Annotated in this window: 100 protein-coding genes and 1 riboswitch (1 of these 101 cut by a window edge); of the genes, 43 read left to right on the top strand and 57 right to left on the bottom strand. The window is 71.3% G+C overall.

Annotated features, from left to right (window positions below):
- Nucleotides 1-167, bottom strand: the start of a protein-coding gene (locus H1W00_RS04065; protein WP_181753836.1) for a TIGR03084 family metal-binding protein. 625 nt of this gene lie to the left of the window's left edge; the window shows 167 of its 792 coding nt (coding positions 1-167); its start codon is at nucleotides 165-167; the stop codon falls past the left edge of the window.
- Nucleotides 164-766, bottom strand: coding sequence for a TetR/AcrR family transcriptional regulator (locus H1W00_RS04060; RefSeq protein WP_181753835.1), 603 nt, complete (start codon nucleotides 764-766; stop codon nucleotides 164-166). The genes H1W00_RS04065 and H1W00_RS04060 overlap by 4 nt, the downstream gene beginning before the upstream one ends.
- 182 nt (nucleotides 767-948) lie before the next feature.
- On the opposite strand from H1W00_RS04060, the gene H1W00_RS04055 reads away from it, so the two are divergent.
- Nucleotides 949-3,084: an Ig-like domain-containing protein gene (locus H1W00_RS04055; protein WP_181753833.1), complete on the top strand. Its 2,136-nt coding sequence runs from the start codon at nucleotides 949-951 to the stop codon at nucleotides 3,082-3,084.
- A gap of 89 nt (nucleotides 3,085-3,173) precedes the next feature.
- On the opposite strand, the gene H1W00_RS04050 is transcribed toward H1W00_RS04055, so the two are convergent.
- Complete coding sequence (locus H1W00_RS04050) at nucleotides 3,174-4,235, bottom strand: alpha/beta hydrolase fold domain-containing protein (RefSeq protein WP_181753831.1); 1,062 nt, start codon at nucleotides 4,233-4,235, stop codon at nucleotides 3,174-3,176.
- Between the two features lie 72 nt (nucleotides 4,236-4,307).
- Between H1W00_RS04050 and H1W00_RS04045 the strand changes: the two genes are divergently transcribed.
- The 4 genes from H1W00_RS04045 (at nucleotide 4,308) to H1W00_RS04030 (ending at nucleotide 8,330) form a co-directional block, all read left to right on the top strand.
- Nucleotides 4,308-5,630: an ATP-dependent 6-phosphofructokinase gene (locus H1W00_RS04045; protein ID WP_181753828.1), complete on the top strand. Its 1,323-nt coding sequence runs from the start codon at nucleotides 4,308-4,310 to the stop codon at nucleotides 5,628-5,630.
- 92 nt (nucleotides 5,631-5,722) lie between these two features.
- Nucleotides 5,723-7,012, top strand: a complete 1,290-nt coding sequence (locus H1W00_RS04040; protein WP_181753826.1) for a bifunctional o-acetylhomoserine/o-acetylserine sulfhydrylase — start codon at nucleotides 5,723-5,725, stop codon at nucleotides 7,010-7,012.
- Between the two features lie 3 nt (nucleotides 7,013-7,015).
- Entirely contained in the window at nucleotides 7,016-7,999 is a 984-nt protein-coding gene (metX, locus tag H1W00_RS04035) for a homoserine O-acetyltransferase MetX (RefSeq protein WP_181753824.1), read from the top strand.
- Between the two features lie 58 nt (nucleotides 8,000-8,057).
- Complete coding sequence (locus tag H1W00_RS04030) at nucleotides 8,058-8,330, top strand: DUF7218 family protein (RefSeq protein WP_181753822.1); 273 nt, start codon at nucleotides 8,058-8,060, stop codon at nucleotides 8,328-8,330.
- Nucleotides 8,331-8,373: 43 nt separating this feature from the next.
- On the opposite strand, the gene H1W00_RS04025 is transcribed toward H1W00_RS04030, so the two are convergent.
- Entirely contained in the window at nucleotides 8,374-9,234 is an 861-nt protein-coding gene (locus H1W00_RS04025; RefSeq protein WP_181753820.1) for a poly(ethylene terephthalate) hydrolase family protein, read from the bottom strand.
- Between the two features lie 224 nt (nucleotides 9,235-9,458).
- Between H1W00_RS04025 and H1W00_RS04020 the strand changes: the two genes are divergently transcribed.
- Nucleotides 9,459-10,265, top strand: a complete 807-nt coding sequence (locus H1W00_RS04020) for an alpha/beta fold hydrolase (protein WP_181753819.1) — start codon at nucleotides 9,459-9,461, stop codon at nucleotides 10,263-10,265.
- A gap of 64 nt (nucleotides 10,266-10,329) precedes the next feature.
- On the opposite strand, the gene H1W00_RS04015 is transcribed toward H1W00_RS04020, so the two are convergent.
- Nucleotides 10,330-11,739 carry a DEAD/DEAH box helicase gene (locus H1W00_RS04015; RefSeq protein WP_206679965.1) on the bottom strand — a complete coding sequence of 470 codons (1,410 nt, stop codon included), beginning with the start codon at nucleotides 11,737-11,739 and terminating at the stop codon, nucleotides 10,330-10,332.
- 210 nt (nucleotides 11,740-11,949) lie between these two features.
- Nucleotides 11,950-12,909: a phosphotriesterase family protein gene (locus H1W00_RS04010; RefSeq protein WP_181753817.1), complete on the bottom strand. Its 960-nt coding sequence runs from the start codon at nucleotides 12,907-12,909 to the stop codon at nucleotides 11,950-11,952.
- A 197-nt stretch (nucleotides 12,910-13,106) separates the two neighbouring features.
- On the opposite strand from H1W00_RS04010, the gene H1W00_RS04005 reads away from it, so the two are divergent.
- Nucleotides 13,107-14,108, top strand: coding sequence for an NADP-dependent oxidoreductase (locus H1W00_RS04005; protein WP_181753815.1), 1,002 nt, complete (start codon nucleotides 13,107-13,109; stop codon nucleotides 14,106-14,108).
- 53 nt (nucleotides 14,109-14,161) lie between these two features.
- Here the strand turns inward: H1W00_RS04005 and H1W00_RS04000 are convergent, their stop codons facing one another.
- Nucleotides 14,162-14,971: an alpha/beta fold hydrolase gene (locus H1W00_RS04000; RefSeq protein WP_181753813.1), complete on the bottom strand. Its 810-nt coding sequence runs from the start codon at nucleotides 14,969-14,971 to the stop codon at nucleotides 14,162-14,164.
- Between the two features lie 75 nt (nucleotides 14,972-15,046).
- Here H1W00_RS04000 and H1W00_RS03995 point away from each other — a divergent pair, with 75 nt between their 5' ends.
- A complete protein-coding gene (locus H1W00_RS03995) occupies nucleotides 15,047-15,799 on the top strand; it encodes a nitroreductase (protein WP_181753811.1) in 753 nt (250 codons plus the stop codon).
- Nucleotides 15,800-15,839: 40 nt separating this feature from the next.
- Here the strand turns inward: H1W00_RS03995 and H1W00_RS03990 are convergent, their stop codons facing one another.
- From H1W00_RS03990 to H1W00_RS03925, 14 genes are all read right to left on the bottom strand, one after another.
- On the bottom strand, nucleotides 15,840-16,529 hold the full coding sequence (locus tag H1W00_RS03990; protein ID WP_181753809.1) for a TetR/AcrR family transcriptional regulator: 690 nt from the start codon (nucleotides 16,527-16,529) through the stop codon (nucleotides 15,840-15,842).
- A gap of 45 nt (nucleotides 16,530-16,574) precedes the next feature.
- Nucleotides 16,575-17,537: a cyclase family protein gene (locus tag H1W00_RS03985; protein WP_181753807.1), complete on the bottom strand. Its 963-nt coding sequence runs from the start codon at nucleotides 17,535-17,537 to the stop codon at nucleotides 16,575-16,577.
- Nucleotides 17,534-18,589, bottom strand: coding sequence for a phosphotransferase family protein (locus H1W00_RS03980; protein ID WP_206679964.1), 1,056 nt, complete (start codon nucleotides 18,587-18,589; stop codon nucleotides 17,534-17,536). The genes H1W00_RS03985 and H1W00_RS03980 overlap by 4 nt, the downstream gene beginning before the upstream one ends.
- On the bottom strand, nucleotides 18,586-19,335 hold the full coding sequence (locus tag H1W00_RS03975; protein WP_206679963.1) for an SDR family oxidoreductase: 750 nt from the start codon (nucleotides 19,333-19,335) through the stop codon (nucleotides 18,586-18,588). The genes H1W00_RS03980 and H1W00_RS03975 overlap by 4 nt, the downstream gene beginning before the upstream one ends.
- Nucleotides 19,335-20,564: an acyl-CoA dehydrogenase family protein gene (locus tag H1W00_RS03970; protein ID WP_181753806.1), complete on the bottom strand. Its 1,230-nt coding sequence runs from the start codon at nucleotides 20,562-20,564 to the stop codon at nucleotides 19,335-19,337. The genes H1W00_RS03975 and H1W00_RS03970 overlap by 1 nt, the downstream gene beginning before the upstream one ends.
- Nucleotides 20,565-20,630: 66 nt before the next feature.
- A complete protein-coding gene (locus H1W00_RS03965; RefSeq protein ID WP_206679962.1) occupies nucleotides 20,631-21,629 on the bottom strand; it encodes an ABC transporter permease in 999 nt (332 codons plus the stop codon).
- Nucleotides 21,626-23,269: a sugar ABC transporter ATP-binding protein gene (locus H1W00_RS03960; protein WP_181753804.1), complete on the bottom strand. Its 1,644-nt coding sequence runs from the start codon at nucleotides 23,267-23,269 to the stop codon at nucleotides 21,626-21,628. Before H1W00_RS03960 ends, H1W00_RS03965 begins: the two co-directional genes overlap by 4 nt.
- Nucleotide 23,270: 1 nt before the next feature.
- Entirely contained in the window at nucleotides 23,271-24,236 is a 966-nt protein-coding gene (locus H1W00_RS03955; protein ID WP_181753802.1) for a sugar ABC transporter substrate-binding protein, read from the bottom strand.
- Nucleotides 24,237-24,417: 181 nt separating this feature from the next.
- Nucleotides 24,418-25,227, bottom strand: coding sequence for an SDR family oxidoreductase (locus tag H1W00_RS03950; protein ID WP_181753800.1), 810 nt, complete (start codon nucleotides 25,225-25,227; stop codon nucleotides 24,418-24,420).
- Entirely contained in the window at nucleotides 25,224-26,732 is a 1,509-nt protein-coding gene (locus tag H1W00_RS03945) for an AMP-binding protein (protein WP_181753798.1), read from the bottom strand. Before H1W00_RS03945 ends, H1W00_RS03950 begins: the two co-directional genes overlap by 4 nt.
- Before the next feature lie 203 nt (nucleotides 26,733-26,935).
- Nucleotides 26,936-27,916, bottom strand: a complete 981-nt coding sequence (locus tag H1W00_RS03940) for a sugar ABC transporter substrate-binding protein (protein WP_181753796.1) — start codon at nucleotides 27,914-27,916, stop codon at nucleotides 26,936-26,938.
- 158 nt (nucleotides 27,917-28,074) lie between these two features.
- A complete protein-coding gene (locus H1W00_RS03935; RefSeq protein ID WP_181753794.1) occupies nucleotides 28,075-28,833 on the bottom strand; it encodes an SDR family oxidoreductase in 759 nt (252 codons plus the stop codon).
- A gap of 16 nt (nucleotides 28,834-28,849) precedes the next feature.
- Nucleotides 28,850-29,518 carry a histidine phosphatase family protein gene (locus H1W00_RS03930; protein ID WP_181753792.1) on the bottom strand — a complete coding sequence of 223 codons (669 nt, stop codon included), beginning with the start codon at nucleotides 29,516-29,518 and terminating at the stop codon, nucleotides 28,850-28,852.
- A gap of 4 nt (nucleotides 29,519-29,522) precedes the next feature.
- Entirely contained in the window at nucleotides 29,523-30,494 is a 972-nt protein-coding gene (locus H1W00_RS03925; protein ID WP_181753790.1) for an NADPH:quinone oxidoreductase family protein, read from the bottom strand.
- 71 nt (nucleotides 30,495-30,565) lie between these two features.
- Between H1W00_RS03925 and H1W00_RS03920 the strand changes: the two genes are divergently transcribed.
- Both H1W00_RS03920 and H1W00_RS03915 read left to right on the top strand, forming a co-directional pair.
- Nucleotides 30,566-31,966: a hypothetical protein gene (locus H1W00_RS03920; protein WP_181753788.1), complete on the top strand. Its 1,401-nt coding sequence runs from the start codon at nucleotides 30,566-30,568 to the stop codon at nucleotides 31,964-31,966.
- 55 nt (nucleotides 31,967-32,021) lie between these two features.
- A complete protein-coding gene (locus H1W00_RS03915; protein WP_181753786.1) occupies nucleotides 32,022-33,836 on the top strand; it encodes an endonuclease/exonuclease/phosphatase family protein in 1,815 nt (604 codons plus the stop codon).
- Here the strand turns inward: H1W00_RS03915 and H1W00_RS03910 are convergent.
- From H1W00_RS03910 to H1W00_RS03880, 7 genes are read right to left on the bottom strand one after another with little or no spacing between them, the layout of a single operon-like run.
- The gene (locus tag H1W00_RS03910) at nucleotides 33,823-34,572 is read right to left on the bottom strand and encodes an enoyl-CoA hydratase-related protein (protein ID WP_181753784.1); all 750 of its coding nucleotides are present in this window, start codon (nucleotides 34,570-34,572) and stop codon (nucleotides 33,823-33,825) included. The two genes, H1W00_RS03915 and H1W00_RS03910, sit on opposite strands and share 14 nt — an antisense overlap.
- Nucleotides 34,569-35,435: an alpha/beta fold hydrolase gene (locus H1W00_RS03905; RefSeq protein ID WP_181753782.1), complete on the bottom strand. Its 867-nt coding sequence runs from the start codon at nucleotides 35,433-35,435 to the stop codon at nucleotides 34,569-34,571. The genes H1W00_RS03910 and H1W00_RS03905 overlap by 4 nt, the downstream gene beginning before the upstream one ends.
- Nucleotides 35,432-36,109: a nitroreductase gene (locus tag H1W00_RS03900; protein ID WP_181753780.1), complete on the bottom strand. Its 678-nt coding sequence runs from the start codon at nucleotides 36,107-36,109 to the stop codon at nucleotides 35,432-35,434. The genes H1W00_RS03905 and H1W00_RS03900 overlap by 4 nt, the downstream gene beginning before the upstream one ends.
- Before the next feature lie 20 nt (nucleotides 36,110-36,129).
- Complete coding sequence (locus H1W00_RS03895; RefSeq protein ID WP_181753778.1) at nucleotides 36,130-36,573, bottom strand: OsmC family protein; 444 nt, start codon at nucleotides 36,571-36,573, stop codon at nucleotides 36,130-36,132.
- A gap of 41 nt (nucleotides 36,574-36,614) precedes the next feature.
- Entirely contained in the window at nucleotides 36,615-36,872 is a 258-nt protein-coding gene (locus H1W00_RS03890; RefSeq protein ID WP_181753776.1) for an HPr family phosphocarrier protein, read from the bottom strand.
- A gap of 11 nt (nucleotides 36,873-36,883) precedes the next feature.
- Nucleotides 36,884-38,941 carry a PTS fructose transporter subunit IIABC gene (locus H1W00_RS03885; protein WP_206679961.1) on the bottom strand — a complete coding sequence of 686 codons (2,058 nt, stop codon included), beginning with the start codon at nucleotides 38,939-38,941 and terminating at the stop codon, nucleotides 36,884-36,886.
- Nucleotides 38,942-38,952: 11 nt separating this feature from the next.
- Nucleotides 38,953-39,894 carry a hexose kinase gene (locus tag H1W00_RS03880; protein ID WP_181753773.1) on the bottom strand — a complete coding sequence of 314 codons (942 nt, stop codon included), beginning with the start codon at nucleotides 39,892-39,894 and terminating at the stop codon, nucleotides 38,953-38,955.
- Between the two features lie 165 nt (nucleotides 39,895-40,059).
- On the opposite strand from H1W00_RS03880, the gene H1W00_RS03875 reads away from it, so the two are divergent.
- The 4 genes from H1W00_RS03875 to H1W00_RS03860 all read left to right on the top strand — a co-directional run bounded on the left by H1W00_RS03875 (nucleotide 40,060) and on the right by H1W00_RS03860 (nucleotide 46,885).
- Entirely contained in the window at nucleotides 40,060-41,709 is a 1,650-nt protein-coding gene (locus H1W00_RS03875; protein WP_338072821.1) for a phosphoenolpyruvate--protein phosphotransferase, read from the top strand.
- Between the two features lie 276 nt (nucleotides 41,710-41,985).
- Nucleotides 41,986-42,888: a hypothetical protein gene (locus tag H1W00_RS03870; RefSeq protein ID WP_181753769.1), complete on the top strand. Its 903-nt coding sequence runs from the start codon at nucleotides 41,986-41,988 to the stop codon at nucleotides 42,886-42,888.
- A 179-nt stretch (nucleotides 42,889-43,067) separates the two neighbouring features.
- Complete coding sequence (locus H1W00_RS03865) at nucleotides 43,068-44,528, top strand: SDR family oxidoreductase (RefSeq protein WP_181753768.1); 1,461 nt, start codon at nucleotides 43,068-43,070, stop codon at nucleotides 44,526-44,528.
- 257 nt (nucleotides 44,529-44,785) lie between these two features.
- Nucleotides 44,786-46,885, top strand: coding sequence for an MMPL family transporter (locus H1W00_RS03860; RefSeq protein WP_181753766.1), 2,100 nt, complete (start codon nucleotides 44,786-44,788; stop codon nucleotides 46,883-46,885).
- Nucleotides 46,886-46,921: 36 nt separating this feature from the next.
- Here H1W00_RS03860 and H1W00_RS03855 read toward each other — a convergent pair whose 3' ends face one another.
- Nucleotides 46,922-50,194 carry a BTAD domain-containing putative transcriptional regulator gene (locus H1W00_RS03855; RefSeq protein WP_181753764.1) on the bottom strand — a complete coding sequence of 1,091 codons (3,273 nt, stop codon included), beginning with the start codon at nucleotides 50,192-50,194 and terminating at the stop codon, nucleotides 46,922-46,924.
- Between the two features lie 159 nt (nucleotides 50,195-50,353).
- Between H1W00_RS03855 and H1W00_RS03850 the strand changes: the two genes are divergently transcribed.
- Both H1W00_RS03850 and H1W00_RS03845 read left to right on the top strand, forming a co-directional pair.
- Nucleotides 50,354-51,775: an FAD-binding oxidoreductase gene (locus tag H1W00_RS03850; protein WP_338072820.1), complete on the top strand. Its 1,422-nt coding sequence runs from the start codon at nucleotides 50,354-50,356 to the stop codon at nucleotides 51,773-51,775.
- A 94-nt stretch (nucleotides 51,776-51,869) separates the two neighbouring features.
- Complete coding sequence (locus tag H1W00_RS03845; RefSeq protein WP_181753761.1) at nucleotides 51,870-53,327, top strand: amino acid permease; 1,458 nt, start codon at nucleotides 51,870-51,872, stop codon at nucleotides 53,325-53,327.
- On the opposite strand, the gene H1W00_RS03840 is transcribed toward H1W00_RS03845, so the two are convergent.
- Together H1W00_RS03840 and H1W00_RS03835 are read right to left on the bottom strand one after the other, a co-directional pair.
- A complete protein-coding gene (locus H1W00_RS03840; RefSeq protein WP_181753759.1) occupies nucleotides 53,306-54,169 on the bottom strand; it encodes an aldose 1-epimerase family protein in 864 nt (287 codons plus the stop codon). The genes H1W00_RS03845 and H1W00_RS03840 overlap by 22 nt on opposite strands.
- Before the next feature lie 68 nt (nucleotides 54,170-54,237).
- Nucleotides 54,238-55,674, bottom strand: a complete 1,437-nt coding sequence (locus tag H1W00_RS03835; protein WP_181753757.1) for a tyrosine-protein kinase domain-containing protein — start codon at nucleotides 55,672-55,674, stop codon at nucleotides 54,238-54,240.
- Nucleotides 55,675-55,751: 77 nt separating this feature from the next.
- Here H1W00_RS03835 and H1W00_RS03830 point away from each other — a divergent pair, with 77 nt between their 5' ends.
- The gene (locus H1W00_RS03830; RefSeq protein WP_181753755.1) at nucleotides 55,752-56,279 is read left to right on the top strand and encodes an arsenate reductase/protein-tyrosine-phosphatase family protein; all 528 of its coding nucleotides are present in this window, start codon (nucleotides 55,752-55,754) and stop codon (nucleotides 56,277-56,279) included.
- On the opposite strand, the gene H1W00_RS03825 is transcribed toward H1W00_RS03830, so the two are convergent.
- Together H1W00_RS03825 and H1W00_RS03820 are read right to left on the bottom strand one after the other, a co-directional pair.
- On the bottom strand, nucleotides 56,276-58,051 hold the full coding sequence (locus tag H1W00_RS03825) for a DUF4012 domain-containing protein (protein WP_181753753.1): 1,776 nt from the start codon (nucleotides 58,049-58,051) through the stop codon (nucleotides 56,276-56,278). The two genes, H1W00_RS03830 and H1W00_RS03825, sit on opposite strands and share 4 nt — an antisense overlap.
- Nucleotides 58,052-58,106: 55 nt before the next feature.
- Complete coding sequence (locus H1W00_RS03820; RefSeq protein ID WP_181753751.1) at nucleotides 58,107-58,700, bottom strand: LPXTG cell wall anchor domain-containing protein; 594 nt, start codon at nucleotides 58,698-58,700, stop codon at nucleotides 58,107-58,109.
- Between the two features lie 162 nt (nucleotides 58,701-58,862).
- Here H1W00_RS03820 and H1W00_RS03815 point away from each other — a divergent pair, with 162 nt between their 5' ends.
- Nucleotides 58,863-60,380: an exopolysaccharide biosynthesis polyprenyl glycosylphosphotransferase gene (locus H1W00_RS03815; protein WP_181753749.1), complete on the top strand. Its 1,518-nt coding sequence runs from the start codon at nucleotides 58,863-58,865 to the stop codon at nucleotides 60,378-60,380.
- Nucleotides 60,381-60,440: 60 nt separating this feature from the next.
- On the opposite strand, the gene H1W00_RS03810 is transcribed toward H1W00_RS03815, so the two are convergent.
- The 3 genes from H1W00_RS03810 to H1W00_RS03800 form a co-directional block, all read right to left on the bottom strand.
- Nucleotides 60,441-62,633 carry a 3-hydroxyacyl-CoA dehydrogenase NAD-binding domain-containing protein gene (locus H1W00_RS03810; RefSeq protein ID WP_181753747.1) on the bottom strand — a complete coding sequence of 731 codons (2,193 nt, stop codon included), beginning with the start codon at nucleotides 62,631-62,633 and terminating at the stop codon, nucleotides 60,441-60,443.
- A 32-nt stretch (nucleotides 62,634-62,665) separates the two neighbouring features.
- Nucleotides 62,666-63,880 carry an acetyl-CoA C-acetyltransferase gene (locus H1W00_RS03805; RefSeq protein WP_078699717.1) on the bottom strand — a complete coding sequence of 405 codons (1,215 nt, stop codon included), beginning with the start codon at nucleotides 63,878-63,880 and terminating at the stop codon, nucleotides 62,666-62,668.
- Between the two features lie 118 nt (nucleotides 63,881-63,998).
- Nucleotides 63,999-64,514, bottom strand: a complete 516-nt coding sequence (locus tag H1W00_RS03800) for a VanZ family protein (protein ID WP_181753745.1) — start codon at nucleotides 64,512-64,514, stop codon at nucleotides 63,999-64,001.
- A 49-nt stretch (nucleotides 64,515-64,563) separates the two neighbouring features.
- Between H1W00_RS03800 and H1W00_RS03795 the strand changes: the two genes are divergently transcribed.
- The 5 genes from H1W00_RS03795 (at nucleotide 64,564) to H1W00_RS03775 (ending at nucleotide 69,642) form a co-directional block, all read left to right on the top strand.
- Nucleotides 64,564-65,277 (top strand): MerR family transcriptional regulator, encoded by a 714-nt coding sequence (locus tag H1W00_RS03795; protein WP_231949004.1) that lies wholly within the window; start codon nucleotides 64,564-64,566, stop codon nucleotides 65,275-65,277.
- A gap of 113 nt (nucleotides 65,278-65,390) precedes the next feature.
- Nucleotides 65,391-66,365: a polysaccharide pyruvyl transferase family protein gene (locus H1W00_RS03790; RefSeq protein WP_181753743.1), complete on the top strand. Its 975-nt coding sequence runs from the start codon at nucleotides 65,391-65,393 to the stop codon at nucleotides 66,363-66,365.
- A complete protein-coding gene (locus H1W00_RS03785) occupies nucleotides 66,362-67,198 on the top strand; it encodes a LicD family protein (protein ID WP_181753741.1) in 837 nt (278 codons plus the stop codon). The genes H1W00_RS03790 and H1W00_RS03785 overlap by 4 nt, the downstream gene beginning before the upstream one ends.
- Nucleotides 67,199-67,208: 10 nt before the next feature.
- Nucleotides 67,209-68,576 carry an O-antigen ligase family protein gene (locus H1W00_RS03780; protein ID WP_181753738.1) on the top strand — a complete coding sequence of 456 codons (1,368 nt, stop codon included), beginning with the start codon at nucleotides 67,209-67,211 and terminating at the stop codon, nucleotides 68,574-68,576.
- Entirely contained in the window at nucleotides 68,566-69,642 is a 1,077-nt protein-coding gene (locus H1W00_RS03775; RefSeq protein WP_181753736.1) for a glycosyltransferase, read from the top strand. The genes H1W00_RS03780 and H1W00_RS03775 overlap by 11 nt, the downstream gene beginning before the upstream one ends.
- Before the next feature lie 4 nt (nucleotides 69,643-69,646).
- On the opposite strand, the gene H1W00_RS03770 is transcribed toward H1W00_RS03775, so the two are convergent.
- The 3 genes from H1W00_RS03770 to H1W00_RS03760 form a co-directional block, all read right to left on the bottom strand.
- A complete protein-coding gene (locus H1W00_RS03770) occupies nucleotides 69,647-70,834 on the bottom strand; it encodes a lipopolysaccharide biosynthesis protein (protein WP_181753734.1) in 1,188 nt (395 codons plus the stop codon).
- Between the two features lie 49 nt (nucleotides 70,835-70,883).
- Nucleotides 70,884-71,447 (bottom strand): hypothetical protein, encoded by a 564-nt coding sequence (locus tag H1W00_RS03765; protein ID WP_181753732.1) that lies wholly within the window; start codon nucleotides 71,445-71,447, stop codon nucleotides 70,884-70,886.
- 90 nt (nucleotides 71,448-71,537) lie between these two features.
- Nucleotides 71,538-72,527 (bottom strand): alpha/beta hydrolase fold domain-containing protein, encoded by a 990-nt coding sequence (locus H1W00_RS03760; RefSeq protein ID WP_181753730.1) that lies wholly within the window; start codon nucleotides 72,525-72,527, stop codon nucleotides 71,538-71,540.
- Between the two features lie 81 nt (nucleotides 72,528-72,608).
- Between H1W00_RS03760 and H1W00_RS03755 the strand changes: the two genes are divergently transcribed.
- Nucleotides 72,609-72,839, top strand: coding sequence for a hypothetical protein (locus H1W00_RS03755; protein ID WP_181753728.1), 231 nt, complete (start codon nucleotides 72,609-72,611; stop codon nucleotides 72,837-72,839).
- Nucleotides 72,836-73,225 carry a TA system VapC family ribonuclease toxin gene (locus H1W00_RS03750; protein WP_181753726.1) on the top strand — a complete coding sequence of 130 codons (390 nt, stop codon included), beginning with the start codon at nucleotides 72,836-72,838 and terminating at the stop codon, nucleotides 73,223-73,225. Before H1W00_RS03755 ends, H1W00_RS03750 begins: the two co-directional genes overlap by 4 nt.
- A 27-nt stretch (nucleotides 73,226-73,252) precedes the next feature.
- Here H1W00_RS03750 and H1W00_RS03745 read toward each other — a convergent pair whose 3' ends face one another.
- Genes H1W00_RS03745 through H1W00_RS03735 form a run of 3 tightly spaced genes read right to left on the bottom strand, consistent with a single transcriptional unit; the run spans nucleotide 73,253 to nucleotide 75,964 of the window.
- Nucleotides 73,253-73,618 (bottom strand): VOC family protein, encoded by a 366-nt coding sequence (locus tag H1W00_RS03745; protein WP_181753719.1) that lies wholly within the window; start codon nucleotides 73,616-73,618, stop codon nucleotides 73,253-73,255.
- A 40-nt stretch (nucleotides 73,619-73,658) separates the two neighbouring features.
- On the bottom strand, nucleotides 73,659-74,801 hold the full coding sequence (locus tag H1W00_RS03740) for an acyl-CoA dehydrogenase family protein (protein WP_181753717.1): 1,143 nt from the start codon (nucleotides 74,799-74,801) through the stop codon (nucleotides 73,659-73,661).
- Nucleotides 74,801-75,964 carry a CoA transferase gene (locus H1W00_RS03735; protein WP_181753715.1) on the bottom strand — a complete coding sequence of 388 codons (1,164 nt, stop codon included), beginning with the start codon at nucleotides 75,962-75,964 and terminating at the stop codon, nucleotides 74,801-74,803. The genes H1W00_RS03740 and H1W00_RS03735 overlap by 1 nt, the downstream gene beginning before the upstream one ends.
- A gap of 169 nt (nucleotides 75,965-76,133) precedes the next feature.
- Between H1W00_RS03735 and H1W00_RS03730 the strand changes: the two genes are divergently transcribed.
- A complete protein-coding gene (locus tag H1W00_RS03730; RefSeq protein ID WP_181753714.1) occupies nucleotides 76,134-76,967 on the top strand; it encodes an alpha/beta fold hydrolase in 834 nt (277 codons plus the stop codon).
- Nucleotides 76,968-77,033: 66 nt separating this feature from the next.
- On the opposite strand, the gene H1W00_RS03725 is transcribed toward H1W00_RS03730, so the two are convergent.
- From H1W00_RS03725 to H1W00_RS03715, 3 genes are read right to left on the bottom strand one after another with little or no spacing between them, the layout of a single operon-like run.
- A complete protein-coding gene (locus tag H1W00_RS03725; protein WP_078699705.1) occupies nucleotides 77,034-77,765 on the bottom strand; it encodes an amino acid ABC transporter ATP-binding protein in 732 nt (243 codons plus the stop codon).
- Nucleotides 77,765-78,628: an ABC transporter permease subunit gene (locus H1W00_RS03720; protein ID WP_181753698.1), complete on the bottom strand. Its 864-nt coding sequence runs from the start codon at nucleotides 78,626-78,628 to the stop codon at nucleotides 77,765-77,767. The genes H1W00_RS03725 and H1W00_RS03720 overlap by 1 nt, the downstream gene beginning before the upstream one ends.
- 4 nt (nucleotides 78,629-78,632) lie before the next feature.
- On the bottom strand, nucleotides 78,633-79,508 hold the full coding sequence (locus H1W00_RS03715) for an ABC transporter substrate-binding protein (RefSeq protein ID WP_181753696.1): 876 nt from the start codon (nucleotides 79,506-79,508) through the stop codon (nucleotides 78,633-78,635).
- Nucleotides 79,509-79,602: 94 nt separating this feature from the next.
- On the opposite strand from H1W00_RS03715, the gene H1W00_RS03710 reads away from it, so the two are divergent.
- On the top strand, nucleotides 79,603-80,142 hold the full coding sequence (locus tag H1W00_RS03710) for a PadR family transcriptional regulator (RefSeq protein ID WP_181753694.1): 540 nt from the start codon (nucleotides 79,603-79,605) through the stop codon (nucleotides 80,140-80,142).
- Here the strand turns inward: H1W00_RS03710 and H1W00_RS03705 are convergent.
- Nucleotides 80,111-80,338: an SCO4848 family membrane protein gene (locus H1W00_RS03705; protein WP_181753692.1), complete on the bottom strand. Its 228-nt coding sequence runs from the start codon at nucleotides 80,336-80,338 to the stop codon at nucleotides 80,111-80,113. The genes H1W00_RS03710 and H1W00_RS03705 overlap by 32 nt on opposite strands.
- A 33-nt stretch (nucleotides 80,339-80,371) precedes the next feature.
- On the opposite strand from H1W00_RS03705, the gene H1W00_RS03700 reads away from it, so the two are divergent.
- The 5 genes from H1W00_RS03700 to H1W00_RS03680 all read left to right on the top strand — a co-directional run bounded on the left by H1W00_RS03700 (nucleotide 80,372) and on the right by H1W00_RS03680 (nucleotide 84,466).
- On the top strand, nucleotides 80,372-80,785 hold the full coding sequence (locus H1W00_RS03700) for a nuclear transport factor 2 family protein (protein ID WP_181753691.1): 414 nt from the start codon (nucleotides 80,372-80,374) through the stop codon (nucleotides 80,783-80,785).
- Nucleotides 80,782-82,803, top strand: coding sequence for an oxidoreductase (locus H1W00_RS03695; RefSeq protein WP_181753689.1), 2,022 nt, complete (start codon nucleotides 80,782-80,784; stop codon nucleotides 82,801-82,803). The genes H1W00_RS03700 and H1W00_RS03695 overlap by 4 nt, the downstream gene beginning before the upstream one ends.
- 105 nt (nucleotides 82,804-82,908) lie before the next feature.
- On the top strand, nucleotides 82,909-83,433 hold the full coding sequence (locus H1W00_RS03690) for a DUF1697 domain-containing protein (RefSeq protein ID WP_181753688.1): 525 nt from the start codon (nucleotides 82,909-82,911) through the stop codon (nucleotides 83,431-83,433).
- Nucleotides 83,434-83,504: 71 nt separating this feature from the next.
- Nucleotides 83,505-83,684: a hypothetical protein gene (locus H1W00_RS03685; RefSeq protein WP_181753686.1), complete on the top strand. Its 180-nt coding sequence runs from the start codon at nucleotides 83,505-83,507 to the stop codon at nucleotides 83,682-83,684.
- On the top strand, nucleotides 83,681-84,466 hold the full coding sequence (locus H1W00_RS03680; protein WP_181753684.1) for a Sir2 family NAD-dependent protein deacetylase: 786 nt from the start codon (nucleotides 83,681-83,683) through the stop codon (nucleotides 84,464-84,466). Before H1W00_RS03685 ends, H1W00_RS03680 begins: the two co-directional genes overlap by 4 nt.
- 99 nt (nucleotides 84,467-84,565) lie before the next feature.
- On the opposite strand, the gene serA is transcribed toward H1W00_RS03680, so the two are convergent.
- On the bottom strand, nucleotides 84,566-85,810 hold the full coding sequence (gene serA, locus H1W00_RS03675; RefSeq protein WP_241732814.1) for a phosphoglycerate dehydrogenase: 1,245 nt from the start codon (nucleotides 85,808-85,810) through the stop codon (nucleotides 84,566-84,568).
- Nucleotides 85,811-85,861: 51 nt separating this feature from the next.
- A riboswitch (ZMP/ZTP riboswitch) is annotated at nucleotides 85,862-85,949 on the bottom strand.
- A gap of 53 nt (nucleotides 85,950-86,002) precedes the next feature.
- A complete protein-coding gene (locus tag H1W00_RS03670; RefSeq protein ID WP_181753683.1) occupies nucleotides 86,003-86,431 on the bottom strand; it encodes a PaaI family thioesterase in 429 nt (142 codons plus the stop codon).
- A 93-nt stretch (nucleotides 86,432-86,524) separates the two neighbouring features.
- Here H1W00_RS03670 and H1W00_RS03665 point away from each other — a divergent pair, with 93 nt between their 5' ends.
- The 7 genes from H1W00_RS03665 to H1W00_RS03635 all read left to right on the top strand — a co-directional run bounded on the left by H1W00_RS03665 (nucleotide 86,525) and on the right by H1W00_RS03635 (nucleotide 93,544).
- Nucleotides 86,525-86,818 carry a metal-sensitive transcriptional regulator gene (locus tag H1W00_RS03665; RefSeq protein WP_181753681.1) on the top strand — a complete coding sequence of 98 codons (294 nt, stop codon included), beginning with the start codon at nucleotides 86,525-86,527 and terminating at the stop codon, nucleotides 86,816-86,818.
- A 5-nt stretch (nucleotides 86,819-86,823) separates the two neighbouring features.
- Nucleotides 86,824-87,051, top strand: coding sequence for a heavy-metal-associated domain-containing protein (locus H1W00_RS03660; RefSeq protein ID WP_181753679.1), 228 nt, complete (start codon nucleotides 86,824-86,826; stop codon nucleotides 87,049-87,051).
- On the top strand, nucleotides 87,051-89,204 hold the full coding sequence (locus H1W00_RS03655; RefSeq protein WP_181753677.1) for a heavy metal translocating P-type ATPase: 2,154 nt from the start codon (nucleotides 87,051-87,053) through the stop codon (nucleotides 89,202-89,204). The genes H1W00_RS03660 and H1W00_RS03655 overlap by 1 nt, the downstream gene beginning before the upstream one ends.
- A gap of 144 nt (nucleotides 89,205-89,348) precedes the next feature.
- Complete coding sequence (locus H1W00_RS03650) at nucleotides 89,349-89,765, top strand: hypothetical protein (protein WP_181753675.1); 417 nt, start codon at nucleotides 89,349-89,351, stop codon at nucleotides 89,763-89,765.
- A gap of 100 nt (nucleotides 89,766-89,865) precedes the next feature.
- Nucleotides 89,866-90,156: a YbaY family lipoprotein gene (locus H1W00_RS03645; RefSeq protein ID WP_153302926.1), complete on the top strand. Its 291-nt coding sequence runs from the start codon at nucleotides 89,866-89,868 to the stop codon at nucleotides 90,154-90,156.
- Nucleotides 90,157-90,160: 4 nt separating this feature from the next.
- Complete coding sequence (locus tag H1W00_RS03640; protein ID WP_338072819.1) at nucleotides 90,161-92,137, top strand: ABC transporter ATP-binding protein; 1,977 nt, start codon at nucleotides 90,161-90,163, stop codon at nucleotides 92,135-92,137.
- A gap of 60 nt (nucleotides 92,138-92,197) precedes the next feature.
- Nucleotides 92,198-93,544 (top strand): nitrogen regulation protein NR(II), encoded by a 1,347-nt coding sequence (locus H1W00_RS03635; protein ID WP_181753673.1) that lies wholly within the window; start codon nucleotides 92,198-92,200, stop codon nucleotides 93,542-93,544.
- Nucleotides 93,545-93,612: 68 nt separating this feature from the next.
- On the opposite strand, the gene H1W00_RS03630 is transcribed toward H1W00_RS03635, so the two are convergent.
- The gene (locus tag H1W00_RS03630; RefSeq protein ID WP_181753671.1) at nucleotides 93,613-99,633 is read right to left on the bottom strand and encodes an Ig-like domain-containing protein; all 6,021 of its coding nucleotides are present in this window, start codon (nucleotides 99,631-99,633) and stop codon (nucleotides 93,613-93,615) included.
- A gap of 313 nt (nucleotides 99,634-99,946) precedes the next feature.
- Nucleotides 99,947-101,344 (bottom strand): NAD-dependent succinate-semialdehyde dehydrogenase, encoded by a 1,398-nt coding sequence (locus H1W00_RS03625; RefSeq protein ID WP_181753669.1) that lies wholly within the window; start codon nucleotides 101,342-101,344, stop codon nucleotides 99,947-99,949.
- A gap of 53 nt (nucleotides 101,345-101,397) precedes the next feature.
- Between H1W00_RS03625 and H1W00_RS03620 the strand changes: the two genes are divergently transcribed.
- Nucleotides 101,398-103,074 carry an alpha/beta hydrolase gene (locus H1W00_RS03620; protein ID WP_181753667.1) on the top strand — a complete coding sequence of 559 codons (1,677 nt, stop codon included), beginning with the start codon at nucleotides 101,398-101,400 and terminating at the stop codon, nucleotides 103,072-103,074.
- 13 nt (nucleotides 103,075-103,087) lie between these two features.
- Here the strand turns inward: H1W00_RS03620 and H1W00_RS03615 are convergent, their stop codons facing one another.
- Nucleotides 103,088-103,729: a DedA family protein gene (locus H1W00_RS03615; protein WP_241732972.1), complete on the bottom strand. Its 642-nt coding sequence runs from the start codon at nucleotides 103,727-103,729 to the stop codon at nucleotides 103,088-103,090.
- A 68-nt stretch (nucleotides 103,730-103,797) separates the two neighbouring features.
- On the opposite strand from H1W00_RS03615, the gene H1W00_RS03610 reads away from it, so the two are divergent.
- A complete protein-coding gene (locus tag H1W00_RS03610; protein WP_181753663.1) occupies nucleotides 103,798-105,168 on the top strand; it encodes a hypothetical protein in 1,371 nt (456 codons plus the stop codon).
- A gap of 108 nt (nucleotides 105,169-105,276) precedes the next feature.
- Nucleotides 105,277-105,555, top strand: coding sequence for a hypothetical protein (locus tag H1W00_RS03605; RefSeq protein WP_181753661.1), 279 nt, complete (start codon nucleotides 105,277-105,279; stop codon nucleotides 105,553-105,555).
- A gap of 77 nt (nucleotides 105,556-105,632) precedes the next feature.
- Here H1W00_RS03605 and H1W00_RS03600 read toward each other — a convergent pair whose 3' ends face one another.
- The 4 genes from H1W00_RS03600 to H1W00_RS03585 all read right to left on the bottom strand — a co-directional run bounded on the left by H1W00_RS03600 (nucleotide 105,633) and on the right by H1W00_RS03585 (nucleotide 110,093).
- Nucleotides 105,633-106,673, bottom strand: a complete 1,041-nt coding sequence (locus tag H1W00_RS03600) for a cohesin domain-containing protein (protein WP_181753659.1) — start codon at nucleotides 106,671-106,673, stop codon at nucleotides 105,633-105,635.
- 29 nt (nucleotides 106,674-106,702) lie between these two features.
- The gene (locus tag H1W00_RS03595; protein WP_206679960.1) at nucleotides 106,703-108,541 is read right to left on the bottom strand and encodes an amidase family protein; all 1,839 of its coding nucleotides are present in this window, start codon (nucleotides 108,539-108,541) and stop codon (nucleotides 106,703-106,705) included.
- Nucleotides 108,542-108,713: 172 nt separating this feature from the next.
- A complete protein-coding gene (locus H1W00_RS03590; protein ID WP_181753656.1) occupies nucleotides 108,714-109,466 on the bottom strand; it encodes an MFS transporter in 753 nt (250 codons plus the stop codon).
- A gap of 51 nt (nucleotides 109,467-109,517) precedes the next feature.
- Nucleotides 109,518-110,093 (bottom strand): uridine kinase family protein, encoded by a 576-nt coding sequence (locus H1W00_RS03585; RefSeq protein WP_181753654.1) that lies wholly within the window; start codon nucleotides 110,091-110,093, stop codon nucleotides 109,518-109,520.
- Between the two features lie 91 nt (nucleotides 110,094-110,184).
- Here H1W00_RS03585 and H1W00_RS03580 point away from each other — a divergent pair, with 91 nt between their 5' ends.
- Nucleotides 110,185-110,658, top strand: coding sequence for an SRPBCC family protein (locus tag H1W00_RS03580; protein ID WP_181753652.1), 474 nt, complete (start codon nucleotides 110,185-110,187; stop codon nucleotides 110,656-110,658).
- 172 nt (nucleotides 110,659-110,830) lie between these two features.
- Here the strand turns inward: H1W00_RS03580 and H1W00_RS03575 are convergent, their stop codons facing one another.
- Nucleotides 110,831-111,490, bottom strand: a complete 660-nt coding sequence (locus tag H1W00_RS03575; RefSeq protein WP_181753650.1) for a response regulator transcription factor — start codon at nucleotides 111,488-111,490, stop codon at nucleotides 110,831-110,833.
- Nucleotides 111,487-112,668: a sensor histidine kinase gene (locus H1W00_RS03570; RefSeq protein WP_181753648.1), complete on the bottom strand. Its 1,182-nt coding sequence runs from the start codon at nucleotides 112,666-112,668 to the stop codon at nucleotides 111,487-111,489. Before H1W00_RS03570 ends, H1W00_RS03575 begins: the two co-directional genes overlap by 4 nt.
- Between the last annotated feature and the right edge of the window lie 62 nt (nucleotides 112,669-112,730).

Genomic DNA, 112,730 nt, shown 5'->3' with positions numbered 1-112,730 from the left:
GTCGAGGTGACGTCGGTCCAGTGCAGGTGCGCCACCTGGTGGGCGACGGTCCAGCCCTCGGGGGTGGTGACGGTGCCCCAGTGGTCGGGCGTCAGGCCGGCGACCCACCCGTCCAGCTGCAGCGATTCCGCGGCGAGGTCGTCCAGGACAGTGTCGAGTTTGCTCATCGTTCCAGTTCTCGGTCGAGGGTGTCGGCCCAGGCGTCGAGGATCGAGGCCCGGCGTGCGGAGTCGTCGGTCAGCGTGGCGGCCAGGCCGAGGCCGCGCAGGAGGTCGAGCGTGGCCTGGACCAGCTGGCGGTTGCGGCCGCGCGACTCGTCGACCTCCAGCAGCTCCACGGCGCGCGCGTGCGTCTCGCGGCCCAGCCGGCGCTCGAACGGCGCCACCTTCTCCAGCAGGTCGGGGTCGGTCCGCGCCGCGACCCACAGCTCCAGCGCAGCGAGGAACGCCGGCGAGGTGACGAGGTGGGACAGCAGGCCCAGGACCACCCGGGTGCGCCCGCTCTCGGGCAGCTCGTCCGGGTCGATCGCCAGCTCCTCGCGGCGGCGCTCGGCGATGTACTCCACGGCCGCGACGACGAGGTCCTGCTTGCTGGGGAAGTGGTGCAGCTGCGCACCGCGACTGACCCCGGCGCGCTGACTCACGACCGTCGTCGACGTGCCGGCCCAGCCGACCTCCACCAGCGAGTCGACCGTGGCCTCGAGGAGCCGCTGGCGCATGAGCCGCGTGCGCTCGGGCTGCGGGGTCCTCGTGGGGCTTTCGGTCACTGGCCCAGCATCCTCGACCCCTCACTTACAGTCAAGCCTGTTGGTTTCTTCCCTCCCCGGACTGGAGGCGTAGTCACTTGTGACGGTTGATACGTAAACAACCTTCTGGGGCCGGCGGGAAAACCTAGAGTCGCACACACGCGGGGTGAGCGCTCCGTACCCCCACTCGAGAGCGAATCTCCATGTATCGACGCGTCACCTCCGTCGCGACCAGTGCGGCCGTCGGCCTCGCTGCCGCTGTGGCCCTCATGCCCGCCAGCGCCCAAGCGGCCCCCGAGACGTTCACCGGACGCGTCCAGGTGATCGTCGGCGACACCATCATCGGCTGCGCGTCCACCCAGATCCAGGCCTACGGCGACCTCCCGGGGATCAGCCAGTCCACCGACGGAGCACTGCGCGTCTCCGTCTCGGCAGGGACCCAGCAGCAGATGGCGATCGAGGGTCGGGACGGAAGCGTGCTCGGCGTGGACGACTCCGCGGCCGCCTACCCGATGACCGGGACGGATCCGCAGTACACCTTCCTCAGCATGCAGGAGCCCCTCGCCGCGGGTTCACCGTCGGTCGCGCGGCGTCAGAGCGCGATCTGGTCGGTCGATCCGGCCACGATGGATCTCTCCGCGACCTACGTGCGCGACGACCTCACCGTCCTGGACATGACGGCCCACACGTTCGGGCACGAGTACTTCATCTCCCTCACCCCCAACTTCGCTGCCGTGGCGAACGGGTTCCCCATGGCGCGCCAGGCCACCTTGCGCCTCGGTGAGACCTGCTCCGGTCTCGTGCAGGTCGATGAAGCGCAAGCCATCACGTTCACCTCCGCCGCTCCGAGCCCCGCGTACCCGGGCCAGACGTACACGGTCGCGGCGACCGGCGGCGCGTCCGAGAACGCGGTCAGCTTCTCGTCGGCCACCTCCGATGTCTGCTCGGTCGACGGCACCACGGTGACGTTCGACGCCGTCGGCACCTGCACGATCGACGCGAACCAGGCCGCGGCCACGGGCTACTCGGCCGCCCCGACCGTGAGCCAGGACATCGCCGTCAGCGCGATCGCCAGCTCGGTCGCACTCGACCTCGCTGACGCCGCCGTCGTGACCGGCCAGACCACCACCGCACAGGCCACTGTCGACGTCATCGCGGGCACGGTCGCCGCGGCGGGCGGCTCGGTCCAGTTCGCGGTCGACGGCGCCGACGTCGGTGCCCCGGTCGCCGTCGACTCCGACGGCCTCGCGTCCAGCCCCGAGCTCGGCGCGGGCGTCGGCTCGCACCAGGTCACCGCGACCTACGTCCCCGCGAGCGCCCACCACCTCGGCTCCACGAGCAGCGCCTCGCTGACCGTCACGGCCGCGAACACCACCACGAAGCTCTCGGTGAAGCCCACCGAGCTCTCGGCCACCGTCGCGCCGGTCGCGCCGGGCGCCGGCACCCCCACCGGTGACGTCACGTTCCGCGTCGACGGCACGAAGGTCGGCACCGCCGCCCTCGCGGACGGCATCGCGAAGCTCGACTTCACCGTGCCGACCGACACGGCGCACGGCGTCTCGGCCGAGTACACCGGCAGCACGGACTTCAACGCCTCCTCCGCGTCGACCTCGCGCTCGAACCCGACCATCACGAGCCACGTGAGCTCGGCCCAGAAGTCGCGCGGCGGCTGGTACCGCACGCCGGTCACGGTCTCGTTCACCTGCGACACCAAGGGCGCCGAGCTGGCCACCGCCTGCCCGAAGCCCGTCACGGTGTCCCGCCAGGGCGCCAGCCGGGTGTCCCGCACCATCCACACCGCCGACGGCGGCGTCGCCACCGTCACCGCCTCGGTCAAGCTCGATCGCAGCGCCCCGAGCGTCGGCGTCAAGGGCGTCAAGCCCGGTCACAGCTACTTCGACGCCCCCACGCCGAAGTGCTCGGCCAAGGACTCGCTCTCGGGCGTGAAGACGTGCAAGGTCACCACGCAGCGTCGCGGCAGCAAGGTCGTCGTGACCGCGAAGGCCACTGACGTCGCCGGCAACGTCCGCAGCAAGCGGATCTCGTACCGCCTCGCCGCCTACACGATCCAGGGCGCCAAGCGGAAGAACGGCGTCTTCCAGGTCCGTCACGGCGAGACCTACACGATTCGCGTCCGCGGATCCAAGGCGAAGTACGTCTACGCCACCCCCGCGCCGGGCAAGCCGCACCGCGGCTCGGTCCCGTTCAAGAAGGCCGGCAAGAACACGTGGGCCCTCGGCGTGACGATGTCGATGACGACGAGCGCCACCCGCTCGTGGAACCTCGGCTACACGCAGCACGGCAAGCTGCACGTCATCAAGGTGAAGGTCATCGGCTGACCCGCACCCACTGACGGAGGTTTCCTGTCACTTCGCGAGGTTCGCGAACCTCGCGAAGTGACGGTTTCCCCGGTTAACCGGGGAAACCGTCAGGCCATCTCGCCCTCGAGGGTCTCGGGACGCGCGTCGGCGTCCTCGACCTCGACGGCGGGCGGCTCGCCGATGTGACGCAGAGCGAACTCCGCGGCGAGCTCGATCGCGAGGTCGGCGTCGGGCAGGTGCCCGGCCATGATCGGGAAGGCGTGCACCTGTCCGCGCCACAGGTGCACGTCGACTTCGACGCCCTTGTCGTCGAGCAGGAGCGCGAACGCCTCCACCTCTGGCCGCAGGAACTCGTCCTCGACGGCCACGAGGTGCGTGGGCGAGTGGATGTAGGCACTGGCGTGGAGCGGGTCGGCGAAGCCCTCGATGATGTCGCCCTCGGGGAGCCAGAGCCGGCGCAGCGCCGCGACGCGCGCGATCGGCAGCACGGCCTCGCGCACCTTGTCGACGCGCATGACGTTCTTGTCCTGGCGGTCGGGCTCGAGGCTCAGCAGCGGCGAGAACGCGATCAGGGCGGCCGGGGCCGGCAGGCCGCGACGCGTGGCCAGCTCGGCCACCTTCATGGTCAGGTAGCCGCCGGCGGAGTCGCCCGCGACGACGACCTTGCCCGCGTCGGGCGCCCGGCCCACCACGTCCTCGTAGGCCGCGATGGCGTCCTGGACCGAGTCGGCGATGCCGCCCACCGGCAGCTGGCGGTAGTCGATCGCGTAGACCGTCCCGCCGGTGGCGCGCACGATCTCCTCGAGCATCGAGCGGTACGAGTGCACGCTGCCGGTGAAGAATCCGCCGCCGTGGAGGTAGAGGAGGTGCAGCCCGGTGGTGGGCCCGTCGCCGGGCGTCATCACCTCACCGGGAACGCCGCCGATGTCGCCGATCTCGACCGTGATGTCCTCGGACGCGCCGCGGTTCACCACCGAGGAGAAGCGCTGGAGGCGGCGCATCGTGCGCTCGTCGACCGGCGCGAGGCGCAGCAGCGGCTTGACCGTCATCCGCGCTCCGCGCCCGATCATGCGGGCCAGCGGGGTGGGGGCGTCGTGCAGGACCGCGGCGGTGTGCACCGCCCGCATCGGGCGGCGGCGTCCGCGTCGAGGGTCCGGCGGTGTGTCCACGCCCCGAGTTTATCGACCGGCCGGTTCTCCGCGTCCTGTCAGCGGGGGCACGCGCTCCGATAGCCTGTCACCGTGGTGACGCTCGAGGAACTGCAGGTTCGCACCCTCGGCGAGTGCAAGTACGACTCGCCGCTGTCCGACTATGTCGCGGCTCGCGCCACCAACGCCTACTACGTCGCCGAGACCGACCGAGTCCTCATCGACGACACGATCTCCCTGCTCTCGGCGCGCGGCGACACCCCGTTGACCGAGGTCCCCTCGTTCGAGCCCGGCGGGCCGCGCCGCAAGATCTTCTTCGATCCCAAGAAGACCAAGGTCGGCATCGTCACGTGCGGCGGCCTGTGCCCCGGCCTCAACGACGTGATCCGCGCGATCGTCCTCGAGCTGTTCGAGCACTACGGCGTCACCGACATCACCGGGTTCAAGAACGGCTACGCGGGCCTCGTCCCGGGCAAGGCGCCCGACCCCATCACCCTGACCCCCGCCTTCGTGGAGACCATCACCGATCGCGGCGGCACCGTGCTCGGCTCGTCCCGCGGCAGCCAGAACATCCCCCAGATCGTCGACAACCTCGTGCACCGCGAGATCGACATCCTCTTCGTCATCGGCGGCGACGGCTCCATGCGCGGCGCCCACGCGATCGCCGAGGAGGCCCTGGCGCGCCAGCTGCCGATCGCGGTCGTCGGGGTCCCGAAGACGATCGACAACGACATCCCCCTAATCGGCACCAGCTTTGGCTTCCAGACGGCCTACGCGAAGGCCGCCGAGTCGATCAAGGGCGCCCGCGTCGAGGTCGAGGCGGCCATCGGCGGCGTCGGCGTCGTCAAGGTCATGGGTCGCGCCGCCGGGTTCATCGCCTGCTACGCCGCCCTGGCCAACCACGACGCCGACTTCGTGCTGATCCCCGAGGTGCCGTTCAACCTCCAGGGGGAGAACGGCCTGCTCGCCACGTTGCGCAAGCGCGTGAAGGAGCGCGGCAGCGCCGTCATCGTGCTGGCCGAGGGGGCCGGGCAGCACCTCACCCCCGCCAGCCGCCGCACCGACGCCAGCGGCAACACCGTGCTGGGCGACTTCGCGGGCTTCCTGCGCGCCCAGATCGCTCGTGACTTCAAGGACCACGACGAGCCGCTCACGCTGCGGTACTTCGACCCCGGCTACATGATCCGCTCGGTGCCGGCCGACGCCGCCGACTCGGTCTACTGCACCCGGCTGGCCCAGGCCGCCGTCCACGCCGCGATGGCCGGCCGCACCGACATGGTGATCGGCCGCCCCCGGCACCGCTTCGCCCACGTGCCGATCTCGGTGGTCGTCAAGAACACGCAGAACGTCAATCCCGACGGCGACCTGTGGCTCTCGGTGCTCGAATCGACGGCGCAGCCCTTCAACATGTCCTGATCCCGGACGTGACTCTCGCATGGTGAGACGGCCGGAAGGACCCGCCGAACGGTGACAGGCTCGCACTGACACCCGATGCTGAAGGAGCACCCATGAGCGAGCACTGGTCGTTCGAGACCAAGCAGATCCACGCCGGCCAGACGCCCGACCCCGCCACGGGTGCGCGCGCGCTGCCGATCTACCAGACGACCTCGTACCAGTTCCGGGACACCCAGCACGCCGCAGACCTGTTCGCCCTCGCCGAGCCGGGCAACATCTACACGCGCATCATGAACCCGACGCAGGACGTCGTCGAGCAGCGCCTCGCCGCGCTCGAGGGCGGCGTGGGTGCGCTGCTCGTGGCCTCGGGCCAGGCCGCCACCACCGGCGCGCTCACCAACGTGGCCGAGGCCGGCGACCACATCGTCGCGTCGGCCAGCCTCTACGGCGGCACCGACTCGCTGCTGCGCCACACGTTCCCCAAGCTCGGCATCGAGGTCACGTTCGTCGAGGACAGCAACAACCCCGACGCATGGCGTGCCGCGGCTCGCGAGAACACGAAGGTGTTCTTCGGCGAGACCATCGGCAACCCGAAGGGCGACATCCTCGACCTCGAGGCCATCAGCGCGGTCGCGAAGGAGGTCGGCGTCCCGTTCATCGTCGACAACACCGTCGCCACGCCGTACCTGCTGAACCCCCTGAAGCACGGCGCCGACACCGTGGTCCACTCGGCCACGAAGTACATCGGCGGCCACGGCACCGCGATCGCGGGCGTCGTGATCGACGGCGGCACCTTCGACTACGCCGCCCACGGCGACAAGTTCCCCGGCTTCACCACCCCCGACGCCAGCTACCACGGCCTGGTCTTCAGCGAGGCCCTCGGCCCGGCGGCGTACATCGCCAAGCTGCGGGTGCAGTACCTGCGCAACGTGGGCCCCGCCGTCTCCCCCTTCAACGCGTTCCTCATCGCCCAGGGTCTCGAGACCCTGAGCCTGCGCCTCGAGCGTCACATCGAGAACACCCGCAAGGTGGCCGAGTGGCTCCAGGCGCGCGAGGACGTCGCGAAGGTCACCTGGGCGTCGCTCGAGGGCAACCCCTACAAGGAGCTCGCCGACAAGTACACGCCCCTCGGCTCGGGCGCGGTGCTCACGTTCGAGCTGCCCGGTGGCGTCGACGCCGGCCGCCGCTTCATCGACGCGCTGGAGCTGTTCAGCCACGTCGCGAACATCGGCGACGTCCGCTCGCTGGCGATCCACCCGGCCAGCACCACCCACTCGCAGGGCACGCCCGAGGAGCACGCCGCCACCGGCGTCACCCCCGGACTCGTCCGCCTCGCGGTCGGCATCGAGGGCATCGACGACATCCTCGCCGACCTCGACGCCGGGTTCCGGGCGGCCAAGTAAGCCGTGACCACCGTTCAGCCGCTGGGAGACCTCACCCTCGAAGGGGGTGAGGTCCTCCCGCGTCTGGAGGTCGCGTACGACACGTGGGGCGAGTTCACCGGCGACAACGCCGTGCTCGTGCTGCACGCCCTCACCGGAGACTCGATCGTCGCCGGCTCCGACGGCTGGTGGAACGAGGTCGTCGGACCCGGCCTGGGCATCGACACCGACCGGTTCTTCGTCGTCGCCGCCAACATCCTGGGCGGCTGCAAGGGCACCACCGGCCCGGCCTCCGCCGGCCCCGACGGGCGCGTCTGGGGCAACCGCTTCCCCGCCATCACCGTGCGCGACCAGGTGGCCGCCGAGGCGATGCTGACCGACCACCTCGGCATCGACCGCTGGCACGCCGTGATCGGCGGTTCGGCGGGAGGGATGCGCGCGGTCGAGTGGGCGGTCACGCACCCCGAGCGCGTGGAGCGCCTCTTCCTGCTCGCCTCGTCGGCCTACGCGTCGGCCGAGCAGATCGCCTGGACGTCCACGCAGGCCGACATCATCCGTGCCGCGGGACCCGAGGCGGGCCTCGAGCTGGCGCGGCGGATCGCGCACACCACCTACCGCAGCGAGGCCGAGCTGGCCGAGCGGTTCGGTCGCACCGTGCAGTCCGACGGCCGCTTCGCGGTGCAGTCGTACCTGCAGCACCACGGCGACAAGCTGGTCAAGCGCTTCGACGCGTGGTCGTACATCGCCCTCGGCGACGCGATGAACAGCCACGACGTGGGGCGCGACCGCGGTGGTCTCGAGGCGGCCCTCGGTCGCGTCACGGCACGCACCGTCGTCGCCGCGATCGATTCCGACCGGCTGTACCCGCCGTACCAGCAGCAGGAGCTGGCCGATCTCATCCCCACGGCCGAGCCGCTCGCCGTGGTGCGCTCGCCGCACGGGCACGACGGCTTCCTCATCGAGCACGACCAGGTCGGAGCGCTCGCCCGGGACCTGCTCGAGCACTGAGCCCGTCCGGTCGCGGGAGCGCGCGGTTCGTGGTGTCGTGGGATCGAGAGGAGATCCCATGGCACCGAAGAAGAAGGCACCGTCGAGTCTGAAGAATCCCGACCTCTACGAGGAGCTCCGCGACGACGGCGCATCCAAGTCGAAGGCGGCGCGCATCTCGAACGCCGCGGCCCGTGACGGCAAGAAGGCCGTCGGCAAGCGCGGCGGGAAGGCACCGGCCTACGAGGACTGGACCGTCGCCGACCTGCGCAAGCGCGCCAAGGAAATCGGCCTGACCGGCTACTCCAGCCAGAGGAAGTCCGAGCTGATCGACTCCCTGCGCAACTCCTGACGTGCCTCGGGGCCGGCCCGAAGGCCGGCCCCGAGGTTCTCGGTCAGTTGATGCGGTAGTCCGAGATGCCGTTCGTCAGCGACGGGCTCGGCCCGGGGCTGATGAACTGCTCGTAGCGCGTGTCGTTGTCGACGTAGCGCTTGAGCCAGGCGATCGAGTACTTCGCGATCGTCGTGTTGCTGGTGTTCGGAGCGAAGTGGCTCGCGCCACGCAGCTCCAGGTACGAGCGCCGCTCGGCGTTCGTCAGCGAGTTGTAGAACGGGATGGCGTGCGATCCGGGGGGCGCCACCGTGTCGTTCTGCGCACCGATCTCGAGCGAGGCGGCCTCGACCTCGGGCCACGACTTGTCGAGGTTCCACGGCGTCAGGCCGATCGTCGCCTCCAGGGAGCGACGCGTCTTGGCGGCCTCGAGCGTTCCACCGCCACCCATCGAGTGACCGATCACGGCCTGCCGCGAGGCGTCGATGCGGCTGCGGACGGTCGTGTCGGCGATCGTCTGGTCGAGCGCCGCGAGCAGCTGCGTGCCGCGCGAGCCCGGCTGGTCGAACCGGCTGTTGGTGTCGATCGTGATGACGACGAAGCCCTGCGAGGCGATCCGCGGGCCCAGCCACGAGATCGTCGACTGCGCCGCCGTGTAGCCCGGCGACACCGCGATCACGCCGAACGTGCCGTCGGCCGTGGAGGTCGGGTAGTAGATCGTGCCACCACCGAAGCCGCGCGCCGAGAACGACGAGATCGTCTTGGAGCTCACCGCGTACGGACCGCGGGTCGCCTCGATGCTGCTGTTCGTCGGGGCCGGCCCCCGCTCGTACGGGTTGTCGGCGGCGACGACCGGCTGGGTCGCGGCGCCGACGGTGAGTGCCGCGCCGGCGAATGCCATCGCGATCAGTCTGGACAGTTTCATGCTCGTCTCCTTCGACGGTCTGGATCGAACCGTTGGGACGAGCTCGTCCAAACGCAGCGGCTTGCCCCCCGATGACGGGCCGATCCAAGGTATCTGCACACCTTGTGCGGATAGTTGGTGCCCTCACGATGCGCTACGCCGACACGTCCTGTCAAGAGGCAAATGTGAGCCACGCCACATTCCGTTAAGGTGAGTTCAATTTCAGGAAATGACGGGAGTCCCCCATGCCCACGATCGATGTCAACGGCACGACCCTGCACTACGAGGACGAGGGCCCGCGCGACGCGCCGGCCCTGCTCATGAGCGCCTCGATGTTCTTCGACGCACGGATGTTCCAGGCGCAGGCGGACCGCTTCGCCGACCGCTACCGCGTGGTCCGCTACGACCACCGGGGACCTGGACGCAGCGCTCGCGCGCCGCGTGAGCAGCTCGACTACGACACCCACACCGCCGACGTCGTGGCCCTGATCGACACGCTGGACCTGGCTCCCGTGGTCTTCGTCGGGAACTCGATGGGCGGCTTCATCGGCCTGCGCCTGGCCGCCCGCCACGGCGACCTGCTGAGGTCGGCGGTCGTGATGGGCACCTCGGCGGACGTGGAGGAGCAGGCCGACCAGATGGACCAGCTGATCGAGGTCCTGGCCGAGCACGGGATGGAGCCGGTGCTCGACGGCGTGCTGCAGTTCATGATGGGCACCACCACGCTGACCGACCCGGCCCGGGCCGACGTCCTGACCGGCGTGCGCGAGCTCCTGCTGAGCCGCGGCCCGGAGTACGCCGATGCCGCCTGGAACATCGCCCACCGCCCCGGTGTGCTCGACGAGCTCGGCGACATCCGCGTCCCGCTGGTCGTGGTGGCCGGAACGGAGGACGCGACCTACCCGCCCGAGAAGTCCGAGCAGATCGTCGCCGGCGTGCCGCACGCCCAGCTGATCCGGATGGAGCACACCGGCCACGTGCACGCGCTGGAGAACCCCGAGGCGGTCAACGAGGTCCTCGAGCGTCACCTCGCCGAGGTCGCACCGGTCTGACCAGGACATGACACGAGGGCCCCGGCGCGATGCCGGGGCCCTCGTGGATGTCGTGCGTCGGAGGTCAGTTGCTCCGCGAGCTGGTGGGCGCGCTCGTGGGCGCACCGTCACGGCGACGACCGGGGCTGCGCGAGCCCTGCGGGCGGCCGCCCGGCCCACCGCGACCCTGGCCACCACGACCCTGGCCACCACGGCCCTGGCCACCGGCGCCCTGACCGCGGCCGCGACCGCCGCGACCCTGGCCGGAGCCGGAGCGCGAGCGTCCGTCGGCCGGCAGCTCGGGCGCCTCGGTGCCCGCGGTCGTCAACGACGCCGCGGTCATCGGCGACGGGGCCGAGGACGCGTAGTGGTGACGAGCGGTCACGCCCGCCTTGCGCTGGAGGGTCATGACCTCCTTGAGCGCGTCGGGGGTGGTCATCGTGACGACCGAGCCCGACTCGCCGGCGCGGGCGGTGCGGCCCGAGCGGTGGAGGTACGCCTTGTGCTCGGCGGGCGCGTCGTAGTGCACGACCAGGCCGATGCCGTCGACGTGGATGCCGCGGGCGGCGACGTCGGTGGCGACGATGACGGTGGCCTCGCCACGGGTGAACTGGGCCAGGTTCCGCTCACGGTTGCGCTGCGAGAGGTCGCCGTGCATGTCGACCGCGGAGACGCCCTTCTGCGTGAGCTGCTTCGCCAGGCGCGTGGCGCCGCGGCGGGTGCGCGTGAAGACGATGCTGCGCGGGTTCACGCTGAGCAGGTCGTACGCGGTGCGCGTCTTCTCGGTGGCCTCGGTGACGAGCACGTGGTGCTCCATCGTCTCGACGTTGTCGTCGGTCGAGTCGACCTCGAACAGTGCGTGCTGGGGCAGGTGACGGCGCACCAGCTTGTCGACGTCGCCGTCGAGCGTGGCCGAGAGCAGCAGGCGCTGGCTGTTCGCCGGGGTGCGGGCGAGCAGCGCGTCGATCGGCTTGAAGAAGCCGAGGTCGCACAGGTGGTCGGCCTCGTCGAGGACGGTGATCTCGATGCCGTCGAGCGTCAGGCAGCGACGGTCGAGCAGGTCGGTGAGGCGGCCCGGGGTGGCGATGACGATGTCAATGCCGCCCTTGAGCGCGTTGATCTGCTTGTTGATCGGCACGCCGCCGTAGACGGTGGTGTGCTTCAGGCCCATCTTCTGCGCCAGCGGCAGCAGGGCGGTGTGCACCTGGATCGCGAGCTCACGGGTGGGCAGCAGGATCAGCGCGCGCGGCGCCTTGGGGCGGCTCGTGCGGCCGGCGAGGCGAGCCAGCACGGGCAGGCCGAACGCGAGCGTCTTGCCCGAGCCCGTCCGGGCGCGGCCGAGGACGTTGCGGCCCTCGAGGGCGGCCGGGAGGACGGCCTGCTGGATGGGGCTGGGGTTGACGATCTCCTGCTGTGCGAGCTTGCGCACGAGGCCGTCGGGGAGGTTGAAGTCGTTGAACGTGGGCAGCGCAGGGCTGCGGTCAATCTGGGTCAAGGGGTCTCAATCACTGAAGGGTGCCCGCTTGCCAGGGACGCGATTTCCGCGCTACATCGTCGGGCCGGAACAGCGCGCGAAGGGCGCGTTCACCTTTCGAGCCTAGCAGCCGGGCGCCCCGGAGGCCCCATCCTGACGACGTGACCCTCGACTCCCCGCACAGCAGGGCCCCGGCTCGTCGCCGGGGCCCTGCCGATCCGAGTGGGAGGATCACTCGAAGTAGCGGCGCGGGTTCTTCACCAGCATCGCGTCGACGTCGTCCTCGCTGAGGCCCTTCTCCAGCAGCATCGGCACGACGTCGTCGGGGATGTGCCGGAAGTTCCAGTTCGGCTGCATCTCGACCTTGTCCTCGGGCTTGAAGTAGTCGATGTAGCACGACGCGTCGTGGGCGAGCGTGATCTTCTCGACGTAGCCGCGGCGCACCAGCTCGACGATCGTGTCGACGCGCTTCTCGGTGGACAGGTAGACGTCCAGGCCGAAGCGGTCCATGCCCAGCAGCGAGCCGTTCTCCGCCAGCTCCGACAGGTAGTCGACGTCGTCGGAGTCACCGGAGTGGCCGAGCACGATCTTGCTGGGATCGACGCCCTCCTCCCCCAGGACCTTCTGGGCCACGAGGCCCGAGCGGGTGTGCGGGTTGGTGTGCACCGTGACGGGGGCACCGGTCTGCGAGCTGGTCTGCCCGACGGCGCGCATGACGCGCTCGACCCCCGGCGTCAGGCCCGGCTCCTCGATGACGCACTTGAGGAACGCCGCCTTCACGCCCGTGTCGGCGATGCCCTCGTTGATGTCCTTGAGGAACATCTCGACGAGGGGCTCCGGCTGGTCGAACAGCAGGCCGGGGCCGCGGTGCTCGAACTGGTGCGGGAGGTCGTTGTAGGTGTAGAGGCCGGTCGCCACGACGATGTTGAGGTCGGTCTGGGCGGCGACCTTCTGGATGCGCGGGATGTACCGGCCCAGGCCGAGCACGGTGGGATCGAAGATCGTGTCGATGCCCGCCGACTTGAGGTCGTTGAGGTCACGCACGGCATCGGCGACCTTCTGGTCCTCGTCCCAGTCCCCGGCGTAGTTGATGCGGAACTCCTCGCCCAGGACGAAGACGTGCTCGTGGACCAGGGTCCGGCCCAGCTCTGAGCTGTCGATCGGACCCTTGACGGTCTGGACAGTCGCCATGCGCACTCCTTGGATGATCAGTTGATGTGGCTTGTGTCACACCCCTAGGATCACAGCGTACTGAATTTGAGTCCGGTTTCAACTGTCTTTCGAGAGGAATTCCCGATGGCCGCCTCCTCCGCGCTGCGACCCCGCGCAACGCCTGCTATCTCCAGTCCCATGGGCCCCGTCCGTGCGACCGAGTACGGTCGTGAAGCATGACCACCACCAAGCGCACCACCCTCGCCCAGCGCCCCTCGGGACTGCCCGACGACAGCACCTGGGCGACCGAGGAGGTCGACCTCCCCGCACCCGCGGACGGCGAGTTCCTGGTGAAGATCGACCACATCTCGCTCGACCCCGCGATGCGCGGTTGGCTGAACGACGTGCGCTCGTACGTGCCTCCCGTCCAGATCGGTGAGGTCATGCGCGCGGCCGGCACCGGCACGGTCGTCGAGTCGAACCACCCCGACTTCGCGGAGGGCGACGCCGTCACCGGCACCTTCGGCGTCACCGAGTACGCCATCAGCAACGGCGACGGCGTCCAGAAGATCGACACCTCGCAGGTGGGTCCCGCCACGTGGCTCGGTGCCCTGGGCATGCCCGGCCTCACCGCCTACCACGGCCTCCACGAGGTCGGCGAGATGAAGGAGGGCGACATCGTCGTCATCTCCGCCGCCGCGGGCGCGGTCGGCAGCGTGGCCGGCCAGCTGGCCAAGGCCAAGGGCTGCACCGTGATCGGCATCGCCGGTGGCGCCGAGAAGTGCGCGTGGCTCAAGGAGATCGGCTTCGACGAGGCGATCGACTACAAGAACGAGAACGTGCTCAAGCGCCTGCGCGAGATCGCCCCGAAGGGCATCGACATCTTCTTCGACAACGTCGGTGGCGACATCCTCGACGCCGCGCTGGCGAACCTGCGCCACGGTGCCCGCGTGATCATCTGCGGCGCCGTCTCGACCTACAACGACGAGAAGTTGGCGCCCGGCCCGAAGCGCTACATGTCGCTGCTCGTCTTCCGCGCGAAGATGCAGGGCTTCCTCGTGTTCGACTACCCGGAGAAGGACGCGGCGGCCATCGCCGACATGTCCGAGCTGATCTCCTCGGGCAAGCTCGTCGCCCGCGAGACGGTCGTGGAGGGTGGCGTCGAGAAGTTCGGCGAGACGCTGCTCGGCCTCTTCGAGGGTCGCAACACCGGCAAGCTGGTCCTCAAGGTCGCCTGACCGACCCACGCAAACGGCGCCGGAGCGAGAGATCGCTCCGGCGCCGTCGTGCGTCAGGCGTGGGCGGCGAGGAAGTCCAGCACCTTCGGCTCCACCGTGTCGGGCGCCTCGAGCAGCGGGCTGTGCCCGCACCGCGGCACCATCACCAGCTCGGAGTCGGGCAGGCCGTCGGCCAGCTCGGCCGCCCAGTCCGGCGGCCGCACGGGGCACTCCTCGCCCGACACCACGAGGGCCGGGACGCCGATCGAGGGCAGCAGCGGTGTGGCGTCCTTGCGCCGCATGACCCCCACCATCGCGGGCAGCAGCTCGGGCGGGAGCTCGCTCATCCGCCCCGACCACAGGTCCACGACGTCCTTCTTCTGCGGGTCCGCCAGCGTCGACCGGCCGAGCATGACCTGCTGGAGGAACTCCAGCCGGTCGTCGGCGAAGCCCTGCTGCGCGGCGTTCGTCGCGAACGCCACGTACTCCTCGACCTTCTCGGCGGGCTCGCCGCGGACGGACGAGCCGACGAAGACGAGCGCCCGCACCAGGTCGGGCCGGTAGGCGGCCAGCCGGGCCGCGACGTCGCCGCCCATGGACGACGCCACCACGAGGGAGTCCTGCAGGCCGAGCGCGTCCATCACGGCGGCCGTGTCGCCCGCGGCCTGTTCCATCGTGACCTCGTCGGACTCCGCCGGCGCGCTCGCGCCCTGGCCGCGGAACTCCGGACGGACGAACCGGAACCGGCCACGGCCGGCCTCCACCAGCCCGTCGAACATGCGGTGGTCGAGGAAGAGCGAATGGAGGCAGACCACCACGGGGAGGTCGTCCTCCCCGGTGTCCTCGACATGGAAGGTCGTGCCTGCTGCGTTGATCGTCGTCATGTGGGGGGATCCTCTCGTGTGACCTGCGTCACTGTCTCGCGCCACACTAACCTGAAACCGAATATGATTTCACCTATGACTTCCGAAGCGGCCTCGGCCACCCGCGCGCCCTCGTCCCTCCTGGAGGGCAGCACCGGCGCCGGAACGGACGCCTCGCTGGGCGAGCTGCTGCGCAGCCGGCGCAGCATCCGCGGCTACCGTCCCGACCCCGTGCCCCGCGAGGTCATCCGCGAGATCCTGGCCGAGGCCGTCCTCTCACCGTCGTCGATGAACACCCAGCCGTGGAAGTTCCACGTCCTGTCGGGCGAGGTCCTCGACCGCATCCGCGAGGAGAACACGCGCCTCATGCTGGCCGGCGCCCCGATCCAGCGCGACGTGACCGTGGCCGAGCGCTACGAGGGCGTGCACCGCGACCGCCAGGTCGACATCGCCAAGCGCCTCTTCGGCGCGATGGGGATCGCCCGCGAGGACCAGGAGGCCCGCCTCGACTGGACGATGCGGGGGTTCCGTCAGTTCGACGCGCCCGTGTCCATCGTCATCGCGCACGATCGCAGCCTCGAGGCCGTGAGCCCCATCGCGCACTTCGACCTCGGCGCCGTCGTCCACGCCCTCGTGCTGTCGGCGTGGTCGCGCGGACTGGGCACCGTCATCAACAGCCAGGGCATCATGCAGGGCGCCGCGGTCCGCCGCGAGGCCGGCATCCCCGACGACCACGTGATCTTCACGGCGGTCGCGCTGGGCTACCCGGACGAGGACTTCGCCGCCAACCACGTGCGCTCGGCGCGCGAGTCGGTGGACGACGTTGCCAGGTTCGTCGGATTCGACTGAGCGTGGGATCCGACTGAGCGTCGGATTCGACCGAGCCGCGTCAGGCGCGCTTGGAGCCGTCGAGCGGGACGCCCAGCGCGTCGAGCCAGACCCGCGTCGCGGTCTGGACGATCGCGTCGTCGCTCATGCCCGGCTCCTCGAGGGCGTACACGTGGTACGCCAGGCGGCCGAGGATGGGCGAGAGCGCCCGCGCCGTCATGTACGGATCGAGCTCGGGGTTGGCGTAGCCCGCGTCCTGGAGCCGCTTGATCCACCGCGCGTTGCGCTCGGCGAACGCCTTGGCCCGCTCGAGGCGCAGCTGGCGGAAGTTCGGGTCGATCGTCGCGACCTGCTCGAGCAGCAGGTTCAGCTTGGCGTTGCGCTTGTACGCCTCGACGTACGCCCGGTTGCTGGCGTCGAGGATCGCCGCCACGTTGCTGAGGTCGTCGTCCACCCGCGGCAGCCCGGGGTGGAGCATGTCGTCGGCCGCCGCCTGCATGACAGCGGTGAAGATCTCCTCCTTGCTGTCGAAGTAGGTGTAGAACGTGCCGATCGAGCAGTTCGCCCCGGCGGTGATGTCGGCGAGGCGCGAGTTGATGAACCCGTCCCGCTCGAACACGCTCCGGGCGGTGGCGACCAGGGCGGCGCGCGTGCGCACGCCGCGGGCCGTGGTGGGCATCTCCCGGACGCGGGAGGTGTCGACCAGGGTCGGCAGCTCGCGGACGACGTCCTCTGCTTCCACTTCGCTCATGACGTCACCGATCCTACTGTGCGGTAGTGCTCGACGTGACCGGGCTCACCGGATCACCACCGGGTTCACGGGGGCACCGGTGCCGCCGACCACCTTGAGCGGCGCGGCCGTGTAGAGGAACGTCCACCGTCCGTCCGCCGCGCACGCGGCGGCGAGGTCGTCCAGCCACGCGATCTCGGTGAAGGTGACGCCGAGGTTCCGCATCAGCGCACTGTGCAGCGGCAGCACCACGCCGTGGTTCGGATCCATCGTGACCTCGTTCGCGATCGTGTCGGTGACGAGGTTGGGGATCTCCATCTGCTGGAACCACTCGACGAGCTCGGGCGAGTAGGTCAGGCCCGGCTCGCAGAAGTCGGCGTAGAAGTCCTCGGGGGTCGTCTCGTACCAGTGCCCGATGAAACCGGTCCGGATCAGCAGGACGTCACGCGGCTCGATCTCCTGACCCTGGGCCTTCGCTGCCTCGAGGAGGTCCTCGTGCGTGAACGTCTCGCCCTTGTCCAGGTGCGCCTTCCCGCGGTGGCGGGCCATGTCGATGAGGATGCCGCGACCGACGATGCCCTTCTGCGCGATGGGCAGCACCGAGGCCTTGCGCATCTCGCCGACGGTCTCCGTGGCGTCGAAGCCGTTCCAGATCTTGCCGCCGATCCAGACGTGGCCGAGGGCGTCGTACTGCGTGGACGCCTGCAGGAAGATCGTCGCCTTGTCGTCGGCGTAGTGCGCGCCGCCGGGCGTCTCGTCGCCCTCGCCGCGCTGGAAGAAGCCCTCGTCCATGATGTTCTGGCGCTGGATCGGCTCGCGTCCCGGCCACACCGGATCGCCACCGGGGTCACCCATCGGGACCTGCAGCGTGAAGCTCTCGCCCGAGACGATGGCCGCGGCGCCGCGCACGGCCTCCTGCGGGCCGAGGTAGTTCAGCGAGCCCACCTCGTCGTCGGGGCCCCACTTGCCCCAGTTCTTGGGCGAGTCGGCCAGGACGGCCTCGGTGTCGGGGGCGGCGTTCTCGGTCATGGACGTCCTCTCGGGGTGGTGAGGCGACCGGCGAGTCCGGTCGTCTCGGCGACGTGCCAGGCGTGGTCGATGACGCCCTGGATGCGTTCGGGGGTGGGCGCGCCGCCCTCGGCGGTGTTCGCCGGGTTGTCGAGGGTGCGCCGGTAGACGCCCTCGCTGATGATCGCGACCTTCCAGATGCCCAGGACGTGCCAGAAGGCGAGCGTCCCGCCGTCCCGCCCGGAGGCGTCGAGGTAGGCCTGTGCCAGCTCGTCGCGGGTGGGGAAGCCCGGCAGGGTCGAGGCCGCGAACAGCCCACTGGGGGCCTCGCCGGCCTCGGGCCAGTACGCCAGGGTGCTGCCGATGTCGGCCATCGGGTCGCCCAGGGTCGACAGCTCCCAGTCCAGGACGGTGCGCACGGTGCCGTCCTCGCCGTCGACGATCACGTTGCGGATGTGGAAGTCCCCGTGCACGAGGGACAGGTCGCCCGGCGGCGGGACGTGGTCGTGCAGCAGCGCGGTCAGCGCGTCGAGGTCGGGTCGCTCGACGGTCCTGCTCGCCTCGAACTGGCGGGACCAGCGCTTGAGCTGGCGCTCCGCGTAGGACGACCGCGACGCCAGGTCGCCGAGTCCGACCGCGTCGACGTCGACCGCGTGGATCGCCGCGAGCGTGCGAGCGATCTCGAGTCCCAGCCGGCGACGGGCGTCGAGGGTGAGCGACTCGGCGATCTCCATCTGGTCCAGCACGATGCCGTCGACGTGCTCCATCACGACGACGGGCACGTCGGCGACCCGCTCGTCCTCGCTCACCCCGACGAGCCCGGGGACGGGGACGGGAGTGTCCTGCAGCGCAGCGAGGATGCGGTGCTCGCGCACCACGTCGTGCGCCGACGCGAGCAGCTCGCCGAGCGGGGGCCGGCGCGCGATCCACGTCCGGCCCCCCTCGTCCTCGAGGCGGTACGTCAGGTTGGACTGGCCGCGGCCGACGCGGGTCGCGGAGATCGTCCCGCCCACGTCGACGCCGCGGCCACGCATCCAGCCGCCGAGGGCGGTCAGGTCGAGTGCGACCGTCACTTACCGCTCCCGAAGCGCTGTCCGCCGTCGATCACGAGGGTCTCGCCCGTGATCCAGCTCGCGGTCGAGCCCGCGAGGAACGCGACGGCCGAGCCGATGTCCTCCGGCTCGCCGATCCGGCGCAGCGGCGTGTTCGCCGCGACGGCCTCCTCGTGCTCCTTCCACAGCTCCTCGGCCAGGCGGGTCCGCACGACGCCGGGGGCGACCGCGTTGACCCTGATGCCCGGGCCCAGCTCCTGCGCCTGGTGGCGGGTCAGGTGGACCAGGGCGGCCTTCGAGGCGTGGTAGACCGCGAGGTTCGGGCCCACGGCGAACGCGCCGAGCGACGCGGTGTGCACCACCGAGCCGCCGTGCTCGCCCATCCAGAGCTCGTACGCCAGCTGGGTCCACAGCGTCGGGCCCCACAGGTTCACGTCGAGCGTCTTGGCGAACCGCGAGTGCTGCTGCTCGACGAGGGAGCCGAACGCCGGGTTGGTGCCGGCGTTGTTGACGAGGACGTCGATGCTGCCGAACTGCTCGAGCGTGCGCTCGAGGCAGGCCCGGGACGCGTCCTCGTCGGTGACGTGGGCCCCGATGCCGAGGGCGCGCTCGCCCACCTCACGGGCGGCCGACTCGGCGTCCTCCTGCTTGCGTGCGGTCAGGACGACGTTGGCGCCCTCCTCGTGCAGGGCGTGGGCGATCGCGAGGCCGATGCCTCGCGACGCGCCCGTCACCACGGCGGTACGACCGGCGAGTCCGAGATCCATCAGAGACCACGCTCCGAAGCGCGGCGGCGCAGCTCGACGCGGGCGAGGGTGCGCTTGTGGACCTCGTCGGGTCCGTCGGCGATCCGCAGGGTCCGCTGGTGGGCGTAGAACGAGGCGAGCGGGAAGTCGTCGGTGACGCCACCGCCGCCGTGGACCTGGATCGCACGGTCGATGATCTTCAGCGCGATCTCGGGCGCCTTGACCTTGATCGCGGCGATCTCCACGCGGGCCTTCTGGTTGCCGACCGTGTCCATCAGCCACGCCGTCTTGAGCACGAGCAGGCGGGTCGCCTCGATCTCGATGCGGGCCTCGGCGATCCAGTCCTGGATGTTCGCCCGGTCCGCGACCGGCTGACCGAACGTGGTCCGCGACTGCGCCCGGTCGATCATCAGGTCCAGCGCACGCTCGGCCATGCCGATCGAGCGCATGCAGTGGTGGATGCGGCCCGGCCCGAGGCGCGCCTGGCTGATCATGAAGCCGTCGCCCTCACCGGCCAGCAGCGCGGTCTTGGGGACGCGGACGTCCTCGAACAGGATCTCGGCGTGGCCCTCACGGTCCAGGTAGCCGAACACCGGCAGACCACGCACCACGGTCACGCCCGGCGTGTCGATCGGCACGACCATCATCGACTGCTGACGGTGCGTCTCGGCCTCGAGGTTGGTCTTGCCCATCACGATCAGGACCTTGCAGTTCGCGTGCAACGCGTTCGACGCGAACCACTTGCGACCGTTCAGCACGTACTCGTCGCCGTCGGGAACCATCCGCAGCTCCACGTTCGTCGCGTCCGAGGAGGCCACCGCCGGCTCGGTCATGCAGAACGCCGACGCCATCTCGCCCGCGAGCAGCGGCTTGAGGTACTTCTCCTTGTGCTCCTCGGTGCCGAACAGCTGCAGCACCTCCATGTTGCCGGTGTCAGGAGCGTTGCAGTTGATCGCCTCAGGAGCCAGGTACGGGCTACGGCCCGTGATCTCGGCCAACGGCGCGTACTGCAGGTTCGTCAGCCCCGGCGATCCCCACTCCTCGTTCTTGTGCGGGTGGAACAGGTTCCACAGACCCAGCGAACGCGCCGTCTTCTTCAGCTCCTCCAGCACCGGCGGGTGGAAGTTCGGGTTCCCCGACTCCGCCATCTGCTGGTGATAGACGGCCTCGGCCGGATACACGTGCTCGTCCATGAAGGCATTGAGCTTGTCCTGGTACTCACGCGTCATCGCGTCGAGTTCGAACTTCATCAGTCTCTCCTCGAGTGGTGCGGCCGCCGCCTCTCGGCGCCCGCGGGATGGGGTGGGGGGACGGCGCTATGCGGCGGCTCGTCGTCGGGCGAGCGTTCCCACGCCGACGCCCAGGATCAGCAGCAGGCCCTGGAAGAAGTACTGCCAGTAGGTCTCGAGTCCCACCAGGGCGATGGAGTTGAAGCCGACCGAGACGGTGATGACGCCGACGAGGGTGCCGAGGATGTGGAACTGCCCGTCCCGCAGCACGGCGGAGCCGAAGAAGGACGCGGCGAACGCGCTCAGCAGGTACGTGTCGCCCGCCGAGACCGCGGCGCTGCCCGTGCGGGAGGCCAGCAGGAATCCGGTGACCGCCGCGCACATCGAGCACACGACGAACGCGATGACGCGCACGCGATCGACCCGGATGCCCGACAGCTCGGCGGCGACTCGGTTGCCGCCGACGGCCTGCATGGACTGCCCGAGGACGGTCCGGTTCAGCAGCCACCACAGCAGCGCGGCGATGACGAGCATGATGTAGACGGGGTAGGGGATGCCCAGGAACCGGCCGAACGTGATCTCCAGGAAGGCGTCGGGATCGCCCAGGGCGATGGGGGCGCCGTCGGAGATCATGTAGTTCACGCCGATCACGATCGTTCCGACGCCCAGTGTCGCCACCAGCGCCGAGACGTTCATGAAGGTGACGACGAACCCGTTGATCAGGCCGACGATCGCGCCGACCACCAGGATTGCGACCAGCGCGAGCGGGATCGAGAGGTTCTGGTTCACCATCAGCGCGCACGCGGTCACGCCGGCGAGGCTCGCCGTGTTGCCGATGCTCAGGTCGAACTCGCCCGTCACCAGGACGAACGTCAGGCCCATCGCGATGATCGCCGACAGGGCGCTCTGGTTCAGGATGTTGATCGCGTTGTCGACGGTCGGGAAGGTGGTCGGCGCCAGGATCGACGTGCCGATGATGAGGATGGCGAGGACGAGCAGCGCGCCGTACCGGCCGAACCACTCGAAGAAGTGGGCGTGGGACTTCGGGGCTTCCGAGGTCGGTTCGTTCTCCATCAGGCTGGTCATGCGGGCTTCTCCGTTTCGGTGGTGCCGGAGCTCTCGGAGCTGCCGAAGCACAGGGCGGTGAGGTGGTCCTCGTCGAACTCGCTGGCCGGTACCTCGGCGACCAGCTGTCCTGCGCGCATCACGAGGACGCGGTCGCAGATCGCGAGCTCCTCGAAGTCGCTGGAGATGACCAGGACCGAAGTCCCCTCCGAGGCCAGTCCGGTGATGATGCGGTAGATCTCGGCGCGTGCGCCGACGTCCACCCCGACGGTGGGCTCGTCCAGGACGAGCAGTCCGGGGTTGGTCCGGACGTACTTGCCGACGACGACCTTCTGCTGGTTGCCGCCGCTGAGGTGGTGGGCCGTGTCCCGGATGGAGCGGGCCTTGACGGAGAAGCGCTCCATCAGCGCCTCCCCCGTGGACCGCGAGGACTTCGGCCGGAACCGCGCCCGCATGCTCGATGCCGAGCCGTGCTCGGCCATCGCCAGGTTGTTCTCGACCGTGTCGGTCAGGACCAGGCCCTGGCTGCGACGCTCCTCCGGGACCAGCGCGATGCCGGCCCGCAGGGCGTCGTGCGGCGACTTGGGTGCGTACGGCTCGCCGCCCAGCGTCATGGTGCCGCCGGTCGCCCGATCGGCTCCGATCAGCAGCCGCGCCAGCTCGGTGCGGCCCGCGCCGACGAGTCCGGCGATGCCGACGATCTCGCCCTCGTGGACGTCGAACGAGGCACCGAGGACCCGCGGTGCGCGGCTGAGACCGCGCACCCCCAGGCGCACCGGACGGGTCTCCGCGACGCTCTCGTCCGCCTCGGCCTCCAGGCGCGACACCAGCTTCTCGACCTCGCGGCCGACGATCTGGGTGGTCAGCTCCTGACGGTCGGTCTCCGCCGAGTCCAGCGTGGCGACCTTCTGACCGTTGCGGAACACCGTGATGGTGTCCGACACCTGGAGGACCTCGTCGAGCCGGTGCGACACGTAGAGGATGCCCACCCCGTCGGAGGTCAGCTCGTCGATCACCGACATGAGCTTGCTGGCCTCCTCGTCGGTGAACGAGGCGGTCGGCTCGTCCATCGCGATGAACCGAGCGTCGCGCATCAGCGACCGGCCCAGCGACACCATCCAGCGGTCGGAGACCGAGAGCTGCTCGACCTCGATGTCGAGCGGGATCTCGAAGCCGAGCCGCTCCTGCACCGCCTTGGCCTCACGGCGCAGGCGGCGCAGGTCCAGGATCCCGAACCGGCCGGGATGTCCCGATCCCATCGCCATGTTTCGCAGGACCGAGAACTTCGGCACCAGGTTCAGCTCCTGGTGGATGAAGCTCAGGCCCAGGTCCGCGGCGTCACGCGGGTTGGCCACCTCGACGCGCTCGCCGTCGAGGAGGATCTCGCCCTCGTCGGCGCGCTCCAGGCCGGCCAGGATCTTCACGAGGGTCGACTTCCCCGCGCCGTTGGCTCCGCACAGCGCGTGCACCGAGCCGGGCCTCACCTCGATCGAGACGCCGTCCAGAGCCCGACTGCCGCCGAACGACTTGGAGATGCCCCGCATCTGGAGCAACCCGGACGTCACGGGGGCCGGGTCGGGCCCGCCACCTGCTGGGGAACCGGTCATGGTCTTCTCCTCGTCGCCCTGCGCGGGCACGTCGAGCTCTGGACGGATCGTCATGTCAGGACGCGTCCGCGCCGGGGTTGTCCGCCAGGTACTGGTCCAGCGTCTCGGGCGTGATGATCGGGAAGGGGATCTCCTCGGTCTTCGGCTCGGCCTCGGGGCCGCCCTCGATGACGTCGGGCGTCGCGTCGAAGAGCATCTGGGCGGCACCGGTGGTGTCCGGGGCGGCGGTCGCGGCGAGCTGGCCGTCCTTGAGCGCCTTCAGCGCGGGCGGCGTGCCGTCGTAGCCGTAGATCTGGACGTCGTCACGGCCCGACTGCTTCGCGGCCACGATGGAGCCCATCGCCGGATCGTCGAAGCACGCCCAGATCGCGAGCGGCTCGGAGCCCTTCGGGTTCTTCGCGAGCCACGTCGTGGCGAACTTCTGGCCCGACTCCAGCTGGCCCGGGATCAGGACCTCCTGGCGGTCGACCGTGATGTCGGTGCCCTCGACGGTCTCGTTGAAGGCCTCCTCACGCAGCTGGCACGGCAGGCCCGGCTTGTAGCCGAGGGCCAGGACGCGACCCTTGCCGCCCATGTTCTCGACCATCGCCTCGGGGACCTCGACGCCCGGCGAGACGACGAGGTCGAAGGTGACCCCCTCGGCGCCGCCACCGGCGATGGAGGCCACGGGGATGCCGGCGGCCTCCGCCGACTTCAGTCCGGCCGTCAGCGACTTCGACTCGATGACCGAGACGATGATCATGTCGACGTCCTTCTGCACGAAGTCCTGCATCGCGCCGATGGCCTTGTCGACGGCTCCGTCGGGGTTGGCGGTCGTGACCTCCCAGCCCTCCTTCTCGGCCATGTCGGTGTACTTGTTGATCACCGCTTCGGTCGTCACCTCACTGGGCGCAAAGCGGACGATGCCGACGGAGAAGGCGTCGTCGCCACCGTCCGAGCCGGAGGACGAGCCCCCACAGGCGGCGGCTGTCGCGAGGGTGAACGCCAGGGTGGTGCCGAGTGCAACGCGTCGAAAATTCATCGAGCCTCCTCAAGCTCAAGCCCACTCGAGGTTGAGTGGTGCTTCTGGTCCCCCGAGAGTCGCCCGCGGGCGACTGTGGCGGCGGCGGCGTCCGCGTGGACTCCACCGCCCATCACGAGGCGTGGTGCCACGGCGATGTCTTGGGCGAGTTCGTCGATGACGAGCTCGGTCGGCCTGGTGCTCATGCCAGCGACTCCTGGTAGCGGCGCATGCCGCGCAACCAGCGGTCGTAGTCCGACGCCTTGCGCCGGTAGAACTCCAGGACGTCGGGGTGCGGCAGGATCAGGAACTCGTCGGTGGCCAGCGAGGCGACGACGATGTCCGCCACCTCGAGCGCCTCCAGGACGAGCCCCGCCTGCGTGACTGCCTTCGCGCCCTGGCGTGCCGCCTCGCTGTCGGAGTCCGCACCGCTGTTGAGCATCGCGGTGTTGACGCCCATCGGGCACAGGCAGCTGACGCCGATCCCGCGCGACCCGTAGGTCACGGACAGCCACTCCGCGAACGCGACCGCCGCGTGCTTCGTGACCGAGTAGGTGGCCGAGCCGATCTGCGTCAGCAGCCCGGCGGCCGAGGCGGTGGACAGGAAGTGGCCGCTGCCGCGCTCCAGCCAGCCCGGCACGAGCAGCTCGGCGGCTCGCACGTGGGCCATGACGTTGACGTCGATCGAGGTCTGCCAGTCCGACGGCGTCGCGTCGAGGTTCTCCCCGAGGCCGACGCCGGCGTTGGCGGCGTAGAGGTCCACCGGGCCGAAGGCCGACTCCGCCAGCGTGATCGTCGCGCGGATGTGCTCGACGTCCGAGCAGTCGCCGGCGAGCGCCTCGATCGTGCCGGGGTGGTCCGCGGCGATGGCCTCGACCTCGCACTTCAGGCGTCCCTCGTCGAGGTCGGTGGCGACGACGCGGGCGCCGTGCTCGACGAAGCGGCGACACAGCGCCGCGCCGATCCCGCCCCCGGCGCCGGTGACGATCGCGACGCTGCCCTCGAGGTTCATGCGCGGCCGCCCTGCGCGGCGACGGAGCGCAACTCGTCCCGGTCGATCGCCCGCTTCAGGATCTTGCCGGTGGCACCCTTCGGCAGGGCGTCCACGAACGCGAAGAGTCGGGGCACCTTGTAGGCCGACAGGCGCTCCTTGGCCCAGGCGCGGATGCTCTCGGGCGTCGCGTCCGAGCCCTCGGTCAGGACCGTGACGGCCGCGATCTCCTCGCCGTAGTGGTCGTCCGGGACGCCGACGACGGCGACCTCGACGATGTCGGGGTGCTCGTACAGCACCTCCTCGACCTCGCGCGGGTAGACGTTGTAGCCGCCGCGGATGATCAGGTCCTTCACGCGGTCGACGATGCTGAGATAGCCGTCCGCGTCGATCGTGCCGATGTCGCCGGTCTTGAGCCAGCCGTCGCGCAGGTCCGAGGCCGTGGCGTCGGGCCGGTTCCAGTAGCCCTTCATGATCGTGGGGCCGGTGACGTACACCTCGCCGGGCTGGTCGGGACCCAGGACGTTCCCCTCGGGGTCGCGCACCTCGATGCGGGAGCCGGGAAGCGCGGGCCCGACCGTCCCGGTCCGCTGCTCGCGGGTGATGTCGTTGAACGTGGCCGCGCCCGTGGACTCGGTCAGGCCGTAGCCCTCGAGGATCGCACAGTCGAAGCGGTCCTTGAACGCCCGGATCACCTCGACCGGGAGGCTCGCGCCGCCCGACGTGGCCAGCCGCAGGGCCGCGAAGTCCTGGGGCGAGTGGTCGCCCTCGGCGTGCAGCATCGCGTTCCACATCGTCGGGACGCCGGCCATCGTGGTGAGCTCGTCGGCCACCATGACGTCGAGCATGACCTTCGGGTCGAACGGGTGGACCAGGGAGAACGAGGCGCCGGTCGCGAGCGCCGTGTTCATGCAGACGGCCTGGCCGTAGACGTGGAACAGGGGCAGCCCGGTGCCGAAGCGGTCGTCGGGGCTGATGTCGAGGACGGGCTGGAACGACGAGACCGTGTCGACGAGGTTCGCCGCGGTGAGCTCGGCGCCCTTCGGGCGGCCGGTGGTGCCCGAGGTGTAGAGGATCAGCGCGGTGTCCTGCGGCGCGTGGTCGTGCGGCTCGGTGAGGGGCTCGGCGTCGAACGAGAATCCGGGGTCCAGCTGCCAGAAGTCGAGACCACGGTCGGCGGCCGCCGCCCGGGCGTGGGCCGCGCACTCGTGCCAGGCGATGACGAGCGTGGCGCCCGAGTCGTCGAGCACGTAGCCGATCTCCGGCTCGGTCGACATGGTGTTCATCGTGATGACGGTGACGCCGGCGGCGTGCAGGCCGTAGTAGACCTCGGGGAACTCCGGGATGCTCGGCGCGATGAACAGCACGCGGTCCAGCGGAGCGACTCCGGCGGCGCGCACGGCGCCGGCGACCTGCTCGTTGGTGCGGCGCAGCTGCCCGAAGGTGATGGTGCGCGGTGAGCGGATCGCCACCCGGTCGGGCTCGGAGTCGGTGTGGGCCCAGACCTCTGTGGCGATGTTGACCATGCGGGAAGCCTTTCGACGCTGCGTGTGACCTATGTCACCGAGCAACGTATGTGAAACCGATCACGGGTTCAATAGAAAACTGAACTCAATTTCAGAAACTCCGGGCCATCTTCGCGTGGTCCCGATGGGCCATGGCGTGCGCCCGAAGATGCGGAAAGGCCCGGCACCGCAGGCGGTGCCGGGCCTTCCGGACGGAGCAGGGCCTACTCCACCTCGTCCGGGTACTTCTCCGCGAACTCGTCGTAGGACTCCTTCGTGACCACGAACGTCGGGATCGGGATGTCCTCCGGCTCGGCGTCGACGCCGCCCTCGATGACGTCCGGCGTGCGCTCGGCCAGCTCCGCGCCGGCCCCCGCGACGTCGATGAACGCCGTGGCGCGCATGGCGCCCGACTGCACCGCGGTCACCGCGGCGGGCGTGCCGTTGATGCCGTAGACCTTCACGTCGTCCCGGTCCGCCGAGCGCAAGGCGCTGACCGCACCGAGCGCCGGGTCGTCGAAGCACGCCCAGATGGCGAGGTTGCCGCTGCCCTCGGGGTTCTTGGCCAGCCACGCCTGCGTGAACTTCGTGCCGCTCTCCACCTGGCCGGGGATGGCCACCTCCTGGCGGGTGACGGTGATGTCGCTGCCCTCGAGGGCGTCGTTCAGCGCCTCCTCACGGCCGATGCACGGCAGACCGCTCTTGTAGCCGAGCAGGAGCAGCTCACCCTCGCCGCCCATGTCGTCCACGAGCTGCTTCGAGATGTCGGTCGAGACCAGTGCACCGGAGTCGGCGTTGAGCGGCACCCCCTCGCCGGAGCCGCCGCTGAACGAGATGATCGGGATGCCGGCCTCGGTGGCCGCGCGCACGCCGCCGGTGATCTGGTCGGTCGGGAAGACCGTGACGATGATCAGGTCGACGCCCTTCTGGACGAAGTCGTTGACCGCGCTGATGGCCTTGTCCACCGAGCCCTGGGGATCGACCTTCGTGACGTTCCAGCCCTCCTCGTCGGCGACGTCAATGTAGGAGTTGATCGCCTTCTCGGCGGTCTCGTCCGTCGCCGAGAACTGCACGATGCCGATGTCGTAGGACTCGTCCCCTCCCCCGCCACCACTGTCACCGTCGCCGTCCGAGCTGCCACAGGCGGACGCGGTCGCGAGGACCGCGGCCATCGTCGCCCCGAATGCCATGCGTCGAATGTTCATCGAGCCTCCTCAAGCTCGAGTCCGCCGCGGACGGGCGGACCCACGACCTGCTCCGAGGACGTCGGAGCGACGTCGATGTGAGGTAGGTCACGATGAACCTAGGTGAAGCCAAACTCAACTTCAATAGTGCCGACGGGTGAGATCGCCGGCGCCTCGACTCAGACGAGCTTGCGCACCACCGAGAGCGGGGCGTGCTTCATGACCTGCCCGATGGGGGCCCAGGGCCAGGCGGGCACGGCGGCGTCGACGACTTCCTTCTCGATGTACTTCACCATCGCGGCGGTGCCCGTGGCGGTGTCGACCATGAGCCTCTGCTCCTGCTCGACCTGCGCGTTCATCTCGCTGGCGATGTAGCCCGGGTAGAGCGTCGTGACCTTGATGTCGTGGCCCTTGCGGCCGATCAGGTCCGAGCGGATCCCCTCCGCGAGGTGCGCGACGCCGGCCTTCGTGGCCGCGTACGTCGTCATCGACGACGGCATGCCACGCATGGCGGACATCGACGAGATCAGCACGAGGTGCCCGGCCCCGCGCTCGTAGAAGTGCTCCATGGCCGCTTCGGCCTGCGCGAGCGCGGCGACGAAGTTCGTCATCGCGGTCTCGCGGTTGGCCTCGAACTTCCCGGTGCCGATGCGGCCACCCTTGCCCAGGCCGGCGTTGACGATCACGCGATCGAGACCACCGTGGGCGGCGGCCGCCTCGCCGAACACCCGGAACACGGCGTCGTGGTCGTTGACGTCGAGCGCGTGCACGGAGACCTCGACGCCCGGGTGCGCGGCCACGAGCTCGGCCCGCAGCGCCTCGAGCCGCTCGACCCGTCGGGCCGTGATCGCCAGGTGGTGTCCGGACGCGGCCAGGTGGCGGGCCATGCCCTCGCCCAGCCCCGAGCTGGCGCCCGTGATCAGCGTGTTCCGTCGCATGTCGCTCCTCGTCGTGTCAGCGGAAGGTGACGTCCGCGGCGCGCAGGTGGCTGTGGTCGTTGAACGTCAGCACCCGCGGGCCCGTGGCGCCCACCATGAGGGTAGTGACACTGCTGTTGACCACGACGTCATTGAGCTTCTGGAATGCCGAGTCGTCGCCGGTGATGAGCTCGGAGGCGACCATCGCGATCGGCCCGCCCGAGGTGAACACCAGCACGCGGCGGCCCTTGCCGGAGGCGAGCTCGACGGCCTCCTTGAACCCGGCGAGGACCCGCTCGCGGAACAGCGCGTACGGCTCGTGGAAGTCGCCCTCGCCACTGCGCCACGCGTCGATCGCGGCGTTGAGCGCGGCCTGGAACTCCTTGGAGTTCTTCGTCAGTGCACCCGGATCGAACGCGGTGGCGACGGCGAGGTGGTCGTACTCGTTCCAACGGGGGTCGACCTCGTAGCCGGGCAGGCCGGGGTCGGCGTCCTCCTCACCGAGTCCGCTGGCGTCGATCGCGGCGATCGCGGTCTGGGCGTGACGCAGCATCCCGCCGGCGATGGCGTCGGTGAAGACGGCTCCGCCCGCCTCCCAGCCGGCGCCGAGCGCGGCGGACTGCCGGGTGCCCAGCTCACTGAGACGGTCGTAGTCGTCGGTCCCGAAGGACGCCTGGCCGTGACGGACCAGGTGCAGGGTTCCCACGTGCTCAGAACTCCAGCACGAGCTTGCCGGTGGCCTGCGCCCGGTCGAGCGTCAGCAGCGCCTCGGAGGCGTCCTCGAACGCGAACGACTGCCCGACGATCGGCTTCAGCGCGCCGGAGGCCAGGTGCTCGACCATCGCGTCCCACTGCTGCTTGATCAGGCCGGGGCGCTTCATCGCGTAGGCGCCCCAGCCGACGCCGACGGCCGAGAGGTTGTTGAGCAGCAGACGGTTGGCGGCGATCTTGGGGATCTCGCCGGCGGTGAAGCCGATGATGAGGATCCGGCCGTCGTCGACGAGGCAGCGCAGGGAGTCGGTGAAACGGTCGCCGCCGGCCGGGTTGCCCACGGGGTCCACGACGATGTCGACGCCGCCGGACGCCTTGACGGCATCCTTGAAGCCCTCGGAGAGCACGTACTCGTCGGCGCCCGCGGCCACGGCGATCTCGCCCTTGACATCGGTGGACGTCACGGCGATCACGTGGCCGGCACCGAACGCCTTCGCCACCTGGATCGCGGCGGTGCCGATGCCGCCGGAGGCACCATGCACCAGTACGCGCTCGCCCTCGGCGAGGCCGCCGCGGTTCACCAGTGCGAAGTAGACCGTGGCGTAGTTGAACATGAAGGAGGCGCCCTCGGCGAAGGACACCGAGTCGGGGAGCTTGAACGTGAGGAGCTGGTCCGCGACGACCTGCTCGGCGAAGCCGCCGAGCATCGGCAGTGCGGCCACGCGGTCGCCCGGGGCGAAGCCGGAGTCCGCGGGCGCCTCGACCACGACCCCGGCCACCTCGGCGCCCGGAGTGAAGGGCAGCGGAGGCTGTAACTGGTAGCGGCCGCGGCTCTGCAGCAGCTCGGGGAAGGCCACGCCGGCGGCCTTCACATCGATGAGGACCTGGTCCTCGCCACGCTTCGGGGCCTCGACGTCGACGAGTTCGACGGCCTCGGGACCGTCGAGGGATGTGATCTGGATCGCTCGCATGCCCTGAGCGTAGCGGATATCTAAGCGCTTGCTTAGTGCCCGTCCACGAACTTGAGGATATCCTCAGGTTCATGGCCACCGGAGTCCGCTTTCCCACCGACAGTTCCACCGCCACCGCGCGCCAGGTCGTGGCCGACGCGCTGCGCAAGGTCGATCCGGTGGGCGCGCAGGCGGCCGAGCGTGAGACGAACTGGCGCCGCGGATACCTCATCCACTTCTCCCGACTCCTCGAGGCGGGGCTCGCCCCGCCCGAGGACGCCGTGACGATCGCGACCGAGGGCCTGCGCAGCATCCACGAGCAGATGCGCTGCGGCGACGGCTCGCTGGCCGAAGCGCTCGACTCCCGTGCCGCGGGTCACGAGTGGACGACCGTCGACATCGCCGGTGAGGCCGAGCCGGAGACCGAGCTGAGCGTGCCCTACCGCGGCGAGCGGCTCACCGGCGCCGCGTTGGACGAGCAGCTCGACGACTGGGTCCGGCGCGGCGTCGTCGAGCCGACGTTCTCCGAGGCGATCCGCGAGGTGGCCGCCCACCCGGAGTGGCTGCGGCTCGAGGGCGACACCGTCGTGGTGCTGGGCGCCGGCGCCGAGATGGGTCCCTACCGGTCGCTGCTGCGGTGGGGCGCCGACGTCGTCGCGGTGGACCTGCCGCGCGCCGACATCCAGAAGCGCATCCGCGACCACGCCCGCGAGGGCGCGGGGCGGGTGCGGCTGCCCGTGGGCGGCAAGGAGACCGGGGCCGACCTGCTGCACACGCTGCCCGAGCTGGGCCGGTGGCTGGAGGACCTCGAGGGCCGTCTCGTCCTCGGCACGTACTGCTACGCCGACGGGGCCACCCACGTGCGCGTCTCGGCCGCCGCCGACGCCATCGCGGCCCGGCTGGTGGCACAGCGGCCCGACACGGCCCTGGCCTACCTCGCCACCCCGACCGACGTCTTCGCCGTGCCGGCAGGGGCCGTCACCACCTCGAACGACGCCTACGAGAGCGGCCGCCGCCTGCTGCGGGCGCCGTTCCGGACGCTCAGCGGCGGGCGCCTCCTGCAGCGCAACTACCCGCCGGACGTGGAGATCGGCGTGTGCGACTCGCTCGTGCCGCAGCAGGGCCCGAACTACGCCCTCGCCAAGCGGCTGCAGCGGTGGCGCGCGGCCGCGGCGCGCCACGACGGCGCCACGGTGTCGCTGAACGTCGCGCCGGCGACGCGCACCGCCTCGGTCGTCAAGAACCGCGCGCTCGCCGCGGCCTACGCCGGGGCGCACCGCTTCGGCGTCGAGGTCTTCGAGCCCGCCACGAGCAACGTGCTGATGGCCGCCCTGCTCGTGCACGACCTGCGCAGCGACCGGGCTCCCGAGGAGGAGCCGTGGCGCGAGGAGGCCTACGCCGCCGCGCACGGTGGGCTGTGGACCGCCGGCTACCACCCGCGGTCCGCGCTGGGGCTCGCCGCGGTCCTGGGCTTCGCCGGCTCCCGCGCCTGACCGCTGCGGCGGTGAGGCGCTCCCGAACGGGCCGGGGAGCCGGTAGAACGGGGGCATGAATCGCCTCGGTGCCGCGTCCGCCGTCCACCTCGCCGCCGGGACGTGGCTGCTGATCGACCTGTGGCGGGCGTGGACACCGACCCTCATCACGATCTTCGGTCAGGCCGCGACGACGCCGCCCGAGCTGATCGGCGCGTTCGCGTTCGGGTGCGTCCTCGTCCCGGTGCTCCTCGTGGCCGTCGCGCGGCGCCTCGGCCGCGAAGGCACCTTCGCCGCGGCAGCGCTCGTCGTCGCGCTGGCCGGCCGAGTCGTGCTCCAGCTCACCGACGGCGGCCACCTGCACCTCGTCGTCGCCTCCGTCGCGGGGATCGCGGCCATGACCTGGCTCTCCCTCGCGCTGCCCCGGCACCGTGACGCGGCGGTCACGGGCGTGGTCGCCGGCCTCGCCGTGGCGGTGACCACCCACGCCGCGCTCGGCACGTGGGGAGCGGTCTGGCGTGACGACGTCTGGGCGTGGCTGCTGCTGGCCGCCCAGCTCGTCGCCTGCCTCGCCACGATGCGCACCCCTGCGGAGGGCCGAGGAGTCGGCCGGCGGTTCGCCCTGACCGTGATGCCCGGACTGTTCCTCGCCGGCGTGATCGTCGCGAACGCCGGGCGCGCCTCGGCCACCTTGGGCGAGGCCGGTCTCGCCGCGGTCGCGTTCGGCGCCACGCTCGCCGTCGCGGCGACCCTCGTGCCCGTCACGCGAGTCTCGGCCGCGGCGGCCGCGCTCGTGCTGACGGGAGCGGTCGCCGCCTCAGCCCTCGTCACCGACGCCGACGGACTGCTGCCCGCCTGGACCGTGGTGGCGTTCGTGGTGGGGATGCCGGCGCTCGCCCACCTGTGGCGCGCCGCCGACCACGGAGACCGCGGCACCTCGATGACGCTGGCACTCGGCGGTCTCGTCTGGGTGGCCCTGCTCTTCGCGTACTACGCGGGCTACGACCTCGGGTACCGCGCCGACTGGCTGCTGGTGGGCGTCGCCCTGGTCATCGGCATCGCCGCCGCGACCACTCCCCCGGCGCCGGCGACGACCGCGCCGCCCAGGACGCTGGCCGCCATCGGCGTGACGGCCCTGGCGGTGGGAGTCGTGGCCGCGGCGGCCCCTGCGCTCACCATCCGCCCGTTCGACGCCTCCGAGCCCCGGGACGACGAGGTTCGCGTGGCGGCCTACAACCTGCGCATGGGCTACGGGATGGACGGCGTGTTCCGCCCGAAGGCCGTCGCCGCGATCCTCGTCTCCGCCGACGTCGGGCTGATCAGCGAGATCGACCGCGGCTGGTTCCTCAACGGCGGCCAGGACCAGCTCGCGATCCTCGAACGCCTGACCGGCCGGACGGCCTGGTGGGGTGCCGCGGCGGACCCCGTGTGGGGCGACGCCGTCCTCGTCGATGCGAGCCGGGCCCGCGTCGAGCGGCGGGCGCTGCCGTCGCACGGTGCGGTCACCGGCGCCCAGGCGATCGCGGTACGGCCGCAGGGACCGTGGGAGTCGACGTGGTTCGTGTCCACCCACCTGCAGCCCGTCGGCAGCGACGAGGGCGTCACCGCGCAGTCGGCCGACCTCGCCGCGTGGCTGCGCGAGCTCGGTGGCCCGATGGTCCTCGGCGGGGACTTCAACCTGCAGGAGGACAGCGCCGCCTACGACAACGTCATCGACGTGGGACTCGTCGACGCCGCTCCCGGCGGCGCGGACACGAGCCCGGCGGACGCCCCCGTGAAGCGGATCGACTACCTGTTCTCGACGCCCGACCTGGTCGCCTCGGACGTCGAGGTGCCGGGCCTGCGGGCATCGGACCACCTGCCGGTGGTCGCGACGTTCACGCGCCGGTGAACTTGGCCTGACGCTTCTCGCTGAACGCGGCGACGCCCTCGGCGAAGTCGTTCGATGCGCCCAGGACGCCCTGCTCGACCGTCTCGGCCGCGAGGGTCTCGTCGAGGTGCGCCAGCGCTGCGGCGTTGATCGTGGACTTGATCCGCGCGTAGGCCATGGTGGGGCCGGACTTCAGCTTGTCGACCAGGCCGTCCACCGCGGCCTGCCACTCGTCGGCGGTCACGCAGTGCGTGATCAGGCCGGCGGCGTGCGCCTCGGAGTTCGGCAGCTTCTCACCGAGCATCAGCAGGCGCGTGGCACGGGCCCGGCCGATCGAGGCGGCGATCAGCTCGTGCGCGGCGCCGTCGCCCATGAGGCCCACGTTGACGAACGCCTGGAGGATGTAGTCGTCCTCCTTGGCCACCTGGAAGTCCGAGGCCAGCGCCAGCGAGGAGCCGATGCCGGCGGCCAGGCCGTTCAGCGCCGCGACCACCGGGAACGGGGCCTGCGTCAGCGCGTGGATCAGGCGGTCGGCGGCCTCGAGGATGCCCGTGTTCGTCGCGCCCGGGGCCATGACGGCGCCGGAGCAGAACGCGCGGCCCTCGCCGGTGATGACCGCGACGCGGACGCCCTCGGCATCCTCGAGCGCGTCGCTCATCTGCTCGAACATCTCGGTGGTCACCGAGTTGAGTCGCTGCGGGGCGTTCAGGGTCAGCGTCAGGACGCCGTCCGTGCGGTCGACCAGTAGGTCGGTCATCGTCTCCTCCATTGTCCGAGCAGGGTCTGCAGCACCGCGATGAGCGCGGTGGGCTGGTCCAGCATGATGTGGTGCCCCGAGTCGGGGATCACGGTGACGGGCACGTTGCCGCCGAGCCGCGAACGGATCTCCTCGGTGATGTCGGTGGTGGCCATGCCGCGCTCGCCGCGCAGGAGCGCCACCTCGCACGCGCTGCGGGCCACGTCGGCGGGCTCCATCATCGAGCGCAGGAAGACGCGCGGGTCGAACTTCCACGTCCAGCCCGAGCCCTCCTCGCGCACGACGTGCTGGATCGAGCCGCGCGCGATGTGGTCGCGGATGTACGGCAGGCACGACGGGTCCTCGGGCAGCGTGCGGAAGCGAGCCACCATCGTCCGGGCGTCGGGGTAGAGCGGCATCGTCAGGTCGGCGCGGTCGGCGCGCCACGAGCGGGCCTCGGGCGACACCGCCTGGACGGGCGAGTCGATCGCGGCCGCTCCGAGCATCCCGGCGCCGTGCTCGCGGGCGGCGGTGAGGGCGACGAAGCCACCCATGCTGTGCCCGAAGACCACCGGCTTGTCGGTGGACTCGGAGGTGGCCACCGCCATCACCTCGCCGGCCCATGCCTCGAGCGTGTACGCCTCGCGCCTGCCGCTGTCGCCGTGCCCGCTCAGGTCGAGAGCCAGGACGCGGTGATCGACAGCGAGGTGCGGGGCGACGTGGTCCCACCAGCCCGCGTGGGCCGCGCCGCCGTGCACGAGCACCACGACGGGATCGCCCGAGCGTCCCCACGCGCGGTAGGAGATGGGCACGCCGTCGACGTCGAGCTCGAGGTGCTGGGGCTTCTGGTCGAGCGCCCAGGTGAACCAGTCGGGAACGGTCACCGGTGGAACCTCGTCACGTCGTCGAGCGGGGCCCGGCCGGCCCGGAACGAGTTGGCCGGGTGGTCGGGGTCCGCGTGGCCGAAGGAGATGCCGCAGACGACCAGCCGGTCCTGCGGCATCTCGAGCCACTTCCGGAGGAAGTCCGACTTCTGCGCCAGCGCCGCCTGGGCGATGGTGGCGACGCCGCGCGCCTGGGCGGCCAGCAGGAACGACTGCACGAACAGGCCGCAGTCGATCGCCGCGTAGACGCCGAGCGACTCGGGCGCGGAGAGGATCGCGACGTGCGGGGCACCGAAGAACTCGAAGTTCCGCAGCATCTCGCGCGCGGACCCCTCACGGTCGCCCTTCGCGACGCCGACGGCCTCGTACAGCTGCCAGCCGACCTCGCGGCGACGCTCGGCGTGGACGCCGTCGTAGCCCGGCGGGAACGGGTAGTCCGAGCCCAGCGAGGCGTCGGCCATGAGGTCGTCCCGCAGCCGCGTGAGGGCCTCGCCGGAGACGACGTCCACGTGCCACGGCTGGACGTTGCACCAGGACGGCGTGCGCGCGGCGGACGACAGGATCGCGCGGATCTCGTCCTCCGGGACGGGCTCGTCGGTGTAGCCGCGACAGCTGAATCGGGAAGCCAGCAGCTGGTCCAGGACCTGAGCCGGTGCCGGTGCCTCGTCGATCATGGGGCCACCGTACCGGCGGCTCAGACCTCGGAGGACCGGACCTGCACCACGCGCACGGGCGAGGGCAGCTCGACCGTGCGGCTGACGGTGCACAGCTTGTGGTGCGACTTCTCCATCGCGTCGGGCACGCGCTCGGCCATCTTCTGGCCTTCCTCGTCGTTGTCGAACGCGATGTCGAGGGTGACCAGCAGCTTCTCGAGCAGGTGCGCCCCGGCGGAGTCCTTGACCTTGTGGCCCTCGACGGCGATGTCGAACCGGTTGGGCTCGGCACGCTTGGTGAGCGCCTCGACGGTCAGGCCGGTGCACCCGCCGAGGGCGACCAGCAGCAGCTCCACCGGGGTGAAGTCGGTGTTCTGGCCCTCACCGATCGAGATGACGCCACCGCGCCCGTTCTCGGCGCGGTACTCCATCGCGCCGGTGCGGACCAGGTGGACACTGCGCAGGGTGGAGGATTCGTCGCTCATGCCTCGACAGTAAGCGCCTGCGCACCGGCGCGCTCAGCGGGTCAGGCGTCGAGATCGGCCTCGACGAGGGCGGCGATCTTGACCAGCGCCGCCTCGTCCTCGCTCTCGACGGTGACCTCGGCGCCCTGGCCCGCGCCGAGCGTCATGATCATCAGGGCGGAGCCGGCGTCGACCGGCTCGCCGCCGGCGGTGGCGAGGGTGACGGGGACCCCGGTCTCGGCGACGGCCGCGGCGATCGTGGCGGCCGGGCGGGCGTGGAGGCCGACGGCCGATCCGACGGTGACGGTCTTGCTGGGCATGGAGTGTCCTCTCAGACGGTGACGGGTTCGTCGGCGGTCTCGGCCGCCTGCTTGGAGTAGCTGACCTGCTTGAGGGCGGTCACGAGGAATCCTGCCACCAGCGTCCCGACGATGAGGGACACGAAGAACCACAGGACGTTGTCGACGGCGAAGAACACGAAGATCCCTCCGTGCGGAGCCACGCAGGTGACGCCCAGGGCCATCGACATCGCGCCGGTGACGACGCCACCGGCCATCATCGCCGGGAGCACGCGGAACGGGTCGGCCGCCGCGAACGGGATGGCGCCCTCGGAGATGAACGAGGCACCGAGCAGCCAGGCCGCCTTGCCGTTCTCGCGCTCGGCCGGGGCGTAGAGCTTCGGGCGCAGCGCCGTGGACAGCGCCATCGCCAGCGGGGGCACCATGCCGGCCAGCATCACGGCCGCCATGATCTTGGACTGCGAGGAGCCCGGGTCGAGCGCACCCGTGGTGGACAGGCCGGTGACGGCGAAGACGTAGGCCGCCTTGTTCACCGGTCCGCCGAGGTCGACGCACATCATCAGGCCGAGCAGGCCGCCCAGCACGATCGCCGAGCCGCCGGTCATGCCGTTGAGCCCGTCGACGAGCGCCTCGTTGAGCCACGCGAGCGGCTTGGCGAGCACCAGGATCATCGCCATGCCCACGACGAGCGTGGAGACGAGCGGGATGATCACCACCGGCATCAGGCCGGCCAGCCAGCGAGGCACGGGTCGGCTGGCGAACCACGCGGCCACCAGGCCGGCGAGCAGGCCGCCGATGATGCCGCCGAGGAAGCCCGCGCCGCTCTGGTTGGTCTCGGTGACGCCGATCTGGGTCGCGGCGTAGCCCATGACGAAGCCGGGGGCGATGCCCGGACGGTCGGCGATCGCGTACGCGATGTAGCCGGCCAGGGCGGGCACCAGGAAGCTGAAGGCCCACGAGCCGAGCAGGTAGACCAGCGCGCCGACGTAGTAGAGGAACGCGCTGTCGAACAGGGCGTGGTCACCGGCCGCCGGCAGGTTCGTCAGCGAGTTGTTCGCCAGGATCTCGTTGGCCGTGTCGGTGATGTCGTAGCCCGCCAGCAGGAACCCGAGCGCGATCATCAGGCCGCCCGCCGCGACGAACGGGATCATGTAGCTCACGCCCGTCAGCAGCCAGCGTTGCAGCTTCTTCCCGACGTGGTCGTTGTCGCCGCCGCCGGCACCCGCGGTGGCGTCGGCGTCGCCCTCGACCCGGCGGGCGTTCGGGTCGCCCGCGGCCGCGAGGGCCTCGTCGATCATCTTCGCCGGCTCGTTGATGGCGCGCTTGACGCCGCTGCGGACCACGGGCTTGCCGGCGAACCGGGCCTGGTCCTTGACGCCCACGTCGGTGGCGAAGATGACCGCGTCGGCCGAGGCGATCTGCTCGGGCGTCAGCGGGGTCACGCCCGAGGAGCCCTGCGGCTCCACGGCGAAGTCCACCTGGGCGTCGCGCGCCGCCTGGGCCAGTGCGTCGGCGGCCATATAGGTGTGCGCGATGCCGGTGGTGCAGGCGGTCACGGCGATGACGCTGCGCCGAGGTGCGTCCGTCGTCGCGGTGTCGGCGGCCGGCGCGGCGGCGGGAGCGGGCTGCTTGACCTCGACGCCCGAGGTGGCCTCCTCGACGAGCGCGATCACGTCGTCGGGGGTCTGCGCGTCGCGCAGGGCCTGGGTGAAGTCGGGCCGCACGAGCGCCCGCGCGAGCGACGAGAGCAGCTTCAGGTGGGCGTTCCCCGCACCCTCGGGCGCGGCGATCATGAAGACGATGTCGGCGGGGCCGTCGGGTGCGCCGAAGTCGGCGCGGTTCGTCAGCCGCGCGAACGCCAGCGTGGGCTCGGTGACCGTGGCGGTGCGGCAGTGCGGGATCGCGATGCCGCCGGGCACGCCCGTGCCGGCCAGCTCCTCGCGGGCCTTGGCGGCGCCGGCCAGCTCTTCGACCGATCCGGCCCGGCCGGCGGCGACGACCTGTGCGGCGAGGGCCTCGATGACGTCCGACGCCCCCGCGCCGAGGTCGACGTCGAGTGACACCAGCTGAGGGGTGATGAGCTGTTCCATGTTGGCCTCCATCAGGCGGGATCCACGGTCTCGACGTGGGGTGCTTCGGGTAGGTCGGAGGGATCGGGCAGGCGCGACCCCGGCAGGGCGGCCGCGGCGGCGCCGTGGACGGCGGCGCTGGCCAGGCACTCGGCGGGCGAGCGGCCCGCGACGTGGGCCACGAGGTAGCCGGCGAGCGAGGAGTCGCCCGCGCCCACCGTGCTGCGGACGGTGACCGGCGCCGGCGGGCAGAACCACGAGCCCTCGGCGGTGGCGAGCACGGCACCCGCTCCCCCGAGGGTCAGCAGCACCGTGCCGACGCCGTGGTCGTCGCGCAGCTGGTGCGCACGGGCGGCGGCGTGGCGACGATCGCGCTCGATCTCGTCGGGGTCGCAGTCGAGCAGCTCGGCCAGCTCGTCGGAGTTGGGCTTCATCAGGTCGGGCGAGGAGTGCTCCACGGTGAGTCCCAGCGCCGCGCCCGAGGTGTCCACCGCGACGCGCGCACCGGCTTCCTGCAGGCGGCGGGTGGTGGTGGCGTACCAGTCGAACGGGACGCCGGGAGGCAGGGAGCCGCTCAGCACCGCCCAGTCGCCGGGACCGACGGCACCGGCGAGCGTGTCGGTGAGCGCGCCGAGCTCGGCGTCGTCCAGCCGCGGCCCCGGGGAGTTGACCTTCGTCGTGACGCCCTCGGGCTCGGCGAGGGTGAGATTCACCCGCAGGCGTCCGCTGACGGGGACGGCGCGATGGTCCAGGCCGAGCGCGGCGAGGGCGGCGAGCAGCGGCTCGTCGGCGGCGGCGGGCAGCACGGCGGTGACCGGGACCCCCGCGGCGTGCAGCACGCGGGCGACGTTGATGCCCTTGCCTCCGGGATCGTCGTGGGCGATCTCGCTGCGCACCACGGCGCCACGCTCGAGCGGCTCGAGGAGGCTCACGAGCCGGTCGATCGCCGGATTCGCGGTGACGGTGACGATCACGGCCCGCTCCTTCCGATCCTGGGTACCAGCGTCACACGTGAGGGGTGCACGTGCGATGTGGTTTTGTGTGGCTTCAAATGTTGTTGTGTATTGATTTACGTCACATCGTGGGACATTGTCAAGACCCCGGTGTCGCGTGGATCACGTGGGCGTTACCGTCGAGGCGTGACCAGCGTGTACTCCGGAACCGCCGTCGTCCCCGGGATCGGGGTCGGCCCGGTGGTCCGCCCGGCCCCCCGTCCCACCGCTCCGGAGCACGAGGAGGCCGGTGACCCGAGCGTCACCACCGTCGCCTTCGGCACGGCCGCCGCCGAGGTGGCGCGTCGCCTGCGCGCCCGGTCCCAGGCGGCCAGCGGTGCGGCCTCGGAGGTCCTGTCCGCCACCGCCGCGCTCGCCGAGGACCGTGGCCTGGCCACCTTCGTGACGAAGCACGCCACCCAGGGCGCCGGGCCCGCCACCGCCACCACCGCGGCCATCGAGGAGCTCGCGGCCATGTTCACCTCGGCCGGTGGCCTGATGGCCGAGCGCGTCACCGACCTCTACGACGTCCGCGACCGCATCGTGGCCGAGCTGCTGGAGCTGCCCGAGCCCGGCATCCCCGTGCCCGACGAGCCCTCCGTGCTGCTGGCCGACGACCTCGCCCCCGCCGACACCGCCGGCCTCGATCCGGCGAGGATCGTCGCGATCGCCACCGAGCTGGGCGGGTCCACGAGCCACACCGCGATCATCGCGCGCCAGCTCGGCATCCCCTGTGTCGTCGCCGTGACGGACCTTCACGACGTCGCCGCGGGCGACCGTGTGGCGGTCGACGGCAGCCGCGGCACGGTCACCGTCGATCCCGACGAGGCCCAGGTGGCCTCGCTCGTCGAGGAGGACCGCCGCACCCGCGAGGCCGCCGCCGGATGGACCGGACCGGGCCGCACGGCCGACGGTCACGAGATCCAGATCCTCGCGAACGTGCAGGACGGCGCGGGCGCGCGCGTCGCCGCCGAGCAGCCGATCGAGGGCGTCGGCCTGTTCCGCACCGAGCTGTCCTTCCTCGACCGCTCCACCGAGCCCTCCGTCGACGAGCAGGCCGACATCTACGCTGCGGTCTTCGAGGCGATGGGCGACAAGAAGGTCATCGTGCGCACGCTCGACGCGGGCTCGGACAAGCCCCTCGCGTTCGCGAACCAGCCCGACGAGCCCAACCCGGCCCTCGGCGTGCGCGGGCTGCGGATCGGTCTCGCCGACCCCGCGATGCTCGACCGCCAGCTCGACGGCATCGCCGCCGCCCAGGCCCGGACCGGCGCCGACGTGCGCGTGATGGCACCGATGGTCACCACGGAGGCGGAGGCGCAGTGGTTCGCCGAGCGCGTGCGCGCCCGAGGCCTGCTCGCCGGGATCATGATCGAGACGCCCTCCACGGTGATCCTCGCCGACCGGATGTTCCGCCACCTCGACTTCGTCTCGATCGGCACGAACGACCTCTCGCAGTACACGTTCGCCGCCGACCGGATGGCGCCCACGCTGAGCGACCTCACCGACCCGTGGCAGCCCGCGCTGCTCGCGTCCATCAAGCTCGTCGCCGACGCCGGCCGCCGGGCCGGCAAGCCCGTGGGCGTGTGCGGCGAGGCCGCCGCGCACCCGCTGCTCGCGTGCGTGCTGACCGGCCTCGGCGTGACCTCGCTGTCGTGCGCCGCCACCGCGGTGCGCCCCGTGGGCGCGAAGCTCGCGCAGGTCACGCTCGCCCAGTGCGAGGCCGCCGCCGAGGCCGCCCTCGCCGCCCCCGACCACTCCCGCGCGGCCCAGGCCGCCGCCGAGCACCTCGCCTGACATCCTTTCGGTTGCCGGGAGCGCCGTGTTCCGGCCGCCCCAAGCCAACTTTTGTGACGAGATTCGGCCGCACGACCGCTCCTGTGCCGAACTACGTCACAAAAGTCGCGTTGGCAGCCCTGAGCAGCGCGTTCGTCCACAGGCCGAGGCCGCGGGTCGTGGCGTCCACAGCCACGGCGCGAGGGCTTCTCATCAGCACCCTCGCAGTCGCACGGTTCAGCGATGGCGTCGATCCCTCCCGCCCTGCGCGGCCGTCCCTTCACCACCTCCGAGGCGATGGCCTTCGGCGTCACCAGACATCGGCTCTACGGCCCGGCGTTCACTCTGCTGCACCGCGGCCACGGCGTCTGGTGCGTGGCCGACGAGCCGCGCACGCTGGCACTCCTCCTTGCTGCTGACCGGTTGGTTCTCCCTGCAGACGCGGCCGTCAGTCACATCACGGGGCTGTACCTGCATCTGCCCGCGGACTTCCCGGAGTCACCGGGACTTCACGCGCCGCGACACTGGTCGACGAACTCCACCACGCAGGTTCGATCGCCTGCCGTCACGCTGCATCGCCGCCTGTCCCGCCTGCAGCCCGGCGCGATCGGTCGCCTTCCCGTGCTCAGTCCGGAGCGCTGCCTGGTGGACGCGGCGATCTCCCTCAGTCAGGCCGAGATCGTCCGCTTCGGCGACGCACTGGTGAGAGCCGGCCACCTGACACCGGAAGGCTTCGCCGAGTTCGCGTGGATCCAGCACCTCCACGGCGTTCGGCGATCACGCATGACGGCAGGGCGCATGCGCGAGCGCGTCGGCTCCTTCATGGAGACGGACGCGCGACTGATCATGGCGGCCTGTGGACTTCCCGAGCCGGAAACCAACGGCGCGATCAGCGTCGGTGGCGGCCGCACCTGGCACGGCGACCTCGTCCTGAGGCCGTGGCGCATCGTGGTGGAGTACGACGGGTGGTACCACGAGCGCTCCTCCAAGCAACGGCGGATCGACATCATCCGGCGCGAGTCCCTCGAAGCCGACGGCTGGCTCGTCATCGTCCTGACCGCCGACGACCTCCGCTCGCCACCGACGCTCGTCGCGCGGGTATGGCGCGCCTTGGTCTCGCGCGGCTACACCGCTTCCGCGCCGACCCATGCAACCGCGGAGCTCCGTGAACTGGTCCGCCTCCCGAAGCCGCGACCCTGACGGATGTGTTGGTCGCCGAGGCCAACTTTTGTGACGAGAATCGGCCCGCACGCGGTCGGGACGCGGAAACGCGTCACAAAAGTGGCGCGCGCGGAGCAAGCGAGCAGGCGGACGGGAGCGGGGGCGGCAACCCGTCACAAAAGTCGCGGGGGTGCGCGGCGCACCGTTGACTGTGGGACATGCGAACTCTCGTGACGGGGTCCACCGGGTACGTCGGCGGCAGGCTCGTGCCGCAGCTGCTGGACGCCGGCCACGACGTGCGCGTGCTGGTGCGCGACGAGCGGAAGGCGCGGGCGCACCCGTGGGCCGACCGCGTCGAGATCGTCGTGGGCGACGCGACGAAGGCCGAGGACGTGCGCCGCGCGTGCGAGGACGTCGACGTCTTCTACTACCTGCTGCACTCGATCGGCTCGGGCGGCGACCTCGTGCGCACCGAGCACGAGATGGCCGCGACGATCGCCGAGGCCGCGAAGGACGCGGGCGTCGGGCGGATCGTCTACCTCTCGGGCATGGTGCCCAAGGACGAGGAGATGTCCGAGCACCTGCGCTCGCGCGACGAGGTGGCCCGCGTGTTGCTGGACTCCGGCGTGCCGACCGCGGTGCTGCAGGCCGGCATCATCATCGGCTCGGGCTCGGCGTCGTTCGAGATGCTGCGCTACCTGACCGAGCGGCTGCCCGCGATGGTCACGCCCCGCTGGGTGGACTCGCGCACCCAGCCGATCGCGATCCGTGACGTGCTGCACCTGCTGGTGGGCTGCGTCGACCTTCCGCCGGACGTGAACCGCCGCTTCGACATCGGCGGTCCCGACGTCCTGACCTACCTCGAGATGATGCAGGGGTACGCGAAGGTCGCGGAGCTCCCCCGGCGCCGGATCCTGCGGGTCCCGGTCCTGTCGCCGAGCCTCTCGAGCCACTGGGTCGGCCTCATCACCCCCGTGCCGGCGGACCTCGCGCGGCCGCTCGTGGAGAGCCTGCGCAACACCGTGGTCGCGCAGGAGGACGACATCTGGCGCTACGTGCACCTCCCGCCCGGAGGACTCACGGGGTTCCAGCGGGCCGTGGAGCTGGCGCTCACGAAGATCCGCGACCTGGACGTGCCGACGCGGTGGACCTCTGCCGCGACCCGGGGCGCCCCCTCGGAGCCGCTGCCCGAGGACCCCGACTGGGCCGGCGGCTCGCTCTACACCGACGAGCGCACCCGGGAGGTCGCCGCGTCGCCCGAGGACCTGTGGGCGGTCATCGAGGGCATCGGCGGCGACCACGGCTGGTACTCGTGGCCGCTGGCGTGGCAGGTGCGCGGCCTCATCGACCGCGCCTTCGGTGGGCCGGGTCTGCGCCGCGGTCGCCGCGACCACAGCAGGCTCGTGGTCGGCGACGCCGTGGACTTCTGGCGGGTCGAGGAGGAGGTCGAGGGCGAGTTCCTGCGCCTGCGGGCCGAGATGAAGGTGCCCGGGCTGGCGTGGCTGGAGCTGCGCGTGGGCTCGGACGACTCGGGCACCACCTCGTTCCACCAGCGGGCGCTGTTCCACCCGCGCGGCCTGCTGGGGCACCTGTACTGGTGGGCAGTCGCGCCCTTCCACGGCCTGATCTTCGGGGGCATGCAGCGCAACGTGGCCAAGGCCGCGGAGTCGCGCGCCTGATCATCGGATTCGCGCCCCGCCCCACTTTTGTGAAGCCTGTAGGCCGGCAAGGGCTGTGCCGGCCGAACGGCGTCACAAAAGTGGGGGGACGCGTCACAAGAGTGCAGCGCGGCGGGCGGGCGCGTATCAGCGCGGGGACACGCGGGTCATGGGAGGTCGTGCCCGATCGGGCTCCAAGTCACCCCCAAGTCGGACGCAAGGTCTCGGGCCGACTGTCGGTGGCAGGAACCATCCCCCCACTGAAGGAACCGAGACAGATGTCCTCCCTCTTGTACCGCTTCGGCCGCACGACGGCCCTGCACCCGTGGCGCACGATCGTCGGCTGGTTGATCCTGGCCTCGCTCGTGTTCGCCACCAGCTCCGCGTTCGGTGGCTCGACCCAGGACGACTGGAACGTGCCCGGCGCCGAGTCCCAGCGCGGGATCGAGCTGCTGCGCGACCACCTGCCCGACGCCGGCAACGCCTCCGCGAACGTCGTGGTCCACGACGACCGGGCGATCCCGCCGGCCGTCCTGGTCTCGCTCGGTGAGCGTCTCCAGGACGTCGCCCACGTCTCCAGCGTGAGCCCGCCGCGCCTCAGCGCCGACGGCCACACGGCCGTCGTGCACCTCGCGTACGACACCGAGGTGACCCATCCCGACCTCATGGGCGACATCGAACCGCTCGAGAAGGCCGTCGAGGCCACCCAGGACGCCGGCTACCAGGTCGAGCTCGGCGGCGACCAGCCGGCGACCGCCAGCGCGCCCATCAAGGGGTACGGCGAGCTCATCGGCGTGGGTGCGGCCCTGCTGATCCTGCTGATCGCCTTCGGGTCGGCCGTCGTCGCGGGGCTGCCCGTCCTGGTGGCGGTCGCCGGACTCGCGGTCGGGTCGGCCGGAGTCACGCTGCTGGCCGCCACGATGGACGTCTCGACCTCGGCCCCCATGGTGGCGTCGATGGTGGGCCTGGGGGTCGGCATCGACTACGCCCTGCTGCTGGTCAGCCGGCACGCCGAGTTCCTGGCGCAGGGCCACTCCGTCGAGGAGGCCGCCGGGCGCAGCCTCGCGACCGCCGGCAAGTCCGTCGTGTTCGCGTCGCTGACCGTCCTCATCTCGCTGCTGGGCCTGGGCCTGACCGGCCTGCCGACGTTCGCGACGTTCGGCTGGGCCACCGCGATCGCGGTCGTCTCGGTCATGCTCACGGCGCTGACGCTGGTGCCCGTGCTGTGCCGGTTCGCCGGACGCAAGGTGCTCTCCCGCGGCGTGCGCCGTGGCCGGGTGCCCACCGAGCGCCCCCTCACGGCTCGCTGGGCCGAGCGCGTCACTCGGCGTCCGTTGCTGTGGGCGCTGCTCGGCACGACCGTGATGATCGCGCTGGCGGCCCCCGTGCTCGACATGCGTACGTGGCCCCAGGACGACGGCAACCAGACGACCGAGGCGACCACGCGGCGCGCTTACGACCTGACGGCCGACGCGTTCGGACCGGGAGCCACCGGACCGATCTCGATCGTCGTGGACCACGCGAGACTCGACGCCTCCGAGGTGGCGTCCGTGCGCAGCACCCTCGAGGGCAACGACCAGCTCGTGGCCGTCTCCCCCGCGATGGCCTCGCCGGACGGAGCGATCACGGTGCTCACGGCGGAGCCGGCGTTCGGTCCCGCCGACGCCCGCACCTCAGGGCTGGTGGAGGACCTGCGGGCCGACCTGCCCCCGGGCGTGGAGGTGACCGGCCAGACGCCGTTGTTCGCCGACCTCGCGGAGATGCTGTCGCACCGGCTGTGGGTCGTCATCGGGTTCGTCGTGGCGGTCTCGGTGCTGCTGCTGATGCTGGTGTTCCGCTCGGTGGTGATCCCGCTCAAGGCGGCCGTCATGAACCTGCTGTCGATCGGCGCCGCCTACGGCGTCATGACCGCGGTGTTCCAGTGGGGCTGGGGGGCGAGCCTGCTCGGCATCGACCACGCCGCGCCCGTGTCCAGCTGGGTTCCGATCCTGATCTTCGCGATCCTGTTCGGCCTCTCGATGGACTACGAGGTGTTCCTGCTGAGCCGCATCCGTGAGAAGTGGCTCGACACCGGCGACTCCACGGCGAGCATCGTGCACGGCCTGGCCGCTTCGGGCAAGGTCATCACCGCCGCCGCCGCGATCATGGTCTTCGTGTTCCTCGGCTTCGCGACCGAGGGAGACCTCGTGGTCAAGATGCTGGGCCTGGGCATGGCGACGGCCGTGTTCCTCGACGCGACGGTCGTGCGGATGATCCTCGTGCCGGCCACGATGACCCTGCTAGGAAAGTGGAACTGGTGGCTGCCGGCGTGGCTCGACCGGGCCCTGCCGCAGGTCGACGTGGAGGGCGACGAGCGCGAGCTCGTCACCACCCGCTGATTGCTCAGTAACCGCTCTGCTCAACAACCGCTCGGCTCAATAACCGAACTGGTCCCGCTGGTCGCGCAGTCGCTGCGCGGCCAGCGGGATCTGCCACTGCTCGCACAGCTCCGCGGCCCGGTCGGCGTGGACCCGCGCCGCCTCCAGATCGCCGAGAGCGGCGTGCGCGGCCGCGATGTAGTGGTCGACGGGGCCCGAGGCGTTCCCCGACCCCGCCGAGCAGCTGGAGCCAGGGAACGGCGCGATCCGCGCCAGCGCGTCGGCGGCCAGCGCCCGGTCCCCGACGTACAGGGCCGCCTCGGCCGCGTTGCACCACGCCAGCATCGAGAACCAGTCGTCGTGGTCGAGATCCACGTCGTACCGCCGCAGGTGGTCGCGCGCGTCGTCCACCCGGCCGGCGCGACACAGCAGCGACGCGGTGACGGAGGTCAGGGGAAGGGGGTCGGTGTCCTCCATCGCCACGAGGAGGTCCACCACGTCCCCCGCGCGCCCGCTCCAGACGGTGAGCACGAGCTCGGCGCCGAGGATCGCCACCTCGGACTGCGGCAGCGTCACCGTCCGCTCGAGGCGGCGCATCCGCTCGAGCGCCGTGGTGCACTCCTCGAACCGGCCGGCCATCGCGAGCCACGGGATCTCCAGCCCGTCGAGCACGAGCTGCGCGTACGCCAGTCGCAGCCGGTCGGCCTCGACCCGGGTCCGCGCGATGACCTCCCGCATCTGCAGCGGACGACCCGCCTCACCGAGCGCGACGGCCTGCAGGGTCGCGGAGATCACCACGTCGCGGTCGCGGCCGAGCTCGCGGGCCAGCCGGGCCGACTCCCCCGCCCACGCGGCGCGCTCCTCGGCGGTGCCCGCCGTCCAGAGCGCGGCCACCCCGACCTGGGCGACGTCGACCATGAGGCCGGGGTCGCCCAGGTCGTCGGCCATGGCCCGAGCCCGGGCGACCAGGTCGGCGCGCTCGGCGAAGGGTGCGGTGTAGTACTGCTCGCTCGCCAGTGCGGCCAGCACACGACAGCGCAGGGCGGACGGCTCGGGGGGCAGGTCGGCGAGCGCCTTCCTCAGCGCCGCGACCACGACCTCGTTCACCTGACCGTGGTGGCTGGCCTGCCACAGCGCCCCCTGGGTGGTCGCGAGCGCGGCCCGGGCGAGCAGCTCGGGGTCGCCGAGCGCGCGGGCCTCGCCGATGGCCTCGGCGACGTCGGCGGCGAGCTCGGTCCAGCGCGCCGACCAGCGGTGGGCGTCGGCCAGCTCCATCAGCGCGTCGAAGCGGTCGCGCGGCGTGGCCTCGGGGTCGGACGACATCGCGCCCAGGGCTGCGGAGAGCAGGTCCGCCCGGTCCTCGTGGGCGTGCAGCACGCGGGCTGCCTCCGCCGCGCGCTCGGCCGCGCGCCACGCCGTGGCCGCGTGGGCCGGGCCCGCGGCCAGCCAGTGCCGGGCCTCCTCCGACGGCCGACCCGCGCCCGTGATCGCCGTGGCCACCACCGCGTGCCGGCGGGCACGCCGCGACGCCGAGAGTCCCGCGTAGAGGCTGTCGCGCACGAGCGCGTGGGCGAACGAGTACCGGTCGATCCCCTCCTCCGCGACCAGACCGGCCTCGACGGCCGGCTCGAGCAGGTCCAGCACGCCCTCGTCGTCGGTGCCCAGCACGGCGCCGAGGGTCGGACCGTCGAACTGCCGGCCCATGACCGCCGCGGTGCCCAGCGCGGCTCGGGTGTCCTCGGGCAGCCGGGCGAGCCGGCGGGTGAGCACGTCCTGGACCGCCCGGGGCGTGTCGTCCTCGGCGAGCAGGGCCGCCAGGTCGCCGCGCTCACCGGCCAGCCGGGCGTACTCGACGAGGAAGAAGGGGTTGCCGTCGGTGCGCTCGTGCAGCGCCTCCACCTGGTCCCGGGAGGGAGCCGAGTCCGCCACCCCGACGACGATCTCGGCGACCTCGTCCGGCCCGAGGCCCGACAGTTGCAGGCGCACCGCGTGCCGGCGGGCGAGCGCCTCGGCCGCGTCGGCGAACAGGCCCGAGGGCTCGGGGTGGTCGCGCCACGTCGCCACCACCAGCAGCCGGGCGTCGGTGACGGACTCGGCGAGCAGCATCAGGCAGCGCAGGCTCGCGGGGTCGGCCCAGTGCAGGTCCTCGAGGACCACCACGACCGCCTGCCGCCGCGCCTCCTCTCGGAGGGCGGCGAGGATCGCCTCGCGCACCCGGAAGCCGTCGGCGACGTCGGTGACGTCGGGGAAGTCGAGCCCGAGGCCCTCGAGGACCGACCGCCACGGCCACAGCGGCGGCGCGCCCTCGTCGCTCGAGCACCGGCCCACGGCGACCACGGCGCCGGCCGCCGAGGCCCGGAGCCCGAGCTCGGCGGCGAGCCGGCTCTTGCCGATGCCGGGCTCGCCGGTGATCGCGGCGAAGGAGGTGGCTCCGGCGAGGGCGGCGTCGAGACTGCGCGCGAGGGCCGCGAGCTGGTGGTCACGGCCCACCATCGGCCACGGCGCGGAGACCGACGAGCCCTCGTCCGCGTCCGGTTCCGGGGGCGGGCTCCAGTTCAGCGCAGAGTCCTGGCGCAGCAGCGCGGTCTGCAGGCGCTGCAGCTCGGCGCCCGGCTCGATGCCGAGCTCGTCGTCGAGCACGGCGCGCACCCGGCGCAGCACCTCGAGCGCCTCCGCCTGGCGTCCGGACCGCGCGAGGGCGAGGGCGCGCAGGCCCCACAGCCGCTCGCGCAGCGGATGGGCCGTCGTCAGTGCCTCGAGCTCGGCCGCGGCCGTCGCGTGGCGACCCAGGGCGAGCGCCGCGACCGCCCGGTCCTCCAGCGCGACCAGCCGCAGCTCCTCGAGTCGCGCGCGCTCGGCCACGGCCGCCGGCGCGTCGCCGAGCTCCGCGTACGGGGTGCCGCGCCACCGCCCCAGGGCCGTGGCGAGCGTCGCGTCCACCTCCTCGAGCTGGGCGCGTGGGGGCCGGTCCGACTCCAGCAGGCGGTGGGCCGCGGCAACCTCCTGCTCGAAGGCGTGCGCGTCGACGTCCTGCGCCGGCACGTGCAGCGCGTAGCCGGGCGCGACCGTGACGAGGACCTCCGCGGGCGCGCGACGGGCGCGGCCGGGCTCGAGGACCTTGCGCAGCCCCGAGACGTAGGCCTGCAGCGTCGTCGCGACGCCGGGCGGCGGGGCGTCGCCCCACACGAGGTCCACGATCGTGTCGACCCCGACCGGCCGTCCACCGGAGAGTGCGAGCGCGGCGACGAGCGTGCGCTGCCGGGGCGTGCCGAGATCGAGGTCGGCACCGTCGGCCGAGACGGCCACGGGCCCCAGCACCCTGAGCTCCACAGTCGAAGCATAGGGACGCGCCCGGGCCACCGACAGGGGTCGCAGGAATGAGAAATCGCCCGTCCTCGCGGGCTCCAAGCCAGCTCCCAGTCGGTATCAAGCCCTCCGTCCGATGCTCTCGGGGTCAGGAAGCGAATCCCCCCACCAAGGAGCACCACCGTGTCCATCAACGAAACCATCGACCAGCTCGAGCGCCCGGCCGATCGCCTGCGCGGACTGGCCGGCGGCGCCGTCCACCTGCCCGGCGACCCCGGGTACGACGTCGCACGAGCCGCCTGGAATCTCGCCGTCGACCAGCGTCCCGCCGCCGTGGCCGTCCCGCGCGACGCCGACGACGTCGCCCGGATCGTGCGTGCCGCGCACGCCGCGGGCCTGCGGGTCGCGCCGCAGAGCACCGGCCACAACGCCGGGCCGCTCGTGGCCGGAGGCCTCGACGACGTCGTGATCGTCCGCACGAGCGAGCTGAACGACGTCAGTGTCGACCCCGAGCGCCGCATCGTGCGCGTCGGCGGTGGCACCGTCTGGCTGCCTGCCGTGAAGGCGGCGGCCGAGCACGGCCTGACCGTCCTGCACGGCTCCTCGGTCGACGTCGGCATCGCCGGCTACAGCCTCGGCGGCGGCACGGGCTGGTACGCCCGCAAGCTCGGGCTCGCGGCGAACAGCCTCACGGCCGTGGAGATCGTCCTGGCGACCGGCGACCTCGTGCGCGCCGACGCCGAGCACCACGCCGAGCTGTTCTGGGCCGTCCGCGGAGGCGGCGGCAACTTCGGCATCGTCACGGCGCTGGAGTTCCGCGCGTACGACTTCAGCACCGCCTACGCCGGCCTGATGATGTGGGACGTCTCGATGGCCCCGCGCGTGCTGGACATGTGGCGGGCCTGGGCGCCGGTCGCGCCCGACGAGGTGACCACGTCGTTCCGCATCCTGCGGATCCCCCCGATCCCCGAGATGCCGGACTTCCTCCGTGGCCGCACCATCGTCGTCATCGACGGTGCGGTCCTGGCCGACGACGAGCGGGCCGCCGAGATCCTCGCCCCGCTGCGGGCGCTCGAGCCCGAGCTCGACACGTTCGGGCGGGTTCCGAGCGAGACCCTCGTGCACCTGCACATGGATCCGGAGGAGCCGGCGCCCGGCATCATCCGGTCGACGATGCTGCGCGAGCTCGACGACGAGGGCGCGGAGGCGTTCCTGGGCCTGTTCGGCCCCGGGGTCGAGACACCCCTCATGATCGCCGAGCTGCGCCAGCTGGGCGGCGCCCTCGGCCGGCCCCACGAGGGCGGCGGCGTCCTGACGCACCTCGAGGGCGAGTTCGCCTTCGTGTGCGGGGGCATGGCACCCACGCCGGAGCTCGGGTCGATGATCGCGTCGGCCGGGGAGCACGCCGTCGCGGCGCTCCGGCCGTGGTCGAACGGGCGGTCGTACCTCAACTTCGCCGAGGAGCCGACCGACGCCCGCACGGCCTACGCCGAGGATGCGTGGCTGCGGCTGGCCGCGATCCGCTCCGCTGTGGATCCGGACGGGGTGTTCGTCGCGAACCACGCGATCCCGCGGCTGTACGAGAACGGCCGGCCCACCCGCTGACCGCGTCCGAGCCCGCCGGGACCTCACGGTCGCGGCGGGCTCTCGCCGTGGAGCCCGGTTGCAGGCGCCTGCGCGGAGGGCCAGAGTCGTGGCCATGAGCCTGTTCCGCACGAAGACCGTCGAACAGTCGATCGCGGAGACGGACGAGCCCGAGCACCGACTCAAGCGGGAGCTCACCGCCCGCGACCTGATGGTCTTCGGCGTCGGCGTCATCATCGGCACCGGCATCTTCGTGCTCACCGGCCAGGAGGCGCACAACCACGCCGGCCCGGCGATCGTCATCAGCTTCCTCATCGCCGGAGCCGTCTGCGCTCTCGCCGCGCTCTGCTACGCCGAGTTCGCGGCGACAGTGCCGGTGGCCGGCAGCGCCTACACGTTCAGCTACGCCACCCTCGGCGAGTTCATCGCCTGGATCATCGGCTGGGACCTGCTGCTCGAGCTGGCCCTCGGCGCGGCCGTGGTGGCCCGGGGCTGGTCTGGCTACCTCCAGGAGCTGCTCGAACTGCCCACCCAGGTGGCCGGCGACGAGGCGGTCGTGGACGTCGCCGCCATGGGCATCGTCGTGCTGCTGTCGTTCCTGGTGATCGCCGGCACGAAGCTGTCCAGCTCGGTCACGAGCGTCTTCGTGCTGATCAAGGTCGCGGTCGTGCTCTTCGTCATCGTCGCCGGCCTGTTCCTCGTCAAGGCGGCGAACTACACCCCCTTCATCCCGCCCGCGCAGGAGCAGGAGCTGGCGAAGGGCGCCGACCAGCCCCTCATCCAGGCTGTCTTCGGCATGGCCCCGACCGCGTTCGGGGTCATGGGCATCGTCGCGGCGGCCTCGGTGGTGTTCTTCAGCTACATCGGCTTCGACGTCGTGGCCACCACCGCCGAGGAGACGAGGAACCCCCAGCGCGACGTGCCGCGCGGCATCCTCGGCTCCCTGCTGATCTGCACCGTGCTCTACATGGCCGTGTCGTTCGTCATCACCGGGATGCTGCCCTACACCGACGACCGGATGAACACCGGCGCCCCGCTGGCCGAGGCGTTCTCGGCGAACGGGATCGAGTGGGCGGCCAACCTGATCTCGCTGGGCGCCGTCGCCGGCATGACCACGACGATCCTCGTGCTGCTGCTGGGCCAGTCGCGCATCCTGTTCGCGATGTGCCGCGACGGGCTGCTGCCGCGCGGCCTGGCGAAGGTGCACCCGAAGTACGGCACGCCGCACCGCATCACGATCATCACCACCGCCTTCGTGGCGATCCTCGCGGGCTTCGTGCCGCTGGCCGAGCTCAGTCACCTGGTGAGCATCGGCACGCTCTTCGCGTTCGCGCTGGTCTCGGCCGGCGTGCTGATCCTGCGTCGCACGCGGCCCGACCTGGAGCGGGCGTTCAGGGTGCCGTTCGCACCGCTCGTGGCGGGCGGGTCGATCCTGACCTGCATCTGGCTGATGCTGAACCTGTCGCTGCTCACGTGGGAGCGCTTCGCGATCTGGATGGCGATCGGCATCGTCATCTACTTCGCCTACGGCCGCCGGAACTCGCGGCTGGCTCAGAGCAGCTCGACGCGGTAGGACAGCTCCTCGCGTCCGCCCGGTTGCACCACGGCGTTGCCGGGCTTGCCCGCGAACTGGCCCACGTAGTCGGCCGGGGCGGGCAGGCCTCGCCACGGCTCGATGCACACGAACCGCGCGCCGGGCACCGACCACAGGGTGATCCCGGTGAACCCCTCCCAGGTCAGCCGGACCTGGCGACCGGCTCCGGAGGAGTAGACCAGCCCGCGACTGGCGACCTCGGGCATGATCACCGCGCCGTCGGTGAACCACGCGTCGTTGAGGGTCACCACGTGGTCCCAGGCGGGGTTGTCGAAGCGCTCGTCGGTGAGCAGGTTGTCCACCACCCGGCGCACGGGGGCCGTCTCGGGCTCGTCGAACCGCACCTGGTGCATCGAGCGGGGCTGGTCGTCCTCGAGCGGCCACACGAACGCCGGGTGGGACCCGAGGTCGAACGGCATCGGCTCGTCGCCGCGGTTCTCCACGGTGTACTGCACCGAGAGGCTGCGCCCCTCCACGGTGTACGTCACCGCCAGCGCGAAGTCGAAGGGGTAGTGCCGCCGCGTGTCCTCGTCGGCGACCAGCACGAAGGACGCGCGGTCGTGCGTGCTGTCGACCACCGCCCACTCGCGATCACGGGCGAAGCCGTGCTGCGGCATCGGGAAGGTCTGGTCGCCCACCCGGATGCGGTCGTCGGGCACGCGGCAGATCACGGGGAACAGCACGGGGGCGTGACGCCGCCACGGCTCGTCACCCGACCAGAGGTACTCGTGATCGTCCTGGTCGCGGATCGAGACAGGCTCCGCCCCGTGGGGCGCGACGGCGACGGTGATCTCGCGGTCATGCAGGACGAGGGAGGTCATGTCACCGACGGTAGACACCGAACCCCTCCGGCCGCACGTCAAACGACCTCGACATCATCAACGTCACATCAGTCGGTGGCGACGCCACGGTCGCCGAACAGCGAGCGCTTGCGGGCCCGGCGCGCGGTCTCCGGCTCGTACCCGTACCCATAGCCGTACCCGTACCCGTACCCGTAGCCCTTCCGGCGCTTCCTCGGCTTCGGGGACATCGTGACGACGGCGCCGCACAGCCGCGCGTCCACGCTCGAGAGGCGGTCCAGCGCCGAGGCGTACTGGTCGGTGGTGGTCGAGCCGTGCTTGATCACCATGATCGCGCCGTCGGTGGCGGCGGCCAGCGGTGCGGCGTCGGTGACCGGCAGCAGCGGCGGCGCGTCGATGAGGACGACGTCGTAGTCCTGCCGCAGCCGGTCGAGCAGCTTCAGCATCTCGGCCGACCCGAGCAGCTCCGCCGGATTCGGGGGGATCCGGCCGGACGGCAGCAGGTCGAGCGTCCCGCTGACCTTCTGGATGGCGTCCTCGGGACCGACCCGGCCGAGCAGGATCGTGGTGACGCCGACACTGCCCTCGAGCTGGAGGTACTCCGCGAGCTTCGGCCGGCGCAGGTCCGCCTCCACCAGCAGCACCCGCTGGCCGTTGTCCGCGATCACCTGGGCGAGATTCGCGGCGGTCGTGGACTTGCCCTCCGACGGCACCGCGCTGGTGACGACGTAGCACTTGTGACTCGTCCCGGCGTCGATGAACTGCAGGTTCGTGCGCAGGACGCGGAACGCCTCCACGCGCGGATCGTGACCGGACCGCCCGCGCACGAGCGGCTGCTTCACGGCATCGCGGTCGAAGTGGATGTCACCGAGCACGGGCACCTCGCGGCCGGAGACCTTCGTGATGTCCTCCTGCGTGGTGATCCGGTTGTCCATGAGCTCACGCAGGACCGCGAGGCCGTAGCCGAGCAGCAGCCCCAGCAGCAGCGCGATGCCCAGGTTGCGCGCCGGCTGGGGTGACACCGGCGAACCCGAGACCGTGGCGCGGTCGACGATCGAGGCCTTGACCGGCGCCTCCTGCTGGCCGTCCGGCGTCTCGAGCTCGCGGACGTAGCCGGCGAAGGCCTCGGCCACGGTCTGCGTCAGCTCCTGCGCCCGCTCCGGCGACGGGTCGGTGACCGAGACGGAGAGCACCACCGTGTCCAGCTCGATGCTGGTGTCGATGCGCTCCATGAGGTCCTGGGGCGTCTCCTCCAGACCGAGCTTCTCGACCACCCGGCTGGCGACCTCCTCGCCCTTGATGAGCGTGGCGTACGACTTCACGCGCTGCTGGCTGAACTGGCCGCCCTGCTGCAGCTCGCCACCGTCGGCGCTCTGCGGCGTCTTGACGAACATGCGTGCGGTCGACTGGTACTGCGGCGTCACCGAGACCGTGTAGACGCCGGCCGCCGCGACGGTCAGCACGCTCACGAGCACGATCAGCAACCACCGTTCGCGCGCGATGCGCAGGTAGTCCGTCAACTCCATGGGGACCTCCAGATGGGGGCAGGCGCAGCGGTGAGCGACCGGGGTCGACCGATGCGGGCGGCAGTAGGCTCCGGTGGGTGAGCCACCGGATCCTGGTCGTGTGCACGGCGAACGTGTGCCGTTCGCCGGTGATCGAGGCGATGCTCGTCCAGCGGCTGGACGGGGCTCGCCATGCGGTCGGCAGTGCCGGCGTCCGCGCACCCGCGGGCCACCCGATCGATCCCGACTCGGCCGAGCAGCTCCGCGTTCGGGGACTCCAGGTGCCCGCCCACGCGGCGCGCCAGCTGACGAGCGACCTGGTGGCCGAGGCCGATCTCGTGCTCACCGCCACGCGCGCGCACCGGTCGGACGTGCTCGACCTCGACCCGCGCGCCCTGCGCCGCACGTTCACCGCGCTCGAGTTCGCCGGGCTCGTCGAGGGCATCGAGGCCGACGGCTTCGCGGCGCTCGTCGCGCAGGCGGCCGCCGCTCGTTCGACCGGACCGTCCGACGTGGACCTCGTCGACCCGATCGGCCGCTCCGTCCAGGTGCACGCCGAGGTCGCGGCCCGTATCGAGTCGGCGGTGACGACGATCGTGGCAGCGCTCGGGCGCGTCGACTCCTAGCGACATGCGCTCGGCACCCTCACGTCGTTGCCCGAGGTGTCGATGCCGGGCGTCTCGAAGTAGCGCAGGTCCCCGTCGGCGCCGGGCGCGGTCTCGACGCGCCACGTCACCGAGATCTCGTCCCCGGGCGCGACCTTGAGCGTGCCGTACTGGACGGGACGCCCGCGGTAGCTCACCTCGCTGGAGGCCAGCGGCTGCTCGGTTCCGTCGATCGTGAAGCCCACGACCTTGCCGCCCTCGGGCGCCAGCAGCCGATACGTCAGCAGCTGGTTGCCCTTCGCGGTGCGAGTCCCCCGGCCCGTGACGTACCAGGGCATCTGCTCGGGGTCACCACTGAACTGGTTGCGGAACGACGTGGTCACCGAGACCACCTGGCCACGGTCCACCGAGCACGTGGTGGCCTTGGCTCGGGTGTCGTACCGCAGGAAGTACTGCATCTTCGACTGCGCCGCGTCGGTGATGTACAGGCCGATGTGCGGGGTCGTCCCGCCCTGCTCGACGCGGCCGGCCACCGCCGTCTCCGCGATGACCTCCTCGTGCCCTGGGTCGCGGAACCAGACCTGGAGGCGACGCTCGGAGGCGGCGTCGGACAGCGCCGAGACGATCCTCGTCCAGTCGCCGCGGCCGTTCATGACGGCCTCGAACGTCCGACCCGTGGCCGCCTCGAAGTAGTCGTCCTGGTCCGCCGGATCGTCGTGGTCGACGTAGACGCCGTGGAGCAGGCGCTGGATCGCGTTGTCGGCGGTGAGGCGCTCACCCCCATCCACCTTCACCGGGCCCACGCCGCGCAGGACGTAGGACATCGCCACGGCGTCGAGGCTGATCACCCCGTCTACGTCCTTCCCGAACGCGGCCTCGGCGCGGTCCGCCCACAGGCGCGCGACACGGGGGAAGTCCGGGCTGATGTTCGTGGAGCGCACGTCGTGCCCCATGATCGTGCCGAACGCGGCCCTCTCGTCGTCCGTGAGCTTCGCGTCGGGCTGCCGGGTGCCGTCGGCGGCGAGGTTGAGCTCGCCCGAGGCGGCCTGGTCGCTGAGCGTGATCTTCCCGTCGTTCGTGCTGAGCAGGACGAAGACGCCGGCGAGGCCGCCGGTGGACCGGATCTCCGCGTTGGTCTGGAACACCAGCAGGTGGTGCTGCTCGCCGCCGGCGCCCAGCGCGCCGGGGGCCAGTCGCATCACCCGGCCGGCCGCATCGGCCGCGCGATCGGCATCCTCCACCTGACGCTGCAGGTCGAGCACCGGTCGCACGAGCGGACCGAGCAGTCCCTCGGCATCGATCGCGCCGATGCTCTCGGCGTTCGTCGCCAGCACCTCGCTCGCGGAGGTGACGGCCGGAGCGAGGGCCGCGAGGGCCGCGACGTCGACCTGTCCGTCCTTCGGCTTGAAGCTCGCCACGGACAGCGTCGATCCCGCCTCGACGAGCGGCGGCAGGCCGCGCGCGGCGATGTCGTCGATCGAGGCGGACGTGACCTGCACGGCCTCCACGTTGCGGCCCAGCCACGGAACCTTCGCCGCGGTGTCCCAGAGTCCACCGCTGCTGATCCGGTGCGCTTCGGAGGTGTCGGCCTGCAGCCGGCGCAGGGTCGCCGAGGCGGCCTCCGCGTCGCCGGACGCCATCTGGTCCTGGAGCGCGACGGCCCGGTCCTGGGCCCGCAGCAGGCTGGAGGCGACGGTCCTGGCCTCGAGGGCCAGCGGAACGACCGCGAATCCGACCACCGCCAAGCCGAAGCCAGCGCCGAGCCAGATCGCCGCGGACTTGCGGTTCACCATGGGAGCCCCCCGGTGACGCGGCGGACCCTGAGGTCCGCCCGCGTCCTCCGTCCGGTCAGGAGGTCTTGCGGCGTCGGGCCGCGACGGCGACACCGCCGCCGATCACGACGAGGCCCGCACCCACGGCGAGGAGCTCCCAGTTGGAGCCACCCGTGTCGGCCAGGGCGCCGTTGTCGGCGTTGGCGGCCGTCTCGCCCGCGGCATCGTCACTGTCGTCGGCGTCGCCGGCGTCCCCGGCCACGACGACCGTGAAGGTCTGCGTCGTGGTCTGGTCACGGCCCGCCGCCTGCGTGGCGTCCTCGCTGTACGCGATCGGGCGGAACGGGCCCTGGGTCGAGAAGCGGCACACCACGCGGCCGGTGTACGTACCCGGCTCGGTGGGCGCGGTGAAGGTGGCCGAGTAGTCGAAGCCGATCGCGCCGGGGGCCGAGTCGCCGTTGAAGCGGGCCGACCAGGAGCACTCGACGTTGGACGAGAACGAGACCGTGAAGTCCTCGCCGGGAACGACCTCGACGGTTCCGTCGCCGGCGTCCGGCACGATCACGGGATCGCCGTAGCCCTCCGAGGAGGCGGGACCTGCGAGGGCCAGGAGCAGCAGCGCTCCGAGGCCGAGCAGGTAGGAAATGGGTCGTAGCAACGTGACGCTCATGAGTGTTTCCCCCTCGAAACGGTCAGCCAGGTAGTGACGCGACTACAATGTAAGTGTTTACTTACAGGTCTGTCGAATAAATTCTCGAGCGTTCACGCGCTGGAGCAGTGTCGGGTCCGAACGAGGGGGTCGTTCAACCACATGTCTGCAAACGCTCCCGATGTGACTGGAGTGGCGTCCGGAGGCCGCGCGAACCGGGATTCTCGGCTCGCGTCGGAGCGATTCTCCTGGCGCCGACTGCTGCATCCCGAGGGGCTCCACGCCACCCGCCGACAGTACGAGCGCCGCGTCGCGATCAGCGACCTGCTCGTCCTGCTGGTCGTCATCATCTCGTCGGAGTACGTCTGGCTCGGCCGCGACGCCGACACCATCGACGCGCAGTTCGGGATCGGCTACACCAAGTTCGGCGTGCTGCTGACCCTCGTCTGGTGGGTCGCGCTGCGCCTCGGTGGCACGCGCCGTCGCCACGTCCTGGGCTCGGCCGCGGAGTACCAGCGGATCGTGCACGTCACGGTGACGGTCTTCGGCGTGATCGCGATCGTCACGGTGCTGCTGGAGTTCAACCTCTCCCGCGGCTACCTCGCCATCGCGTTCCCCGTGGGCCTGACCGCGCTGCTGTTCACCCGTCGCACCTGGCGGCGGTGGCGGCGGCAGCAGCTGCTGAAGGGCCGCTTCGTGGAGAACGTCCTCGTCGTCGGCCAGCCCGACAATGCACGCGAGATCGCCTGCTGGTTCAGGAGTCACCCCACGCAGGGACTGCGGGTGACCGGCGTGTGGCGTCCGGTCCACGCCACCGAGAGCCAGTGGTTGCGCGTGGGAGAGCAGTTCATCCCGATCATGGGCCAGGCCCGCTCGCTGCTGTCCGCGGTGAGGATGACCGGTGCCGACGCGGTGATCGTCTCGGCCACCGACGAGCTCGGCCACCACGGCCTGCGCGACCTCACGTGGGAGCTGGAGTCGGCCGGCATCGAGATGCTGCTGTCGCCGAACCTCGTCGCGGTCGCGGGCTCGCGCATCGGGATGCGCGAGGTGGCCGGCATGCCGTTCGTGGCCGTGAAGGAACCGACGTACGCCGAGGCTGGCAACTGGCCGAAGCTGGTCTTCGACTGGTGCGGCGCGCTCGTGCTCCTCGTGATGAGCTCGCCGATACTGATCGCCACCGCCCTGGCAGTCAAGCTCTCCAGCCCCGGTCCGGTGTTCTACCGCCAGGAGCGGATCGGGCGCGACGGCGAGCCGTTCGACATGATCAAGTTCCGGTCCATGCGCGTCGGCGCCGACGCCGAGCTCGCGCGGCTGCTCGAGGCGCAGGGCACCGCCGGACAGCCGCTCTTCAAGGTGGAGAACGACCCCCGCATCACGCGCGTCGGACAGTTCATCCGGCGGTACTCGATCGACGAGCTGCCCCAGCTGCTGAACGTGCTGCGCGGGGACATGAGCCTGGTAGGACCGCGACCCCAGCGCGGGGGCGAGGTCGCGCTCTACGACCGGACGGCGCGTCGACGGCTGCGGGTGCGCCCCGGCATGACGGGCCTGTGGCAGGTCTCGGGCCGCTCGAACCTCTCGTGGGAGGAGGCGATCGCGCTGGACATGCACTACGTCGAGAACTGGACCCTCGTGGGCGACCTGCAGATCCTCGTCCGCACCGTCAAGGCCGTCGTGGCCAAGGACGGCGCGGTCTGACCCGTCCACGACGAAGCCCCGGTCCAGGTGGACCGGGGCTTCGTGTCGTGCGGAGTGCGATCAGGCGAACTTCTCGCCCTTCTCGGCCTTCTCGAGCAGCAGCGCGGGCGGGGTGAACCGCTCGCCGTACTTCTCGGCCAGCTCCTGCGCGCGCTCGGCGAACGCCTTGACGCCGATCTCGCCCGTGACGGACTCGTAGCCGTTCACGTACTGAAGCGCGCCACCGTGGACCGGCGGGAAGCCGATGCCGAAGATGGAGCCGATGTTGGCGTCGGCCACCTGGCGGATGACGCCCTCCTCGAAGCAGCGGACCGTCTCGATCGCCATGATGAACGTCAGGCGCTCCTTGATGTCCTCGAGCGGCACGTCGACGTCGTCCTTGACGAACAGGTTCCACAGCTCGGGCCACAGGAACTTCTTGCCGCCCTCCGGGTACTCGTAGAAGCCGGCACCGGCGGCCTTGCCCGGGCGACCGAGCTCGACCAGCTTGTTGACGACCTCGGACGCGGGCGTGACGGGCAGCTCCTTGCCCTCGGCGGCGGCGGCCTTGCGGGCCTCGCCCTCGATCTTCTGCTGCAGCGTCAGCGAGACCTCGTCGGACATCGCCAGCGGCTGGCCCGGGAAGCCGGCCAGCTGCGCGGCGCGCTCGATCGTGACGGGGTCGACGCCCTCGGCGAGCATCTCGACGCCCTCCATCACGAGCGTGCCGAACACGCGCGAGGTGAAGAAGCCGCGGCTGTCGTTGACGACGATCGGGATCTTGCGGATCTGCTTCGTGAAGTCGATCGCGCGGGCCAGGGCCTCGTCGGAGGTCTTCTCGCCCACGATGATCTCGACGAGCTGCATCTTGTCGACCGGGCTGAAGAAGTGGATGCCGATGAAGTCCTCGGGACGCTGGACGCCCTCGGCCAGGGTGGTGATCGGCAGCGTCGACGTGTTCGAGCCCAGCAGCGCGTCGCCGTTGACGATCGGCTCGAGCTCGGCGAAGACGCTGTGCTTGAGCTCGACCGACTCGAAGACGGCCTCGACCACGAAGTCGCAGCCGGCGAGGTCGGCGTAGTCGGCCGTGGGCTGGATGCGGGCCAGGATCTGGTCCTTCTTCTCAGCCGTGAGGCGACCCCGCTCGACCTGCTTGGACAGCAGGTTGTCGGAGTAGCTCTTGCCCTTCTCGGCGGCCTCGACGCTGACGTCCTTGAGGACGACCTCGATGCCCGCGCGAGCCGCCTCGTAGGCAATGCCCGCGCCCATCATGCCGGCGCCGAGGATGGCCAGCTTCTCGGCCTTGCGCTCGGCGATGCCCACCGGACGCGACCCACCGGCGTTGATCGCGCCGAGGTCGAAGAAGAACGCCTGCGTCATGTTCTTGAACTGCTGGCCGATCAGCAGGTTGACCAGGTAGCGCGACTCGATCCGGCTGGCGGTGTCGAAGTCGACCTGAGCACCTTCCACGACGGCGCTCATGATGTGGCGCGGCGCGATGTACGGCGCACCCTTGAGCTGCTTCTTGAGGTTGGCCGGGAAGCTGGGCAGGAAGGCCGCGAGCTTGGGGTTGCTCGGGGTGCCGCCGGGGATCTTGTGACCCGGACGGTCCCACGGCTGGGTGGCCGCTTCCTCGTTGCCGGCGTTGGCCTCGACCCAGGCACGCGCCGAGGACAGCAGCTCGTCGGCCGGGACGATCTCGTCGATCAGGCCGATCTTGAGCGCCTTCTCGGGCTTGTTGCGCTGGCCCTGCAGCAGGACGTTCATCAGCGCGTCCTGGATGCCGAACATGCGGGTGGTGCGGGTGACGCCGCCGCCACCGGGCAGCAGGCCGAGGGTGACCTCGGGCAGGCCGATCTCGTAGCGACCCTCCGCCGCGATGCGGTGGTGGCACGCCAGCGCGATCTCGAGGCCGCCACCGAGGGCGGCGCCGTTGATCGCCGCGACGACGGGCTTGCCGATCGTCTCGAGCCTGCGCAGCGTGGCCTTGATCGACTCGACGTTGTCGAACAGCGTCTGCGCGTCGGCCGGGGTGGCCTGGGTCATCAGCTTGAGGTCGCCGCCGGCGAAGAAGGTCTTCTTCGCGCTGGCGATGACGACGCCCTTGATGGCGTCGCCGTCGCGGGCGATCTCGTCGGCGAGACGGTTCACCGCCGCCTCCATGGAGGCGCGGTAGGTCTCGTTCATCGTGTTGGCGCTCTGGTTGGGGTCGTCGATCGTCAGGGTGACGATGCCGTTCTCGACCTCGTAGCGCACCGCGTCGGTTGCAGTCATACGTATTCCTTCGAAGTGTGGGGTCGGACGGATCAGATGCGCTCGACGATGGTGGCGATGCCCATGCCGCCGCCGATGCACAGCGTGGCCAGGCCGTAGCGCTTCTCGCGACGCTCCAGCTCGTCGACGAGCGTGCCCAGGATCATCGCGCCGGTCGCACCCAGCGGGTGGCCCATCGCGATCGAGCCGCCGTTGACGTTGGTGCGGTCGTGCGGGAAGTCGTCGAGGTCGCGCATGAGCTTGAGCGCGACGGCGGCGAAGGCCTCGTTGATTTCGAGCAGGTCGATGTCCTCGATCGACAGGCCGGCCTTGTCCAGCGCCTTGCGGCACGCGGGGCCGGGGCCCGTCAGCATGATCGTGGGCTCGGAGCCGATGACGGCGGTCGAGACGATGCGGGCGCGCGGCGTCAGGCCGTGGCGGGCACCGGCGTTCTCGTTGCCGATCAGCACCAGGGAGGCGCCGTCGACGATGCCCGAGCTGTTGCCGGCGTGGTGGACGTGGTTGATCTTGTCCACGTCGACGTAGCGCTGGAGCGCGACGGCGTCGAATCCACCGAGGTCGCCGATGTCGGCGAACGACGGCTTGAGGCCCGACAGGGACTCGACCGTGGTGCCCTCGCGCACGAACTCGTCGTGGTCGAGGATCGTCAGGCCGCTGAGGTCCTTGACCGGCACGATCGACTTGTCGAAGTAGCCGTTGGCGATCGCCTTGGCCGCGCGGGCCTGCGACTCGGCGGCGAACGTGTCGACGTCCTCACGGCTGTAGCCCTCGATCGTGGCGATCAGGTCGGCGCCGATGCCCTGGGGCGCGAAGCCGGTGTCGAGCGAGGTCTTGGGGTCCATCGCCCAGGCGCCGCCGTCCGAACCCATGGGCACGCGGCTCATGGACTCGACGCCGCCGGCGATGATCAGGTCCTCCCAGCCGGACTTCACGCGCGAGGCGGCCTGGTTGACCGACTCCAGGCCCGAGGCGCAGAAGCGGTTGAGCTGCACTCCGGCGACCTGCTGGCCGAAGCCGGCGGCGAGCACGGCGGTGCGGGCGATGTCAGCGCCCTGGTCGCCCACGGGCGACACGACGCCGAGGACGACGTCGTCGACCTGGTTCGGGTCGAGGTCGGGGTTGCGCACCTTGATCTCGTCGAGCAGGCCGGTGACCAGCGAGATCGGCTTGACCTCGTGGAGCGACCCGTTCTTCTTGCCGCGCCCGCGGGGGGTACGGATGGCGTCGTAGATGAATGCCTCGGTCATGGATGTCCTCACAACGGATGGAAGCGTTGGCGATGATTCTGACACCATTACTGTCAGAGTCGCCACATACCCCCAGTATTCCACCGGATCGAAGCAGGATCCACGCCTGCGGACCGGCTCAGGAGCCGGGGATCACCAGGCCGGCCAGCAGCACACCGAGCACGACGAGCACGACCGCGGCGAGCATCGCGAAGGCCGCACGGGCCACCGGCGAGCCGCTGGAGGCGGCCCGCACCGCCCCGAAGCCGAGCACCGCGCCCGCCACGTCGGCGACCACGTCGAGCAGCGATGCCGTGCGGTCGAGGGGACCGAGCCCCTGCGCCAGCTCGATCGCGACGGCGATCACGAGGCCGGCGGAGACGGCGACCAGCACCGAGGCCCTCGGCAGCGCCACCGCCACCACCGCACCGACGGGGACGAAGAACAGCGTGTTGGCCAGGACCTCGGCCCCTTCGACCACACGGGACGCCGGCACGGAGAGGACGTCGGCGATCGCCGTGGTGAGCGGCCAGGTCTCCACGCCGAGTCCGGAGTCCACGTGCCGGGGCCACAGGGCGATCGCGGCCGCCAGCACGACGTAGAGCACGGCCAGCGCGATCACGGCGCGGGGCACCCGGGGCCGTGGCTGCTGCATTGGCCGAGCGTAGGGCAGGGCGAGGGCGGATCGGGCTAGTCTCGACAGCGTGAACGACGCCCCCGAGTCGATCGGCATCGAGCAGCTGGCCGAGCGGGTCGGCATGTCCGTGCGCACCGTGCGGTTCTACGCCGGCCGCGGCCTGATCCCGCCGCCGCGCCGCGAGGGGCGCAACGGCTACTACGGTGCCGACCACATCGTCCGGCTCGAGCTCGTGCGGGAGCTGCAGGCCCACGGCTTCACGCTGCAGGCGATCGAGGGATACCTCGAGAAGATCCCGGCCGACGCTGGCCCCGACCAGGTGGCCCTGCACCGCACCCTCCTCGCGCCCTGGATGCCCGAGCTGCCCGAGACGCTGGAGCGACCCGCGCTGGAGAAGCGCGCCGGGCGCGAGCTCTCCGACGAGGACCTCGAGCTGCTGATCGCCCTGGGAGTCATCGAGCCGACCCCGGACGAGGACGTCTTCCGCCTCGCTCCCGCCCACCTCGCGGTGGGCATGGGCTTCCTCGACGCCGAGCTGCCGATCGACGCGGCCCACGCGGCCCGCAAGCTGATCCTCGCCCACGGCACCGCGCTCGCCGACGAGCTGACCGCCCTCTTCCGCACCCAGGTGTGGCCGTACCTCACGTCCTCAGGGCAGCCGCCGGAGATCATCACGTCGATGATCGAGCGCTTCAAGCCGCTGACGATCCAGGCGCTGGTGACGGCGTACGAGCAGGCGGTCGACGAGCAGAAGCGCGAGACGGTGCGACGCCGTAGCTGAGTCGTGTGTGGTTGGAGCGGTTCCTGAGGCTGGTGTGACTCGCCGTATGCTGGCGCCACGCCAATACTTCGGTCGGGGGGACCATGTCAGCGTCGTTCACCAAGGCAGACGCCGTGCGCCACGCGCTCCGTCGGCGCTGGGACCTCTACACCGACCCCACACGCCGCGACCGCGTCGCCGCCGTCCGCGAGCTCGGCACCGCGCTGAGCACCGACCCGCAGGCCCGCGTCCCCCACGCCGGACCCTCCGAGCTGCGTGAGCTTGCAGCGCAGTACCGCCTCGCCTCCGACGCCCTGCTCGTCGACGGGCACGTCCCCCTGGTCTGGTGGACCCACACGGCCAACTTCGGCGACCTGCTCTCCCCGTGGCTCGTCGGCCTGCTCACCGGCCGTCCGGTCACCTACGCGAGGCCCGGCCAGCCCGCGTATCTCGCGGTGGGCTCGATCGTCGGCGAGGCCCGCAAGGACTCCATCGTCTGGGGCTCGGGCGCCTTCGGCTCGGAGGGCAAGTGGGGGATCACCGCCGCGAAGAGCTACCGCGCCGTGCGGGGCCCCCTCACCCGCAGCCGCCTGCGCAACATCGGCCTGCCCGTCCCCCGCGTCTACGGCGACCCTGCGCTGCTCAGCCCCCTCGTCTACTGGCCCGAGGTGGAGAAGGACGCCGAGGTCGGCATCGTCGTCCGGTGGTCGGAGAGTCGCTGGACGAGGGCGCAGGCGGGCGACGGCGTGCGCATCATCGATCTCGGCAGCAGCGACGTGACCTCGACGCTGCGAGACCTCATCTCGTGCAAGCGGATCCTCTCGTCCTCGCTGCACGGCCTGATCCTGGCCGACGCGTACGGCATCGCGAACGCGTGGCTGGACTCCGACGGCGGGGCGGGCGGCAGCCGTCCGGCCGGCGGCGAGTTCAAGTTCTACGACTACATGGCCTCGGTGGACAAGCTGCGCCACGCCCAGTCCTACACCCTCGGCGACGAGCCGCTCGAGGCCGACCGACTGCTCGACGCGCTGGAGTTCTCCGGAGCGCCCATCGACTTCGACCACGCCGCACTGCTGGACGCCTGCCCGTTCCTCGAGCGGATCCCATGAGCGGCACCGATCCCGAGCGGGACCCCGGAGTCGCGCAGATCCACGACCTCCTGCGCTCCGCACTGGTGGAGATCGACCGAGTGCTGTCCCCCACCGGGTGCCGGTACTTCCTGGCGTACGGGACGGCACTCGGGGCCCGGCGGCACGCCGGCTTCGTCCCGTGGGACGTCGACGCCGACCTGTACCTGCACGCGGACGATCGCCCGCGCGCGCTGGAGGCGTTGCGGACGGGACTGACCGGGACGCCGTTCGCCGTGCAGCGGCCGGGCGACCCGGGGTACGAGTACCTCTTCCCGCGCGTCGTGCTGCGCGGCGTGCACCACACCCTGATCCGGGTCGACCTCTTCCCGCTCGAGGTCGCACCCGACGCCGCATGGTTGCGGCGGCTGCTGACCGCGTTGCTGAGGACCACAGGGAAGCTGCACATGCTCAAGGCCATGGACCTGGCCGAGCGCCGCCACTACGACCGGCGCAAGGCTGCGGTCGCCAGGGCCGCCAAGGCGGTGCTGTCGGTGGTGCCCCTCGGCGTGATCGCGGCGGCGCACCGGGCGCTCGTCGCGGCCGCGCGGCGCGGCGGTTCCGGGGCGACCCTGGTCAACTCGTCGGGCTCGTACGGTGCTCGCGAGTACTTCCCGGCACCGTGGTTCGCCGGCCGCGTGACGCTCGACCTCGAGGGGCACGCCTTTCCCGTACCCGCGCCGGTCGACGACTACCTGACCCACGTCTACGGCGACTTCCAATCCCCTCCGACTCCCGCGCAGGTCATGGCCGAGCTCGCCTTCGCCCGCGAGCACTACGTGGAGCCGCTCCGCTCCGCAGGGGTCCTGAGGTAGTCGCACGATGATGTCCACAGCCCCACGCAGCCGCCCCGCCCGGACCGGCGGCACCCCCACCGCCCTCCTGGTCCTAAGCGGCGCCGGTGCGATCGGCGCGGGCCTGCTGGTGGCGGCCCGCCCCCAGCTCGGACTGGCCCTGGCGGCCGCCCTCGCCAGCCTGTTCACGGTGCGGCTGCTGCGGTTGACGACGCTCGAGCTGGTCATCCTCACGATGCCGTTCATGTTCTTCCCGCCGATCGGCTTCCTGCTCAACGTCTCGGTCGCCGACTTCCTGATGCCGGTGCTGGTGGTGCTGACCTGGACCCGCGGTGTCCGCGGCTCCCTGGCCGCGGCCCAGCGCGCGGTGGTCCATCGGTTCACCGCACTCTCGGTGATCCTGCTCTTCGTCATGACGCTCTCCGCGCTGATGGCGGCCCTGACCCTGCCGGTGTTCGACCCCCGCGGCGCGGCACTGGACACGATGAAGCTGGTTGTCGTCCTCGTCTGGTTCCTGACGCTGCTCGTGGCGTTCATGGCCCTGTCCGAGCGGCGCCTCCTGCGGGTCGCGCGGCTGTGGGTCTGGTGTGCGACGCTCCAGGCAGCCGCGTCCCTGGTGGGCCTGGCTCCCTCCGACGGGACCCGCTCGCTGGGCTGGTTCCAGGACCCGAACCTGTACGCCGGGTACCTGCTGACGTCGATGGCCCTGGCGTTCTTCGTCGTCTCCCGCGACCGCCTCACCGCGTGGCCGGTCGTGCTCCTGGTGCTGCTCGGCGGCGTGCTCGCCACCGGCTCACGGGGGGCGCTCGCCGCCGCCGCGGTGCTGCTGGCCCTCGCGGTCGTGGCCCTGATCTCCAGCCGCATCGGGACGCTGCTGATGGCGGGTGGTGTGGCAGCGCTCGCCGTGCTGCTGCTCGTGCCGGACATCCTCACCCGATCGCTGCTGCCGGGCATGGACCGCCTGCTGAGCTCCGCGGGGAACGCCGACACCGACCCGCGCTGGCGGCTGTGGAGCCGCGGCTGGGAGCTCTGGACGGATCACCCGCTGATCGGCGTGGGCATCGGCCAGTACCCCGAGTACTCGGCGGGACTGACGCCCTTCCGGAACTGGACCGAGGGCCAGGTCGTCCACAACACGTTCCTGAGCTTCGCCGCCGAGGGCGGCCTCCTCGGGCTGCTGGCGCTGGTCACGATCATCCTCACGTGCGTCAGCCTCGTCCGCCGCGCTGACCACCTCACCCGGATGCAGCGGGCGGCCCTGCTCCTGGGCGTCATCGTGATCGTCGTGATGATGCTGACGCTGAACCTGCAGAACCTGCGCTACGTGTGGGCGTTCTTCGCCTTCGCCGTCGCCGCGGCCGTCACCGTCCCCGCGAAGGCTTCGGCCGATGGCGACTGACGGCGCGATCGTCCACCTCGCCCAGCCCACCACCGGCGGCGTCGCGGAGGTCGTCCTCCAGCTGGTCGAGATCGCCGTGGCCGACGGCCGGCGCGTGGTGGTGGGCTGCCCCGCGGACGGGTACCTCGCCGAGCGGGCACAGGCGCTGGGTGCCGCCTGGGTCCACCTGGACCTGCAACGCCAGCCCGGCCCGTCCGACGTGACCGCGCTGCGCCGAACCCGGGACGTCATGAAGGACGCGGGCGTCGTGTTCGCTCACTCGAGCAAGACCGGGGCCCTCGCCCGTGCCGCGCGGCCGCGGGGCACGCGCCTCGTGTTCGTCCCGCACGGCTGGTCGTGGCTCGTCGGCGGCCGGCTCGCGAGCGCCTACCGCCTCGTCGAGCGCCTGCTCGCCCGCCGCTCGGACGTGACGGTCGTCGTGGGCAACGACGAGCTCGCCGAGGGCCGCCGCGTGCTCGGACCGCGACCGGAGCTGCGCGTCATCGAGAACTCGGTCGACGTCGACCGATTCCGCCCGCCCGCCGTCCCGCGCCCTGCCGACGGCCGCACGGTCGTGTGCGTGGGCCGGCTCGCCCGCCAGAAGGGCCAGGACCTGCTGCTGCGCGCGATGGCGACGCTCGACGACCTCGATCCCTCCGTCCGGCTCGTGGGACCGGGTGAGGCGGAGCAGCTCGACTCGCTGCGGGCCCTCAGCCGCGAGCTCGGCATCGAGGAGCGCGTCGAGTTCGTCGGCGCCGACGACCCGGTGCGCCACCTGCAGGAGGCCGACGTCGTCGCCGTTCCCTCACGGTGGGAGGGCCTTCCCCTCGTGCTGCTGGAGGCGATGGCCTGCGGCGCGCCGATCGTGGCCAGCTCCACGGCGGGCGTCGACGCCCTCGGCGACGCCGGGGTCGTGGTGCCGATGCGCGACCGGGACGACTTCATCGCCGACCTCGCGGCCGCGTTGCGCACGCTTCTGGAGTCGCCCGGGCGGCGCACGGACCTCGGGCGACGGGCCCGGCGACGGGCGGAGGACCGGTACGGACGCGCCCGGATGGCCGACGAGTACCGTGCGCTCTGGTCCTGACCGCTCAGAGCAGCTTGCGCACCATCGCGAGACCGGTAGCGGCCCGGGCCGCGATGCCCGCCAGTACGACGTATCCGGCGGTCGTCAGCGTCGCGTCCTCGTAGGTCAGCCCCGCCACCACGAGCGCGGCCGCCAAGCCGGCGACGGCGACGCCGACCCGGGTCCGGTACCGGTTCAGCACCAGCTGCGGTGCCGACGTCGCGTAGTCGCCGCTGAGCGCCACTACCGCGAGCGCGATGGGCAGGAACTCCCATCGCGAGACCGTGAACTCGTCGCCGAACACCAGCGGCAGCAGAGGCGGGAACGCCACCAGCGCGAGCACGGCGATGCCCAGGCCCACGCCCACCTGTCGCGCACCGACCGCGAGGCTGAGCGATTTCAGGCGCTCACGACCCCCGGACGCCAGCCCCGAGCGCAGGCTGCGCAGCTGGGTCTGCTGGATCGAGCTGAGGAACAGGTTGCCGAAGGTGACGACGTACTGCGTCACCGCGAAGACGCCGACGACGGCGGTGGACGCCGAGGCCGCGAGGTAGACCGTCGGCAGGTAGGTCATCGCCGACGAGACTCCCTGCGACACCCCGAGATTCGCGCCGGCGCCGAGGACGCGCCGGGTGTCGCGACGGTTCGGGCGCCAGGGGGTGGGGTCGATCGTCCGCAGGCACCACACCGCCACCGGCACGAGGACGACGAGCGAGGCGCCGAACGAGCCCCAGATGGACGCCTCGGCCGCCAGGTTGTAAGCGATCGGGACGGCCACGGCCACCACGGTGAGCAGCGTGTTGGTCCACATCCATCCCGCGACCGCCCCGATCCGTCCGTCGGCCTGGAGGCAGCCGTAGCAGATGTCCAGCAGCGAGTCGGCTGCCCGCATCCCCAGCAGCGGCACCAGCACGGCGGCTGGCGGGAACGCGTCGGCCCACACGGCCGTCAGACCGATCGACGCGACGGCGAGCGCGACGCCGCCGGCCCGCAGCCACAGGTAGGCGCGGAAGGGCGGGGTGTCGTGGAGGGTCTGCAGGACGTTGCGCAGGCCGAGCTCGGCCAGGATGAACACGGGGAACGAGACTGCCATCGCGTAGGCGAACTGGCCCGCGCCCTCGGCGCCGCTCAGCCGCGCGAACCCCCACAGGATCAGGAGGGTGGTGGCGGACTTGCCGGCGTACCCCGACAGCAGCAGCAGCGACTTCTTCATCCACCGGTCCTTCCGGGTCCGTCCGTAGAACCCTAGGGGCCGGTGTTCCTCACGTGAGAGCGGGGACGCGCAGACGGGCGAGCAGCAGCATGCTGATGTCCTCGGTGGCGAGGCTCATCGGCTCGCGGATCGGGCCGGAGCCGGGCGGCAGGTCGCCCAGCACGAGGTCGATGCCGTCGGAGAGCACCACGCTCCCGCGGCGGTCGGCGAGCGTGCAGGCCAGCCACCGGCCGGTGGTGCCGGGGCTGCCGGTCGCGAACGAGCCGATCAGGGTGGCGGCCGCGCGGGCCGGCGGGACGAACGCGAACCGGCGCCAGCCGAGCGCGTCGACGGTCTCGACGAGCGTCTCGGATCCGGCCGTGGCGTACCAGTGCATCGTCGCGCCGTGCATCAGCGTGATGTCGTCGGCCGACGTCTCGTAGAGGCTCAGCGGATGCACGTCGGCGACGGTGGCCAGCACGTCGGCGAGGCGGGCCCACAGGCGCCGTCCGCCCTCCCCCGGCTGCACCCGCTCACGGTCGACGAACCGGGACGTGCGCACCGATCGGGGCCCGAGGTCGCCGTCGGGCGCCACGAGGACGTCGGGGGTCGCGGTGTGCCACCAGGTCTGCATCCGGATCACCTTCTCCGACAGGCGCGAGGTGCGCCGTCCCCCATGAGACCGGGCAGGAGCGGGTCCATGACGCGACTCGCACCAGGAGTCTCAGGAGTGCCGTGCTGTCACGCGGGCGAGGAAGTCGACCGACGCGGTCAGGACCCGCCGCGCCTCGGGTCTCGTGAGGTCGAACTGGAACTCGTGGTTCAGGCCGGGATGGAAGTGCGTCTCGTGCTCCACCCCGAGCTCGGCGAGGCGTGCCGCGAAGACGCGACCCTGCGCCGTGAGCGGGTCCTCGTCGCCTCCGCTGAGCAGGGTGGGCGGGTACGCGGCGGTGGCGTGGTCGACGACGGACGACTCGCGCACCCGCGGGTCGGTGAAGTCCTTCGTGCCGAGATACGCCCAGCCCACCGTGCGCACGAACCAGCCGCCGAAGCCGGTCGAGTGCATCGCCGTCGGCGGGTCGTACGGACCGCAGTGCAGCATCGTGCCCACCAGATGGTCCGCCTCGAGGGGCGGCTCGATGCCGAGCAGGTCCGCGTAGTCCGCGCTGGTGACGAGAGCCGCGTACTGAGCCGCGATGTGCGCCCCGGCGGAGTCCCCGGCCAGCACGACGCGCTCGGGATCGACGCCCAGCTCGTCCGCATGCTCGCGGATCCAGGTCAGCGCCGCCCCCAGCTGGCGCACCGGCAGCGGGTACGGATGGTCCGGAGCGAGCGAGTAGTCGATGCCGATCCCTACGTAGCCGTGCTGGGCCAGCAGGCGCAGGTACGGCGCGGGCTGGGACCGGCCGCCGCCGATCCAGGCCCCTCCGTGCGCCCACACGACGACCGGCAACGGCCCGGCGGCTCCCTCCGGCGACCAGACGTCGAGGACCTCGTCGGGGCCATCGCCGTAGGCCAGACCGGTGCGTCCGACGACGCCGGTGGCCTCCATGCCCTTGACCTCGCCCGTGTCGGTCAGCGAGAAGAGCCAGTTGATCAGTGCGACCCCGGGCCGCGGGCTGACCCTCGCCCACACCAGGACCGCGCCGAGGAGGGCGGCCAGGCCGAATGCCGCACGACCCATCCACCGACCGAGGACTCGAAGGAAGCGCACGCGCCGAGCCTAGGGCGGATCAGTCCCCAGCGGGGCGCATCTCGCTGGTGCATCACGGGTGATGCACCTATGATGCTGTCCATGCGAACCACCGTCGACCTGCCTCCTGCGGTGCACCGCCGTGCGCTGGAACTCGCGGAAGCGCGCCACCAGTCGCTGTCCGCGGTCGTCGCCGAGCTCACGACCCGCGGCCTGGCCTGCCTCGGTGAGCCGGTCGAGATCAGCACCGACCACGTCAGCGGTCTCCCGGTGATCTCCATCGGGCGAACCATCACGTCGGCCGAGGTCGCCGACGCCCTGGACGACGAGTGACGGCACACCTGCTCGACGCGAACGTCCTCATCGCGCTCACCGTCGCGGAGCACGAGCACCACCGGGCCGCGGCCGCCTGGGCGGGGTCCGGCGTGGAGCTCGCGCTCTGTCCCGTCGTCGAGGGCGCGCTGGTGCGCTTCCTCGTCCGCCTCGGCGAGAGCCCGTCCACCGCGCAGGCCGTCCTCTCGGCGCTGTACGCCTCGGGCCGGTGCGCCTTCTGGCCCGACGCCACGTCCTACGCCGACACGCCGCTGGATCATGTCGTCGGGCATCGACAGGTCACCGATGCCTACCTCCTCGGGCTCGCCACCAGCCGGGGCGCCCGTCTGGTCACGTTCGACCGAGCGCTCGCCGAGGCGTCCGAGCGTGTCGATCTGCTGACCTGACCGAGCGCTCGGCGGCTCCCGCAGGGATCAGTCCGCCGCGGCGCCCAGATGCACCACGAAGCCGCCGGGGTCGCGCACCTGCGCGACCCGCTCGCCCCACGGCATCAGCTCGGGCTCGGCGATGCTCGTCGCGCCGAACTCGAGCGCCCGCCGGTACGCCGCGTCGACGTCGTCCACGTAGAGCCACAGCGCGGCGCCGACGGGCTCGGCCGCCAGGTCCTCGTCGAGCCCGAGGCCGAGAGCGGAGTCACCGATGCTCAGGGCGACGTACACGTCGCGGCCCCCGGCCTCGAACGCGTAGGTGCGCTCGGCGCCGAAGGCGTCACGGTAGAACGACTCGAGTCGCGGGAGGTCCCGTGTCGAGAGGATCGCGAAGCTGCTCCGTACCCCCATGCGGGCATCGTACGAAACCCCGAGGGTCAGATGCCCAGCGTCAGATGCCCAGCGACCGGCCGACGATCTCCTTCATGATCTCGGTGGTGCCGCCGTAGATCGTCTGGATGCGGGTGTCCCGGTAGGCCCGGCTGATCGGGTACTCGCTCATGTAGCCGTAGCCGCCGTGCAGCTGCAGGCACGCGTCGACGGTCTTCTTCTGCAGCTCGGTGGTCCACCACTTGCCCGCGGCCGCGTCGTCGATCGAGAGGGAGCCCGCGTTCAGGGCCTCGATGCTGCGGTCGACGAACACCTGCGCGATGCGCTGCTCGGTCTCGAGCTCGGCCAGCACGAAGCGCGTGTTCTGGAACGACCCGATCGGCTTGCCGAACGCGTGGCGCGACTTCACGTACTCCAGCGTCATGTCGATCGCGGCGCGGCACGCGGCCGCGGCGACCACCGAGATCGTCAGGCGCTCCTGCGGCAGCTTCTCCATGAGGTAGACGAAGCCGCGGCCCTCCTCGCCGAGCAGGTTCTCCACCGGTACGCGGACGTCGTCGAAGAACAGCTCGGCGGTGTCCTGCGCCTTGAGCCCCAGCTTGTCGAGGTTGCGGCCGCGCTCGAACCCCTCCATGCCGCGCTCGAGCACGATCAGCGAGACGCCCATCGCGCCGGCGTCGGGATCGGTCTTGCACGCGACGATCACGAAGTCGGCGTTGATGCCGTTCGTGATGAAGGTCTTCGCGCCGTTGACGACGTAGTGGTCGCCCTCGCGGACCGCCGTGGTCTTGATGCCCTGCAGGTCGGACCCGGTGCCCGGCTCGGTCATCGCGATCGCGGTGATCATCTCGCCGGAGACGAACTTGGGGAACCAGCGTCGCTTCTGCTCGTCGTTCGTGTAGCTGAGCAGGTAGCCCGACACCAGGTCGGTGTGCAGCGCGAAGCCGACACCGCTGGCGCCGATGCGGGTGAGCTCCTCCTGGAGCACCGCGTTGTAGCGGAAGTCCGAGACGCCGCCGCCGCCGAACTCCTCGGGCATCATGAAGCCGAGCAGGCCCAGCTCGCCGGCCCGCGTCCACACCTCGCGCGGGACGATGCCCTCGCGCTCCCACTCGTCGTGGTGGGGCACGACCTCCTTCTCGAGGAAGACGCGCACGGTGTCGCGGAACGATTGGTGCTCGGGCTCGAACAGGGTGCGTTCCATCAGTTCTCCTCGTCCTGGACGGCGACCTTGCTCTCGATGAGGTCGTCCACGTCCTCGATGCCCCACGCGGTCAACGCCTCGCGGGTGCTGGCGCCCGGGCGTTCCGGGGCGCGGTGGATCCCGGTCTCCGTCGCCGAGAAGCGCGGAGCGGGAGCGGGCTGGGTGACGCCGAACGCCGAGACGTAGGTGCCGCGGGCGACGTTGTGCGGGTGCTCGTAGGCCTCCTCCGTCGGCATGACGGGTGCGACGCACGCGTCGGTGCCGGCGAAGAGGGTGGTCCACTCCTCCTGGGTGCGGCTGAGGAACCACGTGCGCAGGGTGTCGCGCAGGTCGGCCCAGTTCTTCGGGTCGTTGCGGTCGGGCAGGTCGCCCAGGCCGACGGAGGCGAAGACCTCCTGCATGGCGTACCAGAACTGCGGCTCGAGCCCGCCGACGCTCATCCAATACCCGTCGGAGGTCTCGTAGACGTCGTAGAACGGTGCGCCGGTGTCGAGCAGGTTCGTGCCGCGGCGCGGCGACCACGCGCCCGACTGCTGCATGCTGATGGTCATCGACAGCAGGTGCGCCACGCCGTCGGTGATCGCCGCGTCGACGACCTGGCCCTGCCCGGTGCCGCGCGCGTGGGTGAGGGCGGCCAGCACGCCCGTGACGAGGTACATTGACCCTCCGGCGAAGTCGCCCAGCAGGTTCAGCGGGACCTGCGGGGGTCCGCCGGCACGGCCGATCGGGTCGAGCCCGCCGGCGACCGCGATGTAGTTGATGTCGTGCCCCGCGGCGTCGGCTAGCGGACCGCTCTGGCCCCAGCCGGTCATCCGGCCGTAGACGAGGCGCGGGTTGCGCGCGAGGGCGACGTCGGGTCCGAGCCCGAGGCGCTCCATCACGCCGGGACGGAATCCCTCGATCAGGATGTCGGCACGCTCGACGAGGTCGAGGACCGTCGCGACGCCATGCTCGTGCTTGAGGTCGATGGCCACGCTGGGCCGGTTGCGGCCCAGGACGTCGCGCTCGGGCGGCGCGACCTGCAGGGCGTTGCCGCCCGGTCGATCGATGCGGATGACGTCGGCACCGAGATCGGCGAGCAGCATGGCCGCGAACGGGCCCGGGCCGATCCCGACGATCTCGACGACGCGCACCCCGGCGAGGGGTCCTGTGCTCTGGGTCACGCCGTGATTCTGACACCATCGCTGTCACAGTGGCAACCGCGGTGCCACGGCCTCGCGCGGCGTGCCCGCGTGGTCCCGTTCACACCCGGGGAAATCTGTGCGATGCTGCATGCGACATCGTCAATGTCACATCGGGCGGGCGTCCGGTGGGTGAGCCTGAGGAGTTCCCATGCTGAGCGAGATGGCCTACACACGACGCGGCCAGGGCGAGCCGCTCGTCCTGCTGCACGGCATCGGGCACCGCCGCGCCGCGTACGAGCCGGTCCTCGACGAGCTGGCACGGCACTACGACGTCATCGCCGCCGACCTTCCCGGTCTCGGCGACTCGCCGCCCCTGCCCCACGGCACGGGCTACTCGGCCGAGAACGTGGCCGCCGCGATCGCGGAGAACTTCACGGCCTGGGGAGTCGACCGCCCCCACGTCGTCGGGAACTCGCTCGGCGGACTGCTCTCGATCGCGCTCGCCCAGCGCGGCGACGTGCGCTCGGCCACCTGCCTGTCCCCCGCGGGCTACTTCCGGCCGTGGAGCCTCCTGCAGGCCACCGTCACCCTCCTGCCGCTCAAGTTGGGCTCGTACCTGCCGAAGCGGGTCCTGCGGGCGGTCTCGCGCCTGCCGATCGGCCGTCGCCTCATCGGCTTCTCGCTCTACAGCCACCCTGACCGCTACACCGCCGAGCGCGTCTACGGCGACGCCCTCGCGATGAGGCACGGCCAGGGCTTCTGGCGCTACTTCATCCGCTGCTTCCCGCTGGGCTTCACCAGTCCCGAGTCGTTCCGCGGCTCGGCCAGGGTGCCGATCACGATCGCGTGGGGCGACAAGGACCTCATCCTGCACAAGTCGCAGGCCAAGCTGGCCGCGAGGCGGATGCGCGGCGTGGAGTTCGTGACCCTCGCCGACTGCGGCCACGTGCCCATGGGCGACTCCCCCGAGCAGGTCGTCGCGGCGATCCGCGCCACCACCGCCCGCGCCACCGTGGCCCGGGACGACTCCTCCGTCGCCTGAGCGCTGGTCTCGATACGCCGCTCGTTCCTCGCGAGCTACTCGACCACCGGCCTGGCCGGTGATCCGTCAGCGGGCGCCGGAGTGGCGGGCCAGGAAGGCCGCGGTGCGCGGGTCGCGCGGCGCGGTGAACAGCTGCTCGGGCGGCCCGGACTCGACGATCCGGCCCTCGGCCAGGAACACGATCCGGTCGGCGCACTCGCGGGCGAAGTCCATCTCGTGCGTCGCCATGACGATCGTTCGGCCCTCGTCCTTGAGCTCGCGGACGACGTCGAGCACCTCGGCCACGAGCAGCGGGTCGAGCGCCGACGTGACCTCGTCGAGCAGCAGCAGCTCGGGGTCCATCGCCATCGCCCGGGCCAGCGCGACCCGCTGCTGCTGACCACCCGAGAGCGAGTCCGGGTACGCCGCCGCCTTCGCGTCGAGGCCGACGCGCGCGAGCAGCTCGTGGGCCCGCCGCGTGGCCTGGGACCGGGAGACCCCCTTGACGCGGCGCGGTCCCAGCACGAGGTTCTGCAGGACGCTGAGGTGCGGGAACAGGTTGAACGCCTGGAACACGAACGCGATTCGCGCGCGGGCCGCGTTCTCGTCGATGGCCGGGTCGGTCAGCTCGAGGTCGCCCAGGAAAATGTCGCCGTCGTCGGTCAGCTCGAGCAGGTCGATGCAGCGCAGCAGGGTGGACTTGCCCGACCCGGACGCTCCGATGAGGCACACCACCTCGCCGCGGCCGACCGTCAGGTCGATCCCGTCGAGCACGACGTGGTCGCCGAACGACTTGCGGACTCCCTCGACGCGCAGCATCACTGGCCTCCCTGACGACGCATGGAACGGATGGTGAGCCAGTCGGTGAACCGCGCCAGCGGGATCGTCACGACGATGAAGAACAGCGCGGCGACGCACAGCGAGGTCACGTTGAACGTGGTGGCCTGGTAGACCGAGGCCGCGCGGAGCGCCTCGACCAGGCCGATCGTCGACACCAGCGCGGTGTCCTTCTGCAGCGACACGAAGTCGTTCATCAGCGGCGGCGTGACGTTGCGGACGGCCTGCGGCAGGATCACGCGCGTCAGCGTCTGGCCGTACCCCAGACCGAGGGCGCGACCGGCCGCCCACTGCGTGGGGTGCACCGACAGGATGCCCGCCCGGATCACCTCGGCCACGTAGGCGCCGTAGCTCAGCGTCAAGGCGATGACGCCGAGCCAGAACAGGCTGGTGGGGACCCCGGCCAGGCCGAGCGCCGGGAAGCCGAAGCCCACCAGCATCACGACGAGGATCGTGGGGATGCCACGGAACACATCAGTGTAGGCAGCGGCGAGGAACTTGAAGGGCGCCATCGCCGGCGCCGGGATCACGCGGACCACCGCGACGAGCAGCGCCAGCGGCAGCACGAGCAGCTCGACCGTGAGGAAGAGCCGCACGTTCAGCCAGAACGCGTCACGGATCGCGGGGAATGACTCGCGGGCGTGGTAGCCGCTGAAGAACGTCTCGCGGACGCGGGGCCAGCCCGGTGCCGACGTGACGACCCAGGCCAGCAGGCCCAGGACGACGAGGCTCGAGATCGTCCCCACCACCACGCGGCGCAGCGTGCGGCGACGCCGGAAGGCGTTGCGCTGCTGCTGCCGCGCGGACGGAGGGGGAGGGCTCGCGAGCCCCGCGTCGTGGGTCACCGGGTCACTTCAGGACGGGAACGTCCTGCGACGCCGACAGCCACTTCTCCTCGAGGTCGGCGAGCGTGCCGTCCTCGGTGAGGGCGGTGACGGCCTGGTCGACGCACGGGGTCAGCTCGCTGTCCTTCTGCAGCAGGACGCCGAACTGCTCGGGCTCACCGCCGTCGAACTCGAACTGGCCGGCGATCGTGGCGTCCTCGAGCTCGGCGGCGACGAGGTAGAAGGCGCTGGGCAGGTCGGCCACGATGCCGTCGACCTGGCCGTTGGCCAGGGCGAGCGCCGCCTTGGTGGTGTCGTCGTAGACCAGCGGGGCGTCCTCGGTCTCGAGCGACTCGATCGCCTTGAGCGAGGTGGTGCCGATCTGGGCGCCCAGGCTGGCGGTGCGGAAGTCGGCGAGGCTGGAGGCGTCGGCGAACTCGGAGTCGTTGCGGACGATGATCGCCTGCGCGGCCGAGTAGTACGGCTTGCTGAAGTCGACCGCGTTCTGGCGCTCCGCCGTGATCGAGATCTGGTTGATGTCGAAGTCGAAGGCCTTCTTGCCCGGCTGGTAGGAGACGTTGAACGGGACCTTCGTCCACGCCACCTGGTCGCGGGTGAAGCCCATCTCCTCGGCCACGGCGTAGGCCACGGCGGACTCGAAGCCCTCGCCGTTGCTGGGATCGTTGTCGGTGAACCACGGCTCGAACGCAGGGTCGTCGGTGGCGATCGTCAGCTTGCCGGACGTCGTCAGCGGCAGTTGGTCGATGGCGCACTCGCCGCCGGCGGAGGCGGAGGCGGTGGACTCGGACGCCTTCGCGTCGTCGGAGTCGTCGGACGGCGCGCAGCCGGCCGCGACGGAGAGCATGAGCGCCAGGGGGACGGCGAGCAGGGATCGCTTCATGGTGCCCATCGTAATGGGCACGAGACACCGTCTCGTCCTGCGGATATGTATGAACCTCGTTGCATATGGTCCGGCCGAGCCCTAGGCTCCCCGCATGGCCCTCGACCACGCGATCCTGGTGTCGCTGACCGAGCGCGCCGCCAGCGGCTACGACCTCGCCCGCCGCTTCGACGCCTCCATCGGCTACTTCTGGCCGGCCAGCCACCAGCAGATCTACAAGGTGCTGGCGCGGATGCAGGAGGCCGGCTGGGTCGAGAGCACCCTGCAGGAGCAGGACGGCCGACCCGACAAGAAGACCTACGCGATCACGCCCGACGGCGCCGCGGAGCTCGATCGGTGGGCCGCCCAGCCGACCGAGCGCGAGGCGCTGCGCAGCGACTTCGCCGTGAAGCTGCGCGCCTTCCGCGACGCCCGCACCGTGCTCGCCGACACGCGTGCCCGACGCGCCGCCCATGCCGAGCGGCTGGCCGAGTACGAGGCCAGCGAGGCCCGCTTCTACCCCGATCCCTCCGCACTCGACGGGCCGGACCTCGGCTCATGGCTGGCGCTGCGCGGCGGCATCCTCGGCGAGCGTCAGGGCATCGCCTGGTGCGACGAGATCCTCACTGCCCTCGAAGCGCGCGGATCCCGATGACGAGCACGATCACGCCCAGCGTCATCGCCGTGCCGATCAGCACGAGGTGCACCCAGAAGAACGACGTCGGCTCCTGCCACCGCGTCCCGCCCCACGCGCGGTCGTCGTCGACGATCGCCTTGAAGAAGCGGGGCCAGATGACGATGTTGAAGACGCCGGCCGCGATGAGCAGCCAGGACGCGAGCTTTCCGATCACCCCTCCATTGTCCCCACCGAAGGGAACCCGCCCATGAAGGCCTTCCGAGAACTCGTCGAGCGCGGCATCGCCACCGGCTCGTTGGCCGGCGTCGAGGACCTGCTGGCCGACGACGTCGTGTTCCGCAGCCCCGTCGCCCACAAGCCGTACCCCGGCAAGGCGATCACCACGGCGATCCTCAACGGCGTCGCGCGGGTCTTCGAGGACCTCCGCTACGTGGGCTCCATCGAGGAGGGGAACCGCAGCGCACTCCTCTTCGAGACGAGGATCGGCGACGTCACCGTGAACGGCTGCGACTTCATCACGACGAACGACGAGGGCCTCATCACCGAGTTCACCGTGATGGTCCGCCCGATGTCGGGCGCCACGGCCCTCATGGAGGCCATGGCCGCGCAGTTCCCGCAGATCCAGGCCGACGCCGCCGCCTTCGCGGAGCAGCAGCGGTGAGCGAGTTCCCGCACCTGCTGAGTCCGCTCGACCTCGGGTTCACCACCTTGCGCAATCGCGTGGTGATGGGCTCGATGCACACCGGCCTGGAGGACCACGCGAAGGACCTCCCGAAGCTCGCGGCCTACTTCGCCGAGCGCGCCAAGGGCGGCGTCGCCCTGTCGATCACGGGCGGGTTCGCGCCGAGCTGGCGCGGCTGGCTGCTGCCGTTCGGCTCGGAGATGTCGCGGAAGCGGCACGCCGAAAAGCACCGTCTCGTCACCGATGCGGTGCACGAGCACGACGGCAAGATCGCGCTGCAGATCCTGCACGCGGGCCGCTACGGCTACTCGCCGTTCAAGAAGGGCGTGTCGTCGGTGAAGTCGCCGATCACGCCGTTCCGGGTGTCCCCGATGTCGACGAAGGAGGTCGACCGCACGGTCACCGACTTCGCGCGGTCGGCCGCCCTCGCGAAGCGCGCCGGCTACGACGGCGTCGAGATCATGGGCTCCGAGGGCTACCTGATCAACCAGTTCCTCGCGGCGCGCACCAACACCCGCACCGACGCGTGGGGTGGGTCCGCCGAGAAGCGCATGCGGTTCCCGGTGGAGATCGTGCGTCGCACCCGCGAGCTCGTCGGCGACGACTTCATCGTCCAGTACCGGATCAGCCTGCTCGACCTCGTCGACGACGCGCAGTCGTGGGAGGAGACCATCGCGCTCGCGAAGGCCCTCGAGGACGAGGGGGTCACGATCCTCAACACCGGCATCGGCTGGCACGAGGCACGGATCCCGACGATCGTCACGAGCGTGCCGCGCGGCGCGTTCACGTGGGTCACGGCGAAGCTGCGCGCCGAGGTCTCGGTGCCGGTCGTCGCATCCAACCGCATCAACACCCCCGAGCAGGCCGAGGCGATCCTGGCCGCCGGCGAGGCCGACCTGATCTCGATGGCGCGGCCGCTGCTCGCCGACGCCGACTTCGTGAACAAGGCTGCCGACGGGCGCTCGGACGAGATCATCACGTGCATCGCCTGCAACCAGGCGTGCCTGGACCACACGTTCAAGAACCAGCGGGCCACCTGCATGCTGAACCCGCGGGCGGCGCACGAGACCGAGCTGGTCCTGCTGCCCACCCGGTCCACGAAGCGGATCGCCGTCGTCGGCGCGGGACCGGCGGGGCTCGCGGCCGCCGTCGAGCTCGCGGGGCGCGGTCACGAGGTCGAGCTGTTCGAGGCACTGCCCGAGATCGGCGGCCAGTTCCGCCTCGCGATGCAGATCCCCGGCAAGGAGGACTTCGCCGAGACGATTCGCTACTACTCGGTGATGCTGGAGCGCCGCGGCGTGAAGGTGCACCTGAACCGGTGGGCCTCCGTCGAGGATCTGGAGGGCTTCGACGAGGTGGTCATCGCGACGGGCGTCGAGCCGCGCGTGCCCGCGATCCCGGGTGTCGACCATCCTTCGGTCGTGACCTACCAGCAGCTGATCCGTGAGCAGGCCGTCGCCGGCGCGCGGGTGGCCGTCCTCGGTGCCGGCGGCATCGGCTACGACGTGTCGGAGTTCCTGCTGCACGAGTCCGGCGAGTCGCTCGAGCACTGGATGTCCCGCTGGGGCGTCACCGACCCGGAGGTCGAGCGCGGTGGCCTCGCCACCAAGACCGAGGCCCCGCCGAGACGCGCCGTGACGCTACTGCAGCGCAAGGCCACGACGTTCGGCAAGGACCTCGGCAAGACCACGGGCTGGGTGCACCGCACGACACTCAAGGACTCGGGCGTCGAGTTCGTCGGGGGCGTCCGGTACGACCGCATCGACGACGACGGACTGCACGTGACGATCGGCGCCGACGGCGACTCCCCCGAGTCGCGCCTCATCGCCGCCGACACGATCGTGCTGTGCACAGGCCAGGAGTCGGTGCGCGACCTGGTCGAGCCGCTCGGGGCCGCCGGCGTCTCCGTCCACGTCATCGGCGGCGCCGACGTCGCCGCCGAACTCGACGCCAAGCGCGCCATCCGGCAGGCCACCGAGCTGGCGGCTCGGCTCTGACGGTTTCCCCGGTTAACCGGGGAATCCGTCACTTCACGAGGGTTGCGAACCTCGGGAAGTGACAGGAAACCTCGTTCGGTCGCTCCGGAGCAGCACACTGGGGACATGGCCAGACGAGTGGTGCTGCTGCGGGCGGTGAACGTCGGCGGCGCGAAGCTGCCGATGGCGGAGCTGCGCGAGGTCGCGCAGGAGCTCGGCGCGCGGGACGTCTCCACGTTCATCGCGTCGGGGAACCTGCTGGTGGACGTCGACGAGCCGGAGGCGTTCGACCGGGCCCTCGAGCGGGCGATCGAGGAGCGGTTCGGGTTCTTCCGCGAGGCGATCAGCCGCTCCCCCGAAGAGCTGCGGACGGCGCTGGAGGCGCACCCGTTCCCGATCGAGGGCGAGCGCAAGGCGCACCACGTCTACTTCCTGCTCGAGCCCCCGACGGAGCAGCAGGTCGAGGCGCTGATGTCGAAGGGCCTGCCCGACCGGCTCGCGGTGATCGGCCGTGACCTGCACATCCGCTACGCCGACGGGGTCGCGAACACGAAGCTGACGCCCGCGCTGATCCTGCGGACGCTCGGAAGTCACGGCACCGGACGCAACCTCAACACCGTCGAGAAGCTGGTCACCCTCGCGACGGTGTGAGCCTGTGGACGAGCAGGTGCGCGGCACCGTCGCGGGCTGACATCGTCACCGGCAGCCGTCACACTGGAGGAGTGCCCGTCATGGACCTGGAGTCGACCATCACCCTGGTGGGGTTCGCCGCGTTCGCCGTCGCCCTGCTCGGCTACCTGGCGGCGATGAAGCGCGACCTCCGGGCGGAGATCGCGTCGCTCGGCACCGGTCTCAGCGAGCGCTTCGACATCGGCGCGCGGCGCCGCCCGGGGGCCGGGTGAGCGACTGGTTCGAGCGCCGGTGGCTGGTGCTCACCGGCGCGGGCGTCAGCACCGACTCCGGCATCCCCGACTACCGCGGCCCCGAGTCGGTGCCGCGGCAGCCGATGACGTTCCAGGACTTCATCGCCTCGCCGGCGAACCGCCAGCGCTACTGGGCCAGGGCGCACCTGGGCTGGAGCCGGATGGGTGGCGCCGAGCCGAACTTCACCCACCGCTTCCTCGCCGAGCGCCAGGACCGGCTCGTCGGGCTCATCACCCAGAACGTGGACGGCCTCCACGAGAAGGCCGGCTCGCTCGACGTCGTCGACCTCCACGGCCGGCTCGACCGGGTGATCTGCCTCGACTGCGGCGACGTCACGAGCCGGACCGAGGTGCAGGCGCGGCTCGACGCGCTGAACCCGGGCTGGACCGAGCAGGAGGTCACGATCGCGCCCGACGGCGACGTCGACCTCGAGGACACCGCGGATTTCGTCGTGGCTGACTGCACCCAGTGCGGCGGCCGGCTCAAGCCCGACGTGGTGTTCTTCGGCGAGTCGGTGCCCAAGCCGAAGGTGAACCACTGCTTCGAGCTCGTGGAGCGCGCGGGGCGCGAGGGGGCGGCGCTCGTCGTGCTGGGCTCGTCGCTGCAGGTGATGAGCGGCCTGCGCTTCGTGCGCCGGGCGGCCAAGGACGGCATGGAGATCGTGATCATCAACCGCGGCCCGACCCGCGGCGACGAGCTGGCCACGGTGCGGATCGACGACGGGGTCGCCGAGACCCTGCGGCGCCTCGGCGAGGGCTGAGACGCGACGGGGCCCGGTGCTAGGACTAGCACCGGGCCCTTCGCCATGATCTCGATACGCCGCTCGCTGCGCTCGCGAGCTACTCGATCACCGGTGGTGTCAGCTGAGCTGACGCAGGCGCACGGTCTCGGGCAGCGCGGCGAGCTCCTTGAGCACGTCGGCGCCGACCTCGGCCGAGACGTCGGTGACGACGTAGCCCAGCTCGCCGCGGGTGGCGAGCTGCTGGCCCTCGATGTTCACGCCGTGGTCGCCCAGGATCGTGTTGATCGTGGCGAGCACGCCCGGGGCGTTGTGGTGCACGTGCGCGAGGCGGTGGCGCGCCGGGTCGCTCGGCAGGTTCAGCTCGGGGAACGTGACCGACAGGTTCGTCGTGCCGGCCTTGGCGTAGGCGCGCAGCTTCGACGCGACGAAGCGGCCGATGTCCTGCTGGGCCTCCTCGGTGGAGCCACCGACGTGCGGCGTGAGGATCACGTTCGGCACGCCGCGCAGCTCGCTCTCGAACGGGTCGCCCTGGGCCTTCGGCTCCACGGGGAACACGTCGAGGGCGGCGCCGGCGATGTGGCCCGACTCCAGGTGGCGGCGCAGGGCCGAGGTGTCCACGGCGATGCCGCGCGACAGGTTGAGGAACAGCGAGCGCGGCTTCATCGCGCGCATCTGCTCGTCGCCGAACAGGCCCGCGTTGCCGGGGCGGCCGTCGACGTGCAGCGAGACGACGTCCGAGATGGCGAGCAGCTCGTCGATCGTGGCGCACTTCTTGGCGTTGCCCAGCGCGAGCTTGTCGTCGATGTCGTAGAACACGACCGACAGGCCGAGCGCCTCGGCGATGACCGAGAGCTGGCTGCCGATGTTGCCGTAGCCGACGATGCCGAGCGTGCGGCCGCGCACCTCGTGGCTGCCGGCGGCCGACTTGTTCCACACGCCGCCGTGCATGGCGGTGGACTTCTCGTGCAGGCGGCGGGCGAGCGAGATGATCTCGGCGATCGCCAGCTCGACGACGCTGCGCGTGTTGGAGTAGGGCGCATTGAAGACGGCGACGCCGTGGCGCTTGGTGGCGGCGAGGTCGATCTGGTTCGTGCCGATGCAGAACGCGCCGATCGCGAGCAGGTCGGGAGCGTTCTCCAGGACCTTCTCGGTGATGTAGGTGGTCGAGCGGATGCCGAGCAGGTGGACGCCCTTGACGGCCTCGATGAGCTCGTCCTCGGTGAGCGCGGCACTGCGCGTCTCCACCTGGTAGCCCTTGTTGCGCAGGAAGTCCGCGCCGTCGGCGTGAATGTTCTCGAGGAGCAGGACCTTGACGTCCTGGTCGTCGATCGTGGTCATCGGTTCGTGAACGTCGAAGCTCATGCTCATCATCGTCATCGTGTGTGGCCTCCGGGTCAGCGGTCGATCGGGCTGACGCGGGGCCCAGGCGAACGGTCCCGTAAGTCGTGCTGTCCACGGCTCCCTGGTGGTAGCCACCTCAACGCCAGTCGCGCGCGGACCACCCCATCCTAGCGGCTCGGGCCTGATCCCTCGATCACGTCCGGGAGCGTGGACTCAGGGCGCGAGGTTGCCCTTCATCGCCTCCACGGCCTCCGGCGGGACCTCCTGGTCGAGGTTCGCCAGGCGCACCTGGCCCTGCGCGATGAGCTTCCCGTCCTGGTTGACCGAGTCCAGGTGCCACAGCTGCTGCGTACGGCCGCGGTGGATCGGCGTCGCCGTGACGGTGATGGTGTCGCCGTTGCGCGCCTGGCGCAGGAAGTCGGTGGAGTTGTTGGTGCCGACGACGACCCCCTTCGTGCCCAGCCAGATCTGGCCGGCCATGCTCGCGGTCGACTCGTGCACCGCGCAGTAGATGCCGCCGTGCGGGATGCCGAAGGGCTGCAGGTGGCGGTCGGTGATGGTGAAGCGCACCACCACCTTCTCGGGGGTCAGCTCGACGTGCTCGACACCGAGCACTCCGTCCAGTCCGGGAACTTCGCTCATGCAGGGGACTCTAAATGAGGCCGCACCGCCTTCGTCCGCCGCGTGGGCCGTTAGGGACTTGATACGGGTACCCCCTAGGGGTATGGTCGAGACATGAGCCACGAACATCCCGGATACGCCGACGACAAGGCGGCCGTCCTGAAGCGGCTGGCCCGCATCGAGGGCCAGGTCCGCGGGATCAACCGCATGGTCGAGTCCGACACCTACTGCATCGACGTGCTGACCCAGATCAGCGCGACCACCAAGGCACTCGAGGCGGTGGCGCTGAAGCTGCTCGACGAGCACCTGGCCCACTGCGTCGCCGATGCCGCCGCCAAGGGCGGCCCCGAGGCCGACCTGAAGATCAAGGAAGCGTCCGACGCCATCGCGCGTCTCGTGAGGAGTTGAGGAAGATGAGCACCACCACCTACACCGTCACCGGCATGACCTGCGGCCACTGCGCCGCCTCCGTCACCGAGGAGATCTCGACCCTGCCCGGCGTCGAGGACGTCGCGGTCGACGTCGCCTCCGGTGCGGTCACCGTGACCAGCACGGCCCCGCTCGACGACGCCGCGGTCGCGGCCGCCGTGGACGAGGCAGGCTACGCGTTGGCGGGTCCGCGCGACCTGCCGATGGCCTGATGACCACGCACGAGACCGAGGTCGAGCCGACCACCACGTACCGGCTCGACATCGGCGGCATGAGCTGCACGTCGTGCGCCGCGCGCATCGAGAAGAAGCTGAACCGGCTCGACGGCGTCGAGGCCACGGTCAACTACGCGACCGAGAAGGCCACCGTCCACGCGCACCACGCGGTGGACCCGGACGAGCTGGTCCAGACCGTGGAGAAGACCGGCTACACGGCGCAGGTCCACGACCCGCACGCCGGTCACGAGGGACACGCCGCGCACGGCGGCCTGCACTCGGCCGAGTCGATGCGCAAGCGCCTGATCGTCGCCACGATCCTCACGCTGCCCGTCCTGGCGATCTCGATGGTCCCGGGCCTGCAGTTCACCGGGTGGCCGTGGGTCGCGCTCGCGCTGACGACGCCCGTCGTGCTGTGGTGCGCCTACCCGTTCCACTGGTCGGCGGTGCTCAACCTGCGCCACGGCGCGGCCACGATGGACACGCTCATCAGCATGGGCGTCACGGCGGCGTACGCCTGGTCGCTGGTCCAGCTGTGGATCGGCGTCACGGGCCACGGCGTGGAGCACGGGCACTACTACTTCGAGACGGCTGCTGCCGTGACCACGTTCATCCTCGCCGGCCACTACCTCGAGGCCACCGCGAAGGGCCGGTCGAGCGCCGCCCTGCGCGCCCTGATGGACCTCGGCGCCAAGCAGGTCACCCTCCTGCGCGACGGCCGCGAGGTCGAGGTGCCGATCGAGCAGCTCCACGCGGGTGACACGTTCGTCGTGCGTCCCGGCGAGAAGATCGCCACCGACGGTGACGTCGTCGACGGCGCCTCGGCCGTGGACGAGTCGATGCTGACCGGCGAGTCCGTCCCGATCGACGTCGCCACGGGCGACACCGTCACGGGCGCCACGGTCAACCAGTCGGGACGCCTCGTCGTGCGCGCCACCGCGGTCGGCCAGGACACCCAGCTGGCCCAGATGGCACGGCTCGTCGAGGAGGCCCAGGAGGGCAAGGCCGAGGTGCAGCGGCTCGCCGACCGCATCTCCGCCTGGTTCGTCCCCGGCGTCATCGCGATCTCGGCCGTCACGCTGCTCGTGTGGCTGCTCGTGGCGCCCGGCATCGGCGCCTTCGAGGCCGCCGTGGCGGTGCTGATCATCGCCTGCCCGTGTGCGCTCGGCCTGGCCACGCCCACCGCGCTGATGGTGGGCACGGGCCGAGGAGCCCAGCTCGGCATCCTCATCAAGGGTCCGCAGGTGCTGGAGTCCACCCGCGCGATCGACACGATCGTGCTGGACAAGACCGGCACCATCACGACCGGCACGATGACGGTCGCGCACGTCGACCCCGCCCCCGGCGTGGATGTCGACGAGCTGCACCGGCTGGCCGCGTCGGTGGAGGCCGCGTCCGAGCATCCCGTGGCGCGGGCGATCACCGCGCTCGCAGAACCCCTCCCCGTGACGGCGTTCCGGAACCACGCAGGACAGGGCGTCGAGGGCACGGTCGACGGCCACGTCGTCCGTGCGGGCCGCCCGGGCTGGATCGGCGCCGAGGACCGGCCCGATCGCACCGGCACCGTCATCGCGGTCTCCCGCGACGGCGAGGTCCTCGGCACGATCACCGTGGCCGACCGGGTGAAGGAGTCCTCGCGCGAAGCCGTCGCTGACCTGCGGCGCCTGGGCCTCGAGCCGATCCTGCTGACCGGCGACAACGAGCGCGTGGCCACGGCCGTGGCGGCCGAGGTCGGCATCGACCGGGTGCACGCCGAGGTGACCCCGCAGGACAAGCTCGACGTCGTGCGCGATCTGCGGGACCAGGGTCGCGTGGTGGCGATGGTCGGCGACGGCGTCAACGACGCCGCGGCACTCGCCGGGGCCGACCTCGGGATCGCGATGGGCACCGGTACCGACGTGGCGATCGCCGCGAGCGACCTCACGCTCGTGCACGGCGACCTGGCCACGGCCGTCACCGCGGTCGAGCTCTCGCGGGCCACGCTGCGCACGATCAAGGGCAACCTGTTCTGGGCCTTCGCGTACAACGTCGCCGCGATCCCGCTGGCCGCCCTGGGCTTCCTGAGCCCGATGATCGCCGGCTTCGCGATGGCGGCGAGCTCGGTGTTCGTGGTGACCAACTCGCTGCGACTGCGCCGCTTCGGTCACTGATCGCGTCCGTCCGGCCCCCCGATTCCGGGGGGCCGGACGCCGTCTTCGGCGGCCCACGCAGACCGATGAGGCCTCCGCATGGCACGATTCCGGGAGAAACGCGGTGACCGTATCGGGACGGCGCCGCACCGACGAGGGGGAAACATGAACGTTCGCAAGCCTGCCGCCGCACTCGCCGCCGTGGTCCTGTCCCTGGGGCTCACCGCCTGTGGCGGTGGCGGCCAGTCCGTCGAGGACGCCTGCAAGGTGGCCGAGAAGGAGGTCAAGGACGCGATGGGTGACCTGAGCGGCATCGACCCCACCGACAGCGACAAGGCCACCGAGACGATCGCCTCGATGGGCGACGCGCTGCAGAAGACGCAGAAGAAGCTGGACAACCAGGAGGTCAAGGACGCCATCGCCGCGCTCTCGGCCGAGTTCGACAAGCTCGAGGGCGCCTTCGCCGACCTCAAGGCCGCCGGCCAGGACACGACGAAGCTGCAGGAGGTGTCCAAGGAGATGAGCACGCTCTCCACCGACATCCAGAAGAAGGGCGAGAAGCTCGACGAGCTCTGCGGCTGATCCGCACGCCCCGCCGACGCCGCGGAGTCCCCTCGGGGACTCCGCGGCGTCGTCGTCGGTGGCGGCGGCGGGTGTCGGGGCGCGGGCATAGGCTGGCCGCATGTCGATGCTGACCGTCTCCGGTTCCCTGTCCGTCCGCGAGAAGATCGCGTTCCCCCCGGGCGGGGTGGCCACGGTCAAGGTCGTCGACGCCGACGGCGAGGTGCTCGCCGCCACGGCCCTGCCGGCCGACGGCGTGCCCGTGGAGTTCAGCCTCGACATCGACGAGCAGCTCGTCACCAGCGAGCTGTTCGTGTGGGCGTTCCTGCGCAACGAGGTCGGCGGCTGGGGCACCCTCGAGCTCGTCCCGGCCGACCTCGGCACGGTCGACCTGACACGGATCGGGGACTGAAGCCGTGCCGCGACCGGGTCCGTCCGTCACGCACCTGAGCGATGCCGAGATCGCTGCGGACAACCGCCCGGTGCTGCGGCGCATCGCCACCCTGCTGCGCCCCTACCGCGCCAAGATGGCCTCGGTCGGGGTCATCGTCGTGCTCGCGGCGCTGCTCACCTCGATCGTCCCGTTCCTCACCCAGGCGGTCTTCGACGACGCGCTGTTCGGCGAGGGAGGCCCCGACCTCGGCCTGCTGGGCTGGCTCGTCGCCGGCATGTGCGCGCTGCCGATCCTGGCATCGATGCTCAACATCGCCCAGAACTGGCTGACGTCCACGATCGGCAACTCGGCGATGGCCGACCTGCGCAGCGAGCTGTTCGCGCACCTGCAGAAGATGGAGCTGGCGTTCTTCACCACCACGAAGACCGGCGCGATCCAGTCGCGGCTGGCCAACGACGTGGCCGGGGTCCGCACCGTCCTCACGGACACCGCCACGTCGATCCTGCAGAACACCGTCACGGTCACGGCGGCGTTCATCTCGATGGTGATCCTGTCGTGGGAGCTCACGATCCTCACGCTGATCCTCATGCCGCTGTTCGTGTGGCTCCAGCTCAAGGTCGGCCGGCGCCGCCAGCAGCTGGCGCGGCGCACGCAGGAGAGCCTCTCGGAGATGACCGCGATCACCGAGGAGTCGCTCAGCGTCTCGGGGATCCTGCTCGCCAAGGTCTTCAACCGCAGCAAGTCCGAGGCCGAGCGCTACCGGACGGCGAACCTCGAGCAGACCCGCCTGCAGGTCGAGCAGGCGATGACCGGCCGGCTGTTCTTCGCCACGGTGCAGACCTTCTTCGCCATCACCCCGGCGATCATCTACCTGTTCGCCGGCTTCATCATCGCGGGGCGACTCCCCGGCGATCCCGCCTCGCTGACCGCGGGCACCCTCGTGGCGTTCACCACGGTGCAGGCCCGACTGCAGATGCCGCTGCTGCAGCTCATGCGCGTCTCGCTCGACGTGCAGACGTCGCTGGCGCTGTTCCGCCGCATCTTCGAGTACCTCGACCTGGAGCCCGCGATCGTCGACCGGCCCAGTGCGCGCGACGTGAGCCCGGCCGACCTGCAGGGCACGATCGAGTTCCGCGACGTGTGGTTCCGCTACCCCGAGCCGCGGACGCTCACCGGCGAGACCGCCAAGGACCGCTTCGGCGACTCCGCCGGCGCGATCGACGCCGAGTCCACGGCGCAGGAGGACGCCTGGGCCCTGTCCGACCTGTCGTTCACGATCGAGGGCGGCCAGCTGGCGGCGATCGTGGGCCCCTCGGGCTCGGGCAAGACCACCGCCACCTACCTGGTCCCGCGCTTCTACGACGTCGATCGCGGCCAGGTGCTGATCGACGGCATCGACGTGCGCGACATCAGCCTGTCGTCGTTGGCCGACTGCGTGGGCATGGTGACGCAGGAGCCCTACCTCTTCCACGGCACGATCCGCGAGAACATCGCCTACGCCAAGCCGGGGGCCACGCCCGAGGAGATCGTCGCGGCCGCCACCGACGCCAACATCCACGACCGGATCATGAGCTTCCCCGACGGCTACGACACCGTCACGGGCGAGCGCGGATACCGGCTCTCCGGCGGCGAGAAGCAGCGCATCGCGATCGCCCGCGTCCTGCTGAAGAACCCGCGCATCCTCATCCTCGACGAGGCCACCAGCGCGCTCGACAACGAGACCGAGCGGCTCGTGCAGGAGGCGCTCGAGCGGGCCACCTCCGGCCGCACCACGCTCGCCATCGCGCACCGGCTCAGCACGATCCAGAACGCCGACGTGATCTTCGGTCTCGTCGACGGTCGCGTCGTGGAGCAGGGCACCCACGCCGAGCTCGTCGACGACCCCGACGGGCTGTACGGCCGGCTGTACCGCGAGCAGTTCTCCACGCGCCGTCCCGCGCAGGATGCGCCGCATCCCGTGGGAGCCGTGGGGTTCCTGCGCGCCGATGTCTGCCTCTGATTCCAGGGGGACGCGACAAAGGCGTGGTCACCGCCCGCGAGGACTGCCAGAATTCACGCCATGACCACCGCCTACCTGGTGACCTCGGCAGTGCTGCTGCTGTCGGTCCTGGCGGTGCGGCACCACCGGCCGGCCGTGTCGGTGCCCGTGGTCATCCTCGTGCTGTCGGTGGCCGCCTGGAACCTGCTGCGGGCGCTTCGCGGACCCGACGACCTCGCGCCGAGCCTCCTCGTGGCGGTCAACGTCGTGGTCGTGCAGGTCAGCGCCGTCAGCTTCTTCGTGGCCGCGCGACGACTCGTCCACGGGCGCTGGGTGGTCGCGCCCTGGCTGTGGATCGCCGCGGCGGCGATCGCCGCTCTCAGCTTCGCCGGCATGGTGCCGGCGCTCGGCATCACCGACGGTGACCGCTACTACGACAGCCCGGTCTACGCGGCGCACCTGATCTACGCGTTCGGACTCCTCGGCGCCGGCGTCCTCACGCTGAGCACGCGCCAGCACGACCCGTCCAGGCACGTGCGCCGGGTCGTCCTCGCGGCCGAGGTCGCGGGCCTGTTCGTCGTGTCCTTCCAGGTGCTCGTTCCCGCACTGACACCGCTGGCCATCGCCGCCATCTGCCTCGTCCTGGTGTGGACGACGAGCCACGTCGGGTCGTGGTCGCGGTCGGCCTCACGGGCGGACCGCCTGATGAACTCGATCGGCGTCTTCATCTTCGTGATCGACCGCGCCGGGCGGCTCCAGGACTGGAACGGCCCGGCCGCCAGCCTGCTGCGTCTGATGGGTCGCACTGCCTCGCACGGGATGGATCTCACCGCTGCGCTGTCGATGCCTCCGCGGTTCGTGGACGGGGCCACCGTCACGCTGTTCATCCAGGGCGGTGAGCTGCGCACCGCCCTGTCGGTGCACTCGGTCGACCCGCTCGCCCGCGACGGCGACCTGGTCCTGATGTTCCGTCCCGTGCGCTCCTCGGTGGAGGGCTCGTCCTTTCCCACCGTCTCCGGCGCCCTCAAGGGACACGACCCCGGCACCCAGACCCTCGGCCGCAAGGCCGCCCTCGAGGTGCTGAGAACCGTGGCGGCGCAGGGCGGCACCGTCATCCGGCTCGTCGTCACACCGCGCGACCCGCACCGGACCGACGAGGTGATGTTCCTGATCGCGCGGCGCATGGAGGCCCGCGCGGCCGAGGCGGGCTTCCCCGACGTGGAGTGGGCCCGCCTGGACACGTGGACGTTCGTCACCGAGCTGCTGGAGCACGACTTCGACGCCGTCCCGGGAAACGTGCCGCTGGACGACCTCGGGGTCGACATGGAGGTCACCTTCCACACGCCCCTGCCGGGCGAGTCGTCGGCCGCCTTCATTCGCCGCGTGAGCGACGACGCCTACGGACGCGACACCGCCCACGGCAGCTGAGCCGGGGACCGAGCGGTGCCGGACGTGACTCGTCCGGGGCCCCTGAGGACCCCGGGCGAATCGAGCGATCAGGCCCGGCGGCGGCGTGCCATCACGATGGCGAGAGCACCGAGCGCGATCGCACCCAGTCCACCGGCCAGCGCACCGAGCGTGGCACTCGAGCCCGTGTCCGCCAGCGGCGAACGGTCGGCCGCGCGGTCGTCGGCCTTCTCGTCGCCCCGGTCGCTGCCGTCGACACTGTCGTCGTCACCCGCGACGTCGGGGTCGTCGCCCGGCTCGGCCGGCGCGTCGGGAGCCGCTGTCACGTCCACCATGACGGTCGCCGTGTCGCAGACGGGCACCGGAGTGGAGTCGTCGCAGCGCTCGTACTCGAAGGAGTCCGTGCCGACGAAGCCCTTCTTCGGCGTGTAGCGCACGGTGCCGTCCTGCAGGACCTCCGCGACGCCGTGCTTCGGCTGCGTGGTGACCCGCGCGGCCGTGAGCGGACGACCGGTCCGGCTGGTGTCGTTGCCCTCGACCTCGATGACCACGGGTCGACCCTCCTGGGTCGTGGCCTTGTCGTCGCCGGTCACGACCGTGTTGGCCCGCACCTTCACGGGGATCGTCACGGTGTGGCACTGCACGGGCTTCGACGTGTCGCACACCCGCAGGTCGAACGCGTCGTCACCGGAGTAGCCGTCGTTCGGCGTGTAGGTCACGGCACCGGTCTGGGGGTCGACGGTCACGTCACCGTGGGCCGCGCGTCCGGCGACCACCGACTGCGGATCCAGCGCCGCACCCGCGGAGCTCACCAGGTCGGCGAGCGGGATCGTCAGCGCCTCGTCCTGGTCGGTCTCGACACCGTCGGAGGCCAGCGGAGTGTTCGTGAACGCGTTCACGACCGTCACCGTGACCGTGGCGGTGTCGCACACCGGCGTGGGCGTCGACGTGTCGCACACGCGGTACTCGAACGTGTCCTCACCGGAGAACCCGGCCTCGGGCGTGTAGGTGACCAGGCCGTCGGCGTCCACCACGGCGGTGCCGTGCTCCGGGGCCGTCGTGACCGTCGGGTGCGCCAGCGCCTGGCCGGAGGCCGAGCTGTCGTTGTCCCTCACGTCGACGTCGACCTCGGTGCCGAGTGCCGTCGTCGCGGAGTCGTCGGCCGCGGCGACCGCGTTCGCGGACACCTCGACGCCGATCGTGACGGTGGTGCACTGGGCCGGGACCGAGGTGTCGCACACGCGGACCTCGAACTCGTCGTCACCGGAGTAGCCCGGGTCCGGCGTGTACGTCAGCTCGCCCGTGGTCGGGTCGACCGTGACCTCGCCGTGGTCGGGACCGTCGGGGACGGTGACCGTGGTGGGGTCGAGCGGCTTGCCCGAGGGCGAGACCACGTCACTGAGCGGGATGTCCTGGGGAGTGTTCTGCGGCGTCGCGACACCGTCCTCGACCGCGGTCTCCTCGGCGAAGGCGTTCTCGACCGTGACGGTCACCGTGGCGGTGTCGCACACCGGCGTGGGCGTCGAGGTGTCGCACACGCGGTACTCGAACGTGTCCTCACCGGAGAAGCCGTCCTCGGGGGTGTACGTGATCCGGCCGTCGGACTCGACCACGGCGGTGCCGTGACCCGGAGCCGTCGTCACCGTCGGCGCCGCGAACGGCTGCTCCGACTCGCTGTCGTCGTTGCCGCGGACGTTGATCGTCCGGGGCGTCTCGACCGACGTCGTGGCCGAGTCGTCGGCCGCCTCGACCGTGTTCGCGCCGACCGTGACCTCGATCGTCACCCGCGTGCACTGGACTGGAGCGGAGGTGTCGCACACGCGGACCTCGAACTGATCGTCACCGGTGTAGCCGGGGACCGGCGCGTAGGTCAGCTCGCCCGTGACCGGGTCGACCGTGGCGGTCCCGTGCTCGGGAGCCACGGGGATGGTGACCTTCGTCGGGTCGAGCGGCGTGCCGGTCGCGGAGACCACATCGTCCAGCGCGACCTTCTTCGCCGTGTTGTGCGGCGTCGAGACGCCGTCCTCGACCGCGCTCTCGTCGCTGAAGACGTTCTCGACCGTGACCGTCACCGTGGCGGTGTCGCACACGGCGGTCGGCGCGGAGGTGTCGCAGACGCGGTACTCGAAGGTGTCCTCACCGGAGAAGCCCGCTGCCGGCGTGTAGGTGATCCGGCCGTCGGACTCGACCACCGTCGTGCCGTGGGCGGGAGCCGTCGTCACCGCCGGCGCCGCGAGCGCCTGACCCGACGCGCTGTCGTCGTTGCCGCGGACGTTGATCGTCCGGGGCGTCTCGACCGCCGTGGTGGCCGAGTCGTCGGCCGCCTCGACCGTGTTCGCGCCGACCGTGACGCCGATCGCCACCGTGCTGCACTGGACCGGGTCGGAGGTGTCGCACACGCGCACCTCGAACTCGTCGTCGCCGGTGTACCCGGGGACCGGCGTGTAGGTCAGCTCGCCCGTGGTCGGGTCGACCGTGACCTCGCCGTGGCCGGGCTCCTCGGAGACCGTGACCTTGGTCGGGTCGACCGGCTTGCCGGTCGCGGAGACCACGTCGGCGAGCGGGATGTCCTTGGCGGTGTTCTGGGGCGTCTTCACGCCGTCCTGCGCCGCGGTCCCGTCGCTGAAGACGTTCTCGACCGTGACCGTCACCGTGGCGGTGTCGCACACGGAGGTCGGCGTCGACGTGTCGCACACGCGGTACTCGAACGTGTCCTCACCCGAGAAGCCGTCCTCCGGGGTGTAGACGATGCGGCCGTCCACCGTGACGGAGGCGGTGCCGTGCTCCGGAGCCGTCGTCACGGACGGCAGCGCGAGCGCCTGGCCCGAGAGCGAGGTGTCGTTCTGGCGGACCAGGACCGCGGTCGCCGTCCCCACCTCGGTGGTCGCGGTGTCGTCGGACGCCGCGACGGTGTTCGCGCCGACCGTGACCTCGATCGTGACCGTCGTGCACTGCGCCGGGCTCGAGGTGTCGCACACGCGCACGTCGAACTCGTCGTCGCCCGAGTAGCCCGGGTCCGGGGTGTAGGTCAGCTCGCCCGTGGTCGGGTCGACCGTGACCTCGCCGTGCGCGGGTGCCTCGGGGATGGTCACCGCGGCGGGGTCGAGCGGCTCGCCCGAGGGCGAGACCACGTCAGCGAGCGGGATGTCCTTCGGGGTGTTCTGCGGCGTCGTGACGCCGTCCTCGACCGCGCTCCCGTCACTGAAGACGTTCGTCACCGTGACCGTCACCGTGGCCGTGTCGCAGGCCGCCGTGGGCGTCGAGGTGTCGCAGACCCGGTACTCGAACGTGTCCTCACCCGAGAACCCGTCCTCCGGCGTGTAGGTGATCCGGCCGTCGGACTCCACCACGGCGGTGCCGTGGGCGGGAGCCGTCGTCACCGTCGGCGCCGCGAGCGACTGGCCCGAGGCGCTGTCGTCGTTGCCGCGGACGTTGATCGTCTGCGGGGTCTCGACGGGCGTGGTGGCCGTGTCGGCGGTGGCCGTCACCGTGTTGGCGGTCACCGTGACGTTGATGGTGACGGTGCTGCACTGGGCCGGGTCGGAGGTGTCGCACACGCGGACGTCGAACTCGTCGTCGCCTGTGTAGCCGGCGTCCGGCGTGTAGGTCAGCTCGCCCGTGGTGGGGTCGACCGTCACGTCGCCGTGGCTCGGCTCCTCGGACACCGTGACCTTCGTCGGGTCGAGCGGCTGGCCGGTGGCGGAGACCACGTCGGTCAGCGGGATGTCCTTCGGCGTGTTCTGGCGCGTCGTGACGCCGTCCTCGGCGGCCGTCTCCTCGGCGAAGACGTTCGTCACCGTGACCGTCACCGTGGCCGCGTCGCACTCCGCGGTGGGCGTGGAGGTGTCGCACACGCGGTACTGGAAGGTGTCCACGCCGGAGAAGCCGGCGGCCGGCGTGTAGGTGATGCGGCCGTCGGACTCGACCACGGTGCTGCCGTGGGCCGGGGCCGTCGTGACGCTCGGCGCCGCGAAGGGCTGGCCCGAGGCACTCTCGTCGTTGCCGCGGACGTCGATCGTCCGAGGCGTCGCCACCGGCGTCGAAGCCGTGTCGTCGTCGGCCGTCACCGTGTTGGGCGAGACCGCCACCATGATGGTGACCGTCGTGCACTGGGCCGGGTCCGACGTGTCGCACACGCGGACGTCGAACTCGTCGTCACCGACGTAGCCGGCGTCCGGAGTGTAGGTCAGCTCGCCCGTGACCGGATCGACCGTCACGCGACCGTGGTCGGGAGCACCGGGGACCGTCACCTTGGTCGGGTCGAGCGGCCGGCCCGACGGGGAGACCACGTCGGCCAGCGGGATCTTCTTCGCGGTGTTCTGCGGCGTCGTCACCCCGTCCTCGACGGCGGACTCGTCGCTGAAGACGTTGGTCACGGTGACGGTGATCGTCTGGGTGACCTCCTGGCCGGAGGCGTCGCGCAGCGTGTAGGTGAAGCGGCCGGTGCCGGAGAACCCGGCGGCCGGGGTGTAGGTCACGACGCCCTGGTCCAGCGCGACGGTCCCGTGCTCGGCCGAGCCGACGCCGACGAGCTCGAGACCCGTGCCCCGACCGAGCGCCTGGAGGGCTGCCTCCGAGATCGTCACGGGGACGCCGGCCTGCGTCGTGCGGCTGCCCGGGTCCGCCTGCGGCGTGACCTGGACGAGGACGGTCACGAGCGTCCCGTCGGACGTGCGGTAGGTGAAGGAGTCCGAGCCGGAGAAGCCTGCCGGCGGCGTGTAGGTGTAGCGACCGGCGGCGTAGGCGACCGTGCCGCCCTTCACCGAGGTGCTGTCGTACGTGCCGTTCGAGGTGTCCGTGACCGTGGCCGGGACGTTGACCTCGGTGGCGAGGACGACCTGCGTCTCAGCCGTGGCCGGCGGGGCGGGGTTCGGGTCCTCGTTGCCGATGGCGTAGGCCTTGTTGATCAGCGGGCCCGGGGTGGAGGGCGCGGTGGCGCTGACGTTGACGACCGCCTCGGCGCCGACCGGGAGGTAGCCGCCGTTGCACGTGGCGACCTTCTGCGTGGTGCCGGTCACGACGCACGACGTGTCGGTGCTGGTCACGCTGACGTTGCCGAGGTTGTTCGGGAGCACATCGTTGAGGACGAAGCCCGACGTGTTGCCCGGGCCCTCGTTCTTCACCACGACGCGCCACGTGATGGTCTTGCCGACGACGACGGTGGCGGGGCCGGTCTTCGTCACGCTGAGCTTGGACTCCAGGGCGGTGGCGCAGTTCGTCGCGTCGCTGCGCTGGTTGGCGGGGGCGGTCACGCGGCTGATCAGCTCGAACGTGGGCGTCGCCTGGTCGGCGTTGCGGATCGCGATCTGGTACATGAAGCCGTTGGTCGCGATGAGGGCGAGGTTGCCGTTCGTCATCGTGAACGCCGAGCCGTACGAGTTGGTCGGCATGATGTCGGTCGGCACCGTGAAGGCCGTGACGGCACCGGTGGACGGGTTGATGCGGTAGAGCTCGGGCGCCTGACCGTAGTTCGCGGCCCACAGGTAGCCCTTGAGGAACGTCAGGTCGGCGAAGCGGATGCTCCGCGAGAGGGTGATCGTCGTGCGCGTCGGGCGCGGGGTGCTCGTGGCGCTCGTGACGTCCTTGAGGCCGGCGATCCTCTGGATCGTCGTCGTGCCGGCGTTGCCCGAGGCCACGTAGTAGTTGCCGGCGCTGTCGAACTCGCCGCTGTCCCACAGGGTGCTCGGGGGCGCACCCAGCGCCGTGCTCGCGTCGCCCAGCGGCGTCACGGCACCCGAGCGGTTGATGCGGGCGAGCGAGCCACGGATGTTCGTGCCCGAGGTCTGTCCGTAGAACGTTCCGTAGAGGTACTCGTCGGTCGGGTTGAACGCCAGCGCGTTGAACACGTTGGCGCCGGTGTAGTTCGTTCCGATCTGGGTCCACTGGGAACCGCCCGAGGTCGTGTACGAGCCGGTGTTGAGCTTGACGGTGCCCACCGGGTCCTCGGCCTGGGCGAAGAAGCGCGGGACCGTGCAGTCGAACGCGGGCGCGGGGGCAGCCTGGGCGACCGGCGCGGGCGCGAGGACCGTCATGGTCCCGGCGAGGCTGAGCGCGATCAGGGTGAAGGCTGTGGCACAGGTGAGCAGACGGCGGTGCAGACGGAACGCCATGGAAATACGAGACCTCTCGACAAAGGGAGCTTCAGAGCACGCGAAGGCAGGACGAGATCGGGCCCGATCGGTGCGATCCGGCCCGTCGTTGCTGGGTCCTGAGGGGAGCGCGCCCGGCTCCCTCCGGACCGCTCCGGCAGGACGTTACCTGCGGCGGTCCTCGCCTGTCGGCGTTTCGGCGCCCCGCGGGCGCAGGGCCGTCGAGAAGGGTCCCAAAGAACTACACAGGGGTGACCAAAGTGTCATGACGCACGCCACATGAGTCACATGAGGTGAGTTCCGAAGCACCCGCCGCGCTTGGCGACGGCGGCGGTCAGGGGGCCAGGCCCACGTACTTCGTCTCGAGGTACTCCTCGATGCCCTCGTCGCCGCCCTCGCGACCGAAGCCCGACGCCTTCATCCCGCCGAACGGCGCGGCCGGGTTGGAGACGACACCCTGGTTGATGCCGACCATGCCGGTGTCGAGGCCCTCGTAGACCTTGATGGCGCGCGAGTAGCTCTGCGTGAACGCGTAGGCGACGAGACCGTACTCGGTGTCGTTGGCCATCTGCAGCGCCTCGTCGTCGTCGGAGAACGTGAAGATCGGCGCGACCGGCCCGAAGATCTCCTCACGCCAGACCCGGGCCTCGGGCGGGACGCCGGTCAGGACCGTGGGCGGGTAGTGGTAGCCCGCGCCGTCCGGCACCTCGCCGCCGGTGAGCACCGTGGCACCGTGCTGCTTCGCGTCGTCGACCAGCTCGGCCACCTTGTCGCGCTGCTTGGCCTCGACGAGCGGGCCCACCTCGGCCTGCTCCATCCGCTTCGCGAAGCGCGTGGCGAACTCCTCCGCGAGCGACTCGTGCACGATGAAGCGGTTCGCGGCCGTGCAGGCCTCGCCGATGTTGCGCATCTTGGCCAGCATCGCGCCGTCGACCGCCTTCTCGAGGTCGGCGTCCTCGAAGACCAGGAACGGGGCGTTGCCGCCGAGCTCCATCGAGACGCGCAGGACACCCTCGGCGGCCTGCTCGATGAGGGAGCGGCCCACCTCGGTGGAGCCGGTGAACGTCAGCTTGCGCAGCCGGGGGTCGCGGATGATCGGCTCCATCACCTTGCCGGTGCTCTTCGTCGTGACGATGTTGAGGACGCCGTCGGGCAGGCCGGCCTCGGTGAGGATCTCGCCCAGGCTCAGCATCGTGAGCGGCGTCAGGGAGGCGGGCTTGACCACCATCGTGCAGCCGGCCGCGATCGCCGGGCCGATCTTGCGGGTGCCCATCGCGAGCGGGAAGTTCCACGGCGTGATCATCAGGCACGGGCCCACCGGCTGCTTCAGCGTCAGCAGCCGGGTGGCGCCGTTGGGGGCGACCGAGTGGCGGCCGGCGATCCGCACCGACTCCTCGGCGAACCAGCGGAAGAACTCGGCCCCGTAGGCGATCTCGGCCTTCGACTCGCTGACGGGCTTGCCCATCTCGGCGGTCATCTGCTCGGCCAGCTCGTCGGCGCGCTCGGTGATGATCTCGAACGCGCGCCGCAGGATCTCGCCGCGGTCGCGGGGCGCGGTGCGCGCCCAGTCGGCCTGCGCGGCCACTGCGGCGTCGAGCGCCGCCCTGCCGTCGGCCACGGAGGCGTCGGCCACCGTCGCGAGCGTCTCCCCCGTCGCGGGGTTCTCGACGTCGAAGGTCGCGCCGCCCTCGGCGTCGCGCCACTGTCCTGCGATGAAGAGCTGATGGGCCATGCTCCCGACGCTACCGCGCTCGGCGCCTCCCTTCGACCTGTCAGACTTCGGCCATGCACGACCGCCTGCGCGGGTGGATCCGGCTCACGCTGCCGGGACTCCTCGGCGCCTTCGCCTTCGCCCTGCTGTCCCTGACCCCGTCCCTGCTGCCCCGGCCCGCCCTGTTCCAAGGACTCGTCACGGGCGTCACGGCCGCGATCGGGTACGGCCTGGGCGTCGCCCTCGCCTGGGTCTGGCGCGCCTTCGCCGACCGCGAGGCGGGACGACCGAGCCGGCGGCAGTGGCGCTGGACGATCGGTGTCGGGCTCGTCGCGCTCGGGATCGTCGACGTGATGAGCGTGCGCCAGCAGGACCGGGTCCGCGAGCTCATGGGCATGGGTGACGCCAGCGCCTGGCGGCTGATCACGGTGCCGGTCGTCGCCGTGCTCGTGTTCGCGCTGCTGGTCGCGGCCGGCCGCGGACTGCGTCGCGCCACCCGGTGGGTCTCGGCCCTCCTGGCCCGGCGGATCGGCGCGCAGGCCGCCCGCGCCACCGGCGTGGTCCTCGTGGCCGCACTGACGTTCTTCACGCTGAGCGGGGTCGTCTACGACAACGCCATCGCCGCGGTGGACTCCTCCTTCGCGCTGGGTGACCAGCAGGTCTCGTCGAATCTCGAGGCACCCACCAGCACGTTGCGGTCGGGCAGCCCGGACTCCGAGCTGGCCTGGGAGGACCTCGGCCGGCAGGGGCGCCGCTTCGTGGCACGCGGCCCGAGCGGCGAGGAGATCGCGGAGTTCACCGGCCGGCCGGCCCTCGACCCGATCCGCGCCTACGCCGGCACCGCCAACGCCGAGGACGTCGAGGAGCGGGCGCGCCTGGCCGTCCACGACCTGGAGCGGGCGGGCGGCTTCGACCGCGCGAACCTGCTGGTGGCCGGCACGACGGGCTCGGGCTTCATCGAGCCGAGCGCGTCGAACTCGTTCGAGTACCTGACCGGTGGCGACTCGGCGATCGTGTCGATGCAGTACTCGCACCTGCCGTCCTGGGTGTCGTTCCTGGTCGACCAGCGCGCCGCGCGCCACGCCGGCCGCGCCCTCTTCGACGCCGTCTACGAGCGGTGGAGCGCCCTGCCCGCCGACAACCGGCCGCGGCTGTACCTCTTCGGCGAGAGCCTCGGCTCGTTCGCGCTCGAGACGGCGTTCAGCGGCGAGGCCGACCTGCGCAACCGGACCTCGGGCGGGCTCTTCGTCGGGCCCCCGGGGTTCAATGCGCTGTTCACCGAGTTCCGCGAGCAGCGCGACCCGGGCAGCCGCGAGATCGAGCCGATCTTCCGCGACGGGCGCACGGTGCGCTTCACGAACGACCCGTGGGGTCCGACGATCCCCCTCACCCGCCCCTGGGACGGACCGCACCTGCTCTACCTCGTGCACCCCTCGGACCCGATCACGTGGTGGAGTCCCGACCTGATCTGGGACAAGCCCGACTGGCTCTCGGAGCCGCGCGGCTCCGACGTCGCGAACGCGATGCGCTGGTACCCGATCGTCACCTTCTGGCAGACCTCGGCCGACATGGCGGTGGGGATGGCGGTCCCGTCGGGACACGGCCACGACTTCGTCGGCGAGCACGTCGCCGCCTGGGCCTCGGTGCTGCAGCCCGAGGGCTGGACCAGCGCCGACCTGCGCCGCCTCCAGCAGCAGATCGTCGACGCCGACGCCGAGAACGCCGGCGTCCCCCCGTCGCTGCGCGACTGACCCGGGGAAACCGTCAGCGCTCGCGCGGGTCGCGCAGTTCGCGGACGCGGGTGATGACGAACCAGCCGCAGACCACGAGCACGGCCAGGATCACGAGGCGCTGGAACCAGTCGGCCCACGGCTCGATGACGTGCCAGTTCTCGCCCAGCGTGTAGCCGGCGCCGACGAAGATCGAGTTCCAGATCAGGCTGCCGAGGGTCGTCAGCAGCAGGAAGATGCCGAAGGACATCCGCTCCACGCCGGCCGGGATCGAGATGAGGCTGCGGAAGATCGGCACCATCCGGCCGAAGAAGATCGCCTTCGTACCGTGCTTGGCGAACCAGGCCTCGGTGACCTCGAGATCGCGCACCTTCAGCAAGGGGGTCCGCTCGAACACCCAGGCGGTCCGGTCGCGGCCGAAGAGGCGCCCGAGCCAGTACATGATGCAGGCGCCGATCACGGAGCCGGCGGTCGTGGCGAACAGCGCGCCGGCGAGGGAGAACCGGCCCTGGCTCGCGGCCAGGCCCGCCATCGGCAGCACGATCTCGCTGGGGATCGGGGGAAAGAGGTTGTCCAGGCCCACCGCGAGGGCGGCGCCGAACAGGCCCATCCGGTCCATCAGGTCGACCATGAAGCCCGCGAGTCCGTCGATCTCCTGGTCGGTCGCCTGAATCATCACCCGGCAGAGCATAACGAGCAGTGCTCAGCGTGTCGCCGTTCCGAGGAGCCGGGTACCGTCGCCGGGTGCACCCGTTCCGCCATCTCCTCGCCGCCACCGGCGCCGTCGTCCTGCTGACGACGCTGCTGGCCGCGTGCGAGGGCGAGGACTCCGGGCCTGACGCCGAGACCGTCCGGGCCGCCGAGCCGGCCGGGCTCGCCGCGGCCCCGGCCGGCGACGTCGTCGCCGCCTCGCGCTTCCTGCTCGAATCCGCATCGGCCGTCGTGCTGGTTCCCGCCGAGGAGCCGCAGGCCGCCCTCGACCGTGCGCTCGACCTCGGCGTGCCGGCGCTGCCGGACACCGAACCGGGGCGGGCCGAGGCGAAGCGGCTCGGCGCCCGCATCCTGGCCGCGGACGACCCGGCCGGCGCCGGGGCGGATCCGATCGAGCGCGCCGTCCGCCCCACCATCGCCGCCACCGGCAAGCCGTCCCCCGAGCTGCTCGCGATCGCCGACCTCGGTGACGCCGACCTCGTGCGCATCGCCACCGACCCGCGGCGGCACGCGCCCTCGGCGAAGCTGCTGCGTCGCGACCCCGACGGCGCCCTTCTCTCCCTCGGCGCCGACGACTACGCCGTGCGCGTGGTGCGGGCGGACGCCCAGACGGTCGGCGGTGGCTGGTTCGCCACCCGCGGCAAGCACCTCGTCGCCATGTACGGGCACCCGTCCGGCCCGGCACTCGGCGTGCTCGGGGAACAGGGCACGAAGGCCTCCGTCGCCCGCGTCCGCAAGCTCGTGCGCAAGTACCGGAAGGCGGCGCCGGACGAGCACTTCGTCCCCGCGTTCGAGATCATCACCACCGTCGCGGCCGCCGACAAGGGACCGCACGGCGACTACTCCGCCCGCACCGAGGTGTCCGACCTCGAGCCGCTCGTCGACGCGGCCGAGAAGGCCGGCATCGTCGTGATCCTCGACCTCCAGCCGGGCCGCTCGTCGTTCCTCACGCAGGCCAAGGAGTACGAGTCGCTGCTGCGCCGCCCCCACGTCGGCCTGGCCCTCGACCCCGAGTGGCGGCTCGGGCCGAAGGGCAAGCCGCTCCAGCGCATCGGCCACGTCGGAGCGAACGAGGTCAACCGCACGTCGGCGTGGCTGGCCGCCCTCACGCGCAAGCACGCGCTGCCACAGAAGGTGTTCGTGCTGCACCAGTTCCAGACGCAGATGATCCGGAACCGCGACCGGGTGCGCACCGATCACCCGGAGCTCTCCACGGTCATCCACGTGGACGGCCAGGGCAGCCCGGGCGCGAAGTTCGGCACGTGGGGCGTCATCCGCGAGGACGCTCCCGCGAGCGTCGGCTGGGGCTGGAAGAACTTCGTCGACGAGGACGAGCCGATGCTCGACGTCTCCCAGACCTGGCGCCGCGTGCGCCCCCACCCGGAGCTCATCACCTACCAGTGAGCGCGTCCTCGAGGTCCTAGGGTGACACCGGTGAGCGACTACTGGACTGATCGTGGCGCAGCACTGTTCTGTTCCGAAGTGCAGTTGTGCTGCTACATCGCGATGTTCATGTTCCATCCGAACGACCTGGTCTGGGTCGTCGTGTGGTCCGTCGTTGCGATCGTCACCATCGTCTGCATCTTCCAGGTCCGCGTCACCCTGGCGAAGTACGTGTACGCCCTGACGCTGCCCCCGATGATCGCCGTGATCTGGGTCTTGCTCCAGTTCCTGAACGGGACCGCCACCGACTTCTTCGGGCTCTACCTCTTCAACGCGGGAATCCCCCTCTTCGTCTTCTCTCTCGCGGGCCTGGCGATCGCCCTCGGGGCTCCCGAGCCGCTCGACTAGAGAACGGGGCCGGACGCGGGAAGGCCGCGGACCCGGGGGTCTGTCACCCCGGATCCGCGGCCGCCTGGGACCCGACGTCAGCGCACGCGCAGCTTCACCAGACGGGAGCTGCCCTCGACACCCGACTGCGGGACGTAGACGAAGCGCACCGCCGAGCGGCCCTTCTTCGCCACGCGCAGCCAGACCGTCGCGCTGCCGTCCTTGACCTTGACGTTCTTCTTGACGAGCCGGCCGCCGGCGTAGACCCGGATCGAGCCCTTCGGGCTGACGCCCGGGGCCTTCACCGAGACGCGCGCCTTGAACGCCGCCTTCGCCTTGACCGATCCGGGCACCTTGACGCCCGTCCGGCTCACGGCCTTCCTCGTCACCCTGATCGCCTTCGCGACCGCGGTGCCGTCGGCGTGGTCGGCCTTGGTGGCCGTCACGCGGGCGGAGACTGAGGCCTTGAAGTCGGCCGGCGTCAGGCGGTAGGTCGACCGAGTGGCCCCGGCGATCGCCTTGCCGTTGCGCAGCCACTGCACCCGCGTGGAGACGCCCTTCACCGACCACGTTCCGGGCGAGACCGCGAGCACCTTGCCGACCTGGGCACTGCCCGAGATCTTCGGGGCAGTCACGGCGGTCGGTGCCGCGATCCGGTCGACGGCGACGGACGCGCCCTCGACCTCGACCGTGCGAGCCTCACCGTCGGTGCCGACGAGCTTCAGCGACGGCACGGCGAGGGCCGCGGTGCCGGCCTTGCGGGCCGTGAAGGTCGCCGAGACGAGCGACACGTCGCCCTCCGCGGCCGGCGAGGTGCCCAGCTTCGTGTGCAGCACGACGAGGTCGTCGCCCTGCACCGACGCGTAGGTCGAGCCGGTCACGTCGGTCGACGCGCTGTCGGCCTCGTAGGCCAGCACCGCCGGGTCGAAGTCCAGGGCGAGCTCGTAGGCGAACACGTCCTGCACGTTCTCGGCCGCCACCGTGACGGTGACCTCGTCACCGACGGCCACGCTGGAGTCCGAGGCGGTCACCGCGAACGTCGGCTCGTCGGCCTGCGCGGGCGTCATCGCCAGCGCACCGCCCAGCAGGGCCACCGAGATCGCCCCGACCGCGCCACGCCGCATCGTCTTCTTCGTCATCTGTCGTCCTCGGATCGTCTGGTCGCGGTTCACGGTGCCTCCTGCGCGAGCGGGCCGTAGAGCGCCGGCGTGGTGCGGTGGCGCGTGCCCTGCTCGTAGTCGTAGGCCAGGCCCAGCAGCGGTCCCTCGTCGAACTGGCGACCCAGGAACTCCAGGTTCATGCCCGCCGAGGGGTCCGCGGCGTCAGCGCCCATCGGCACCGTCACGGCCGGCATCCCGGTGTTCGGGCTGAGCCGCATGTTGGTGCTGAAGGTGCCGTACTGCGTTCCGGAGGGGTAGACGACCGCGTCGATGTCCTGCGCGTCGAGCAGGGCCGTCACCTGGGTGTGACCGAGCGCGAGCTGCGTCGTGTGCGAGCCGTTCGGCCCCGCCCACGCCTGGTAGGTCTCCTCGGTGATGCCGTTCCGCTGGACGTACGTGGAGCGGTAGGCGGGCGCGAACTTGCCGCTGTCGATGATGCCCTGCAGCGTGTTCGCCTCGACCTCGGGCGACAGGTGCGACGCCATGTACTGCGCGAGGTCGTGCTTGAACTCGTTCGTGCTGCCGCTGCCCTCGTTGAGCACCCGGGTGAACGCGGTGCCCTCCTCGGCGGTCATCTGCACCGGGACGACGGTGGCGCCCTGCGCTTCGAGGTCGGTCTTGGCCTGCTCGAAGCGACGGGCCGCGGCGGCCTGTCCGGCGTTCGTCGCGGTCAGCGACGGGACCATCTGCGGGAAGTAGCCGATCCGCTTGCCCTCGAGGGCGTTCGGGTCGAGGTACTTCGTGTACGAGCTCGGCACCTTGCCGATCTGTCGCTGCGTGACCGTGTCGTTCTCGTCGACGCCGACCACGGCGTCCATCGCGATCGCTGCATCGGAGACCGAGCGCGCCATCGGGCCGCCGGTGTCCTGCGACAGGGCCAGCGGCACGATGCCGTCGCGCGAGGCGAGGCCCACCGTGGGACGGACGCCGACGAGCTGGTTGTAGCTCGACGGGACGCGGATCGAGCCTCCGGTGTCGGAACCGAAGCCGAGCGCGGCGAGGTTCGCCGAGATCGAGGCGCCGGTGCCGCCGGAGGAGCCGCCCGCGGTCTTGCTCGTGGCGTAGGGGCTGGCGACCAGCGTGCTGCGCTGCGTCGTGGTGTCGCCGTTCACGGTGACGCCCTGGAAGGCGGAGAACTGCGAGCTGAAGCCGTACGCGAACTCGTCGAGGCTGGCCTTCGCCAGCACGACGGCACCCTGGGCGCGCAGCCCCTCGACCATCTCGGCGTCGTCCTGCGTCTGGTTCTCCTCCCAGCACGCGCAGCCGGCGGTGGTGGGCATGTCCTTCGTGTCGTAGTTGTCCTTCAGCGCCACGGGGATGCCGAGCAGCACGCTCGTCATGCCGGTCTCGGCGCGCTCGGCGTCGGCCTCGGCCGCCAGCTCGAGCGCCTCGGGGTTCGTCGAGATGATCGACTTCAGCGGACGGCCGTTCGCGGCCGGGTCGACCTTCGCGTTGTCGTAGGCCTCGATGCGGTCGAGGTACTGCCGGGTGAGGTCCACCGAGGTCAGCACGCCGGCGTTCATCGCGGCCTGCATGTCCAGGACCGACGCCTCGACGAGCTCGAACTTCCCGTCGTCGTAGATCATCGCCTGCGCGAGGCGGGCCACGTCGGTGACGGTGATGGTGTCGTCGCCGTCGTGGTCGGCGGCGGACACCGCGGCCCAGCCGTCGTCGGCCGACGTCGTGCCCACGCGGCCGGCGAGCAGGTCGACGTCCTCCTGCGTGACGGCGTCGTCGCCGGTGAGGTCGGCGGCGGTGAACCGCGGAGCGAGGTACGAGCCGGCGTCGGTCGTCCCCTCGGCGCTCGTGGCCGGGGTGCCGGCGGCGATCAGGACCGCCCCGGTCATGCAGGCCAGTGACAGGGCTACCCCTGCTCGGATGGGTGTGCGTCTCACCATGTTCCTCTCGACGTGGGATCTCCCCGACGTCGTCACGCTAGGAACGCGATGTTGCGCAGGTGTTTCGTGTGGGTGTTGGGGCGGAGAACTGCGGGTCGCCCGGGTTACGAGTGGTGTCGCGTCAGTCCGGGAGCGCTCGCGAGGACTGCCACGCCGTCTGCGCCGCCAGCAGCACGATGGCCGCGACCGCGATGACCAGCGCCGTCGTCGACTCCCCCGCGACGGCGGCGACGATGCCGATCAGCGCCCAGACGACCGCGGCCGCGTAGCCCGGGCTCCGCGGCAGCTGCGAATTCACCGCGAGGGCGAAGACGACGGCCACGACGAGCAGCGCGATCTGCCAGCCGCGGTCGTCGGGCTCGGCGAGGTCGAGCTCGAGCACCCCCGTGCCGAGGTTGAGGAAGACCGCCGCGCTGACCCAGCCGGCGTAGATGCCCGAGGTCGCGCGGGCGAGCCACGTGGTCCACGCGGGCTCGGCCGGGCGGGTGTGCGCCGCGAGGCGGGCTGCGTCGATCGCCACGACGGTCATGAAGGCCAGCACGAGGAACGTCGCCCAGCTGATGGCGGCCGCCGACACCGCGATCCAGACGGTCGCACCGACGTAGAGCAGGATCAGGTCGACCACGAAGCGCCGCTTCCCGACTCCGTCGCCGCGCCACAGGGTGACGATCGCGTGGGCCAGGGCGAGTCCGTAGATGAGGCTCCAGATCGAGAACGCCCAGCCGGCCGGGGTGATGAGCAGCGAGTCGCTGTCGTCGCCGGGCCGGGCGACGTCGGCGAGGGCCTGGACCACCGGGGCGACGATCTGCGCGATCGCCGCCGCGAGCAGGGCCCACCCGAGCCGACGATCGGTGTGCACGTCGGTGGAGGTCATGCCTCCACGCTAGGCGGGGCCCCGGGGACTCGCAGGGTGGCGCGTGAGCGCTCAGCGGGTCGGGAAGAGCACGTCGGCGACCTCGCGCGGGGCGAACCGCTGCTCGAAGTCGCGCTCGTTCGGCTCCCAGACCTCGGTCCACACGCGGTCGTGGTCGTTGCCGTCGTCGCGGTCGCGCGCGATGCCGCGCTGGGTCGCGGTCCACAGGTCGATCTCGCACCAGACCGCCAGGTCGAGCAGCGGCAGCGTCGTGGGGTGGAACAGACCCACGAGGTCGATCACGAGCACGTCGGCGCGCGGCACCGGCTCGGGCTCGGTGAGGCGGCCTCGGTCCCAGTCGTAGCGCTGGAACTCCCCGGGGACCTCGTCGCGGAACGGGCGGAGCACGTCGTCCACGAGCCGGTCGCGCTCGACGCCGTCCCAGTCGGGCGAGCGCCGGTGCACCCGCACCGGGTCGAGGAAGTCGTCACCGCGCAGCCGCACGGCGTCGGGCAGGGCGGCAACCAGGCGACGGGCGAGGGTGGACTTGCCCGACCCACCGAACCCCGAGATGCCGACGATCGCCGGGCGGCCGAGCTCACGCTGGCGGGCGGTGACGACCTGGACCAGCTCGTCGAGATTGCTCATCGCGTCCCAGCCTCGCCCGGCCCACGGGCACCCGCAAGATCTCGGGTCCGCAACGCTGGTCATCGTGGGGGCTGCCGCCTACGGTCGGGGCATGACCGACCACGTGGTTCTGCGCTACACCCGCACCTACCCGCTCGAGGTGGCCGAGGCGTTCGAGCGGCTGCTCGAGCTCGACCTCACGGCGCTGTTCGACCGCCGGTACGCCGCGATCCCGCGCATCGCGCAGGTCCGCGACCAGGAGGGCCCGTGGCGCACGCCCGGGCAGACGCGCACCATCGTCCTGGCGGACGGCGGCACGATGCGCGAGGAGCTGACGGCGGTCGAGAGCCCGTCGCGGTTCACCTACCGGATCTCCGGCATCACGGGCCCGATGAAGCACCTGATCACGTCGCTCGACGGCGCTTGGACGTTCGAGCCGGCGGGAACCGGCGTCCGCATCGGCTGGACGTGGACGGTGCGCCCCGAAGGGCGTCTCGGCCGCCTGGCGATGCCGGTCTTCGGCCGGATGTGGCGCGGCAACGCGCGGCAGGCCTTCGACAACATCGAGAGGCTGCTGGTCCGCTGACCGGAGGACCTCAGACACGCATCGGCCGGGGCGCGCGCGGCGCGTCCCGGTCGATGCGTCCCCCCGAGTAGGTCCCTCCCGATGGGGCGAGGCCGGCACCATGCGGGCCGGCCCAGTCCCTGTTCCATCCTGCGGGCGCGCGCCCGGCGTCGGAACCCCCGGAATCGGGGGGTCACTCCTCGTCGAGGACGTCCCCCGGGGCAAGCCCCACCGCGCGCTCGATGTCGCCCGGACTGGTGTGCTGGAGGTAGTCGCGCAGCTTGCGGCAGGCCACCCGGTAGTGCTCCCGGGCCGTGTCCTCGGTGATGTAGAGGGTGGCGGCGATGTCGGCCCAGTGCCGGCCGCGGGCACGGCCCGAGATCACCTCGCGCTGGCGGGTGCTGAGGTCGAGCCGGGCGCCGCGGCGGTCGAGCAGCTCGGTCAGCCCGACGAGCGACTGGGTGACCACGACGCGGTCGCTGCGGACGTCCTCGATCGCCTGCATCGTGACGTGGGGCGGGTCGGCCTTGTGGACCACGCCGAGCGCGCCGGCACGCAGGCACAGCGCGAGCACGATGGGGCGGCGCTCATCGGTGTAGAGGCACACCCGCAGCCCGCGCTCGCGCAGGGCGCGGATGGCCGCGCGGCCCTGCTTCGTGGTGGTCGACGTGCCCTGGGGACCGCGCAGGAGCAGGTCGAGGACGACGACGTCGCAGTGCACCGGCGCGGCCTCGAAGTCCTCCACGCTGGCGTAGGTCGCCACGACGTCGAGCCCCGGGTGCACGGTGGCGAAACCGCCGCGGATCACGGTGCTGTCGTCGATCACCACCACACGCGTGCGTCGCACGGTCATGCGTCCACCTCCGCCACCGGCCCGGTGATGGTCACCGAGGTTCCGCGGCCCGGCGCCGAGCTGACGTCCACGGTCACGCCGACGTCGCGCAGCGCCTGGCCGACCTGCGTGTCGAGACCGAAGCCGAGCGGCTGGTTCCCCTGGTCGAAGCCCACCCCGTCGTCGGACACCACGACCTCCCACGTGGAGCCGTCGGTGTCGGCGTGCACCACCACCTGGTCCGCCTTCGCGTGCAGCCGCACGTTGTGCAGGACGGTGGTGACCGCCCGTCCGACGGCCGTCCACACCGCGTCGTCCAGCTCCACGTGGGCGCCGAGGGCCACGGCCGGCTCGACCGGCAGGTCCTCGAACCCTTCGAGCGCGTGCGCGAGCATGGTCCCGACGGTGCGGGCCGAGGAGTCGATCCGTGCCGGCTCGGCACCGAGGTACGTGCGCAGTCGCTGGGCCTCACGGTCGGCCTGGAGCCGCAGCCCCGGCAGCACCTCGGCAGGAGTGTCCTCGTCGGACAGCAGCCGCAGGATGCTCGAGGCGTCGTGGACGGTGAGCTGGTAGCGCTCCAGCTCGAGGGCGCGCGTGGCGGCGACGGCGTCCTCGCGGGACTGGTCGGCGTCCACCGCGAGGCCGCGCAGGTAGTGGGTCAGCAGCGCGACGACGAGGGCGTAGCCGGGGATCGTGAGCGCATTGCTGAGGCTGGTCTCCCACGACGTGGTGTTCGCCGTGAGGGTCCAGGCGAGGTACCAGCCGCCGAGCGCCACGCCGTGGACCATCGCCACTCCGGGCGGCAGCCACGCGGCCGCCAGCGCCCCGACGTTGACGGCGAAGCCCGAGGCCCACGCCTCCCACGTGCCCACGACGAACGGGTCGGGCAGCAGCAGGTTCATCGCGGGAACGGCGAGCCACGCGAGCAGCAGGTCGGGCACGTGCCAGGCGCCGCGGCGCACCGAGCCGGTGACCAGGCACTGCACGATCAGCAGCAGCGAGACCGCGACGACGGAGAGCGTCAGTGCCCAGTAGGCACCGCGGTGCTCCGCGACGCCGGCGCCGGAGGCGGCGGCGAGCAGGATCTGCACCAGCACCACGGCACGCATCGTGGGGGCGACGAGGGCGATGCCGCGCTCGGCGCGGCGTGCGGACGATCGTGAGGACGCCCGGCTGAGGGCCTCGGATCGACTGTCCACGCCTGACATCGTCGCAGACCTCGGTGGGACCGGCCCAGCACCGCTCTCGCACCCGTAGCCTG

Source organism: Aeromicrobium phoceense (genome assembly GCF_013868155.1).
GTDB classification, from domain to species: Bacteria; Actinomycetota; Actinomycetes; order Propionibacteriales; family Nocardioidaceae; genus Aeromicrobium; species Aeromicrobium phoceense.
This window is presented reverse-complemented; position numbering and strand designations above follow the sequence as displayed.

What these genes read in the sequence shown, in the direction of transcription:
- H1W00_RS04055 (WP_181753833.1), top strand. Translation starts at nt 949, where the DNA reads ATGTATCGACGCGTCACCTCCGTCGCGACCAGTGCGGCCGTCGGCCTC.
- H1W00_RS04040 (WP_181753826.1), top strand. Translation starts at nt 5,723, where the DNA reads ATGAGCGAGCACTGGTCGTTCGAGACCAAGCAGATCCACGCCGGCCAG.
- H1W00_RS04030 (WP_181753822.1), top strand. Translation starts at nt 8,058, where the DNA reads ATGGCACCGAAGAAGAAGGCACCGTCGAGTCTGAAGAATCCCGACCTC.
- H1W00_RS04025 (WP_181753820.1), bottom strand. Translation starts at nt 9,234, where the DNA reads ATGAAACTGTCCAGACTGATCGCGATGGCATTCGCCGGCGCGGCACTC.
- H1W00_RS04020 (WP_181753819.1), top strand. Translation starts at nt 9,459, where the DNA reads ATGCCCACGATCGATGTCAACGGCACGACCCTGCACTACGAGGACGAG.
- H1W00_RS04010 (WP_181753817.1), bottom strand. Translation starts at nt 12,909, where the DNA reads ATGGCGACTGTCCAGACCGTCAAGGGTCCGATCGACAGCTCAGAGCTG.
- H1W00_RS04005 (WP_181753815.1), top strand. Translation starts at nt 13,107, where the DNA reads ATGACCACCACCAAGCGCACCACCCTCGCCCAGCGCCCCTCGGGACTG.
- H1W00_RS04000 (WP_181753813.1), bottom strand. Translation starts at nt 14,971, where the DNA reads ATGACGACGATCAACGCAGCAGGCACGACCTTCCATGTCGAGGACACC.
- H1W00_RS03995 (WP_181753811.1), top strand. Translation starts at nt 15,047, where the DNA reads ATGACTTCCGAAGCGGCCTCGGCCACCCGCGCGCCCTCGTCCCTCCTG.
- H1W00_RS03990 (WP_181753809.1), bottom strand. Translation starts at nt 16,529, where the DNA reads ATGAGCGAAGTGGAAGCAGAGGACGTCGTCCGCGAGCTGCCGACCCTG.
- H1W00_RS03985 (WP_181753807.1), bottom strand. Translation starts at nt 17,537, where the DNA reads ATGACCGAGAACGCCGCCCCCGACACCGAGGCCGTCCTGGCCGACTCG.
- H1W00_RS03975 (WP_206679963.1), bottom strand. Translation starts at nt 19,335, where the DNA reads ATGGATCTCGGACTCGCCGGTCGTACCGCCGTGGTGACGGGCGCGTCG.
- H1W00_RS03970 (WP_181753806.1), bottom strand. Translation starts at nt 20,564, where the DNA reads ATGAAGTTCGAACTCGACGCGATGACGCGTGAGTACCAGGACAAGCTC.
- H1W00_RS03965 (WP_206679962.1), bottom strand. Translation starts at nt 21,629, where the DNA reads ATGACCAGCCTGATGGAGAACGAACCGACCTCGGAAGCCCCGAAGTCC.
- H1W00_RS03960 (WP_181753804.1), bottom strand. Translation starts at nt 23,269, where the DNA reads ATGACGATCCGTCCAGAGCTCGACGTGCCCGCGCAGGGCGACGAGGAG.
- H1W00_RS03955 (WP_181753802.1), bottom strand. Translation starts at nt 24,236, where the DNA reads ATGAATTTTCGACGCGTTGCACTCGGCACCACCCTGGCGTTCACCCTC.
- H1W00_RS03950 (WP_181753800.1), bottom strand. Translation starts at nt 25,227, where the DNA reads ATGAACCTCGAGGGCAGCGTCGCGATCGTCACCGGCGCCGGGGGCGGG.
- H1W00_RS03945 (WP_181753798.1), bottom strand. Translation starts at nt 26,732, where the DNA reads ATGGTCAACATCGCCACAGAGGTCTGGGCCCACACCGACTCCGAGCCC.
- H1W00_RS03940 (WP_181753796.1), bottom strand. Translation starts at nt 27,916, where the DNA reads ATGAACATTCGACGCATGGCATTCGGGGCGACGATGGCCGCGGTCCTC.
- H1W00_RS03935 (WP_181753794.1), bottom strand. Translation starts at nt 28,833, where the DNA reads ATGCGACGGAACACGCTGATCACGGGCGCCAGCTCGGGGCTGGGCGAG.
- H1W00_RS03925 (WP_181753790.1), bottom strand. Translation starts at nt 30,494, where the DNA reads ATGCGAGCGATCCAGATCACATCCCTCGACGGTCCCGAGGCCGTCGAA.
- H1W00_RS03920 (WP_181753788.1), top strand. Translation starts at nt 30,566, where the DNA reads ATGGCCACCGGAGTCCGCTTTCCCACCGACAGTTCCACCGCCACCGCG.
- H1W00_RS03915 (WP_181753786.1), top strand. Translation starts at nt 32,022, where the DNA reads ATGAATCGCCTCGGTGCCGCGTCCGCCGTCCACCTCGCCGCCGGGACG.
- H1W00_RS03910 (WP_181753784.1), bottom strand. Translation starts at nt 34,572, where the DNA reads ATGACCGACCTACTGGTCGACCGCACGGACGGCGTCCTGACGCTGACC.
- H1W00_RS03900 (WP_181753780.1), bottom strand. Translation starts at nt 36,109, where the DNA reads ATGATCGACGAGGCACCGGCACCGGCTCAGGTCCTGGACCAGCTGCTG.
- H1W00_RS03895 (WP_181753778.1), bottom strand. Translation starts at nt 36,573, where the DNA reads ATGAGCGACGAATCCTCCACCCTGCGCAGTGTCCACCTGGTCCGCACC.
- H1W00_RS03890 (WP_181753776.1), bottom strand. Translation starts at nt 36,872, where the DNA reads ATGCCCAGCAAGACCGTCACCGTCGGATCGGCCGTCGGCCTCCACGCC.
- H1W00_RS03885 (WP_206679961.1), bottom strand. Translation starts at nt 38,941, where the DNA reads ATGGAACAGCTCATCACCCCTCAGCTGGTGTCACTCGACGTCGACCTC.
- H1W00_RS03870 (WP_181753769.1), top strand. Translation starts at nt 41,986, where the DNA reads ATGGCCTTCGGCGTCACCAGACATCGGCTCTACGGCCCGGCGTTCACT.
- H1W00_RS03865 (WP_181753768.1), top strand. Translation starts at nt 43,068, where the DNA reads ATGCGAACTCTCGTGACGGGGTCCACCGGGTACGTCGGCGGCAGGCTC.
- H1W00_RS03860 (WP_181753766.1), top strand. Translation starts at nt 44,786, where the DNA reads ATGTCCTCCCTCTTGTACCGCTTCGGCCGCACGACGGCCCTGCACCCG.
- H1W00_RS03845 (WP_181753761.1), top strand. Translation starts at nt 51,870, where the DNA reads ATGAGCCTGTTCCGCACGAAGACCGTCGAACAGTCGATCGCGGAGACG.
- H1W00_RS03840 (WP_181753759.1), bottom strand. Translation starts at nt 54,169, where the DNA reads ATGACCTCCCTCGTCCTGCATGACCGCGAGATCACCGTCGCCGTCGCG.
- H1W00_RS03835 (WP_181753757.1), bottom strand. Translation starts at nt 55,674, where the DNA reads ATGGAGTTGACGGACTACCTGCGCATCGCGCGCGAACGGTGGTTGCTG.
- H1W00_RS03825 (WP_181753753.1), bottom strand. Translation starts at nt 58,051, where the DNA reads ATGGTGAACCGCAAGTCCGCGGCGATCTGGCTCGGCGCTGGCTTCGGC.
- H1W00_RS03820 (WP_181753751.1), bottom strand. Translation starts at nt 58,700, where the DNA reads ATGAGCGTCACGTTGCTACGACCCATTTCCTACCTGCTCGGCCTCGGA.
- H1W00_RS03810 (WP_181753747.1), bottom strand. Translation starts at nt 62,633, where the DNA reads ATGACTGCAACCGACGCGGTGCGCTACGAGGTCGAGAACGGCATCGTC.
- H1W00_RS03805 (WP_078699717.1), bottom strand. Translation starts at nt 63,880, where the DNA reads ATGACCGAGGCATTCATCTACGACGCCATCCGTACCCCCCGCGGGCGC.
- H1W00_RS03800 (WP_181753745.1), bottom strand. Translation starts at nt 64,514, where the DNA reads ATGCAGCAGCCACGGCCCCGGGTGCCCCGCGCCGTGATCGCGCTGGCC.
- H1W00_RS03785 (WP_181753741.1), top strand. Translation starts at nt 66,362, where the DNA reads ATGAGCGGCACCGATCCCGAGCGGGACCCCGGAGTCGCGCAGATCCAC.
- H1W00_RS03780 (WP_181753738.1), top strand. Translation starts at nt 67,209, where the DNA reads ATGTCCACAGCCCCACGCAGCCGCCCCGCCCGGACCGGCGGCACCCCC.
- H1W00_RS03775 (WP_181753736.1), top strand. Translation starts at nt 68,566, where the DNA reads ATGGCGACTGACGGCGCGATCGTCCACCTCGCCCAGCCCACCACCGGC.
- H1W00_RS03770 (WP_181753734.1), bottom strand. Translation starts at nt 70,834, where the DNA reads ATGAAGAAGTCGCTGCTGCTGCTGTCGGGGTACGCCGGCAAGTCCGCC.
- H1W00_RS03765 (WP_181753732.1), bottom strand. Translation starts at nt 71,447, where the DNA reads ATGCAGACCTGGTGGCACACCGCGACCCCCGACGTCCTCGTGGCGCCC.
- H1W00_RS03755 (WP_181753728.1), top strand. Translation starts at nt 72,609, where the DNA reads ATGCGAACCACCGTCGACCTGCCTCCTGCGGTGCACCGCCGTGCGCTG.
- H1W00_RS03745 (WP_181753719.1), bottom strand. Translation starts at nt 73,618, where the DNA reads ATGGGGGTACGGAGCAGCTTCGCGATCCTCTCGACACGGGACCTCCCG.
- H1W00_RS03740 (WP_181753717.1), bottom strand. Translation starts at nt 74,801, where the DNA reads ATGGAACGCACCCTGTTCGAGCCCGAGCACCAATCGTTCCGCGACACC.
- H1W00_RS03730 (WP_181753714.1), top strand. Translation starts at nt 76,134, where the DNA reads ATGCTGAGCGAGATGGCCTACACACGACGCGGCCAGGGCGAGCCGCTC.
- H1W00_RS03725 (WP_078699705.1), bottom strand. Translation starts at nt 77,765, where the DNA reads ATGCTGCGCGTCGAGGGAGTCCGCAAGTCGTTCGGCGACCACGTCGTG.
- H1W00_RS03715 (WP_181753696.1), bottom strand. Translation starts at nt 79,508, where the DNA reads ATGAAGCGATCCCTGCTCGCCGTCCCCCTGGCGCTCATGCTCTCCGTC.
- H1W00_RS03710 (WP_181753694.1), top strand. Translation starts at nt 79,603, where the DNA reads ATGGCCCTCGACCACGCGATCCTGGTGTCGCTGACCGAGCGCGCCGCC.
- H1W00_RS03700 (WP_181753691.1), top strand. Translation starts at nt 80,372, where the DNA reads ATGAAGGCCTTCCGAGAACTCGTCGAGCGCGGCATCGCCACCGGCTCG.
- H1W00_RS03690 (WP_181753688.1), top strand. Translation starts at nt 82,909, where the DNA reads ATGGCCAGACGAGTGGTGCTGCTGCGGGCGGTGAACGTCGGCGGCGCG.
- serA (WP_241732814.1), bottom strand. Translation starts at nt 85,810, where the DNA reads ATGAGCTTCGACGTTCACGAACCGATGACCACGATCGACGACCAGGAC.
- H1W00_RS03670 (WP_181753683.1), bottom strand. Translation starts at nt 86,431, where the DNA reads ATGAGCGAAGTTCCCGGACTGGACGGAGTGCTCGGTGTCGAGCACGTC.
- H1W00_RS03665 (WP_181753681.1), top strand. Translation starts at nt 86,525, where the DNA reads ATGAGCCACGAACATCCCGGATACGCCGACGACAAGGCGGCCGTCCTG.
- H1W00_RS03660 (WP_181753679.1), top strand. Translation starts at nt 86,824, where the DNA reads ATGAGCACCACCACCTACACCGTCACCGGCATGACCTGCGGCCACTGC.
- H1W00_RS03655 (WP_181753677.1), top strand. Translation starts at nt 87,051, where the DNA reads ATGACCACGCACGAGACCGAGGTCGAGCCGACCACCACGTACCGGCTC.
- H1W00_RS03650 (WP_181753675.1), top strand. Translation starts at nt 89,349, where the DNA reads ATGAACGTTCGCAAGCCTGCCGCCGCACTCGCCGCCGTGGTCCTGTCC.
- H1W00_RS03645 (WP_153302926.1), top strand. Translation starts at nt 89,866, where the DNA reads ATGTCGATGCTGACCGTCTCCGGTTCCCTGTCCGTCCGCGAGAAGATC.
- H1W00_RS03635 (WP_181753673.1), top strand. Translation starts at nt 92,198, where the DNA reads ATGACCACCGCCTACCTGGTGACCTCGGCAGTGCTGCTGCTGTCGGTC.
- H1W00_RS03630 (WP_181753671.1), bottom strand. Translation starts at nt 99,633, where the DNA reads ATGGCGTTCCGTCTGCACCGCCGTCTGCTCACCTGTGCCACAGCCTTC.
- H1W00_RS03625 (WP_181753669.1), bottom strand. Translation starts at nt 101,344, where the DNA reads ATGGCCCATCAGCTCTTCATCGCAGGACAGTGGCGCGACGCCGAGGGC.
- H1W00_RS03620 (WP_181753667.1), top strand. Translation starts at nt 101,398, where the DNA reads ATGCACGACCGCCTGCGCGGGTGGATCCGGCTCACGCTGCCGGGACTC.
- H1W00_RS03615 (WP_241732972.1), bottom strand. Translation starts at nt 103,729, where the DNA reads ATGATTCAGGCGACCGACCAGGAGATCGACGGACTCGCGGGCTTCATG.
- H1W00_RS03605 (WP_181753661.1), top strand. Translation starts at nt 105,277, where the DNA reads ATGTTCCATCCGAACGACCTGGTCTGGGTCGTCGTGTGGTCCGTCGTT.
- H1W00_RS03600 (WP_181753659.1), bottom strand. Translation starts at nt 106,673, where the DNA reads ATGACGAAGAAGACGATGCGGCGTGGCGCGGTCGGGGCGATCTCGGTG.
- H1W00_RS03595 (WP_206679960.1), bottom strand. Translation starts at nt 108,541, where the DNA reads ATGACCGGGGCGGTCCTGATCGCCGCCGGCACCCCGGCCACGAGCGCC.
- H1W00_RS03590 (WP_181753656.1), bottom strand. Translation starts at nt 109,466, where the DNA reads ATGACCTCCACCGACGTGCACACCGATCGTCGGCTCGGGTGGGCCCTG.
- H1W00_RS03585 (WP_181753654.1), bottom strand. Translation starts at nt 110,093, where the DNA reads ATGAGCAATCTCGACGAGCTGGTCCAGGTCGTCACCGCCCGCCAGCGT.
- H1W00_RS03580 (WP_181753652.1), top strand. Translation starts at nt 110,185, where the DNA reads ATGACCGACCACGTGGTTCTGCGCTACACCCGCACCTACCCGCTCGAG.
- H1W00_RS03575 (WP_181753650.1), bottom strand. Translation starts at nt 111,490, where the DNA reads ATGACCGTGCGACGCACGCGTGTGGTGGTGATCGACGACAGCACCGTG.